Source organism: Seonamhaeicola algicola (genome assembly GCF_007997385.1).
GTDB lineage: Bacteria > Bacteroidota > Bacteroidia > Flavobacteriales > Flavobacteriaceae > Seonamhaeicola > Seonamhaeicola algicola.
This window is the reverse complement of the sequence record NZ_VOSC01000019.1, coordinates 376877-492219: the sequence shown is the minus strand read 5'-3', so window position 1 is coordinate 492219 and position 115343 is coordinate 376877. Positions and strand designations below refer to the sequence as shown.

The following is a 115343-nucleotide window of genomic DNA, read 5'->3' as shown; positions in this document are numbered from 1 at the left end:
AGGGCTAACGTATCTAATCTATCATAATTTGTGTTTTTTCGGGCCTTTACTAATTCAATATTATCTTTTCTGTAAGTAGAGTAGGGTTGCTTATGAATTTTAACTACGGCCTCAGATAATGATGCATTTTTGCGTCGTTTTTTTATGGTTTCTCTGTAAAATGCCGTCATTAATGTGTTACTATTATTATAAAGTGTACCTTTTTTTTGTAAAGTTTCTAATACTAAAGATTTAGCATCACCTGTTTTTGCAACAAGCTGAACTGTTTCTAAAGATGTTACGGCTGGCGTTAGTTTAATTTTTAATTTTTCATTGGTGCTAGGTATGCTAATCTCTTTTTTTTCGTAGCCTAAATGTGTAATAACAATGAATCCGTTTTTATGTTGCATTGGAATTTTTAGTGCAAATTCACCATCAATATTTGTTACTGTACTAATGTTGGTGTTTTTTATAATTAAATCTGAAAATACTAACCTATCATTAGACTTTTCATCAGTAACAATACCTTTTATTTCAATAAAGTTTGATGTGTTTTGTGCATAAATTGTAAAGTTGCCACAAATAACAAATAAGCAAACTAATATAAATGAAGGCATAAATGTATGCTTGCTTTTCATAACTATTAATGTTTAAGGGTTTAGTTGATAGTAAGTTACAAAAAAATAAGCTAAAATCCAATTGGTAATTGGCCTTAGCTTATTTGTTTATTGTTGTTATTTAAAATATACTAACTATCAGTAAGTGTGCGCATAAAAGCAATTATGGCACTTTGTTCTTCGGTAGATAAATCTAAATTATCAAAGGGTAATGTTTGGTGTGGTACATTAAAACCTAAACCAGCGCCTCCGCCTTGGTTGTAAAAATTCACAACTTCTTCTAAAGTATTATAAACACCATTGTGCATATATGGTGCTGTTAATTCTATATTTCTAATGGTTGGTGTTTTAAAAGCACCTTTTCTTTCTTCAACATTAAATAGATAATATCTTCCTAAATCATCATCTAGTTTTTTATTTTCTTTGGTTTGGGGTACACCAATAATTTCTAATTCAGATTCACTAAAGTTAGGAGGAACAGTACCATTAAATAACGGCGGAAAGTGGCAGGTTGCACAAGCGGCTTTTCCCATAAAAAGATTAAACCCTTTTTTTTCTAAAGCAGTAAGTGTGTTTTCTTTATTATTTATATTATTATCAAATTTAGAATTGAAAGCGTTTAAGGTTCTTACATACGATGCCATGGCATGCCTAATATTCATGTCTGTAGCCCCTCTTTTATAAAGCGTATCAAAGGCTGTAGCATATTTTTCATCATTTTTCACCACTTTTTTAATGTGTTCCAAATCTGAATTAAACTCATCATGATTTGTTACTACACCAACTATTTGCCCCTCTAAACTTCCAGAACGATTATCATAAAAAAATGATTTTTGTAAACCAGCATAGGTTAGCGTTGGTGAGTTGCGTTTTAAATTTTTATTAAAAGTAACTTTACCATCAGTAAACGCTTTATCTTTTATATGGCATGTAGCACAAGCCATGTTGTTGTTAATTGATAATCTTGTATCATTAAAAAGTGCTTTACCAATGCTTATTTTGGTTTTTAAATGTGTTGTATCACTTTTGTAATCTGAAAAATAATCTAAATTAAAAGTTTCATTGCTAAACAAGCTAGTGGCATTATTGTTTATAGCGAATGAAAATGGAAATGTTACATTCCAATCTTTTTGTGTGTTATTTAAAAGTTGTAATTGTTTGTGGGTGTGGTTTTTTATAAAAGTGAATCTGTCCAGGCTATCAAAATTAGTGTTTAAAGTTTGTTGCGTTTTTTTAATTTCGTTTTGCCATTGGTTTAGTAATTCTTTGTTTGAGAAATTAGCACTGTAAATAGATATAATATCATTTAAAGTGCTGTAATTGTAGCTAGATTCTTGTAAGGACGCACCTAATTCTGGCGAATCAAAATTTGATAATCCTGTTGTGGCTACTCTAACAATAGCATCTCTTATAAGCCATAAAATATGATAGTTTTTTAAGTTGCTTGTATTGGTGTTTTTTTCAATAAGCTTTAATCTGTTTTTAGTAACATTTACAGCTCTTGTAAACACTAATGTGTCTATTGTTTTTGTGAATAGGTTTTCTTCAATTACTTGATAGCCAATAGGTGTGTTTATTTTAATATCTGTTGGGTCTTCTTCGTGAATTCGTAATAGGTTTGGAGAATTTAATGATTTATAATTTTCCTTTTCAATAAAAGCTAAAATAGGTTCGCTTAATTTAAAAGCTTTTCTAGATTTTTTGTAGTGTTCTAGGTTTATAGCTTTTGTATTAGTAATGTGTATGCTATCTAAATATTGATAAGCGGTTACTAATTGCTTTTTATAAATATTTTCTAGTTTTTTTGTATTTGAAATACTAGTGGTTAATGTTTTTTTGTCTTTAGTATTACAAGCTATATTCAAAAGCAAAAGACATACACAAAATGTGTATGCCTTAGCTTTGAATGTAAAATTCAAATATGTGTTCATAAGATTATCTCTCTAAACCTTTTATTAAGTATAACATTGAGCCTTCTCTTCTGTTTGCTAAATCTGGGTTAGCCATTGGGTCTGTGAATGATGTACCATCAGCAGGGTTCCATCCATGGTTTTGAGTTATTAGTAAAAAAGTATTATCGCCGTTATTTACAACATCAGTAACATCAATCATACCAGTAATTTCCCAGTTGCTTGAAGTTGTACCGTAGCCTAAACCAGCAGCTCTATCTTGGTCGCATTCTAAAACTGTTTTTAACTCTCCAGTAGCTAAGTTGTATTGGTATAATTTAGCATACCCAACAATATCAGCGTTTAATGAAGCGTATCCGTTAGGATCTTCTTGTATGTAAGCATAGTTTTCAGTAACTAAAATGTTATCTGGTGAGTGGAAACCATCAGCTTTACCACCATCAATATCACCATCTAAAACACATGTTATTTTACAAGCACCTGTTGGGTCTGTTTCATTTAAAACAACTTTATAAACTCTACCTAATAAAGAACCTTTACCAACTAAATCTGCTTTATTACGCCCAGTAACAGCAAAGTAAATTTCTCTTTGGTTAGCAGCAGAACCTCTTCTCCAGTCAATATCTTCTAATCTAGAGAAGCCCATAACGCCTTTAGTTTTGCATTCAGCATCTAAAGCGCTAATTTCTCTTTCTGTTAATTCAACAAATTCAGCGTTGTATTCAGTTCCTTCAACCATATCAACTTCAAAATCAATACCAGCTGTAGTAACTTTTAAACCGTAAAGTTTACCGCCATCTAAATCGCCTCTATCACCAACATACATACCTAATTGTCCTGAAGGTACTGAGTTGTCAGAGTGGTCATCACCAATAAATGCAACAGTTTTATCAGCGTAAGCATCTTTACCAATTACAACAGCGTTTTCAGTAGACCATTGCCCAAAGTTAGTAAGCATTTCGCCAGTACCAGCGTCAGCAACATCTTTGTAAGGGTTTGTTACAAAAACACCTTTTGAAGCACCGCCCCATTCACCGCCAGAAAGGTATAACGGCCCAAAACCGTGCTCTTCAGGTGTAATTAAAGAACCTGAACATTGCGCAGTTTCTGCAGTAGCACTTGCGTTTAAAATGTATTCGCCAGCTACAGGTCTTAAATTTTTGTTTAATTTAATTCTAGCAATAGCGTAATCTGCTTCTATATTATTTATTAAAGTAAAAGTACCATCATTTTCAGCTAGTAAACCAGCGCCATCGGCCATAGAACCGTATACAAAATCTGGTGTGTTAGGAATTACATCTTCAGAAGATAATAATGTAGAAATTTTAATTCCAACAAAATCATTAGTAGCTTTTAATAATGTTGGAGATTTTGATGCTGTTAAAAATACAGAAGCATCAGAACCGTCAGCACCGTCTTGTCCATTTGCACCATCAGCGCCATCTTGTCCGTCTACACCGTTAACACCATCTTTTCCGTCTTCAATGTCACAACCTGTAAAAGCAACTGCAGCTAATACCATTAAAACATAAATTGGATTTAATAATTTTTTCATTTTTTCTGTTAAATATTAGTTATTGTTTATGGTTTCAAAAGTATTATTAGCCAGCGCAAGTGTTGTTAAGCCAATAAATAGCTTGTATTAACTTTTTGTTTTCTGTGTGTTAGCTATTTTATGTTAGGTTTAACATTTGTAATTATTCTAAATAACTAAAAGAGGGGTTTTGTGAGTTAAGGTCTTGGTTTTTATGAGTTTTAGGCTTAATTTTTATATGTAAATATTATGTTAACTTATTATAATTAGTTAAAAATGTGTTAGTATTTTGCATGTGTTGTTACTAAACATTTACATTTGTTTAAATCTTTTTTTTGTGACAAAAATTTCAACATTACCATTTAATAAAACAGGTTTTTTTTCGTCTTTAATATGTGATTATTTAGAAAAAAAACATGCACTTAAGCCTTTTTACAACAGGTTTCCAAGTATTGAAAACTTTAAAGCACAAATAGAGGAGAAGCAAACGTTTTACAAGCAAGACACTAGAAATGTATTGGTAAAAGCTTTAAAAAATCAATATAAATTGGTTGAAGCTTCAAATGAAACACTTCAAAATATTGCGCTTTTACAAAAAACAAACACCTTTACAATAACCACAGGGCATCAATTAAATTTATTTACAGGGCCGTTATATTTTTTATATAAAATAATTTCAACCATAAACTTAACTACACAGTTAAAAGCGGCATATCCAGCTTTTAATTTTGTACCTATTTATTGGATGGCTACTGAAGATCATGATTTTGATGAAATAAACTTTTTTAATTTTAAAGGAAAAAAAATACAGTGGAATAAAAATGCCAATGGTGCTGTTGGCGAACTATCCACGGATGGTTTAGAGGCTATTTTGCAACTTTTAAATAGTGAGCTGGGTATTGGTAAAAATGCTGAAACATTAAAAAAACTTTTTGAAAACGCTTATTTAAAGCATGATAATTTAACACAAGCAACCCAATATTTAGCCAATGCACTTTTTAAAAATTATGGCTTGGTTATTATAGATGGTAATGACAAAGATTTAAAAGCACTTTTTGCACCCTATGTTAAACAAGAGTTATTTGAGCAAACCTCATTTAAACAAGTAACCAATACTAATACGCGTTTAAATAATTTAGAAGAAAAGCAATATAAAATACAAGTAAACCCACGCGAAATAAATTTATTTTACCTAACAAGTAATTTAAGAGAGCGCATAGTTTTTGAAGATGATGTATACAAGGTTATAAATACCAATATTAGTTGGAGTGCGCACGATTTAGAATATGAATTAGAAACACACCCAGAAAGGTTTTCGCCCAATGTAATAATGCGTCCATTGTACCAAGAGGTTATTTTACCAAACCTATGTTATATTGGTGGCGGTGGCGAGTTGGCCTATTGGTTTCAACTAAAACAAATGTTTAATGAGCTTTCAGTGCCATTTCCGGTGTTGTTGTTACGTAACTCAGTACTAATACAAACAAAAAATCAGGCAGATAAACTTCAAAAATTACAAATTTCTACTGAAGATGTTTTCTTAAAACGCCATACTTTTATCAATAAAAAAGTTAGAGAAATATCAAATATAAATATTGATTTTTCTGAACAAAAAAAACATTTACAGCAGCAGTTCGCTTCACTTTATGAACTAGCAGAACAAACAGATAAAACGTTTTTAGGAGCTGTAAAAGCACAAGAAAAAAAGCAACTTAAAGGTTTAGATACATTAGAAAAAAGATTGCTTAAAGCTCAAAAATATAAGTTGTCTGATCAGGTTTCTAGAATGACAAATATTCAAAATGAATTATTTCCTAACGGAAGCTTACAAGAGCGTAATGCTAATTTTTCTGAGTTTTATTTAGAATATGGTAACACGTTAATACCTGAATTAATAACACACTTAAACCCCTTAAATAGTGATTTTGTTGTTTTAACATTATAACGTTAAAATAGCTTTTTTTTATTCTTATTGTGAAAGATTATTAGTAAAATGTCTTTTTTTGTGAAATAATCGTAAATTCACGGTCTAATATTTAAATATGTCCATGCATAAAATAGATATAGACTTAGTGGAAATGACTATGGATGTTATGAAATACACCATAGATAGAGTTTCAGCAACAAAAAGTAAAATTGGGAAACCCCAAAAAGCCGAAGAATTAAAAAAACTAGTTGGAGAAACTGTAACACCAAAAGGTGTTGGTGGTGAATATGCGTTTAAAATGTGGCGTAAACATTTAGCAAAAGCTACTGTACCAATAGATCATCCTAGGCATTTGGCTTTTGTGCCAGCATCACCCACAAGAGCCGCCATAATGTTTGATTTAATTACATCAGCCTCAAGCATACACGGTGCATATTGGATGGAAGGCGCTGGCGGTATTTTTTGTGAAAATGAAGCCATGAGCTGGATAGTATCTTTAACCGGATTACCCGAAGGAGCCTTTGGCGTTTTTACCAGCGGCGGAACAGCAGCCAATTTATCGGCTATTGTAACAGCAAGAGAACATTGGCGCGAAAATGAAGCTTTTAAAAACCAAAAAGGGCTCATAATTACCTCAATAGGGGCACACTCTTCAATAAAAGCCATGGCTAAAGTAGCCGATGTTGATATTCTTTTGGTTGATACTGAAGATGTTTTAACAGGTGAAGAACTTCAAAATTGTATAGATAATTTAACCGAAAGCCAACGTAAACGCTTGTTTGCAGTTGTGGCAACAGGAGGAACAACTAATGCCGGAATTATTGATGATTTACATAGTATTGGTGCCATTTGTAATACCCAAAACCTTTGGTTTCATGTAGATGCTGCTTATGGTGGCGGCGCCTTGGTGGCAGATTCTGTTAGGCATTTATTTAATGGTATTGAAAAGGCTGATAGTATAACCATAGACCCGCATAAATGGATGTTTTCACCCTATGATTGTGGGGCTGTTATTTACCGAAATCCAGATTTAGCAAAAAAAGCGCACGCTCAAGAAGGTTCATATTTAGAAATTTTTAAAGATGAAGGTGCTCACGGGTTTAACCCAACCGATTATCAAATACAATTAACACGTCGTGTTCGTGGGTTACCATTATGGTTTTCTTTAGCAACACATGGCACTAATAGGTATAAAGAAGCAGTAGAACGCGGACTAGAATTAGCTCAAATTGCAGGTAAATTAATTGCAAATAAACCACATGTTGAATTGGTGAGAGAACCAAGTTTATCATGTGTTTTGTACCGAAGAATTGGTTGGAAACCTGAAGATTACAGAGAGTGGACCTATGAAAACCACCGAAAAGGTTTTGCACTAGTAACACCAACAAAATGGCGTACAACCAGTGGTTTTGAAACTGTATCACGTTTTTGTTTTATAAACCCTGATACTACTGAAGCTGATATTGAGGCTATTTTAAATTCAATGGTTTAAAACCCGTTAATAACCTTTTTCAAAAAAAAATAAATTAGTAAAAGTATTTATAAAAACCTTTTTATTTTTGCGCATGCAACATGACAAGGTACTTATTTTAGACTTCGGTTCGCAATACACACAGCTTATTGCGCGTAGGGTTAGGGAACTCAACATTTATTCCGAAATTCATCCATTTAACAAAATTCCGTCTAACATTAAAGCGTATAAGGCTGTTATACTTTCTGGTAGCCCAAACTCAGTAAGAGGTGAAGATGTTTTACATCCAGATTTATCTGAAATTCGCGGCAAAAAGCCATTACTAGCTGTTTGTTACGGCGCACAATATTTGGCACATTTTTCAGGAGGCGAAGTAGCGCCTTCAAACACCAGAGAGTATGGGCGTGCAAATTTATCGTTTATAAAAGATAACGAACCATTTTTTGCCCATATAAACACAGGTAGCCAAGTATGGATGAGCCATTCTGATACTATTAAAACACTACCAACAAATGGTGTTTTAATAGCAAGCACGCACGATGTTGAAAATGCAGCTTACAGAATTGATAATGAAGAAACTTATGCCATTCAGTTCCACCCAGAAGTATATCATTCCACAGATGGTAAACAATTATTAGAAAACTTTTTAGTAAATATTGCAGGCATAGAACAAGATTGGACACCCGATTCGTTTATTGAAGAAACAGTAGCCGATTTAAAAGCAAAAGTTGGTAATGATAAAGTAGTATTAGGTTTATCAGGCGGTGTAGATTCTACAGTAGCTGCTGTATTACTTAACAAAGCCATAGGTAAAAATCTATACTGTATTTTTGTAAATAACGGTTTATTACGTAAAAATGAGTTTGAAAGCGTATTAAACCAATACGAAGGTATGGGGCTTAATGTAAAAGGGGTTGATGCTTCGGGTAGATTTTTAGAAGCCTTAAAAGGTATTGAAGATCCTGAAAAAAAACGTAAAGCTATTGGTAATGCGTTTATTGAGGTTTTTGATGATGAAGCTCATAAAATTGAAGATGTTACTTGGTTAGCACAAGGTACCATTTACCCTGATGTTATTGAAAGTGTATCAGCAACTGGTGGGCCTTCAGCAACAATAAAAAGTCATCACAACGTTGGAGGATTGCCAGATTTTATGAAACTTAAAATTGTTGAACCACTTCGCGCTATTTTTAAAGATGAGGTTAGAAGAGTAGGTGCATCATTAGGTATAGATCCTGAATTACTTGGGCGTCATCCATTTCCGGGACCAGGTTTAGGTATTCGTATTTTAGGTGATATTACAGCCGAAAAAGTTCGTATACTTCAAGAAGTTGATGCTATTTTTATCAATGGTTTAAAAGAATGGGGCTTGTATGATAAAGTTTGGCAAGCAGGCGCCATGTTATTACCAGTTAATAGTGTAGGTGTTATGGGAGATGAGCGTACCTATGAAAAATGTGTAGCACTTAGGGCTGTAGAAAGTACTGATGGTATGACTGCCGATTGGGTAAACTTACCCTATGAATTCCTTCAAAAAACATCTAATGATATAATAAATAAAGTAAAAGGCGTTAATAGAGTAGTGTACGATATTAGCTCTAAACCACCAGCAACCATAGAGTGGGAATAGTTTGGTTACTTTATAAAGGCTTAAGTATATTAAACCTATAATAAAATTTAGGCGTTGCAATGTTTTTTTAATTACATTTAAAAAAATATCAACGTCTTAAATGTTTTTAGTAACGTATATTAATTAGTAAAAATATAATTGTGTGTTTCTATTTTTGGCATGTTATATGATTTGAAAAAAATAAAACGCTTAAATTGTTAATGTAAATAAGTGATAAAAACACACGTTTACTGCATATAAAAACAACATGTATGTCTAAAATTTTATCTATTTTTTGTTTTGTCTGTCTTTTTGGTTTTCAAATAATAAATGCTCAAAATCATAGTATTCATAAGGTAAAAAAAGGCGAAACCATAGAGGGTATTGCCAAACGCTATTATGTAACACCTTTTGATATTTATAAACTAAATCCTGAAGCAAAAAAGGCATTAAAACCTAACACTATTTTAATTATACCAAAAGCAAAAACAACACCCAAAGTTACGGTTGTTAAAGAGTTAAAAGGTTTTAAAACACATAAAACAAAGCGTAAAGAAACACTTTACAGTTTAGCCAAAACTTACAATATTACTGAAGACGAACTAAAAAAACACAACACGTTTTTATACGCAAACCCTTTAAGAAAAGGCGATAAGCTTAAAATACCAATATTTAAAACTACAGAAGTTGTTGAAGATGTACCACAATACCAAACCTACATTGTAAAACCAAAAGAAGGTAAATGGCGCATTGCGTATAAATTTGGTATAACAATTTCTGAATTAGAAGCTTTAAACCCAGATATGGGTAACGTTTTAAAAGAAGGACAAGAAATTAAAGTGCCTAATTTAGAAAAAGAAGCTCAAAATATAATTGATGAACAATATAGCTATTATAAGGTTTTACCAAAAGAAGGATTTTACCGTTTAAAATTAAAACTTGGTTTAGAACAAGCTGATTTAGAAAAATTAAACCCAGAATTAAAAGAAAGCGGCTTAAAAGCAGGTATGATTTTAAAAATTCCTTTTAATGAAGCATTAACTAGTAATAATGAAGAAGGCAAAGTTAATTTATTAGATAGTATTACAAATTTTGATACTAAACACATTGCAATAATGCTGCCTTTTAGGTTAAATAGAGTAGATTTTACAGGTTCATTAAAAAATAATATTGAAAAAGATCCGTATTTAGATGCGTCATTAGATTTTCACTCGGGTGTGTTAATGGCTATAGATTCACTTAAAAAATTAGGTGTATCATTAAAAGTTGATGTTTACGATACTAAAAACCAAGTAAGTGAAGTTGAAAGTATTATTAAAAATAACAATTTTGAAAATGTTGATGCTGTTATAGGGCCATTAACCTCAAAAAACTTTGATAAAGCAGCCTCATCTTTAAAAAGCTACCATGTGCCAGTGGTGTCTCCAATTGGTGCAAATTTACAGTTATATGATAATGTTTTTCAGTCTAGAGCATCGGATGATTTATTAAAAGATAAAATTATAAATTTTGTTAAGGCCGATACTTTAGCAAGTAACATTATTATAATAGCAGATTCTGAAAATATGACTATTTCAAATACCTTGAAAAATCAATTTATTACAGCAAAACAAGTGTTTTCTAGAAAAGATAAAGAAGGAAAAGATAAGTTTTATGTAGGGAAACAGGATATAGAGTCGGTTTTAAAAGATGGAAATAATATTGTGTTTTTAGAAACAGAAAATGAAGGTTTTGCATCAAACGTTACAAGTATTTTAGCCTCATTGTTTCAAAAAAATGATACCCAATTAAAAACAAAAGAACGCAATATTACATTAGTAACAACCAATTTTAATAAAGCTTTTGAAGGTGATGAGGTATCAAATGAACATTTATCTAAACTTCAATTTCATTATGCTACAACTTCAAAAAACTACAGCTTAAACAACAGTTTTGTTAAAAACTATGAGCGCCAGTATAACATAACACCAAATAAACGAGCAGTTAAAGGTTTTGATTTAACTATGGATGTTGTGTTGCGTATTGTGTCGGCTAATGATTTGTTTATGTCTGTAACCAAAGCGCCAGTTACAGAGTATACTGAAAACAAATTTTCATATAAAAAGAAAATGTTTGGAGGTTACTACAATGAAGCTGTTTATTTAGTTAAGTATCAAGATTTAGATATAGTTGAGGTTAAACAATAAAAAAAATAAATACAACGTTTAACAGTTTGTGATTAGGTGTTTTATTATAGCATGTTGTTTTTTATTGGTGCAAGATGAACCAGTAATTGCATGGCATGAAACCAAAAAAATAACTTGGGAAGATTTTAAAGATACACCAAACAATAATACAAGAGCTTCGGCAATTACAGCATCAGGTATTTCGTTTGGGTTTTCAATAAAACTTCAAAATAATAAAGTTGTAGATTTTTCTACGGAAGTTCATGCACACTTCTATCCTCATAAATCATGGGTAAAACCAACCGATGCTAACCATCATATTTTAGGGCATGAGCAACTTCATTTTGATATAACCGAACTTTATGCCAGAAAATTTAGGTATGAAATAAGTAAACTATCGGTTTCAAATAATATAAAAGAACGGTTAAATGCACTTCAGAATAACATAAATTCAGAATTAAAAAAGATGCAGAACACCTATGATGTCGAAACAAACTATTCTAGAAATTTTGAAGCGCAAGAAAAATGGAAAACATTTATAGCCTTAGAACTTAAAAAGTACAATACTTACAAAAATAATTAATGTTACCAGATAAAGATTTTTTACTAAAATTAGCCCACACCAAAATGCCCTACGGAAAATATAAAGATCGTTTTTTAATTGATTTACCAGAGCATTATGTGGTATGGTATCATAGAAAAGGGTTTCCTAAAGGGCAATTAGGTAATATGTTAACTACTGTGTATGAGTTAAAGGTTAATGGGCTTGAGGGTTTAGTGCGTAATATTAGAGATAAGTATCCTAAATAAATGTTTTAAACCAACGGTTCGCAATAAAAACCTCTAGCTATAACATCTTTAATAATAGCGTCTCCTGTTAGGTTTTTGGTAGTTTCTACACGTAATACTTTGTCAACATCTTCAAGATCTACAGACCATTTTATAACATCAGGATGTGTGTTAAAAAGTAATTTTAATGTGTTAATAGCTGTTTTGTTGTTAATGTTTGTTTTAAGTATGTGAATACTTATATTTCTTTTTCTTTTGTGGTAAAACGGACTAATCATTTGTTTGATGTTTTTTGTTGATGGATGTGATTTTTGCATTTAGCTTTTTTTAATGACGATTCATTTAAGAAAATGTATCAACAAAACCTAAAAAAAACTATATGGTTTATGTTTTATACCGCAAAAATATAGAACGCTAATGACAGAAAGTGTCAGGTGTTAAAAAATAGGTTGTTAAAAAGTAGATTTAAATAACTAAAAAGTTATTCGGTATTAACTATTTTAATTTTGTAAATTTGCCTGCGTTTATAAGCGCACAATGACAAGTACAAAATACATTTTTGTAACCGGAGGAGTTACATCATCATTAGGAAAAGGTATTATAGCCGCATCTTTGGCAAAACTTTTACAAGCCCAAGGTTACAGAGTAACCATTCAAAAATTAGACCCATACATTAACGTAGATCCAGGTACACTAAACCCGTATGAACACGGCGAATGTTATGTAACTGAAGACGGTGCTGAAACCGATTTAGATTTAGGACACTACGAGCGTTTTTTAAACGTGCCAACAAGTCAGGCAAATAATGTAACTACAGGGCGTATTTACCAAAGTGTTATTGAAAAAGAGCGCCGTGGCGAATTTTTAGGTAAAACAGTACAGGTTGTACCTCATATTACTGATGAAATTAAAGAACGTATTCAAATTTTAGGTAATTCAGGTGATTATGATATTGTAATAACTGAAATAGGAGGAACTGTTGGGGATATTGAATCATTACCTTACATTGAAGCAGTACGTCAATTACGTTGGGATTTAGGTGAAAATAACGGTATAGTTGTACATTTAACATTGGTGCCATATTTATCGGCAGCTGGCGAACTTAAAACTAAACCAACGCAACATAGTGTGAAAACACTTATGGAAAGCGGTATTCAAGCCGATATTTTGGTGTGTAGAACAGAACACGATTTACCAAGTGATTTAAGAAGAAAACTAGCATTATTCTGTAACGTAAAAGAAGAAGCTGTTATACAGTCTATTGATGCATCAACTATTTATGATGTGCCAAATTTAATGCTTGAAGAAGGTTTAGATAAAGTAGTGCTTAAAAAATTAGCATTGCAAAGTACAGAGCCTGATATTAACCGTTGGAATGCATTTTTAAACAGACATAAAAACCCAAAAACCGAAGTAACCATTGGTTTAATTGGTAAATATGTAGAGTTACAAGATTCATACAAATCTATTTTAGAAGCATTTATTCATGCAGGCGCAGAAAATGAAGTTAAAGTAACCATAGAATCTGTACATTCTGAGTATTTAAACAGTGATAATATAAAACTAAAATTAGCACATTTAGATGGTGTTTTAGTAGCACCAGGTTTTGGTGAGCGTGGTATTGAAGGAAAAATTGATGCCGTTAAATTTGTACGTGAAAACAACATTCCGTTTTTAGGTATTTGTTTAGGTATGCAAATGGCGGTAATAGAATTTGCAAGAAATGTTCTGAAAATTGAAGGTGCAGATTCTATTGAAATGAATCCTGAAACCAAAAACCCTGTAATAAATTTAATGGAAGAACAAAAATCTATTACAGATAAAGGTGGTACAATGCGTTTAGGTGCTTGGGCTTGCAATTTAAAACTTGGTAGCTTAGTACGAGACATTTATAAAGCTGAAACTATTAAAGAACGCCACAGACACCGTTATGAGTTTAATAGTGAATACAAAGCGCAAATTGAAAAAGCAGGTATGATAGCTACAGGTTTAAACCCTGATACCGGATTGGTAGAAATAGTTGAAGTACCAGAACATCCGTGGTTTATAGGTGTACAATATCACCCAGAATATAAAAGTACAGTTGCAAACCCGCATCCATTATTTGTGGCTTTTGTAAAAGCAGCTTTAAAATATAAAAGCAAACAAAAAAGTGTCACTATGGCATAAAATTTAAAATGGATAGCTTTTTGAGTATCAACAAACAATATATAACACATTAACATTTGTCAAAATAAAATAAAGCAATCAACAACTTTTTAAATTGCATTAATTTTATTCCTAACGACGTAAACTACAATATGGAAGAAAAAAAGTTAGATATAAATTCAATAATAGGTTTTGTACTTATTTTTGGAATTTTAGCTTACATGTTATGGCAAAACCAGCCAACACCTGAAGAATTAGAAGCCCAAGAAAAAGCTAAACAAGAGCAAGCCGCAGCAGAACAAAAAGCGCAAGAATCTAAGCAAGGTACTTACACCACAACACAGGCAGATTATGCTATTGGCACACAAGCAGATTCGCTTCAACAAATTGCATTAAAAAATAAATTAGGTGCGTTTGCATATTCAGCAATAAAAGCATCAGATAAAGAAACACTTGTTGAAACTGATTTGTTAGCTTTAAAGTTTAATAATAAAGGCGGGCACTTATCTGAGGTTAGATTAAAAAAGTTTGTTGATTTTAAAGAGCAGCCAATTTATCTTGTAAAAGATAACAACGCATCTTTCAATATAAATTTTGGAACTACAGATAGTAGAATTTTAAATACTAACGATTTATTTTTTGAGCCTTCAATTACTAAAAACGGTAATAAAACCACAGTTTCTATGAAACTTAAAGTTTCTGAAACTAAGTTTTTAGAATATAGGTATGATTTAGTTGATGGTGATTATATGATGGATTTCACCATACGTTCACAAGGTTTAAGTGATGTAATTAACGGTTCGCAAGACATTAATTTAGATTGGAAACAAAAAGGTTACCGTCATGCTAAAAGTATTTCTTATGAAAACCGATACACAGATATTCATTATGAATATGAAGATGGTAAAGATGATTATACAGGAATGCGTGATGCCGAAGAAACACTTGATGATGTAAGCTGGATTGGGTATAAACAACACTTTTTCTCATCTATTTTATTAACAGATACGCCATTTAAAAAAGCAACTATAACATCAACAAATTTAGTTGAAGATGAAGCTGTTGATACTGTTTTTACTAAAAACTTCACATCAAAAATACCTTTAGAGTTAAAAGGTGGTGAGCTTAATTATAACATGAATTGGTACTACGGGCCAAGTGAATTTAAAACATTAAATGCATATAACAGAAATTTAGACGAGTTAGTACCACTTGGTTGGGGTATTTTTGGCTGGATTAACCGTTACATTTTTATGCCATTGTTTGGTTTTCTTGGTGGTTTTATGCCTTACGGTATTGCCATTGTTGTAATGACAATTTTAGTTAAAATATGCTTGTCTTTTGTGCAGTATAAACAGTTTTTATCGCAGGCTAAAATGAAAATATTAAAGCCAGAGTTAGATGCTATACGAGAGAAATACAAAGACAATAAAATGAAAGCGCAACAAGAAACTATGGCGTTACAAACAAAAGCAGGTGCTAGTCCATTATCAGGGTGTTTACCAGCTTTAATACAGTTGCCAGTGTTTTATGCGTTATTCCAGTTTTTCCCATCGGCATTTCAATTAAGACAAGAAAGTTTCCTTTGGGCCGAAGATTTATCGTCATATGATACGGTGGCAAGCTTACCTTTTAATATTCCGTTTTATGGAGATCACGTAAGTTTATTTCCAATATTAGCATCTATTGCCATTTTCTTTTACATGCGTTTAACAACGGGTCAAAACGTACAAATGCAACAACCACAGCAAGAGGGCATGCCAGATATGGCAAAAATGATGAAATACATGATGTATTTTTCTCCAATAATGATGCTTTTCTTCTTTAATAACTATGCATCTGGTTTAAGTTTATATTACTTTATATCAAACTTAATTAGTATTGGTATTATTTTAGTAATTAAAAATTATATTCTTGATGAAGATAAAATTCATGCACAAATTCAAGAAAATAAAAAGAAACCTAAAAAGCAGAATAAGTTTCAGGCAAGAATGCAAGAAATGATGGAGCAAGCCGAACAACAAAGGCAAGCACAACAAAAAAGAAAAAAATAATATATTACCTATTTTCAGTGTAACTGAAAAATAAATTAAAGCTGCCTAAAGTATTGCATTTGGCAGCTTTTTTTATACAATTTGAAGTTTTATTTATCGTTTAATTATTTATTGTGTCTCTTTTATAATTTGAAGTAGAAACTAAAAAAACAATTTTTTAAATTATGAAATTAAACAGCATTTTAACTGTTGTGCTATTAACAACAATTACAACATTATCAGCCCAAACTATTAATAAGTTTGATGATAATGGTAAGCGTCATGGTATTTGGAAAAAGAATTTTGAAGGCACTAAAGTGTTAAGATATCAAGGTAAATTTAAACACGGTAAAGAAATTGATACATTTCAATTTTATAAAAACATTCGTGGAAAAGCAGTATTAACGGCTTCTAAAATTTTTAATGAACATACTAATATAGCCCAAGTTTTTTTCTATGCTTCTAACGGAAAAGTTATAAGTAAGGGAAAAATGGATGGTAAAAATTACATTGATGAGTGGGCGTATTTTCATAAAAACTCTGATAAGTTAATGACTTTAGAGCATTACAACCAACAAGGGCAATTACAGGGCAAACGTTTTGTGTATTACCCTAATGGGCAAGTAGCCGAAAGTCAAAATTATATTAACGGAAAACGTAATGGAGCATCAGTTTGGTATTCAGTAAATAATGTTGTTTTAAAAGAATTTATGTATGAGAACGATGAGTTGCATGGTCCATCAAAAGTTTATGATGCTAATGGAAATTTAAAAGTAGAAGGTGTTTATAAAAGCGGAAAAAAACATGGTGTATGGAAATACTATGAAAATAATGAACTAAAAGAAACAATAGATTTTACACCAAAATCAAAGTATATAAAAACTCCCTGAAATTTTCAGGGAGCCTCTTTTTCATAGACAATTTTTACAAGGGAATGGAAGTAATTTTTTTGTCCATGACATTCTAACCAAACATAACCAATAAATCAAAATAAGACTTATTCGTAAATTTTAAAACTTAAGGTAGAGGTGGTAAAACAACCTTATCGATAGCATGTATTACACCATTAGAAGCTTGCACATTAACAGCAATTATGTTGCTTACTCTATTGTTAGCATCGGTTAAAGTTGCACCACCTGTAATATTTGCTGTAATATTTCCACCTTGAGTTGCTATTGTCATATTATCCATTAAAGCTGTGTCTCTTACATTAGCACCAGCTACTGCGTGGTAACTTAATGTAGCATTTAATGTGGGCTCATCTATATCTGCTAAGCTATTGGCATTTAATTCTACTAATAAATCAGCAAAAGCGTCATTGGTTGGAGCAAACACCGTAAATGGTGCAGGATCTGTTCCGTTTGGAGTAGATAGTAACGTTACGTAATCTGTTGTTAAATCATCTCTTGTTAAAGCAGCTACTAATGTACTAAAATTAGGGTCAGCTAAAGCAAAATCAACTACAGTTGGTAAGCCAATAACTTTATCAACTGCATGAATTACACCGTTGCTAGCAACAACATCAGCAACCGCTACAGTAGATACGCCGTTAAACATAACACCGTTTGATGTGTTGTAATAAATACTCATTGCATTATCACCAGCACCAGTAGCACTTGTTGTAGCGTATCCTGAACCAGCACTTACTAAATCAGTAGAAAATGTAGTGCCACTCATTACATGGTTTAAAAGTACTTGTGCTAGAGCATCAGTAGGAACATCGGCTAATGCTGAAAAGTTATTGTCGCTTAAAAACGTTGCAAAACCATCATTTACAGGTGCAAGAACAGTAAAAGTACCATCACCACTTAAAGTACCAACTAAATCGCCATCGGCTGCTTGTAAAGCTGCTACTAAGTTACTAAAAGAAGGATTTGCAATAGCATGATCTACAACGCTAGGTAAACCTATTACTTTATCAACAATGTGTATAACTCCGTTTGTAGCTTCAATATCAGCACTAGTAACAGTAGAAATGCCATTGAACATTACACCGTTTGAAGTATCATAAAAAATACTCATATTCATGTTACCAGCTCCTGTGGCATTTGTTTTTGCATAACCAGAACCTGCACTAACAAGATCTGTAGACATTACTTCACCTGTAATTACGTGGTTTAATAAAACTTGAGCTAATACATCAGTTGGAACATCACTTAAAGAAGCGAAGTTATTATCAGTTAAAAAGGCAGCAAAAGCATCATTAGTTGGTGCTAATACTGTATAATCTGTCATTCCATTTAAAATTGTAACCAAATCACCATCGGCTGCTTGTAAAGCTGCTAATAAACTGCTTAAACTTTCGTTAGCTGCTACTTTACCAGCAATGGTATTAGGTATAGTTGGTAAAATTACTTTGTCAATTACGTGAATTACTCCATTGGCAGCTTGTACATCAACTACCACAATATCACTAACGCGTCCGTTTGAATCAGTTAAAGTAGCACCACCAGTAACATTAGCTGTAATTTCGCCACCAAGTGTTGAAACTGGCATATCATCAGTTAATGCACTAGAAAGTACGTTAGCTCCTGCTACTGCATGTAAATCTAATGTAGCTTTTAAAGTTGGTTCGTCAATATCACTTAAATTATTAGCTCCTAACTCTGCTAAAACATCCGCAAAAGCTTGGTTAGTGGGAGCAAATACTGTAAACGGAGCAGGGTCTGTTCCATTAGGCGTTGAAAGTGCTGTTACATAATCAAAAGTTAAATCGCTTCTTGTTAAGGCAGAAACTAGCACTGAAAAATCATCATTTGTAGTAGCAAAATCAACAATTGTTGGTAAGCCTATAACTTCATCAACAATATGAATAATTCCGTTTGTAGCATCAACATCAGGAGTAGTTACTGAAGACATACCATTTAAAGTAACGCCATTACTAGTGTTAATATAAATACTTAAGTTGGCACCCGTTGTAGCTTCGGTAGCTAGTGTTTTTCCGTAGCCAGTAGTAAGTGCGCTAGATTGCAATTCGCCCGCAACAACATGATTTAATAATACTTGTGTTAAAACCGCCTTAGGTACATCATCTAAACTAGCAAAGTTGTTGTCTGTTAAAAATTTCTCAAATGCTGCATTTGTAGGAGCAAATACTGTATAATCTCCTGACGGATCATCTAAAACAGCAGCAAGATTGCCATCTGCGGCTAATAATGCTTGTACTAAAATGCTTAAATCTGGTGTAGCAACAGCTAACTCAGTAATGGTCTCTGGGGTTTTTTCAATAGGCATGTTATTGTCATCGTCGTCGCTACATCCTGTAAAAAATATAGCCAACAATAACACATAAGTTACCTTTTTTAATGCTGTTAATGTTTTCATGTTTATAAAATTATGATTAATTGTTTAGCAAAAGTATAAAATAATTAAACAAAATACCAAATTTTGTTTAATAAAAATTCAAAAACATAAAACAAAATAAATTTTGTGATGTAAGCATCACATATAATATTCTTTTAAATATGTGTATCTTTGCAAACTAATTTTTATTAAAATGAAGCGTGTTATTATTGGCCTTTCAGGTGGTGTAGATTCTAGTGTAGCTGCATATTTATTGCAACAACAAGGCTATGAAGTTATAGGTCTTTTTATGAAAAACTGGCATGATGATTCTGTTACTATATCAAATGAATGCCCGTGGTTAGATGATAGTAATGATGCTATGCTAGTAGCCGAAAAATTAGGGATTCCTTTTCAAACAGTTGATTTGAGTGAGCAATACAAAGAGCGTATTGTTGATTACATGTTTAATGAATATGAAAAAGGAAGAACCCCAAACCCAGACGTACTATGTAACAGAGAAATAAAATTTGATGTTTTTATGAAAATAGCATTAGACCTAGGAGCAGATTATGTTGCAACTGGGCACTATTGCAGAAAAGGCACGTTACATAAAAATGGTGAAAACGTGTATCAATTACTTGCTGGTGTTGATGTTAATAAAGATCAATCATATTTTTTATGTCAATTATCGCAAGAACAATTATCAAAGTCATTATTTCCTATTGGAGAATTAACCAAGCCCGAAGTAAGAAAAATTGCTAACCAAATAGGTTTAGTTACGGCCGATAAAAAAGATTCCCAAGGGTTGTGTTTTATTGGAAAAGTTAAACTACCAGAATTTTTACAACAACAGCTAAAACCAAAAGAAGGTATTATTGTTGAAGTACCCAAAACACACGAAATTTATAACGAAGATATCCCAAATTTTGATACAGTAGAAGAAAAACTTCAATACCAATCAAAAAAAATAGCATATAAAACTTCTTACGGTAAAACGGTTGGTAAACATCAAGGCGCACATTATTTTACAAAAGGTCAAAGAAAAGGACTTGCCGTTGGAGGCACTACAGAGCCATTATTTGTTATTGATACTGATGTAAATGAAAATGTAATTTATACAGGGCAAGGTAAAATACATCCAGGTTTGCTAAAAAAGGCATTGTTTGTAAGTAATGATGAGTTGCATTGGATTCGTGAAGATTTAGCCATTAATAATGGTGAAACCATGAATGTTGAAGCCAGAATTAGGTATAGGCAACCCTTGCAAAAAGCAACGTTGTATAAGGTTGAAACGGGTATTTATGTTGCTTTTGAAAACTACCAATCTGCTATTACCGAAGGACAATTTGTTGCATGGTACAATAACGAAGAGCTTTTAGGTTCCGGGGTTATTTCATAACTTTAAACCATGCCAAATAAAATAACAGAACTTTTTAAAATTAAATACCCAATTATTCAAGGAGGAATGATTTGGAATAGCGGTTGGCGTTTAGCTTCAGCCGTTAGTAACGCTGGTGGTTTGGGGCTTTTAGGGGCAGGCTCAATGTATCCTGAAGTTTTAAGAGAACACATTCAAAAATGTAAAAAAGCTACTAATAAACCTTTTGGGGTTAATGTGCCTATGTTGTATCCAGATCTTCAAGATATCATGCAAATTATTGTTGATGAAGGTGTTAAAATAGTATTCACATCAGCAGGTAACCCTAAAACTTGGACTTCTTGGTTACAAGAAAAGGGTATTACTGTTGTACACGTAGTAAGTAGTTTAAAATTTGCACTAAAAGCTCAAGATGCAGGTGTTAATGCCATAGTAGCTGAGGGCTTTGAAGCAGGAGGTCATAACGGACGTGATGAAACAACAACGCTAACATTAATACCAATGGTTAAAAAAGAAATTAAAATACCTTTAATAGCAGCTGGTGGTATTGCAACAGGTAGAGCCATGTTAGCTACCATGGTTTTAGGAGCCGATGGCGTACAAATGGGAAGCAGATTTGTAGCTACTACCGAGAGTTCTGCACACATTAATTTTAAAGAGTCTGTTGTTAATGCAAAAGAAGGTGATACGCATTTAACACTAAAGGAACTAGCACCAGTAAGACTTATTAAAAATAAATTTTATAACCAAATACAAGCGCTTTACAAAACATCGCCAACGGTTGAAGAGTTAAAATCTTTATTAGGAAGAGCCAGAGCCAAAAAAGGTATGTTTGAGGGCGATTTAGATAATGGCGAACTAGAAATTGGTCAAATATCAAGTTTAATTGATGCCATTAAACCTGTAAGTGAAATTTTTGATGATATAATTTCTGAATTTGAATTAGCTAAAAAAGAAATAACTACATTATAATTCTATATCCAAAAATTATATGGGGCTTTAAACTAAAAAAGGAGGAAAACTTCCTCCTTTAATATGAAACGTTTAGCAATAATTTTAAATCCCTAATAGAAAATGAAAGCTGTTTGTTTCTGTATATCATAAACATTTTTGTTTATGATTGTATGTTGGCGATAGATTTGGGATTGCGAATGTATGAAAAATATGTAGTGTTTTGTAAACTAACTACGTTAAATTATTAACATATGTTAATAAAACATTTTCAAATCTTGTTTTTATAATTACTAGCTTGTAACAAAGGGATATTTTACTTTTGCATAATGCAATTAAAACACTATACCAAAGAGTTTAAATATAACTGGCAATTAGCGGCACCAGTAATGTTAGGTATGCTTGGGCATACCTTTGTAAGTTTTGTAGATAATATAATGGTTGGCCAATTAGGTACAGCAGAACTAGCTGCCGTATCATTGGGTAATAGTTTTATGTTTATAGCCATGTCTTTAGGTATTGGTTTTTCTACGGCAATAACACCTTTAATTGCTGAAGCAGATGCTGAAGCTAATTTTTTAAGAGGAAAATTGGCTTTTAAGCACGGTCTTTTTTTATGTACCGTTTTAGGTGTTTTACTTTTTTTAATGGTGTTTTTTGCTAAACCATTAATGTATTTAATGCAACAACCAGTAGAAGTAGTTGAGTTAGCCATTCCTTATTTAGATTTGGTGGCCTTTTCCTTAATTCCTTTAATAGTTTTTCAGGCATTTAAACAATTTAGTGATGGCTTGTCTATGACAAAGTATCCTATGTATGCAACCATAATGGCCAATCTTATAAATGTGCTTTTAAATTATATGTTAATTTTTGGCAAGTTTGGTTTTCCTGCAATGGGTATAGTAGGTGCTGCCTATGGTACACTAGTTTCAAGAGTTGTAATGGTTGCTTATTTATGGTATTTATTAAAAGGAAAAGAAAAATCTAAAAGTTACGTAATTAACATTAAGTTTTTTGTGTTAGATAAACTAATGCTAAGTAAAATAATAAACTTAGGCGCACCAAGTGCTATGCAAATGTTTTTTGAAGTAGCTATTTTTACAGCAGCCATTTGGTTAAGTGGTTTGTTAGGTAAAAATCCGCAAGCAGCTAACCAAATTGCTTTAAACTTATCATCTATGACGTTTATGATTGCCATGGGGTTAAGTGTAGCATCAATGATTAGGGTTGGTAACCAAAAAGGACTTAAAAACTATTTTGAGTTAAGGCGCATTGCGTTTTCTCTATTTTTAATGGGCTCCATATTTGCTGTTTGTTTTGCTTTAGTATTTTTTGCTTTACACAAGCAACTGCCTAAATTATATGTAGATTTAAATGATGCCGAAAACTTAATTGATAACACCGAAGTAATTACTATAGCAGCAAAATTGTTAATTGCATCTGCTATTTTTCAAATAAGTGATAGTATACAAGTTATAGTTTTAGGTGCTTTACGAGGCTTGCAAGATGTAAAAATACCCACAATAATTACCTTTATTTCGTATTGGTTGGTTGGGTTTCCTATAAGTTGGTTTTTTGGTAAAGCCCATGTGTATGGTAGTTTTGGTATTTGGTTAGGCTTATTAGCAGGCTTATCTACCGCAGCTATTTTACTTTACATAAGGTTTAATTACTTAACCAAAAAATTAATTGAAGAAACATTGTAAATTGTAAATTTGTGCAGTTAAAAAAGCAATGCTAATTAAGTATTGGCTATTTTTACAGTGTTTTAAAACATGTTTTAAATTAACTTAACAATAATGGCACTACCAAAATTTATTTTAGGTGATAATTCTGATTTTCCAACAGCTATTTATGTAATTCATACGGAGTTTCCTAGGTTTATTATTAATCTTGAAGATGATGATGTTGAATGGTTTGAAGATTTTGATGATGAAGACCAAAAAGAACTTGAAACCGAAACTGAAAATGCTATTAAGTTAGCTACCGAATGGTATGATGCCGAAATTGAAAAATACAACGAGTAACCGCGTTAGGGATTGAAGCAAGTTACCGTGTAACGCGTAAAGCCCGACCCGAAGGGGAACGCCCAAATTTTATTTTATGTTAGAAAACATATTAAAGTACGATACTGAATTATTTATTTTTTTAAACAACCTTGGTACCGAACGTTGGGACAGCACTTGGTTAATTATTACAGATAAATTAACCTTTATACCGCTTTATGCTATTTTATTGTTTTTACTTTATAAGAAGTTTGGTTGGAAAGCACTACTGGTTTTTGTAGTGGTGGTAGCACTAATGATTACCTTTACAGACCAAATAACCAATGTGTTTAAACGTGGTTTTGAAAGACCCAGACCATGTAGAGATGAGGCTGGTTTATTTGATAAAATACGCTTTATAGCGGTGCGTTGTGGTAAATACGGGTTCTTTTCTGGGCATTCATCAAACTCTATGGCGGCGGCTGTTTTTGCAGGTTTAACTTTAAGACCCTATTACAAAAATTTAATTTTCATTTTATTATTTTGGAGTGCTGTGGTTGCTTACAGCCGTATTTATGTGGGGGTACATTACCCAACAGATATTATTTGCGGTTTAACTTTTGGAGCCATTTCTGGCTTTTTATTTTATAAACTGGGGCAATTTTTAATTAAAAAGTACATTACAACTTAGGCATATTTAGCAATACATCGGCTGCTGCAAAAGGTGTTGTTTGGTTGGTTTCAATGAGGTTTAGTTGATTTTTTAATTCGGCCTTTATGTTTGGCGTGTTAAAAAAATTAGATTTTAATTGGGTTTCAATGGTTTGAATAAGCCAGTATTTATTTTGCTGGTTGCGTTTTATGTTGAAATAATTGTTGGCTTTTGTGGTTTTAATGTATTGTAAAATTATGTCCCAAATTGTATTAATACCTTCATTGTTTAAAGCACTGCATGTGGTTACTTTTGGTAACCATCCTGATACCTTTGTAGGGTAGAAGTGTAATGCTCTTGTAAATTCTGTTTTTGCAAGTTTTGCAGCATGTAGGTTATTGCCATCGGCTTTATTAATAGCTATAGCATCGGCCATTTCAATAATACCTCGTTTTATACCTTGTAATTCATCACCAGCACCAGCAAGTTTTAATAGCAGAAAAAAATCTACCATACTGTGTACGGTAGTTTCGCTTTGGCCAACACCAACGGTTTCAATAATTATAACATTAAAACCAGCAGCTTCACATAATGTAATGGTTTCTCGTGTTTTTCGGGCTACACCACCAAGTGTTTCGCCAGATGCTGATGGCCTTATGTATGCGTTTTCGTCTTTAACTAGGGCTTCCATTCTGGTTTTATCTCCTAAAATGCTACCTTTTGAAACACTACTACTTGGATCTATGGCTAAAACTGCAACGCGTTTACCTTGGCTGGTTAAGTATTTGCCAAAAGTTTCAATAAAAGTACTTTTGCCAACACCAGGAACACCTGTAATACCTATTCTAACAGAATTATTTGCGTGTGGTAAACAGGCCTTAATAATGTTTTTGGCGTTTTGTAAATGGTTGGGGTTTTTGCTTTCAACTAAAGTTATAGCTCTGCTTAAAGCTGTAATATCTTTATTTAAAATAGCCGTAACAAGTGCATTACTATCAAGCTGTTTATTGCGTTTAGCTTTTAGTTTTTCTATAGCATTTTTGTTGGTTATTTCAGTTGCTGAAACACCTTTGTTTTTATGTAATGCTGTTTTTTTTTGCTTTGTCACTTAGGTAAAAGTTTATACGCTAAGATACATAAAATAAGCCCCTTAATTTTTTAATGGTACTGCAATTTTTGTGTCATCCCAGGCCATAGTAAGGAAAAGTTTATCAGTAGAATTATCAAAAGCAATTGTAAACTGCTCTACAGTGCCGTTAATTTTTTGTACGGGTACATCAACGTTTACAACATCGTAATTTGGGTCCCAAAGCGGATTCATTTCAGAGTCTACACCCCATTCATATTGTTTAGAGTTAAACATAACCGTCCATATAGAATCTTTAGGCACCGTCCATAACGTGTATTTACCAATGGGTAAATTTATTCCGTTAATTTCAAGAGGTTTGTTGGTTTCAAAAGTTGTGGCTTCGTTGGCACCCGTTCTCCAAACTTTATTATAAGGTACTAACGCCCCAAAAATTTCACGTTCTTTTTTAAATGGTCTGTTATAAAACACCTTTAGCCTTAAATCATTCAATTCAAATTTTACAGTATCTTTAGGACTGAGGCGTTTATCAAAAATATTTTCAACAAAAACAGAATACAATAATAAGCCTAAAGCAATAATAGATAATAGTATTAATATTCGTTTTAAAAAGGTGTTCATGCAGCAGTATTTTTAAGCAGCAAATATAATTTAAAACTATTAACTGCTAAACTGCTAACGCACAATTATTATGTTTTGTTATTTATTTTAAAAAAAATTAACGGTTTTTGCAACACTATAGTTTTTATGTCGTCTTTCAAATAAACTAACGCAAACCAAAAGCAAAAAAATAGTATGTTTCAAGTTAACATTATTGAACAATGTAAACAGAACAACCGTAAAGCACAACTGCAGTTATACAACCAGTACTGCAATGGTATGTATATTGTTGCTAAACGATTTTTGAAAGATGCTAATGACGCTGAAGATGTAGTACAAGAAGCCTTTATTAAAGCGTTTTCAAAACTAGATCAGTACAAAGCCGAAGTTACTTTTGGAGCATGGTTAAAACGTATTGTTGTAAATAAGAGTATTGATTTTTTAAAAGCCAAAAAACAAGAGCTCGTAGAGTTAAATGATGTGCATTTAAAAGTTGTTGATACACCCATAGACAACAAATGGTTAGTAGATGATGCTATAACACTAAACGATGTAAAACTAGCAATAAATAAACTGCCAGATAAGTACCAGTATGTGGTTATGCTTTATTTAATTGAAGGTTATGATCATCAAGAAATAGCCGATATTTTAAACATATCTGAAGTAGCATCAAGAACACAATTATCTAGAGGTAAAACAAAATTGCAAGAATTATTAACACTTAAAAATCATGGCACAAGATATTAGAGAGTTATTTAAAAATGACAAAATAACGCATGAAACGATGCCTGAAAATCATGAATTGCGTTTTATTAAAAAGTTAGATGAAGCTTTACCTGAAACCAAAACTAAAAACACTGGTTGGTTACGTATAGCTGCAAGTATTATATTGTTAATGGGGTTAAGTTTTTCAGCCTATAAAATAATTAACAGCTCACAGCCACAGCCCATAAACACTAATAATGTAGCTAAAACACCAACTATTGAAACAAAAACTTTGGGCGATATATCACCAGGATTAAAAAAAGTTGAAGATTATTATTTGGCAAGTATAAATTTAGAATTATCAAAAATTAAATACACACCAGATACCAAAGACCTTTTTGATGGTTATATTGAACAGTTAGGAGAACTTGATAAAGAGTATAAAAAACTCTCAGAAGAGCTTACAGAATCTGGTCCAACAGAGTTAACTATTAATGCTTTAATAGATAATTTAAAATTACGTTTAAACCTATTGTATCGTTTAAAATCACAATTAAAAACACTTTCGCCCTCTCAAGCTGGTACAGAGGCAGAAGAACAATCAATCTAAAAAATCAAAAAATGAACAGATCAATTATACAACTAAAATTTTTAGTTATACTATGTTTTGCGTTTGGTAGCTTGCAAGCGCAAAGCAAACAAACAAAAGTATCACAATCTATAAAAGTAAATAAAAATGTTACTATAGATTTAAACACCAGCTATTGCAATATAGTTTTTGATACATGGAACAGAAACGAGGTAAGCATTGAAGCTTATGTAGAAGGTGATAATGTGAGTGATGATGCATTACAAGGGGTTTTAAACAATTGGGATGTAGATGTTGATGCCACTAATAGCCATGTAAGTATAAACGCTAAAAGCTCAGGTAAACCAACAAAAATATGGTATGCAACACCAAATACTTATACAGATGACGATGGTTTAGTAAACATAATTTTAGATGAGCTAAAATATGAATTAGCCGATTTGCCAGATGTTATTTGCGAAAGCATTAGTGGTATTGAAATACCAGAAGTACCTGAAATACCTGCGTTACCCGAAATGCCAAAGATGCCTAAATTGCCAAAATTACCAAAAGGCGCAGACCATGTAACTTTTGATTATGATGCTTACAAAAAGGATGGTGAAAAATATTTAGAAGAGTATTCAAAAAAGTTTGAATCTGTTTATGGCGAAGAATACGCTAAAAAAATGGAAGCTTGGGGCGAAAAATTTGGAAAAGAATGGGGTGAGAAGTTTGGTAAACGTATGGAAGCTTGGGCTAAAAACTTTGAAAATAAATGGAATAGCGAAGACTTTGAAAAACAAATGGAAGCTTGGGGAGAACGTTTTGGCCAACAAATGGAACAACAATATAAAGCTAGAGAAGAAGCAGCAAAAGCTAGAGAAAAAGCACACGAATTACGTGAAAAGGCTAGAGTAAAAGCAATGGAACAACGTGAAATACAACGTGAAAAACGCGATCAGCTTATTGAAAAAAGACGTATTATAGTTGAAAAATTAGCTAATAAAGAAGGTAATATACCTGTTAAAAAAACAATTAAAATTAAAATGCCTAAAGGTGCTAAACTAAAGGTTAACGTTAGGCATGGTGAAGTAGAGTTTGCATCTGCCGAAAATTTAAATGCAAACTTATCACACACAAAATTTATAGCACAAAGCGTTAATGGAGGTTCAACTTCCATTAATGCTTCTTATTCTCCTATTTATGTAACCAATTGGAATTTAGGCGAACTAAACTTAAATCACTCTAAAACTGTAGAAATAGGTAATGTTAAACACGTGGTATTAAATGCAAACTCATCAAATGTAACTATTGATAGTTTACAAGGAAACGCCATAATAGATTGTAATATTGGCGATGTAAATATTTTTAAAATAGATGATACTTTTACTAATTTAAATGTTATACTACAAAATAGTAATGCGCTAATAGCACTGCCTAAAGCAAGTTGTAATTTACAGTATAAAGGCAATAAATCTAGGTTATCACATCCAAAAAAAGAAAAAGGTAATGTAACAACCTTTTCAACAGGTAGTTTAGGCAGTGGTAAAAGTATAGTTGTTAATGCAAAATACAGTACTATTATTATGGAATAAAACTACTTTAAGCCCTACTAATCAGCCAATAATACATTTTTCTTCTTTCAGTAAAGCCTAATTTCTTATATAAATTTATAGGTCCTACATTGTTTTCATCTACGTGTAAAAACGGTATTTTTTTACTTTCAATTATTTTTTTAGCAGTATGCGTTATAAGTTGCTTTGCGTAACCATTGCCTGTATGCTCAGGGTGCGTTACAACAGCGCTAATTTCGGTAAAATTATTTGTTTGCATTCGCTCTCCGGTAATGGCAACTAACTGTTTGTTTTTATAAATACCAAAATACCGTCCAAGAACATCGGTTTTATTTTTAAAAAAATGCGGATAGGCAATTTTTATTAAAGTCAACAAATCGTTGTGGTGTATGGTGTTTAGTTGAATTATATTTTCTGAAATAGGTTGCTTAATTAAATTATAAGCCACCATTTGTAAGCCTACATATTTTTTTATTTTGAAACCATTGGGGAGCAAAGGCTTATCTCCAACAATAAAAAATTCGTCAAGAATTTTTGCGTGTTGAATAATGGCATTTTTGGTGTCTTCAATATTTGTAAAGGCTCCAAATGGGGCATAATCTGGTTTGAAAAATTTTACATTTCCGTAATTTATGCAGTAATTAGCATGCGTGTCAACCAAAGTGCTCCAAACAGGATTGTCTAAAGGCGTTTCAGAAATCATATTTAATTGTATTCACCCAAAAACTAAACATATCTACACAAATATGATGAATCTTCTAAAGCATAAACTTTAAATGTAATACCTGAAGGGATTTCGCAAGCTTCAAAAATATCATATTGTTTTTTTGTTCCGTTTGGTAATTCAATTTCCCATTTTCCAGCAGTTAAAGTCATCCATTCTTTGCTTGATGTACTAAACTCGTATTCACCTTTTAATAATACGCCAGCAGTAAATTTACCTTGCGAATTATTAAATGCTAAAGATTTTGCGTTTCCGTTAAAATACTCATTTACGTTAATCATTGTTTAAGTTGTTTTTTATAGTGTTTATAATTGTTTCAGTGTTTGTTGTATAATCAAACCAAAGGGTGTTTTGGTTTTTTTTAAACCATGTTAGTTGTCTTTTAGCAAACCTTCGGGTGTTTTTTTTAATTTCAGAAATAGCAAAATCTAAAGGCCATTTATTTTCAAAATATTGAAAAATTTCTTTGTAACCAACCGTATTTAATGCATTTAAATCTTTAAAAGGTAATAACGCTTTTGCTTCATTTAACAGGCCTTCTTTAACCATAATATCAACACGTTGGTTAATACGATTATATATTAATTCTCTATTAGCAGTTAAGCCAATAGTAATTGTTTTAAAATTTCGTTGCTTTTTGGGGTTGTTTAAAAACGAAGCATATGGCTTGCCTGTACCAATGCATATTTCTAGCGCTCTAATAACTCTATGCGGATTGTTAATAGCAATGGTGTTATATGAAACTTCATCTAATATTTTTAACTTATTTTGAAGTGATTTTAAACCGTTAGTCTCTAATTGTTTATTAAGGTTTTCTCTAATAGCTTTGTCAACGTCTGGGAAATCATCTAACCCTTTTGTAACGGCATCAACGTAAAGCCCAGAGCCACCAACCATTATTACAATATCATGGGTTTTAAAAAGCGTGGTTAAAGTGTTAATGGCATCTTTTTCAAAAGCACCAACACTGTACTTTTCATGTATTGATTTGTGGTGAATAAAATGGTGTTTAGCTGCTAATAGCTCACTGTTTGTAGGTGCTGCGGTGCCTATTTGCATTTCTTTGAAAAACTGCCTAGAATCTGCCGATATTATTTCAGTGTTAAAATATTGCGCCAGTTTTATGCTAAGTGCTGTTTTGCCAATAGCTGTAGGCCCAATTATAGAAATTAAATATTTAGTATTAGTTTTGATATGCTTATGGTAAAATTAACGGTGTAGTTTTTTGCCACAATTATAGCAAAAATCGGCGTTATCTTTATGGTTTTCAGCAAGACAATTTAAACAGCATTTAGAGTTTAAACTAATATTGCTTTGTGGTGTTTGTTTTTCGTTTTTTGTTTGGGCAGCATATTCAGCTGTAACAATTCCTGTTGGTACTGCAATAATGCCATAACCTAAAACCATGACTAATGATGCTATAAATTGCCCTAATGGTGTTATGGGTGAAATATCGCCATAACCAACAGTAGTTAGGGTAACAATACACCAATACACACTTGTTGGAATTGATGTAAAGCCAGATTGGTTACCTTCAACCAAATACATAATGGTGCCGAGTATTATTGATATAATTATTACAGCAAATAGAAATACCGATATTTTAACTCTACTGGCTTTTAAGGCTTTTAATAATGCATTAGAGGCACCAAGGTAGCGTACTAATTTTAAAATTCTGAAAACGCGTAATAGCCTTAATGCGCGTAAGGCTACTAAGGCTTGTATGCCACCAAAGGCTAATGATATGTATTTTGGTATGGTTGATAATAAATCTATTACACCATAAAAACTACATATGTATTTAAACGGTTTTTTTACGGTTACCACACGGGCAATATATTCAATGGTAAAAAGTATGGTAATTATCCATTCTAAAACATCTAGAACATTGTGGTATTTGGCATCAATACTTTCAACACTTTCTAGCATTACAAGTAAAATACTTGCAATAATGGTATATAGTAAAATAACATCAAAAAGCTTACCTGCTTTGGTGTCTGCTTCATAAATTATTTCATGAAGTTTATCTTTCCAATGTTTTTTTTGTGTGTTCATTAATTCAAAAATAGTAAAGAATTTATTTTTTTCTTAAAACAACAAAACTGTTTGTTTGTATTTCAACAACTTTACTCATTAATTTTTTTAAATACGGATAATATTCAGGTGGATATAATGCTTGGTTGAAATTTAGTTTAAAAGTAATGTTTAGTGTGTTGTTTAATAAAACGGAAGACATTAAAACTTGCCCTTCTTTATTAGGTAATATTAAGTTTGTGTTTTTAGGTTTTTCTATAAGCTCATAATTATCAGGTATATTAATTTTAAAGCTGTAGAAAAAAGTGCTTTTATACCCAAAGTCTATAGGGTAGGTACGTTCTTGTAGTTTAAAAGGGTTTTTATCAAAAAAATTAATAATAAATGGGTTTATGTAAAGGTTTTGGGAGGTTAGGTTGTTTTCATATTCTAAGTCAAATTCTTCAATGAAATTATCACTGTTTTTATTTTTTGATGTTACTTTATGGTTTGTAATTTCAATGTAAGGAAAATTGTTTTGTATGTCTTCTATATAAGCATCTTCATTTTTAAAATATGATTTTCTAGATTTTAAGGCATGATAACCAGTTCTTCTAGATTTAGCTTTTCCTTTTATAGAATCTGTGTTAGTTAAATTTAATACAACTGCATATTGTATGTTAGATTGGTTTAAAGGTATATCTATCCATTTACTGCCGTTTTCAAAGTCAAGTAATCTTGCATAATGGTTTAAGCACCTGTAGGGTAATTGGCCAAAAGTTAAGTAATCATCAGTAGCATCTAGCAAATAGGTTTTGTTGTTAATTGAAGCTTGAACAATAAAATAATTAAATTCTGAAATAACAGGAATTGTTTTACTAGCGAAACCGTTATTGCGTGTTGATAACAAAATTGGTTGCGTATTAATACCTGATTCTTCAAGAAAAATTTTCAATAGAATGTTTATAGCTGTAGCGTTTCCTGAACGTTTTTTTAATAAATCTTTTATTGATACATCGTTAAAAACTCTGAATTCTCCATTCCAGGTATAATTGTTTTGCATGTAACTGTATATGGCTTGCGCTTTTTTTAATAAATCACTTTCATTTTGAATGTTTAATGGTAAAATTTCATTGACTTTGATGGATTTGGATATTTGTTTTCCTATTGTTTTTTTAGATTTTAATTCTTTATCTACATCTTTCCATGATTTTGTGTAATCATGTCTGTAACCATCAAAAGCAGCAAAAGACTCTAATTCATATTCAATTCGTGCTAAATAATTATATTTAGTGGTCATATAATCTTCTTCAATAAAAGCAGGTATGTTTTCCATTGTGTATTTAGAAACAAAACAACTTGAAACACCACCATTACCAGCTCTTAAACAGTCTTTTTTTACTGAGTTTTCGTTTGTTGAGAGTTTTTTTCCACCAACTAATTTTATATGATATTTCCAGTTTGCAGGAATACTTGTGTTATATTCACTGTAAAGCTTAGGGATATCACTTTGAAAGTTCCATGGGTAAAAATTAAACATAAAAGGTGATGTTTTAGTAAAACTGTATGTTATTACTGAGCCTTCTTTTAAGTTTGGTAATGTAAATTTTATGAGTGTGTTATTTTCATCTATTTCTTCTTTATAAATATCTTTTTTATCAAGATTTGTGGTTGTTATTTTTCCATTTTCTAAATTGTAAGTAGTAGCATTGATATCCTTGTAGGTTTCTGTATTAAAATTATCTTTTTTATAAAGGTGAATACTTATTTTAGCGTTTTTAAAACCAGCTTTATTTAATATTTTTATTTTGTGTTTTTCTTCTGTTTGTAATTTGAAAGAATGAGGATTTACAAAGCTATTACCATATTCATAAAGAACAACAGCGTTAGCAGTGGTGTCTTTCTCAAAGTTTTTCATTTCTAAATCACTTAAAGAGACTTGAAAATTAGCTTTGTTATTTTCTGTTTGAGAAAAAGATAAAAAGGAGCCTATTAAAAAGAAGGTTATAGTGTAAAATTTCTTCATTATCATTTATAAAGTTAAAACTTTGGTGCGTTTATAGCGTCTTAAATAACTTTGTATTATGTGTTGTGTATCTCTATTATTAGCCATGGGTGTGATAATAGATTTTAAAACATCAATATTATTTATTTGATAATTTAAGTTATAAAACCCTAAACCCACAAAAACACCATTTTCAATTAAAATAGCACTACGTTCATCAACATCTCTTCCTCTATCTATAATTACCATATTTTTATTGGCGTAACTGTTTTTAGTAATTAGGTTATTTACACGTTTATTGTAGCTTTCAGGCGGCTCTTTTTCAATACATGCACCATTACATAGTTTTACTTCGTAATTGAAACAGCTAGTTTTTGTTTTGTATAAGCCAGCTAGTTTTTGGCAAAGGTTATATTCTTCAACAGCATTTGTAATAAAGCTTTTGCCACTTTGCCGGTTACTAAAGGTTGTAATTGGTTTTTTACGTCCGTCTGCTTTATCAATTTTTAAATTTATATAGTTATTTTCGTCAACAAAGCTATAAAGTGCGTGGGTAAAAATGGTTCTTCGTAAAGCACGGTTAAAAATAGGTTTAACACGTTTAATTTCTTCACTTTCTTTTAAAAGTGCTACAAGTTCACTACCAGTGGCTTCATAAGTTACAGAACTTACGGCTGCTTGAATTTTTTTTGACTTAGCATTTGTACCTGTAAAATGCTGATTTATACGTTTTTTTATGTTTTTACTCTTGCCAATGTAAATTATTTCGCCTTCGGCATTATGAATGTAGTAAACACCTGTAATTGATGGTAAATCGGCAATAATATCAATATGTTTAGGTTCAAGTTGAAGTTTAGGATTGGCTCTTACTGAATTTTTAATAATGTGTTTTTCAGTGTCTTTAGCAAGTAGTAATTTAAAAAGTTTAACGGTAGCTTGTGCATCACCCGATGCTCTGTGTCTATCGGCAACTGGAATGCCTAATGAACGTACTAGCTTGCCTAAACTATATGATTTTTGTCCTGGAATTAACTTTTTTGAAAGCTCTACCGTACAAAGCGATTGTCTTTCAAATTCAAAACCTAAACGCCCAAATTCAGTACGTAAAATTCTGTAGTCAAACTGAGCGTTATGTGCAACAATAATACAGTCTGTTGTAATTTCAACAATACGTTTAGCAACTTCATAAAATTTAGGTGCGTTGCGTAGCATATTACTGTTTATGCCTGTTAAATTAACCACAAAAGGTTGTATGTCTCTTTCAGGATTAACTAAACTTATAAACTGATCTACCACCTCATGACCGTCATATTTATAGATGGCAATTTCAGTAATACCTTCTTCGTTATACTTTCCGCCAGTGGTTTCTATGTCTAGTATTGCGTAAATTTGTTAAAAGTTAAAAGTTAAAAATTTAATTTNTCACTGCTCACTGCTCACTGCTCACTGCTCACTGCTCACTGTAATTACGTGCTCCAAAAATACTACTACCAACTCTAACCATTGTACTGCCACACGCAATAGCTAATTTGTAATCTCCGCTCATGCCCATTGAAATGGTTTTTAATTGGCAGTTTTCAGCTTTAAAAGACTTTAAATTATTAAATGTTGATTTTAATAGTTTGAATTCATTTTCAATTTGAACGGTATTATCGGTAAATGTTGCCATACCCATAACACCGGTAATTTTTATGTTTTTTAATGTTGAAAAGGCTTCAGATTGTAATATTTCTGACGCTTCAGAAGGTGCCATACCAAATTTAGAATCTTCTGAAGCTATTTTAATTTGTAGCAAACAATTAATAATACGGTTGTGTTTTTTGGCTTGCTTATTAATTTCGGCAAGTAATTTAAAGTTATCAGCGCCGTGAATTAAGCTTACAAAGCTAGCCATATATTTTACCTTATTGCGCTGTACATGCCCAATCATATGCCATTGAATATCTTTTGGTAGCGCTTCATGTTTTTCAGCCATTTCTTGTATTTTATTTTCACCAAAAATGCGTTGTCCGGCACTATAGGCTTCTAAAATATCGGTTGTTGGCTTTGTTTTTGAAACAGCTACCAAAGTTACATGGCTTGGTAGTGTTGCTATTATATTTTCTAGGTTTTGTTTTATAGCCATTATTTTGAAAATTGAGCAGATACTTTTTCGGCTTTTTTACTTTCAGAATAATCATAAAAACCTTCACCAGATTTTACGCCTAATTTACCTGCACGTACCATGTTTACTAACAAAGGGCAAGGAGCATATTTGGGGTTTTTAAAGCCATTGTACATAACGTTTAAAATAGACAAACACACATCTAAACCAATAAAATCTGCTAGTTGTAATGGGCCCATTGGGTGTGCCATACCAAGTTTCATAACTGTGTCAATTTCTTCAACACCTGCTACACCGTTGTAAAGTGTTTCAATAGCTTCATTAAGCATAGGCATTAAAATTCTATTGGCTACAAACCCAGGGTAATCATTAACTTCAACAGGTACTTTTCCTAAGGTTTTTGATAGCTGCATAATGGTATTGGTTACGTGGTTACTGGTGTTGTAACCGCGTATAACTTCAACCAATTTCATAATAGGCACCGGATTCATAAAATGCATGCCAATTACTTTATCTGGCCTATTGGTTACTGCAGCAATTTCAGTTATTGAAATAGATGATGTATTGGTAGCTAAAATTGTATCGTCATTACAAATACCATCTAATTGTTTAAAAATTTTAAGTTTCAGGTCTACATTTTCAGTAGCAGCTTCAACCACTAAATGGGCATTTTTAATGGCTTCATCAATAGTTGTTAAACCTGTTATGTTATTAAGTGTTTGTGCTTTTTCTGCTTCTGTAATTTTTTCTTTGGCTACCATTCTATCTAAATTTTTAGCAATGGTAGCTAAGCCTTTATCTAGTGAAACTTGGTTTATATCAACTAATTTAACGTTAAAATTGCATTGTGCAAAAGTATGTGCAATGCCGTTACCCATGGTGCCAGCACCAATAACAACAATGTTTTTCATAATTAAAAATTATTTATTATTTGATTTGCAACGCGTAGTGCTTCGGTGCCATCATGAAGTGTAACTACAGGAGTTGTGTTGGTGTTAATGGCATTTGCAAAAGCTTCTAACTCATCTAAAATGGCATTGTTTTCAGTAATTTTAGGGTTGTCAAAATATATTTGTTTTTTTACGCCTTCGGCATTTTGAAGTACCATATCAAAATCGCCAGGGTTTTCAGGGGCGTCTTTCATTTTAACAACTTCACATTTTTTATCTAAAAAATCTACTGATATATAGGCGTCTTTTTGAAAGAAACGTGCTTTACGCATTTTTTTAAGCGAAATTCTACTAGCTGTTAGGTTAGCAACGCAACCGTTTTCAAACTCTAAACGCGCATTGGCAATATCGGGTGTATCACTAATTACTGAAACGCCACTTGCTGATACGTGTTTAACTTTAGATTTTACAATGCTTAAAATAATATCAATGTCATGAATCATTAAATCTAGCACAACAGGCACATCGGTGCCTCTTGGGTTAAATTCTGCAAGCCTATGTGTTTCAATAAACATAGGTGTTTTTATATCGTTTTTTACTGCTAAAAATGCGGGGTTAAAACGCTCAACATGGCCTACTTGTCCTCTTAAATTGTTTTCGGCAAGTAATTCTCTAATATGTTCAGCTTCTTCAACTGTATTTGTAATGGGCTTTTCAATAAAAATATGTTTCCCTTTTTTAATGGCTTTTTTTGCACAATCATAGTGTGATAGTGTTGGTGTTACAATATCAACAACATCAACAGCATCAATAAGCGCATCAATAGATTTAAAGAATTTATAACCAAATTCTTTTTCAACTTTTTTGCCATTTTTTTCATCGGCATCATAAAAGCCAACAAGGTTGTATTTAGTAGATTGTTTTAAAAGTCTTAAATGTATTTTTCCTAGGTGGCCAGCACCTAGTACACCAGCGTTTAGCATAATATTAGGTTTTCAACAAAAATAACATAATTAAAAGATGATTTTAACCATTTGCAGCTAAAATTTATATTTAAATACAGAATTTTTTTACCGTTAATAAATTATTAATAATATTATTTTAACCTTTAAAATGTTTAACTAATTTTAGCCTTGTAAACAACCAACAATATTGAAAGATACTTTTAAACACAAAGGGTTAAGGCAGCAACTTGTTAATGTTGTAAAAGCCAAAGGAATAGTTGATGAAGCCGTTTTAAAGGCTATAGGTAAAGTGCCAAGACATTTGTTCATGGATTCTAGTTTTTTAGACCATGCTTACCAAGATAAGGCGTTTCCTATTGCGGCAGATCAAACTATTTCTCAGCCATACACGGTTGCGTTTCAAACCGAATTATTACAAGTTAATAATGGCGATAAAATTTTAGAAATTGGTACAGGTTGTGGCTACCAAACTGCTGTGTTGTGTGAGTTGGGTGCCAAGGTTTATAGTATTGAAAGACAAAATGAACTTTTTAAAATAACTAGTAAGTTTTTACCAAAATTAGGGTATAGAGCTAAAAAATTAATTTTTGGTGATGGTTATAAAGGCTTGCCTGAAGAAGCTCCTTTTGATGGTATTATTGTTACTGCTGGTGCACCTTTTGTACCTAAACCTTTATTGGGGCAATTAAAAATTGGTGGACGTTTAGTGATTCCTGTTGGTAATGATGTGCAAGTTATGAACCTTTTTATTAGAAAAGGTGCTAAAGAGTTTGAACAACATGAATTAGGCGAGTTTAGGTTTGTACCTATGTTAGAAGATAAGAATTAGGTTTCTTAGCAATATCAATATGCTAATTAATTTAAAAGCCCGGTTTCAAAGCCATCAATACTTTTTGTGTTTTTATCTTGTTGATATTTTTTAATTCTTTCTTCGCCTTGTTTTTCGGCCCATTTATTAAGTTGTAAGCGTTCTTCTTTAAAATTCATAAAAGGTACCGCATAACCGCATGATGTTTGTAAAGATTCTATTTGCATTTCAATAATTTGCCTTGTACCAGCTATTTTATCAAAACGTGTTATGTGTTTTTTAAATGGCGCATCGCGCTCATGGTAAATTTTAGCATGCCCGTATAATCTTAAAATTAGTGGTTTGCCTTCAAAAGCACAAAACATAATGGTCATGCGGTTATTTTTTAGTAAATGCGCTGCTGTTTCATTACCACTACCGGTTAGGTTTAACCATGCAATGGTGTTTTTGTTTATAATTCTGAACGTGTCTAAACCTTTAGGTGATAAGTTAATTCTACCTTCGTGAGCAGCTGTAGCTACAAAAAAAATCTTTTGGTTTTCAATAAATGTTTGAAGTTCAGGTGTAATTTCAGTATAAAATTTAGACATGCTTTTGTATCTTTAAATTAAGATTTTGGTAAATAAGCTCTTGGTATTGGGTTGAATTTGTTTTCGTTAGTCCAATAAATATTTAAAATCCACCAACGGCTGCCGTCAAACATTAACTGAATACTGTTAATACCACGCATAAAGGGCTTTTCGTCAGTTTTACTGTTGTAGCACTCGTAAGTGCTAAAAACATGTGCTAAATTTCCAAATTGTTGTACTTCTCGTTTTATTTCTTTTTCAATAAATCCGTTTTGTACTAACCATTTCCCTGAGTTTTTAACATAATCATCAGCAGATAAGTAGCGTGCTTTATAAACGCGCTCATTATTTCTACCAGACGGAATTAATTTAGCATCTTTATAAAAAAGAAACTTAAATTGCCCCCAGTTTCTTGCTTCGCCTTTTTCACCAGAAATTGTTTTATATAATGTTTTTATGGTACTATCAATTGTAAATGCTTTAGTTGTATCAATACCAAAAACTTTTGGACCCTCATTTTTTGAGTTTTTTTGAGCATTCACACTAAAAATTGTAGCTGTAAATAATAGAAGTAATGCTGTATTTTTCATGGTGTTTTAAGTTGAAATTACAAACACGAAAAATACTGAATTTATTTTAACCAGTAAATTACTTAAAACTCTTTTTAATGCGGTCTAGGTTACGTTTATTATCGCGGTCTTTAATAGTTTCGCGTTTATCATAAAGTTTTTTCCCTTTTGCAAGTGCTATATTAAGCTTAGCAAAGCCTTTATCATTAATAAAAAGCTTTAAAGGAATAATGGTTAAACCAGAGTTTTGTACTTCTTTTTCAAGTTTTTTTAACTCTTTTTTGTTTAAAAGTAGTTTTCTAACGGCTTTTGGTTTGTGGTTGTAATGTGTGCCAAAGCTATATTCTTCAATAGTCATATTAACCACAAAAAGCTCACCTTTATCATTAAATTCACAAAAACTTTCAGCAATAGAAGCTTTACTATTTCTAATAGATTTAATTTCAGTACCACTTAATACAATACCAGCAGTGTACTTGTCTAGTATTTCATACTGAAAGCGCGCTTTTTTATTTAATATGTTAACCGTTTTTTGCATGGGGCACAAAAATACATGAATTTTTTAATTTGAAGCATGATAAAATATTACTAAAATATTTAAAAAATAAAGCTAAACAATTATTTTTAGCACATACTATATACTTATTTATGCGAAAACTACTTTTTTTATCCATTGTTTTTTTACAATTAAATGCTTGTAAAAGTGTTGATAATTACAATGCTCAAATAACCAAATTACATACTGTTGAAGATTTGCATAGTGATATTGATAAGCTATACAAACAACTACAAAAAAATCACCCAAAACTATATCAGTACACGCCCAAAGAAACGTTAGATTTTAAGTTTGATAGTTTAAAAAAAAGTATAAAATCACCTATGAATTCGCGTGCTTTTTATAAAGTATTAGCACCTGTAGTGGCAAATGTTAGGCAAGGGCACGTAGCGGTTGGTTCAGTATCAAAACAATTTAAGCGTAAAGAACGTAAAGCATTACTTAAGCAAAAATTTCAGTTTTATAATTTAGATTTTGAATATTTAAATAATAAGCTTTGGGTAATAGCAAACCGCGGCAAAGACTCAATATTAGTAGGTAGTGAAGTAGTAACAATAGCAGGTGAGCCAACTGAAAAAATAGTAGAAACATTGAAAACACGTTTTGCTTCCGATGGTTTTAACACCACATTGCATAACAGATTTGTAAGTAAAGGTTTCACAACGTTTTATTATAAAGAAAAAGGGTTTTTAGATAGCTTACAGGTTACATTTAAAAAAAACGATTCGGTTTTTACAAAAACCTTAAAACGTATTGCTAAAAACGAAAAAAAGAAAAAAGTAATAACAGATTCTCTTAAAGAAGAAGCTCCCAAAAAACTTACTAAAGCAGAAAAAAAGGCACTTAAAATAGCAAAAAAAGCGCGCAAAAAGTATAATAAAAAACACGGATATATTTCAAAAAGAAAACAATACACACGTAATTTTAATTTTATAGGCACCGATAGTTCTGTGGCATACATGAAAATTAGAAGTTTTACCAACGGTAACTATAAAAAGTTTTATCAAGAAAGTTTTGCAAAAATGGATAGTTTACAAACAAAAAATTTCATTTTAGACTTAAGAGATAATGGTGGCGGCCGCATTGCAGAAATTTATAAGTTATATTCATATTTAACAGATAAAGAGTATCAGTTCATTTTAAAAAGTGAAGTAAACAGTCGTACACCTTTTTTTAAATATGCGTTTAGTAATACATCACCAATTAGTATGAAAATTTTTGGTGGCTTAGTATCGCCAGTTATTTTGGTGCAAAATTTATTACGTACCAAAAAAGAAAACGGTAAAATTTATTATAAGTTTAAGTGGGCAAAACAGGGGAAACCAAACCCGCTTAACTATAAAGGTAATATGTATGTATTAATTAACGGTAATTCATTTTCAGCATCATCATTACTGTCAACACATTTGCAAGCCACAAAAAGAGCAACATTTGTTGGCGAAGAAACAGGAGGCGCCTATAATGGAACAGTAGCTGGCATTTATAAAAATTATAAACTACCAAATACACAGTTAAAAGTTCGTATGGGTTTAATGCAAATAGAAGCGCCTTATAAACAAAAACCCGATGGCTTTGGTATAAAACCCGATGTTGAAATTTTACCAACCATACAACACCGGCAACAAAACATAGACCCTGAGTTACAATGGGTTTTAAATAAATTAGGAAAGGCAGAGTAGCTATTTGTAAGCTAACTATATGTTTAAAACATAACAAAAAACATAAAAGTGTTTTAAAAGCACTTTTTCATTGCCTTACCATAAAACATTTGTACTTTTGGTATACCAATTTTTAAATAGAAAAATTAGTTTATGAATTCATATGATGTAGCCGTTATTGGTTCTGGTCCTGGTGGATATGTTGCTGCTATTAGATGCGCACAATTAGGAATGAAAACCGCCATAATAGAAAAATATGCAACTTTAGGTGGTACTTGTTTAAATGTAGGTTGTATACCAAGTAAAGCACTTTTAGATTCTTCACACCATTATGAAGATGCCATAAAACATTTTGAAGAACACGGTATTGAAATTCCGGGTGATGTTAAGGTAAATCTTGAAAAAATGATTGCTCGCAAACAAGCCGTGGTTGATCAAACAACAAGTGGTATAGATTTTTTAATGAAGAAGAATAATATTGATGTATATCAAGGTTTAGGAAGCTTTAAAGATGCTACACATATTACAATTTCAGGTGAAGAAACTACCGGAATTGAAGCTAAAAATACCATTATTGCAACAGGAAGTAAACCCTCTAGTTTACCATTTATAAATATTGATAAAGAGCGCATTATAACTTCAACCGAAGCTTTAAAACTTAAAGAAATACCAAAGCATTTAATAGTTATTGGTGGTGGTGTTATTGGTTTAGAACTTGGGCAAGTTTATAAACGTTTAGGTGCCGAAGTTTCAGTTGTTGAGTATGCTGATAGAATTGTACCTACTATGGATGCAGGTGTTTCAAAAGAACTTAATAAAGTTTTAAAGAAACAAAAATTCAAAATTAATGCATCACATAAAGTAAAATCTGTTGAGCGTGTTGGTGATGAAGTTATTGTAAAAGCCGATAATAAGAAAGGCGAAGAAGTTGAATTTAAAGGCGATTATTGTTTAGTATCTGTTGGTCGTAGTCCGTATACCAATGGTTTAAACGCTGAAGCTGCAGGTGTTAAATTAGATGATAGAGGTAGAGTAGAAGTAAATAGCCATTTACAAACCAGCGCATCAAACATTTACGCTATTGGAGATGTTGTAAAAGGCGCAATGTTAGCTCATAAAGCTGAAGAAGAAGGTGTGTTTGTAGCTGAAACTTTAGCAGGACAAAAACCACATATAGACTATAATTTAATTCCAGGTGTAGTTTACACATGGCCAGAAGTAGCCGCTGTTGGTAAAACTGAAGAGCAATTAAAAGAAGCAGGTGTTGCATATAAAACAGGTCAATTTCCAATGCGAGCTTTAGGTAGAGCTAGAGCAAGTATGGATATTGATGGATTTGTAAAAGTACTAGCCGATAAAAACACCGATGAAATTTTAGGTGTACACATGGTTGGAGCACGTGCTGCCGATATGATTGCTGAAGCAGTTGTTGCTATGGAATATAGAGCTAGTGCCGAAGATGTTTCTAGAATGTCTCATGCACACCCAACATTTACTGAAGCTATTAAAGAAGCGGCTTTAGCTGCAACTGATGATAGGGCACTGCATGTTTAAAAGTTATTATTAACTATACAAAAAAGCCCAATTAACATTGGGCTTTTTTTTATTCTGTTTGTTTATTGAATTTATCGTAAATTTTTTGTTCGTACACGCTGGCAGAAAGTATTTCGTCTTGTTTTATTATTATATCTGTATTTAAGTTTATAGATTCAATTTTTTCGTCGTTATGTTCATTTAAATCTTCAATAAACTCATCAACTACCTTAAAATAATCTGTTGTTATGTGTAATTGTTTTGTTTCGCTATCTCTATATCCACTTATAATTGGAGTTATTGTTAAATAATTCGTTTTTTGTGGGATAGGTATTGTTTCTGAAAACCCAATGTAAACTTTATTATTTTTTAATGTTATTTGCATAGCAAAACCTTTTTCAACCGAGTCTTTAAAAAGCCTTTCAATTTCGTCTCCATTTTGTTTAATAGCCCATATAATAGGTTCGTCAGTTTTATAATTTCGTCTAATATATTTGTTAATACACCAAGTTATGAATAAACCAATGAGGCATGAAAAAACTACTGTCCAGAAATAAGTGGGTTTTTCAATAGGAAAAACATTTAAATAATTTAAAGGAATAGTAATTATGGGTTTATAAATTGTTTCTAAAACAGTTCTTATTAAAAAACCAAAAATTACTATTATTACACCAATGCCAACAGATTCAAATAAAATTCTGTTTCTAGAAAGGCGTTGTAAATTATACTTAAATAGTAAAGAAAAAGTAAGGATAAGGTATCCTGTAATTATGGGCAGTAAAAATAAATTATAAGGCACTTACGCGCTAGCTTTACTTTGAGATATTTGTTCTTTTATTGATTCAGAATTTTTTATCTCATTTATAATGTCTTGTATATCTTGTCTTCTATAAAAAACATTTTTATCAACATAAAGTCTTCCTCCAAAAGTACCTCGAAGTCCAGTGTCTTTTGTTTTAGGCTTTCGCATAAATGAAAAACTTAATTTAGGCATAGTTTTGATAATGTTTGTGTTACTAAATTAATACAAATTTTGTTCCAAACCAATATTTAGTGATATAAAATTTTATGGTTTAATACTTTATGTAAAATTAGGTTTTAAGTTTAGTGAATAAAATCTAATTTAATATAGCGTTAATTTTATCAAAAGTAATTTCGTTAAAGTTGCTAATAACTTTGTTTGCTAAACTATAATCTTGGTTTTTAGAGTGAAAACTGTCATAACCAACACAGTAAATACCTGCAGCATTAGCAGCCTTAATACCGTTGGTAGAATCTTCAATAACTATACATTCTTCAGGCTTAAACCCTGATGCTTCGGCGGCTTTAATAAATATTTCAGGGTTTGGTTTAGATTCTTTTAAATCGGCACCACTTAATTTCGCCTTGAAATATTGATTTAAATCAAAGCGTTCAAAAATTTGATTAATTCCGCCCATTGAGGCAGATGACCCTAAAACTAAGGTTAAACCATTGTTGTGGTAATCTTTAATTAAATCTAAAACACCGTCAATTAAAGTTAAACCTGAATCACTTTCAAAAAACTGTTTATAATGTTTACGTTTTAAAGCAACTAAGGTTTCAGGAGCTTGTTCTAAATTAAAATAATTACATAAACGTTTGCAAATATTAATGGTAGATTGCCCTGTGAACGATTCGTAAAGTTCTTTAGAAACATCAATTCCAACTTCATTAAACATATCATTATACGCTTTGTTATGTAATGGCTCACTATCAATAATAACGCCATCCATATCAAAAATAACGGCTTTTAGCATATTTTACTTTTTTTTGACGAAGATAAGCAATTGATAAAAGTTGATTATAAAATATTTTGGTGATTTAAAATTATATGGCAATTTTAGTGAAATAAAAACACAAAATAACATTGGCCGCAAGATTACATGTAAAGAATAAGCACAAAACAGGCTATAATTTAAAGGCTTTGTGCGAAGTGTACCCACAATTGAATACGTTTGTTTTTGAAAACGAACATAAAAATACAACACTAAATTTTGCAAACCCAAAAGCAGTGAAAGCCCTAAATACGGCACTTTTGTATAAGTATTATAATATTAAGTTTTGGGAATTTCCTGATGATAATTTATGCCCGCCAATACCTGGTAGAGTAGATTATGTACACTATTTAAATGATATTTTAAGGCCTAAAAATAACGGTGATAGTGTTAAGGTTTTAGATATTGGTACTGGGGCTACTTGTATTTATCCGTTGCTTGGTAATGCAGTTTATAAATGGCAATTTGTAGCTACAGATATTGATAAAGTATCTTTACAAAATGCACAATTAATTATTGATAAAAATAATTTGAATGCACATATTGAATTACGACATCAAAAAAATAAATTACATATTTTAAAAGGTGTTTTAAATGAAACTGATTCTTTTTTGGTATCTATGTGTAATCCGCCGTTTTATACATCTGAACAAGAGGCAATTGATGCTACAAAGCGAAAATTAAAAGGGCTTGATATAGCTGTAGAAAATAAACCAGTAAGAAACTTTTCAGGAACACATAACGAACTTTGGTATAAAGGTGGCGAAAAAGCATTTCTTCATAATTATTTATATGAAAGCTCATTATTTAAAGCGCAATGTGTTTGGTTTTCGTCGTTAGTATCAAAAAAAGATTTAATAAGAGGTTTAAAAGTGTCATTAAAGAAATTAGGAGCAACATCAATAAAGGTTATAAACATGGAAACAGGCAATAAAACAGTACGCTTTATTGCCTGGTCTTTCCAAGAATAAACTAAATCTAACTAAATGTTTTTCTTTCTTAAATCTAATTTGTAAAAAAATCCAAGTTGTAATCTGTGTAGGTCTAATCCTTTAATTTTTCGGTTTAAATAGCCTACCTGTATGTTTGCACTTTTAAATACGTTAATGCCTAAAGCGCCATAAGCTCTATTTTCTGTAAAGGCATCATTTTTTTCAGTTTGAATAGTCCAAATAAATTCATTATTCAACCGTATAAAAAAAGTGTTATTTAATTTAATTTTTGAACCTAACCTATAACGCATACGGTTATGAAAAACATTATCTTTTGGTGCAGGTTTATTTAAAAAGCGTTGTTCTAATCTCAATCTATGATCAAAAGGAAGCTTGCCTATTTTGTGTTTATAACCTAATTGCTCATAGGTTCTGTTTTCAAAAGTATGTGGCCCTTGTTTGTTAAATCCGCTATCAATATCCATCCAGCCATAAGCTACCGATGTTGTTATTTTAGGTGATACGTGGTAGTTTAATGTTAAACTGGTAAACAAAAAATTAAAATTATCAGCTACTTCATAATGCCAAGATTGAACAACGTTGCTTATACTTATTTTATCTGAAATTCTGTAGCTAGCACCATAGGTAAACCAAGAACCCATTTTATCTTCAATAGGCGATTGTGCCAATACATTACAACAAATAAAAACAAAAATTATAGTGCTTATTTTTTTCATTATACATTAATTTAAAATGGCCAAATAACGGGTACTAGTAAAAGCGTTACAATTAAAAATAGTAGTAAAAGTGGTGCGCCAACTTTTAGGTAATCCATAAATTTATAACCACCAGCCGTCATTACCATAGCGTTTGTTGTAGTACCAATAGGTGTTAAAAATGCAGTAGAAGCACTTATAGCTACTACAATCATAAAAGGTTCAGGTGATAGGTTTAAAGAGTTTGCTGCCAGTATAGCAATAGGAGCCATTAATACTGCAGTAGCCGAATTATTTATAACCTGACTAAAGGTTGTTGTTAATAAAAATACACCGCCTAAAAGCATTATTGGGTGTATAGAGCCTAAATAATCAACCAAGGCATTGGCAATAACTTGCGCAGTACCTGTTTTTTGTAATGCAATACCCATTGGTATCATAGCGGCAATCATTATAACACTTATCCAGCTTATACCTTTATAAGCTTTAGCCATAGGAATACAACCTGTTAATAAAATAATACCAGCTGAAATTAAAGCAGCAATAGACCCCGGAACTATTTTAAATACCATAAAAACAATCATAAGTAACAATGCGCCTAAGGCTATGTATGATTTATGGTTTAAACTTTCAACATTTTTAGCCATTCCTTCGGGGCTACCTATAATAACAAGGTTTTCATGTTGGTTTTTAAGGTCTTCAATGCTGCCCCATGTACCTCTAAGTAAAAATGCATCACCAGCTTTAACTGTAATTTCTTTATCTAAAAGCGGTTTATTGTTTCTAGAAGCAGCAAGTAGTTGAATACCAAAACGTTTAAAATAATCACCAAGTTTGTATTTTCTTCCTACAAAAATGGAGTTTGGGTTTACAATAACTTCGGTCATACCAACTTCTTGGTTAATAAGGTTGTGTTTTAACTCATCAGTAACAGGTTCTAGTGGTAGTAAACCTAATCTAAATTCTATCATTAATTTATTAATAGATTCGGTGCTACCTTTTACAGTAATAATATCATGGTATTTAAGCTTGGTGTTTAAATCTGGGAATTCTTCAAACTGTGGAATACCTTTAAGCATATTAGGATGCCTGCGTTTAAGCCTAATAACTGTAACATTATATTTTTTTTCTAAATCCCACTTTTTAAGCTTTGTATTAATCATGGGAGAAATAGACCTGATGCGTAACCTGTAATAATCGTCGTTAATTTTATAAGCTTCAATCCAATTATGTAGAGTAGATTCAATATTTACAGGCTTGTTATTAGTTTTATTTTTAGGTAATAATTTATAAGCAACATACCTAAAATAAACCAAAGCAATAATTAAAAGTGGTATACCAATAAGTGCAAATTCAAAAAACGAAAATCCTTCAAATCCATTTTCAACTAAAGCATTACTAGCAATAATATTTGGTGGTGTACCAGTAAGTGTTAACAAACCACCAGTATTTGAGCCAAAAGCAACAGGCATTAGCATTTTTGAAGGTAAAGTACCAATGCTCCAAGCTGAAGATATAGTTAAAGGCATTAAAGTAGCAACAGTACCAGTATTACTAACAAAACCAGATAGTACACCGGCGCCTAAACTAACAATAACTAAAAGTTTAGGAATACTTTTACCAGCCCATTCTACAAACTTTTTTCCGGCCATAGCCGTCCATCCAGTTTGTGCAATTCCTTCACCAATAATAAATAGGGCGGCAATCATAATTACTGTAGGGTTACTAAAGCCACTAAGTGTTTCAGAAGCTGTTAAAATACCCGTTAAGTATAAACTAATCATTGAAATTAGCGCCACAATATCTGGCGTAAACTTGCCCCATACAAATAACCCAATGGTTATAACTAAAATGAATAACATTAAATACATACCTGATTTTTTTAGTATTAATTATGAGGTAAAATTACTACCTGTATAAGGCATGTATCATGACCAAAGTCATACTTTACGCATTCTTTTAATTTTTTAATTATTGTTATATTTAGCCTATAAAAAATGAAGAAACTACTAGCGAATACGTTTGAGTAATTATACTTTTTAAGTGATTAGCAATTATTTAAAAGAATACAATTGTTGAGGTTTAAAATGAATCTTAAAATTTTCAAAAAATGCGTGTGTTAATTGCTGCTATTTTATTTCTTTAGCCTAAAATTTAATGTTATGAAACTAGATATTTTAGCCATTGGCGCACACCCAGATGATGTAGAGTTAGGTTGTGGTGCCACCATAGCTAAAGAAATTGCTAACGGAAAAAAAGTTGGTATTATAGATTTAACCCAAGGCGAATTAGGTACGCGCGGTACAGCGCAAACTAGAGCTCATGAAGCTGAAGATGCTAAAAACATTTTAGGTGTAGCTGTGAGAGAAAATTTGAAATTTGCCGATGGCTTTTTTATTAATGATAAACAACACCAATTAGATATTATTAAAATAATACGAAAGTACCAACCCAATGTGGTTTTGTGTAATGCTATTGATGATAGGCACATAGACCATGGGAGAGGAAGTAAATTAGTAAGTGATGCCTGTTTTTTAAGCGGATTAATAAAAATTGAAACAGAAGTTAATGGCGTTTTGCAAAAACAATGGCGCCCAAAACATGTTTACCATTATATACAATGGAAACATATTGAACCCGATTTTGTTGTTGATGTAACAGGTTTTATTGATAAAAAAATGGAAGCCGTTTTAGCTTATAAAACACAGTTTTTTGATGCTAAAAGTAAAGAACCAGAAACACCTATTTCTAGTAAAAACTTTACAGATAGTGTTAAATATAGAGCCAGAGATTTAGGCCGATTAATTGGTGTTGAGTACGGTGAAGGTTTTACAACTGAACGTTATGTAGCGGTTAATAGTTTATTCGATTTAAAATAATTTAAAATATTTTATTTAAAATATTAAAAAACGTTTTGTAGTAAAAGTGAAATGAATTACATTTGCACTCGCATTACAAAAATGCTTTTTAACACGGTGGTTGTAGCTCAGTTGGTTAGAGCGCCTGATTGTGGTTCAGGAGGTCGTCGGTTCGAGACCGATCTTCCACCCAAAATAAAAGCCTCTCCTTTTTTGGAGGGGCTTCTTTTGTTTACAGATGTTTTAAATTTATAATTTAAAAGTTAAAGTTCTTTTTTTGTTTTCTTATCTAGCTTAATACGTTCTTCTCTATTAGCTAATTCCCATGCAGTATGAAAAATTAATTTGGCTCTTGTAGCTAAAAGGTCATATTCAATTTTATCGGGTGTATCTGTGGGTCTGTGATAATCGGCATGCGTACCATTAAAATAAAATATTACAGGAATATTATGTTTTGCAAAATTGTAATGATCTGATCTGTAGTAAAACCTGTTTGGGTCATTATCGGCATTATACGTATAATCAAACTTCATATTAAAGTATGTTTTATTTACTTCTTCAGAAATGTTATGAAGTTCTTTACTGAGTTTATCTGAACCTATTAAATATAGGTAATTAGGATTATTTTCATGCTTAGGGTCTATACGGCCCACCATATCTATGTTTAAATTTGCAATGGTGTTTTCTAAAGGGAAAATAGGAGCAAAATCAGTGTAATATCTAGAGCCAAACAAACCAATTTCTTCGGCAGTTACGTGTAAAAACAGAATAGAACGTTTAGGTGCATGTCCATTTTTTTCAGCTGTTTTAAATGCTTCAGCAATTTCTAATAACGCAACAGTACCCGAACCGTCATCATCTGCGCCGTTATTAATTTCACCATTTTTAGAAATCCCAATATGATCTAGATGCGCTGAAATTACTAAAACTTCATCAGGTTTTTCAGCACCTTTTATGTAGGCTACAACATTTTCTGATGGTTTCATGTTACTTCTAAAAAAAGTAGCTGTTATTTTTTGAAAATATTCACCGTTACCAATTGGAGATTCAATGTTATTAGCTATGTAATGGTTTTTTATAAATTCTATGGCTTTTTTTTGTCCAGGCTCTCCTGTTTTTCTTCCTTCAAATTCATCAGAAGCAAAGGTGTAAAGCATGTTTTTTAACTCTTCTGCAGTAATAGTTTTAGCATATTCTACAGGATTAGCTTCTTCGGTTTTTTTTTTGTTTTTTGATGAGCTACAGGCAGAAATTATAGTAGCAGCACATATTAGTAGTAATATTTTATGCATATGTTTTATTAAATAATTGCTATGATACAAAAATAGTAATAAGCTTTATTTTAATTAGATTTAATTTAACAGTTGGTTAGTTTCATCTAAAACTATTCTTTTCTCTTGGTTTGCTAATTGCCATGCTGTAGTAAATATTAGCTGTGTTCTTTTTTGAAGCACTTTGTAATTTATCTTGTCAGGTGTGTCAGAGTGTTTGTGGTAATCATCATGCTCTCCATTAAAATAAAAAATTACAGGTATGTTCTTTTTAGCAAAGTTATAGTGGTCAGATCTTCCGTAGTAGTTATTACTTTCACCAATAACATTGTATTTGTAGTCTAAATCTAAATTATAATAGCTATTGTTTACTTTTTCTGAAATATAGTGAAGTTCTTTACTTAATCTATCAGAGCCAATTAAATACACATAGTTTGTATTGGTTTTATGTTTGTTATCAACTCTACCAATCATATCAATATTTAAGTTTGCTACAGTATTTTTTAAAGGGAAAATAGGGTTTTCTATATAAAACTCTGAGCCTTTTTTACCTAACTCTTCTCCTGTAAAGTGTAAAAACAAAAGACTTCTTTTGGGGCCATTTCCTTCATTTTTAGCTTGTTTAAATGCTTGAGCCATTTCCATGAGTGCAACTGTGCCTGAGCCATCATCATCAGCACCATAATTTATGTTACCATTATTGTTTATGCCCAGGTGATCTAAATGAGCTGATAGTATAATGACTTCTTCTGGCATTTCATAACCTTCAATGTAGGCTAAAACATTATTTGAATCTTGTTTATTGTTTTCTAGAAAACTAGCGGGTACGGTTTGAAAATAGCTATTTATTTTAGGTATAGGTTTAATGTCTTGGGCTTTGTAGTATTTTTTTAAATAGAGTGCAGCTTTTTTATGTCCCTTGGTACCAGATTCTCTTCCTTGAAAAGAATCTGAAGCAATGGTGTAAAGATGTGTTTTTAGTTCTGTAGTAGTTATACTTTTAGCATATTTAATAGCGTTTACACTATCAACTAAAATAATACTATCTTTTAAGTTTTTAATTTTTGTTGTGTATTTAGGTGTTGCGCAGGTGCCAACAAACACAAATGCTGAGAGAATGCAAAAGGTTTTCATTTAATAAAAGACGCTTTGTTATTTGTATCAGTTTATGAAAACCGATAAAATTAATTGGTTGGGTTAAAGCTTAATTGGCTATATGTGAGCCAAATATACAAATAACATTGAATTAAGCGTGTATTATAACTCTATATCTTCTAATTCAGCTTCGTCAATTTCTAATTCTTCTAACTCTTCAATGGCATCTTCTTCAGATTTTGTTTCGGTAGCCTCAAGTTCTTCTGTATTAGCTACTTCTGTTTTTGTAAATACCACTTTGTATGTTGTTAATACTAGTGCTATAATGGTTAAAAAGAATGTAAATTGAATTATTTTTTTTATTTCGCCTGTTTTTTTTGAAAGATAAAATGCCAATAAGCCAAATACTAAAGCACAAACAGAAGGAATTATAGCTAATTTTGATACAGGTAAAACAGCAAGAATTACAGCTAAAACAGATGTTATTACGGCTAAAATTGTAAAAAGTTTTTTCATAATTATTTTAGTTTTTTAAGCCTGAAGCCGTTTTAATTTTAAGTTCGCCATTGCCCACGGGTATTTTAAATTTACCGTAAACCATAATTTTATTTTCATCGGCAGTTAACCACAACAGGTTGTTATTGCTTCCTTGTAAAACGTTTGACTGACTACCAATTGAAATTTTATGACACGTTTTTGTTCCAATATTTGTTGATAAAGTTTCTTTACCCAAGTAAGTAATGTAAGCTTTAGTTTCTTTTCTATCAAAAACTATGGTAACGGTTTTTTTTTGTCCTTTAGTCATGGCATCAAAATTTAATAATCTAAGACTGTAAATAGCCGATACAATATCTTTTGATCCTGCATTTATTTTAAAGGTTTTGTTTTCAACCTTATTATTTTTTTTAGTTTGAACAGATTTTATGGTGCCAGTTTTGTGGCTGTATGTGTACTTCATAGCCTTAAAATAATCGCCCTCATTTATATTGCGTTTGTACAAATAGGGTGTAAGTGTTTTAGGGCTTACGTAGCTTTCATATAAATCTCTTATTTTGAAAAAATTATCCCATTTACTGTAAGTAGCAGCAGTACATTTTAAACGTAATAATACAGCTTTTGAGGTTTGTACGCTACTAGTTTCTAAGGTAACTTCGGCAATGTCGTTTAGTAAGCCAGACATGTTGTAAGAGGCTGTATAAACAAGTTTTTCTCCGGCAGCAACGGCATTATTTTGCGCTTTTAAACTTGAAGTTAAAAATAAAAGCGAAATTGATAGAAGCAAAAAACGCATCATAAAAATTAGTTTATGGTTATAACGTATTGATAAACATTTATTGTGCCGAAAATACAATGCTTTATATTATTATGCTAATTTTTATTGTTAGGTATTTGTAACGTGTTGTTTGGCTGATAATTGTCATAGTTTCTGTAGGGTTTTAAAGTTAAATTTACTTGTAATTAAAAATTTAGAGTCATGAAATCTATACTTTTACCCACAGATTTTTCAAAAAATTCTATAAATGCTATTAATTATGCAACCGAATTATTTAAAGATGAAGTATGTAATTTTTATGTTTTAAATGTACAAAAAGCATCTTCATTTATATCTGATGATATGATGGTAGTTTCATCTACAACAACCGTGTATTCTACCATTATTAAAGCTGCAAAAAAATCTATTTCAAACATTATAACTAACATTGTTTCAACTAAAAAGAATGAAAAGCATACATTTCATGCCATTGTTGATTATGATAATTTTATTGACTCTATTAATCAAATTATAGAAAAATATCATTTAAATTTAATAGTAATGGGTACAAAAGGCGCTAGTGGTTTGCAACGTTTTTTGTTTGGTAGTAATACAGTAAGGGTAATGAAACAATGTACAACTCCGTTATTAGTTATACCTCAAAATTGTGAATTTAAAGCTCCCAAAAAAGTAAGTTTTTTAACAAACCATATTACATTATATAACGAAGACACTTTGGCGGCATTACAAGATGTTATTTTACAATATCAATCTAACTTAACAGTGTTGCATTTTACAGGAAATAAAAACTCAAAAGAATATAGGCATAATCAAACATTTTTTAATTTGTATTATAAAGAAGCAACTCATAAAACATTAAATGATTATGAAAGTTGTTTATTAACTGCAATTAAACAAAAGAAGCATTATAACGGATTTGATTTATTAGCAATTATTAAAAAAAATCATTCTTTTTTAGAATATTTACTTAATAATTTTACTGAAGAAGAAATAGCATATTCATGTAAATTTCCACTACTAATTATTACAAAAGAAGAGGTTTAAATAACTAATTTTGTAACATTTTTTATTTTTAAGCGTCGTATAAGTATCAATCAAAAAACAAAATATTATGCGACAAGATAATCAACTTATTGTATTAACGCACTTAAGCCAATTGGTATTGTTTGTAACGGGCTTTGGTAGTTTAATTGTACCTTTAATTTTATGGGCAACCCAAAAAGAACGTGTTTATCACATGGATAATCACGGAAAAAACATTATTAATTTTCAATTAAGTTTAATAGTGTATTTTATTGTTTGTATTCCTTTAATTTTATTTTTTGGATTAGGTCTTTTAGGATTTTTAATTTTAGGTATATTTTCATTTATTTTTCCAATAATAAATGCCATAAAAGCTAGTAATGGCGAAATTCCAAAATATCCTTTATCTCTTAATTTTATTAGTTAGTTTATTTAGTATGAGATAAATATAAAACGTCTGCATTTTTGTAGGCGTTTTTTTATTCAGAAAAAAATAAAGCAGTTACAGAAAATTATAACATGTTTTGTGTACATAAATAGTAAGTTTGCCTATTGGTAAATATGCGGCGCTATTTTATACACATATTATTTTTTTGTTTTGGCTTTTTATTGAAGGCTCAAAACCCTGTTTCGGTAAATATGTCTGCCGTATCACCATTGCCAGATGTTGAGTTTTATGATATTATTGAAGACCACCAACACTATATTTGGTTGGCTGCCGATAAAGGACTTTTTAGGTATAATGGTACTACTTATGAGCGTTTTAGTCATCCTGAACAAAAATCAAACTCCTTATTTCAACTAATTTTAGATAAAAAAAACCGATTGTGGTGTATTAACATTTACGGTCAAATATTTTATGTAGAAAACGATAAATTAAAACTGTTTTATGATGCTAGTAAATTGGTTAATGGGCAATTAGCACCTTATGAAATAAACAATGAGCACATTACATTATTTACTGTAACGGGCATTTATATTATTGATTTACAAACAAAAGAAGTTAACAAGCTGTTTGGTGGTATGTGCATAGGCAATTCTAAAATTAATGAGATTAATTATACGTTTGCCATAAGTTTTGAAAACAATTTGGAGCGCCACCGTATTTATAAGTTTAATAAAAAAAAATCAACCAAAATATTTGAAATAACCAGTTTAAAACGCATTCAATCACCAAAGTTATTTGCGTTTAATAATGTTGTATTCTTTACACACAAAAGCTTAAAGGGTAATGTTTTGTATGCAATTAATCCAAAAAACAATATTTTTACAAAGCTTAAAACACCAAAACAAATATATAATGAAACTATTTACGGGCTTTTAAATATTGAAAACAACTATTGGTTTTTAACCAGTTCTGGCGTGTTTATTTATGGTTTTGAAAATGAAATTTTCACCTTTAAAGAACAACTTTTTAAAACAGAATCTATTACCGATGTTCAAGTAGATTTTAATAAAAATTACTGGTTTACAACTTTAGATAATGGTGTGTTTGTATCTCCAAATTTAAATATCCGTCGTGTTGAATTATTAAACTTAGACTCTAAAATCACAGCTTCTGTTGCGTTACAAAACAATCAATTTGTTTTAGGAACCAATGATGGTAAACTACTGTTTTACAATCACAATCAGCTAATAAAAACACTGCAATTACCAGGAAAAAAAATCATCGGGAAACTTTTTTTTGATGCGCAAAACGATAAACTAATAGTTAGTATTAATGCATCAGAATCGTTTGTGGTTAATCCTAAAAATGACAAAATTTTAGACGTAAATAACCGATTTTCAGTTGCTAAAACCTTTTCAAAAATTGATAATAATACCATGTTTTATGGTAATTACCGTCAAGGTATTGTATATAAAAATCCGTTTAATAATCCTAAACAACAAATTCTTAAGGAAAGTCGTGTAAAAGCTTCGGTGGTTTCCAATAATCATTTATTTGTATCGTATATCGACGGACTTTATAAATACAATACGCAAACATTTAATGCAGAAGAAATCACGTTCAATGCTAAAAGTTTACTGGTTAATACATTAACTAAAACCAACGGAACAGTTTGGGTTGCAACCCAGCACAATGGATTATTGAAATACGAAAACAATACGCTAAAACCTTCAGGAATTAACCTTCCTGAAAACCTTCAAATTAACGCTATTCATGCTGATGGTTTGGTGCTTTGGATTTCAACCGATGCTGGATTATTTCAATATCATACAAAAACACATCAGCTTAAATTGTTAAGTGCGCAAGATGGTTTAAATACAGCGGTTAACGATTTTTTAATACTTAAAAATCAAATTATTGTAAGCTTGCCTAAAGCATTTTATGCGTTGCCAAAATCGGATGCGTTGTTCAAAGATTTTAAAACAGCCAAGGTTAGGGTAGAAGCTGTAAAAATTAACGACCGCGACACGTTAGTTGCAACCAATTACAAACTACCGCACCATTTAAATAAAATTGATATGTCGTTTAACTCAAACGGATTTCAATCTAACCAACACGTAAGCTACCAATACCGCGTTAAAGAGATAGATACAAGTTGGCAAAACATACCGCTAAACACACATTTTGTTACTTTTAATAGTTTGTCTAGCGGCACGTATACTTTTGAATTAAAAGCCCAAAATTTAAGTGCGAAAGAAGCTGTTTTTGCTGCACCTATAAGCTTTGTAATTACTAAACCATTTTGGGAAACCTATTGGTTTTATGGTTTAGTAATAGCAACAATAATAGGTTTAGTTTGGCTGTATTTTAGATGGCGATTACAACAAAAAGAAGCGCAGCGAATTGCTGAAGTTGATAAAATTTTAATCGATAAAAAAATAACAAACTTAAGGTTAGAAAATCTGCGCTCGCAAATGAATCCGCATTTCATTTTTAATGCCTTAAATTCTATTCAAGATTATATAATTTCAAACGAAAAGGAATTGGCAAGCTCGTATTTAGTGAAGTTTAGCCGATTAATCCGCATGTATTTAGATTACAGTCAGCAAAACGAAATTACTTTAGAGGAAGAATTAAATGCCTTAAAACTGTATTTAGAATTAGAAAAAGTGCGTTTTGAAGATGAATTGGAATATACAATTTCGGTTGATAATCAATTGAAAACAAAACAGATAAAAGTACCGTCGTTATTTATTCAACCGTATGTTGAAAATGCTTTAAAACACGGATTATTACACAAATTAAACGACCGAAAACTACATATTGAAGCGAAAATTATTCAGCAAAATAAATTAGAAATTACTGTTGAAGATAACGGAATTGGTCGCGCACAATCCGAAAAATTAAAACGACCAAACCAACAGCACAAACCCTTTGCAACAAAAGCTAATGAGGAACGTGTGCATCTTTATAAAAACAAATTAAAGCGTGATATAGCCATAACGACCAACGATTTGTATGACGAAAATGACGTTGCTGCAGGCACAAAAGTGGTCATCACCATGCCAATACATTAAGATATGAAAGCGATAATTATAGACGACGAAAAACGCGCCAGACATTTACTGTCAAACTTGCTAACCGAACATTGCGCAAGTATTACTAGCATTGAAGAAGCGCAAGATTTAGCATCTGGTGTCGATTTGATTAAAACCAGTAAACCAGATGTTGTTTTTTTAGATATTGAAATGCCAAATCAATCAGGATTAGATATTTTAGAATACTTCCCAAATCACATAGATTTTAAAATCATTTTCGTAACGGCATACAACCAATATGCGATTGAAGCTTTCAAACTGTCGGCTATAGATTATCTGTTAAAACCAGTGGACACAACCGAGTTAAAAGAAGCAGTAACAAAAGCTGAAGAAGCGATAAGAGCCAACAATTTAAACGACCAGTTAAACAAGTTACGCGACTCGTTAAAGCAACTCTCAATGGACAAAATTGCTTTAGAAATTCCTAAAGGCATCATGTTCGCATCGCATAATGATATCGTCTATTTTGAAGCCGATGGTATGTACACTAATGTACAACTTATAGATGGTAAACAAAAAACCATTTGTAAACCATTAAAGCACTTTGTAGAGCAATTGGAACACAACGCGATGTTTTTTAAATGTCATCGTTCGTATTTAATCAACTTAAAATATGTTGATGAATTGGTTAAAGACGATGGCGATTATTTGCTAATGAACAATCAAAAACGCATCCCAATTTCAAAATCTAAACGCGATCAGTTTCTTGAAGTGATTAAGGAAACGTTTATGTGATTTATTTGAAATTTCTGAAATTTCTTCAGAAAAAAAATCATCATTTTCAGAAAAAACCAAATTAAGAATAGTGCTTAAGTGCTTTATTTTGAAGTCTATTAAACACAATTCTTATGAAAAAAATAGTTCTATTATTCGTTTTGGCATTATGCTACAACGTCTCTCATGCGCAATTTGGTAAAATGCTAAAAAACAAAGCCAAAGCAGCAGTAGAGAAGAAGTTAGATAAAAAAGAAACGAGCAGTTCATCTTCAAAATCTGAAAACGCTTCAGGTATGGTTGGCAGTTCTTCAACTGAAAATTCATCAAAAACCGAATATACCGATGAAGAATTTAAAGCTGAATTAGCTAAAAAATATCCAAACGACCAAGCAAAGCAAGATTTATACTATCAAAAGTATCTTGAAAAAAAGCAACAAGAAGCCGACGCTAATAAGCCTAAATCTGCAAATGCAGTAAGTGATGAGTTTTTATACATGTCGTATCCGTTTGCGATGACAAAAGGCATGAGCGCAGTTGGTGTAGATCGTGTAAAATTAAGACGCCAAATGACAGACATGGGTGATAATGTAGATTTATTGCCTGCACAAGATCCAGATTATGCATGGTTACGCTTTTTAACAACACCAGAACTAGTAGCTATGTCACCAGAAGGATATATTGGTTACGAGTTGGTTTCAGGAATGTTTACAACCAAAGTAGGTGCAGACCGATCGCAAACTTTAGAGCTTGGTACAGGTATGCCAATTCTTGTAAGAGGCATATTAATTGCAGACGACGTATTTGTAATTTATGCCGCATCGCACCAAGGTGGACACGCATTTAATGTACCATCGTACATGCACGAAAACGATATTACTATTTTAAACGTGATTGGTAAAGGCAATCAACAATTTCATTTAGAGTGGTTAGAAAAAGCAAAGCCAATTGTAAAAGAATTTGAAGCCACGTTAAAAGCAAATTATGATGCTGCTGCAAAATCAACTATGGATGCTATAAAGATGCCAAAAGCAGGTAGCATGAATAGTAATGCTTCATTAGTGAGTTTTGCTAAAGAAAATGTGTCTAAAACCATTGCAAAAGATGGTGCAAAACTTCTAAAGATAAACATAGAATCTAATGATTGGAGTATTGTAAAAAACAAATACACAGGTCGTATTTTATACCGTTGGATAAAAGGTGCTTTCACAGAAAAAAATAAAAATAACGACTGCTATTTACAAGGCTTTTTAATCAAGCAACAGTATAATGGTAGTGGTTATGGCAGTTCACAATTTGGTGGTATTATTCACGGACAAATGCCTTACGGACAAAAAATGAATTGCGAATAACATTTATATATTATTTAGGTATGCTTAAAAGTCTGCTGTTTTACACACAGACTTTTTTGCGTTATAAAGCTGTTTTTTATCGAAATCATTCAGAAAGAAATTAGACCTATTCAGAAAAAAGCATATTAAAAACCTTAGGTGTTAGCCTTGTTTTGTAGCTGATTAATTTTAAAAATGCTCAACTACAATGAAAAAAACATTACTCTTATTTTACTTTTTAATAGCGACTGCATGCTATAGCATACATGCACAAAATGTAAACATTCCAGATTTTAACTTTAAAAATTATTTGTTAAATAATACAGCTATTAATACAAATTCTGATACAGAAATTTCGGTAGCTGAAGCGCAAGCTTTTACAGGAACAATATCCGCAACAAGTCTAGGAATTACAGATTTAACAGGAATTGAAGCTTTTGTAAATATAACTACATTAGAAGTATATTCAAATATACTTACATCGTTAGATGTTAGTAACAATACTAGTTTAACACGATTACATTGTGCAAACAACCAAATAACAACTATAGATGTTAGTGGTATTCCTACATTAAATCAAATTCATTGTCAAAATAATCAGTTGGTAGAATTAAATTTAGCTAATGGGAATAATGCTAATTTTTCGTATATGAAATCTTATGGAAATCCTAATTTAACATGTATTCAGCATGATGCTAGTTTTTCACCGCCTTTTACTAATGCAGGTCAATATGCTAATGGATGGACAAAAGATGCAAACTCTAGCTATTCTTCTAACTGTAATTATGGTCCTGTTTATGTAGATGCCAATGCTTCTGGAGCAAATAACGGAAGTTCTTGGGCTGATGCTTACACAACAATTAATGCTGCATTAACAAGTGCTAGTCCAAATAGTAAAATTTGGGTAGCTAAAGGTGTTTATAAGCCAACAGCTCAAAACACGCCATTAGAAATAAATGAAACTAGTATTGCTATTTATGGTGGTTTTGATGGTACTGAAACTCAACTATCAGATAGAGATTTATCTTTAATAAATACAACTAATGCAACTGTTATTACAGGTGATATGAACGGTGATGATATTGATGGTGATTTTGCATCTAATAAATCTGATAATGCCGATAGATTAATATTAGTAGATGCTACTAATATTACTATTGACGGTTTTATTTTAGAAAATATTTACGATACTTCAAGTAATGCTCATAATCAAGACAATGGTGTTATCTATTCAAAATACAGTGGAGCTTCAACTTGGATTGAAAACCTAAGCATAAAAAACTGTAGTTTTAAAAATAACTATAGTAACGATTTTTTAATAAAAGGAATTGGTTTAAAAGATAACTTCAAACTTTACAACGTAAGTTTTACAAACAATGTAAGTGTGGGGCAAAGTATTATTTTATTACATGCAGATCGTTTTAATGATATCTATGCAGACTTTTCTAATGTTCTGTTTGCTGATAACCAAACCAAGTTTTCTGTTATCAATGCATATAGAATTCCTGATGGCTCATTTACAAACTACAGAGACTTAGATTTAATAATAACTAATTCATCTTTTATTAATAATAATGTAGTAAACGTCAATAATACATCTTATGGTCAGGCTATTATCATGGGATCTGATAATACTTGGGGACATTTAGAGATAAATAACTCTATCTTCTTTGGTAATACATTAAATGGAACTTACGCAGACAGAGATATTTCTTATGGGACACAAGGTAATCATTATGAATTAGTAATTAATAATTCAATAACCCAAATTACAAACAACGGAGGCGCATCTGGAGCTTTTGCAGCACCATCATTTAATAATGTTCAAGATTTAGATCCAAACACTGTGTCTCTTAACTTGAGTTCTGATTATAAACCAACATCAAGCTCGTCTTACATTATAGACCAAGGAAATAATTCATTTTATGATACAGCTTTATTAGGTGATTTAGATTTATCAGGTAATGATAGGGTTTTTAACTCTACGATAGATTTAGGAGCTTACGAGTACAATTCTACATTAGGAATTGATGATGTATCTTTAAATACAAATTCAGTTTCAGTAAAACTATACCCTAACCCTGTAAGTGATAGATTATTTATAGAATCTACAGAACAAGTTGAAAGCGTAGCTATTTACAACATTAATGGTCAACTTTTAAAGCAAGCTATTGAAACTTCAAATGGTATAGATGTATCTAATTTAAACAAAGGTGTGTACATCATTCAAGTAAAAACTATTAAAAATGCTATTAATCAAAAGTTCCTTAGGGATTAAAGGAACTGGGTTGATATAACATCAACTCAATTTAGCGCTCAACTTGTTGGGCGCTTTTTTTTTACTTAATTAATTAAAGATTTGTTTAATTTGATAGTTTTTAAAACAAATGGAGGTAATAAAAAAGCGCTTAAAAAATAAGCGCTTCTTTTTTTTTATGTTTTTAGTATAATAAAATTCTAGCTATTAAGCATTACAGGCATTACAAGCATGGTTACTTGCTCGCCTTCATCTAAGCCATCGGTTGGTGTTAAAATACCAGCTCTGTTTGGCATACTCATTTCTAATTGTACATCATCAGAGTTTAGGTTGTTTAACATTTCTGTTAAAAAACGTGAATTGAAACCAATTTGCATATCATCACCTTGGTAATCACATGTTAAACGTTCTTCGGCTTTATTACTATAATCAATATCTTCAGCAGAAATATTTAGTTCTGCACCAGCAATTTTTAAACGTATTTGATGTGTGGTTTTGTTAGAAAAAATGCTAACACGTTTTACAGAGTTTAAAAATTGATTTCTATCAATTGTTAGTTTATTTGGATTTTCTTTAGGTATAACAGCTTCGTAATTTGGATATTTACCATCAATTAAACGACAAATTAATACAGAGTTTTCAAAAGTAAATTTAGCGTTAGAGTCATTGTATTCAATAGTAACTTCATCTTCGCTAGCAGCTAAAATGCCTTTTAATAAATTTAAAGGTTTTTTTGGCATAATAAACTCTGCAACTTGGTTAGCTTTTACATCTTCACGTGTGTATTTTACTAATTTATGAGCATCGGTAGCTACAAAGGTTAAACCTTCGGTTGAAAATTGAAAAAATACACCGCTCATTACAGGGCGTAAATCGTCATTTCCTGCGGCAAAAATAGTTTTACTTATGGCTGTAGCTAAAATATCACCCGTAACTACTGTTTTGCTTGGATCTTCTAGAGCAACCGCTTTAGGAAATTCGTTACCATCAGCATAAGCTAAGGCATATTTACCGTGGTTAGAGCTAATTTCAACGGTGTTATTGTCTTCAATAACAAACGTTAATGGTTGCTCAGGAAATGTTTTAAGCGTATCAAGTAATAAACGTGCAGGAATTGCAACACTACCAGTGCTATCACTTTCTACATCTAAGGTAGAAGCCATTGTGGTTTCTAAATCACTTGCAGAAACGGTAAGTGTATTATTATCTAATTCAAATAAAAAATTATCTAAAATAGGTAAGGTGTTAGAGTTGTTTATAACGCCTCCTAAAACCTGCAATTGTTTTAATAAATAGGTGCTTGATACTATAAATTTCATTTGTAAATGTTATTTATTTTTATGTTGAAAGATGCAACTTTTTTTATTGTGAAAAGTTGATTTATATTAAGCTAATAAGCTACATACAAATATATTCTATACTTATAAATAACCGAAACAAACTTATTAACATTTAAGATGCGTATTTTTTCTTTCTTATGAAATTAAAAATAATTCCAAATAAAGCTAATAATACTAGTGGTAGCGCTATGTTTAAGAGTTGCCACTTGGTTTTTTCTTGAGCTATTTTTTCTTGATTTAAGAAGGCAACTGCCAATTCTTTTGAACGAATGTTTATAAGTCCGTTCTCGTCTAATAAATAATTTACAGCATTTAATAAAAACTCTTTGTTGCCAACTTCTTGGTTACTAGAGCGGTCAAAACTTAAATCTGTAGGCCCATTTCTATCTATATTATTTTTAATAACATCACCATCGGCAACAACAATCATTTTAGTTGGCGTACTTTGGTTTTTAGTGTTTTTTAGTTTAATGGGCTTAACTAAATTATTGTAGGCCGAAGTAAATTTACCTTCTAAAAGTACTGCTAATGTTTGGTGACCTTTATTGTACAATTGGGTTTTAGGCTCTTGGGTGGCCTGTTCTAAATTGATTTCTCTGGGCACACCTTCAAGCTTTGTTAGGTTTGAACTTCGTAATAAAATAGTTTTTTCAATATTGTTTTTTAGGGTATCAATTTGGTTAGCAAAATCAAATTTCACTAAGTTTAAATTGTTGGTAATTGGGTGATTAGGATTGCCAGATGCTAGTGGCGCATAAGGCCATTTTAAGCGCATAAGTCTGGTGTCATTATCATTACCTGTGGCTAACATAATAGGGGCAGAGTAGAGGTCTGCAATAATGCTTGGGTTAATTCTAACACCGTATTTAAAAAAGAAATCGGTTAAGTTTAAATCTCTTGCTACGGCATAGTTTTTACCAGCATCATTGTATAAACTATCTTTTTCAATAGCAACAGCATCAATAAGCCATAAGCTTTTACCTCCGTTCATGGTAAATTGGTCTAAAATCAATTTTTCTTCTTCGGTAAATGCTTCGGTAGGTTTAGCCGAAATAATCAAATCGAAAGTATTTAAATCATCACCTGTTTTTTGAGCATTTGTAGCTACGCTATCTAAAGTAAAAGGCGCTATGTAATAATAGTCTTTTAATTTTTTTATAAAGCTAGCAATATTGGCATCGTTTAGTTGGTTGTTGCCTTTTAAAATGGCAATTTTTTTACGTTTAGGGTTAACTAATTTGCTAAAACCATCGGCAAAGGCATATTCTAAATGCTGAACAGAGTTTGAAACCAGTTCTTGTTGGTTGGCTCCAATTTTGTTTTTAACTAGCGGAATAGCCACCGTTTGCTCATTAAAACTAGCCAAAGCCCAAGGGAAAATAATGGCTTGTGATGCTTTGCCGCTTTCGGTTACACTAAGCTGCATAGGTGTTAAGCCTCGTGCATTTAAAAGCTCAATGTTTTTATTTTTTGTTGAAGTATCTTCAATAGGATTTATAAAATTAAAAACAATATTATCATTAACGTTGGCAAACTCTTCAAGCAGTTGTTTGGTTTCAGTTTGAAGACGTCTAAATTCCGAAGGAAAATCATCACCTTCTAAAAACACATCAATAATTATGGGTGATTGTATGTTTTTTATAACATTAACTGCTGCTTCATTAAGTGTGTAACGTTTGTCTTTAGTTAAATCAAAACGGGCGTGGGCTTTTGCCAAAACAACGTTAATAAGCAATAAGGCAACTGGTATAATTAGAAGTTTACCCCATGTTTTTTGTGGTAATTTTTCATTTTTAATACCGTATACTGTTAGTGTAATAAATAGAGTGGTTATGCTTAAAAAGTATAAAATATCGGCCGTATCAATAACACCACGGCTCATACTTTTAAAGTGGTAACTCATACCTAGTTGCTCAATAAAATTACTAGCAGCAAAATCTGCTATACCTTCAAAACCTATATAAAAGAAAAAACATAAAAAAACCGATGCTATAAACGCCACAATTTGGTTTTGCGAGAGTGTAGAGCCAAAAACGCCAATGGCTGTATAAGCTGCTACTAAAAACAGCAAACCAAAATAAGAGCCCCAAGTGCTTCCCATATCTAAATTACCAACAGGTTTACCTAATTGGTAAACTGTGTAAACATATAAAAGTGTTGGTAATAGTGCTATTAGTATTAAAATAAAAGCGCCTAAATATTTACCTAAAACTATATTTAATTGGCTAATGGGTTTTGTTAAAAGTAGCTCTAACGTGCCTTGTTTTTTTTCATCGGAAAAGCTGCGCATGGTTACAGCCGGAATTAAAAAAATAAGAATCCATGGGGCTAAAAGGAAAAAAGACGATAAATCGGCAAAGCCATAGTCTAAAACATTAAAATCACCTTTAAAAAGCCATAAAAACAGCCCGTTTAATATTAAAAAAATAGCAATTACTAAATAGCCAATGGGCGATGCGAAAAATGAGTTTATTTCTTTTTTAAGTATGGCTAACATTTAATAGAGTTTGTTATATGGTTTAAAAGTTGAAAGTTTCAAAAGTAATAGTTTTATTGTATTTATTAAGCTATTCAACTTTAATACAGTTTACTTTTTTTATTTAAGTGATGCTAGTTTATGCACACTCCAAGCTTCGGGTTTTATGTTAAATAGTACTTTGGTTTTGTTCCAAATTTTGATGAATGTTTCAGAATTTCGGTAACGTTCTAAAGCCATTTCATCATCCCAATAACTGTAAGTAAAAAATAGTGTTGGGTTGTTTTTATCTTGGTAAAGCTCTAAAAAGTTACAACCTTCAAAATTTCTAATGGTGGTTTTATCGGTTTCAAAATTAGTTAAAAAAGTATCAATATGTTTTTCATCAAATCCTAATTTAACAATTCTAACCAGCATAATTTATTTGCTTAAAAATTTAACACTTACAGTATCCATAACACTTAAGCCCATTAAAGTACTAGCGCTACCAACGGTGGCTGTATTACTTTTATAAACTGCAATTTCTAAAAAATTACCCGAATTAAAAACCACTAAGCCTTTACCTTCATCATGCCGTTTGTCTTCGGGTATTTCAAAATTCACAATATCACTGTATTTATTGTAAATGGTTTTAAAGGTATAATTTCGAGCCATAATTTCAAAAGCGCGTCCTTTTTGTATGGTTTCAAAAAAACTTTGTTTAATATTGGTAATTACATTACCGTAATTATCAATGTAAATAACACTACCAATAATTTGTGTTTTATCATCATTAACATAGGGCACAATATTTTTAATAGGTTTAATTTGGTCTATGGTTTTACCAATAACCTCTAAAGTACCGCCACGAGCAATATGGCAGGCTACTTTAACAAATACATCAAGCACCGGAAAACTTGTTTGTATTTTATCGTGTATGTTAATTTCTACAATTTTTTCAGGCATAATTTCAGCACAAATCATACTCATAATACCATTATTGGCACAAATAAAGTAATGGCCATCTAGTTTTAAGGCAATATGCTTGTTTTCTTGGTTAAGTTCAGAGTCTATACCAATAATATGTATGGTACCTTTGGGGAAACTGCTATATGCATTTTGTATTATATAAGCAGCTTCGGGTATATTAAACGGTGATACATTGTGTGAGATATCAACAATAGTAACATCAGGTAATTCACTGTAAATAGCACCTTTAGTTGCGCCAGCAAAGTGATCTTTCTCGCCAAAATCAGTTGTTAAAGTAATAAGAGGCATTGCCAAAATTGTTGATATGTTTTTAACCTACAGTCACTCAATTTTATGTATTTTTGAGTGTTTCAAAAGTACATGAATTTTTTCATTTTAGAAATTCTGTAAAAACCCAATTGAAAAAATTTATGCACAAAAAAATAGGTTGCTGTAGTTAAACTAAATTTTGTAATTTGTAGTAGTAAAAATTAGTTACAGCAAACAGTAGTAGCTAAAACACAACATATAATTTAAAACAAGAAATAAAAATAATTTAAGCTTTTGAACGAAATAATTATTGAACTTGAAGAGATCACTCCAAAAGAATTTTTTGGAGCGCAAAATGCCAACATAGAACTTTTAAAAAAGTACTTTCCAAAATTAAAAATAGTAGCAAGAGGCAACAAAATAAAAGCCTTTGGCGATGAAGAACTACTAGAAGAGTTTGACCGCCGTATAACCATGCTACTAAAACATTACGCCAAATACAACAAACTAGACGAAAACGCCATAGAACGTGTTTTAACCAGTGTAAGTAGCGAAGATTACAACACCTCAAAACAAAGTGGCGAGGTTATAGTACATGGTGTTGGTGGCAAACTAATAAAAGCCCAAACGGCCAACCAGCGCAAACTAGTTGAAAGCATGCGTAAAAACGATATGGTATTTGCCATTGGGCCCGCAGGAACCGGTAAAACTTACACCGGTGTAGCATTAGCAGTACAAGCCCTAAAAAACAAAGAAGTAAAACGTATAATTTTAACCAGACCCGCTGTTGAAGCCGGCGAAAATTTAGGGTTTTTACCAGGCGATTTAAAAGAAAAGCTAGACCCATACATGCAACCACTTTACGATGCACTACGTGATATGATTGCCCCAGAAAAACTAGCACATTACATAGAAAACGGTACCATACAAATAGCGCCATTAGCCTTTATGCGCGGGCGCACGCTAGACAATGCATTTGTAATACTAGACGAAGGCCAAAACACCACACACGCCCAAATGAAAATGTTTTTAACCCGTATGGGTAAAAACGCAAAATTCCTTTTAACCGGAGATCCAGGGCAAATAGATTTACCGAGGCGCACCATATCAGGATTAAAAGAAGCCATGTTAATTCTAAAAAATGTAGAAGGCGTAGGCATGATATTTTTAGATGAAAAAGACGTTATCCGTCATAAACTAGTAAAAAAGATAATAGACGCCTACAAAAGCATAGAAAACAGAGGGTAAATACCTGCGCTAATAAATAAGCTTTAAAGTGAGTTACATACAGAAAGCACCATTAAAAAAATGCAATATGTTTACACAGCACTATTTAATTTTTTTTAGAAGCTATTTCCCGCTTTCCACTATATCTTTTTCTCGTACCTCAAAAAAGGATGCCGTTTCAATCGGGGCTAACCCCAAACCAAAAGAAAGTGTATTTTTGCAGCAAAAAGCATTTTTTTAAACAATAAAACAATAACATTGAGCGCCAATAGCCAAAACTAAAGGCAAAAACAAGAACAATGAGCAACACAATAATAAATACCAACTTTAACTTTCCGGGGCAAAAAAGCGTATACAAAGGCAAAGTAAGAGAAGTTTATAACATAAATAATAACCAATTGGTAATGATAGCTACAGATAGGCTTTCGGCCTTTGATGTAGTTATGCCAAAGGGCATACCATACAAAGGGCAAATACTAAACCAAATAGCTACAAAAATGATGGAAGCTACCCAAGATATAGTACCAAACTGGTTAGTTGCCACACCCGATCCTAACGTAGCCATTGGGCATTTATGCGAGCCTTTTAAAGTAGAAATGGTAATACGCGGTTACATGAGTGGGCATGCAGCACGCGAGTATAAAGCAGGTAAACGCATGCTTTGTGGCGTACCAATGCCCGAAGGTATGAAAGAAAACGATGCCTTCCCAGAGCCTATAATAACACCAGCAACCAAAGCTGAAATGGGAGACCATGACGAAGATATTTCTAGAGAGGACATTTTAGCAAAAGGAATAGTATCAGAAGAAGATTATGTAGTTTTAGAAGATTACACCCGTAAACTATTTAAACGCGGTACCGAAATTGCAGCACAACGCGGACTCATTTTAGTAGACACCAAATATGAATTTGGTAAAACTAAAGATGGCAAAATTGTACTAATTGATGAAATTCACACACCAGACTCATCGCGCTATTTTTATGCCAACGGTTATAAAGAACGTCAAGCCAAAGGCGAAGCCCAAAAGCAATTAAGTAAAGAGTTTGTGCGCCAATGGTTAATTAGTAATAGTTTTCAAGGCTTAGAAGGGCAAACCGTACCACATATGAGTGATGAATACATAACCTCAGTTTCTGAGCGTTATATTGAACTTTATGAAAACATTACGGGCGAAACCTTTGTGAAAGCAGACGTAAATAATATACAACAGCGTATTGAAGCCAACGTTTTAAAGTATTTAAAGTAACATTTTTATAATATAGCCTTAAATAAAAGACCTTGTAGTTTTACTGCAAGGTCTTTTTTATGTTTTTTGTTTTATAACTAGTTAGAGGCTAGTTGTAGTGGGGTAAAAAATTAATTCAGTTTTTAATTCTATTATTATACACTTTTAAACATTCTTTTTTAATTTTAATTCTTGGCATATGAATTCTGTTTCTTTCTCTAATTATTTTATTAATATAAATCAACTCTAAAGTTTCTAAGTCCACAAAAATTCTATATCCATGATTAGAATTTTTATCAGAAATATCAAAACTTAAATAGTAGGGCATAATCTCTTTAGAATGATTCCAAGACGCCAATAACGTTATTTTTTTATTTTTATATTGTTCAAAATAGTTACAAATACATTCGGGAAAAATAATTTCTTTATCCTTTATTAGTAATCTTTTTTTATCTAAGTTAAATTTAGATGGATTAAACTCTTTTGGCAGCCCTAGTATATTTCCTTTATCATCAATTTGTAGAATGCTGTCTTTGTGAAACAAGTTTGAATCTGCTATAAAAATAAATGATATTAAAATTAAAAGTGTTTTCATGTTTTTTTGTTTTACCACTAGTTAAAGGCTAGTTGTAGAGTGTATTAATTAACTTTTTTTTAAATCATTTACGAACTTTCTTATTTTAGTATTAAAAATATCATTGTCAAATTCATCTTCATCAAAAAATGTGAAATCAGCTGAATTAATATTTTTTAATTCAGTAATATTTTCCCAAATTTCTTCTCTTTTTTCAATAGGTCTTACATCTTCTTTTTTTAAGTTGAATAAAAAGTTATCAATGTGCATTGGGAAAAGTACTGTTTCCCATAGCATATCTTGTTTTAAACGAGCATTTAATAATTCAAACTGACAAGCTTCACTTTTTATTGAATTTTCAGACGTAATAAATAATAGTTTATCAAATTCAATTATTTTGTCTGACATTATTTCCCTTAATCTTTTTCCATTAGGGGCATCAATTTCCCATAAGAAAGTTTTAATTCCGAAAGCTTTCAAACTAGCATTAACTTTTTTTGCGAATTCACTATTTTTAAAACTGTAAGAAATAAATACACTGTAATATTGTATGCTTTTTACACTTAAACCTTTTTCAAGATATTCTACATTTTTAAAATCTTTAAATAATAATTTTAGTTTTTCTAAATTATCATTTTCATTAATCACATACCAACAAGCATACTCATTGCTCCATCTTACATCCTTTAACAATTTAACTATTTTTTTAATTTCATAATTATATTTAAAATCAATTCGAAGTGAATCTTTTCCTTTAAAAATAAAATGTGATATGTAAACTGGATTATAATTTAAGGCCATTTTTTTTAATGTAAGTCAACTGTCTCTTCTGCAAATAAGCTTGTAAACTTCGCCTTCATCAAGTCAATGCTCCCGCTTATTACTGGTCCAAGATACTCTCCAATTGATTCCGCAACTTGTCCGCCTGCTTCATCTGCTACCTTTGAACCTAACTTCTTAAATGCCCCTTTTAATACACCTTTCAATGAAGTGTCTGTCTCGGCACCAATATCTATAAATGCTTGTCTAATCTCGTCTTTAGATTCTTCAGGTAAATAGGACTCAAAAAGAGAAACAAAGGCGTTTGTCGTTAATCGAACAAGTTCGGCTGAAAATGAACCGTCAGTTATGTGGTTTATCTGTTTAAGTTTTGCTCTTAAATGGTCTATCAAGAAGGGATTATCAATTTCAATTCCAATTTTGTCATTATCCTTAAGGAAAATTGGGGTTTTGAGTATTTCTATTAATTCTTGGTCGAGTTCTACTTTACTTGTTAGCCTGAGTTTCGATTCATAAAGAAGATTTCTTGCCTTAGCTCTTGTTACCTTTAATTCTGAAACTATTTCATAGATTTCTGGATTCTTACTGAAAATACCTAGCTTTTTAAGCTTGATAAATAGTAGAATGTCAAAGTCTCTTTTTGAAATTGAACCGAATGCTGGATTCAGGTAGTCCATAAGCAATTCTTTAAACACTTTTTTTACATTTTCTGAATCAAGTTCATCGAGTCTATTTATTATTTCACTCATGTTTTTCAAATTAAAGTCAACCCCAAGCTATAAACCATTCCAAAAATCCAAAATCTCAGCATTCTTAAAATAATTTAAACCCAACAAGTAATGTTATTTAGGTTTTAAAATTACTAAAACAAAGCAAGTATTACATGTAAAGAAAGAAAAGTTTTAAACAAAATTGTTGTTACTAGCTGCAAATTTAGTTTTCTTATTTTTGAACAATTTTAAAAACTAAATACAATGAATGTTCTAGGAATAGATATTGGTGGCTCTGGTATGAAAGGCGGTATTGTAAACACCATAACAGGCGAAATGCTTACTGAACGCTACAGAATACCCACACCAAAATCTAAAAAGCCAGCAGATATGGCCAAGGTGTTTCATGATATTGTTGCTCATTTTAACTATAGTGGCCCTGTGGGTGTTGGGTTTCCGTCTATAATAAAACACGGGGTTTGTATGGCTCCTGGTAATTTACATAAAAGTTGGGTTGGCACAAACGCACAAACACTTTTTACAAACGCTTGTGGTTTGCCTGTTAAAGTTATTAATGATGCTGATGCTGCTGGGTATGCCGTTATTAATTACGGTATTGGTAAAGGCAAACAAGGCTTGGTTTTAATTATAACTATTGGTACTGGTTTGGGTAGTGGCGCTTTTTTTAATGGCGAATTGTTACCAAATTTTGAACTTGGGCAAATACCTTATAAAAAGTATAAAAAAATAGAAACATACGCATCAAACACGGCTAAAGAAATTAATAATTTAAGTTTTAAACGCTGGGGGAAACGTTTTAATAATTTTTTACAATTAGTTGAAACCATTACCTGCCCCGATGTAATTATTTTAGGTGGCGGAAGCGCAAAAGATTTTGATAAATACCAAAAGCAAATTAAAATACAAACACCTGTAATACCTGCAGAATTGGGTAATTATGCTGGTATAATTGGTGCCGCAGCAGCAGCTTTACATGAAGCGCCTAAATATTAATTTTTTTAAATAAGGTTTATTAATAATTATAATTTACAATTCTATTGTTTAATGCTTGTTCATTACGGTAGTTATTTACAGGCATATTGTTTTTTAGTTTTAAAACCTCTTCAACAGATAAAATTATGGGGTGTTTGAATACCACCCAATTTACATTCTCGGTGCAAGGTGGTGTGGTTAATGAGCCACCATAGGTGTAATATTCATTTGAGTGTTTAAATAAATCTTTTAAATCTAATTGTTGATGGATGTTTTTGGTTTCGCCATTTTTTAGCGGTAAAAAGCTTTCTAAAAATTCAAATAGTTGACTTTCATCACCTTCTTCACCTAAAATACCAAGCACTGTTATTTGTCCGGTTTTGTTAACGTGTACTAAATGAATTTCAATAGGATACATAACACCGTTAATTTTATGTTCTGAGGGTTCATGAAAATGAATTTGTTTTAAATAATAGATATCGTTTTTGTAATGAATAGAATCTCCTGCTTCAAAATTAAACTGAACGGAATGCCCGTTATTTTCAACTTTTTCAATGTAAGTTGTTGGTGAGTAATGTATTTTTAAATCGGAAATACCATGAACAGCATCTGCTTGTTTATGAATAATGTTTATGGGCGATTGGTGGTTGCCATCACAATCTGAATTTTTCTCAATATCTGCCCAATGTATGGGTGCTGTTTCACCAGCATAACTCCAGTGTTTTTCATGGTTGTGTTTTGCGGTAGTTTGGTCTTTTTTATTATTACAAGCAGTTATTTGTAATAAGGTGATAACTACTAAGGTTTTTATAATAGTTTTCATTTAGATTGATTTTTTTTGAGGTTAAAATGTACCCCAAAAGTAGTTTCAAAATTAAATGAAAAACCTAACTTTCATCAGTTTATACAAGTAATTGCCTAAAGTTATTAACTATTACGTTTTAGCTATTTGTTGTCTGTTTTTAATGCTTACTAAAACAGTAAGTATTACCATGCTAATAAAAATTACATATACAAATTTTGGTACAGGTACAGCGTCTCCGGCGGCATAACTATGTAAACCCGAGAGGTAGTAATTAACCCCAAAAGATGTCATTATTATAGACCAAAATGCAAACATGCTAGCCACATTTAAGATGTAAAAGTTATTTAGTTTTGGTACAAAGCGTAGGTGTAAAACTATAGCGTACACAATAATACTAATAAGTGCCCAAGTTTCTTTGGGGTCCCAGGCCCAATAGCGCCCCCAACTTTCATTAGCCCAAACACCACCTAAAAATGTGCCTATTGCTAGCGTAAATAAACCAATAGTCATTGAGAGCTCATTTATATATGTGAGTTCTTTTATTTTAAGTTCTATAATTTGTTTGGTATTAGCGGTTTTAAATAACATAAGTACTAAAGCCATTATGCCTAAAACAGCCGATAGTGCTAATGGTGCATAACTACTAACTATGGTTGCCACGTGTACTTTTAACCAATATGATTTTAGTACAGGCATAAGGTTGGTTATTTCGGGGTTTAACCAATCTAAATAGCTTACAAAAAGTAAAGCACCACAAAATAAGGTAGAGAGCGGTAAAGCAAAATCAGATTTTCTAAACGCAACAAGCCCGCTTAATAGCAAACACCAAGCTACAAAAATGAGCATTTCGTAGCCATTACTCCAAGGGGCATGTTGTGCTATATACCAGCGCAAAATAATGTTAAATGTAAATAGTAAAAATGCTATTAAGGTTATTATTACTAAGCCATTCCAAATAATATTTACCAGTGTATTATTGCTAAACATTTTTACAATAGCCATTATTAATAGTATAAAACCTATTGTAAAAAACACCTGAAACAACCAAAAGTTTATGTTGGCTTTGTTATACCAAAGTTCAGCTTCAAGGCGTTGTGGTGATGGTATAATATCTGCAGCAATTACATCTTGATATTTTTTTATGTAGTTAATTTTTTTGTAAGCCTCGTTGTATTTTTTAAGGTTAATATCTTTAAAATAGGCTGGTAAAATGGTTTTGGCAAAACGTCCGTCTTCTTCTGTAAAGTCTTCAAAATTGTGTGTATAGCTAAACCATGTGTTGTTTTCATCTTGTTTATTAGGGAATATTTTTAAATAATTTCCAGTAAATAAATTGTAGAGAATATTAAAACGTTCATCAATTTTTAAAACTTCTTTATCAAGCTCATTACGTTCGGCAGGTTTCTTTTTATTAGCTTCTTCAACAGCTTCTGATAATAGATATTGTCCGTCTTTATTCAAAAAACTAATAAAAGCATACAAACCATTATCTCCTGCAGAAATTGAACTAAGTAAATTGCCTGTTTTTTCAGTGTCAGCCTTAATAATTGGTATGCGTTGCCATACACCAGATGCCATGTGCATACCTAAAAATACCTGATTTACATCTAGTTTTACATTTTTGCCATTAACAGGATATTTAAAGTATGATTTTCTTGAAATTTTTCTAATACATTCTGATGCTAGAGTGTTTATAGGTTTTATACGGCCATCTAAATCTTGCACTAATAAACGACCAAATAATTCGGCTTGTTGTTTGTCTATTTGTTGTGAAAGTACCAGTTTTTCAATAGATACCTGCGGAATACTATCATTTGTTGCAGCAAATGATGTGTTTAAGCCTAGCGTTAATAAAACAACAATACTAGCAATGGCTTTAGTTTTCAATTTTTTAAGTTTCTTGTTTATAATTTGAAAGCGTGATGTTTTTCCAAAGAACGTAAAACACATACCCAAGCTCATTAAAAAATAGCCTAAATACGTAACCCAAGTACCAATGCTATCATGGTTTACAGACAGTACCGTACCTTGTTCATCAGTATCATAACTAGCTTGAAAAAACCTAAAACCCTTGTGGTCTAGTACATTATTCATAAATATTCTGTATGGTATTTGGGTATCACCATCTAAAATCATAACCTCGCTAGCATACGCCGAAGGGCTAGATGAACCCGGATAACGCTCTAATTGAAAATCATTTAATTTTAAAGCAAATGGCATTTCAATTGCACCAGCGCCGTATGATAGTATTATCTGTAAATTATCATTAAAATTACTAATGTGTTTTATGGGTAAAAAACCTTCGCGGTACAGTAAGTTTGTTTCTTGTACAGGTTCTTTATCAACTTTTACATTTACCACCAAAGCATCATCAAGTGTTTTATCATTATCGGTTTTTGTTTGCGCAGAACTTTTTAGTTTAAAGGTGCCATTTTTGTAAAAATTTGTAGGCACAAACGAAAAATCGCCCGCTCTAAAAAGTGTTTTTAAATTTATATTTTGAAGTGTGTCTTTGGCTATTTTTCCTGCCTGTTGGCTAGCCATGATAAAAAAATCTATAGCGTGAGGTGATTTAATTTTAAAAGCACCGTTGTCTTCAAAAATATTAATAATGTTAGGGTTGTTAGTTTCAAAACCAACTTCGTGTTGGTGAGAGCCAATACGTTCAATTTCGCCTTTTTGTAAATAAATTGTATTTCGGCCTTCACCCGAAGTTACTACCATTTCAAGTAAAGGTTTACCGTTCAAGCTATCTTCAACAACCTCAGGTGATGCATCAGCAATGTAATTGTTGTATGATATTGAAATTGGTTTGCCATCAAAAACAGTTTCAACTTCAAAATAATTATTTTTTAAAGGCGAAAAATTTAATTTTTTATGAATTGTTTTACTTTCATTGCCCTTAGTAATGGTAGCAGTAAGTAGTTTAGTATCTGAAATTATAACGTTTGAAGAAGCACCTTCACGAATGCGAATTATACCACCATACGATGTATACCTAGTAATACCAGCTCCTAAAACTATAATTATAAAGGCTAAATGGAATAATAGAATGGCCCATTTTTGTTTTCTTAATAGTTTGTATTTAAAAATGTTAGCAATAAAGCTTATGGCAAGCCCTAACATTACTATTTCAAACCACCACGCATCATATATGCTGGCCCATGCAACTGCTGTTCCGTAATCATTTTCAAAAAAGGTTGCCACAGCCATTGCTACTGCAAATACTACCAGTAACAAAAGGGCAAGACCCGATGATGAAAAGAATTTATAAATTGTTTTCATGCTCATACCTGTAATAAAATTTAAAAAGATAATCTTTACCGTGAAAAGCACTTAAAAGATTATCTTTTTCGCTTAAGAATTAACTACTAACCACTGTTAATTTGTTGCCGAAACCTGTTGTTTGCTGCCATAATTTGCTTCTCGCTTTTCCGCCGCTTCCAACCATTTTGGTAACAAATTGTCTTTAAATTCTTGTTTTTCTTTTCTTAGTTTTTCCATATCTAAACCAATGTATTCCTGTGCCTTTTCTTTTGTTGAAAGATCGGGCATTTCAACTGGTTTGTTATGGCCTAATTCTGCTAATAAACGTGCTAGTTTTACGCGTCCTTCAGTAGCTTTATCTAAACCACTGCTTAATACTCTACCAATTTCTACTGGCGAGTGGAATGACGCACCGTGCGATGCTGCAGCATAATCCCAACGCCATTGTGCGTGACGTATATCCATTAAAATAGCTTTCATTTGATCTTCGGTAGCACCTAAATCCCAACATTTTTTTGCTTCAACATGCATTTTTACTAAAGCATCTTCAAGCTTTAAGCGGCTTTCGGCTGCTTTTTGTTGACGGTCATACACATTGGCTCTTAATTTTTCGGCTTCCTCACGGTGACATACTTGACAAGAGTTGGCTATATTATTAAGTGGCGATTGTATGTGGTGATCTGTAAATTTTTGTCCGCTTTCACTTTTATATGGCATATGGCAATCTGCGCATGATACGCCTCTATCTGCATGTACACCAGTTAAGTAGGTTTCATAACCTGGGTGTTGTGCTTTAAGCATGGGCGCTTTACTTAGTTTATGCGTCCAATCTTTAAAGTCCATATCATCATAATATTTCTCCATAGCTTCAACAGACATACCGTCTTTCCAAGGAAATGTTAAGTAAGGCACGCCTTCTTTACCGGGTGTATTTTTGTTAAAATAATATTCTACGTGGCACTGTGCACATACTAAAGAGCGCATTTCTTGGTGTGTAGCTTTATTAATGTCTTTACCCATGCTTTCAAAAGCTTCAACTAATGCCGGACGTGTAATAGTAAGTTTCATGGTTTTACTGTCATGACAATCGGCACAACCAATAGGGTTTACAATTTCTTCGCCTTTATCTGCCCATTTTCCGCTATAAAATTCAGCAATACCAATTTCGTTCATTAAACGCGGTACATCGGGGGATTTACACGTCCAACATGTAGCAGGCATTGGGCCATCGCCTTCGCCTTTAGGGCCGCCAGTTCTTAATGTATTGTGTATATCTTCAACTGCATATTGGTGCCCGCGCCCTTGGTTATAATCTTTTGAAAACCCATAACCAGCCCAAAGTACAGCTAAACGGGTATCTTCTTCAAGCATATCGCGCATTGCGTTTCCACCTTGGTATGTTGCAAAATCGGTTTGTTCTGTTTGTAAAAACGATTGGTACTCTGCAGGGAAATTTTTACCCCATTCTTCATTTCTAGGTTCATTTTCATTTATTTCAACCTGAGGAACATATTTGTATTTGGCTTCATTTTTTCGGTTAACAATGCTAGAAGCTAAAAGTCCTAAAAGGAACACTACAACTACAGTTACTATAAATAATACTTTGTTTTTCATTGGTATATAATTTGCAAGTGCGCGTTAATTGTTTAATCTTTAATTTGTTTATTTAACCAACTAGGTATTACGGTGCTTACGGTATCAGTTGGTATTGGAGCAATGTTGTTGCGTATGGTAGAAATACCGTGTACGGTGCCGTGTGGTATTTCTTGGTGGCATTCCCAACATTTTCTATCGGTTCTACTTTCTTTATGCCCGTTTAACCAGCCGTCATACTTTACTTGGGTTACTTGTTGTACATGGCAACGTATGCAGTTATTTTGCACAACTTCTTGCGATGCTTCACGCATAAACATGACTTCAGGCTCCATACGTGCTGTAAAAACAGAGGCGTGAAAAAGGCCATCTTTCGCTTTAAAAAAATATTTATTAGCAACATTATTGTGCGGTACATGGCAATCATTACAATTAGCATATTCACGGTGCGAACTATGCATCCAGCTATTATACATAGGCGTCATTACATGGCAGTTTACACATGCCTGCGGATCATTAGACATGTAAGAAACCAAAGAGGCTTCTTTAGCCATAAAAAAGCCTAAACCAACTATAATACCTATAGAAATAACAGCTACAGGGCGCCATCTAGACTTTTTATTGGGAAGTATTTGTTTTTTCTTTAGGTTCAATTTATAAAGATTTAAAAGCGTTTTTTTATCCTAACTAATCTGAACCAAAAATAATTTCAAGAAAAAAAATAAAACCTGATAGTTATCATGTTTCGTTATTTTTTTATTTAAATGATGAAGTTTTATATATTTAAAGTTGAAAAACAATTAAACTAAATACTATTAAACACCATGAGTAATTACCATATAAAACATTTAGAAGAATATTATCAGGTTTACCGAAAATCTGTTAGAGAGCCTGAAAATTTTTGGGAAGAAATAGCAGAAGAACATTTTATGTGGCGAAAAAAATGGGATAATGTATTAAGTTGGGATTTTTCTAAACCCGAAGTTACATGGTTTGAAGGTGCACAATTAAATATTACCGAAAATTGCATTGATAGGCATTTAGCAACTCGTGGTAATAAAACAGCTATTTTATTTGAGCCCAACAACCCAAATGAAGCTGCTTTACACATTAGCTATAACCAATTATATGAGCGTGTAAACAAGTTTGCAAATGTTTTAAAAGCACAAGGTATTACTAAAGGAGATAGGGTTTGTATTTACTTACCAATGATTCCAGAATTGGCAGTATCTGTTTTAGCCTGTGCGCGTATTGGCGCCATACATTCGGTTGTATTTGCTGGGTTTTCATCAACAGCTTTAGCTACAAGAATTAATGATTCAGATTGTAAAATGGTAATTACAAGTGATGGTTCTTACCGAGGCGCAAAAACCATCAACTTAAAAGGTATTGTTGATGATGCTTTAAAAGATTGCCCATGTGTTAAAACGGTTTTAGTTGCAAAACGTATTGAAAGTGATATAAACATGGAAGCGGGCAGAGACCAATGGCTACAACCGTTATTAGATGAAGCATTGCCTGTTTGTGCACCCGAAATAATGAATGCTGAAGATCCGTTATTTATTTTATACACTTCAGGTTCTACCGGAAAACCAAAAGGTATGGTACATTCAACAGCAGGTTACATGGTATATGCGGCCTACACGTTTAAAAATGTATTTCAGTACAGAGAAAATGACGTGTATTGGTGTACTGCCGATATTGGATGGATTACCGGCCACAGTTATATAGTTTATGGTCCGTTGGCAAACGGAGCTACTACAGTTATGTTTGAAGGTGTACCAAGTTATCCAGATTTTGGACGTTTTTGGGAAATTGTTGAAAAACACAAAGTAAATCAGTTTTACACAGCACCAACCGCTATTAGAGCTTTAGCAAAACAAGGTACAGAGTTGGTTGAAAAATACAATTTATCATCATTAAAAACATTAGGCTCTGTAGGCGAACCTATTAATGAAGAAGCGTGGCATTGGTACAATGATAATATTGGGAAAAAGAAAAGCCCAATTGTTGATACTTGGTGGCAAACAGAAACTGGTGGTATTATGATTACGCCCATACCATTTGTAACCCCTACAAAACCAACTTACGCAACTTTACCTTTTATTGGTATTCAGCCTGCTTTAATGGATGAAAATGGTAATGAAATTAAAGGCAACCAAGTAGATGGGCGTTTGTGTATAAAATTTCCGTGGCCAAGTATGGCACGTACCATTTGGGGAAATCATCAGCGCTATAAAGACACCTATTTTTCAGCGTTTGAAAATAAATATTTTACCGGTGATGGCGCCTTGCGTGATGAGGTTGGTTATTACCGAATTACAGGTAGAGTAGATGATGTAATTATTGTATCTGGCCATAATTTAGGAACCGCACCAATTGAAGACGCCGTAAATGAACATCCGGCGGTAGCAGAATCTGCTATTGTAGGCTACCCGCATGATGTTAAAGGTAATGCACTTTATGGTTATGTTATTTTAAAAGACACTGGCGAAAGTAGAGATCAAAATAATTTAAGAAACGAGATAAACCAAATAATTACAGAGCATATTGGCCCAATAGCAAAACTAGATAAAATACAATTTACAAGTGGTTTACCTAAAACACGATCGGGTAAAATTATGCGCCGTATTTTACGTAAAATAGCGCATAAAGACACCTCTAATTTAGGAGATACCAGTACGCTTTTAAACCCTGAAGTAGTACAAGATATTATTGATAATGCATTGTAGTTAATTTATGAAAACAACTATTTCAGAATATCCAAATTCTTATTTAAAAGTAGAATTAAATAATTCAGAAGAAATAATAGTTGAAAGAGGTTCTATGATTTTTGCTGATGGTAACTATGAATTAAAAACCAAATTTGAAGCAAAAACTATTAATAATTGGATTGGAAAAATATTTGGAGGAAAAAGTATAGCCTACAATATTTACAGAGCAAAAGAGCATATTGAAATGATTTTTTCTCCTGATAAAAACGGTGAGATTTTTGAAATAGATATTAATGAAACCAAATCTGTTATTATAGAACCTAATGCTCATTTTGCAAGAACGCATCAAATAGATTTAAAAATAATAAAAAAAGACTGGAAAACAACACTTAATGATGGGTTAAAAATGAAAGCTACCGGTAATGGAAAACTCTTTCTAATAGGTTATGGTAAAATAAAAAGTAAACAGCTAAATCCTGAAAAAACATACTTAATTGATGAAGATTATTTAGTAGCTTTTGATAATAATTTACAGGTTAAAACAGTTTCTAGAGGATTTAAAGAGTTATTAAGAAGTGGCGAAGGTTATTTGTATGAAATAAAAGGTGATGGTGAAATTTGGATACAAACTAGAGAAGAACACGGAATGTCATCAGGAGGTGGTGTTATTAGTAGCATTATCGGTTTTTTTAAATAAAAATATTTATATAACACCTTAACTAACACTCTTTTTTTGGCATTTATTTAGCACATAACGGTTTTTTTATTAGGTATTTTTGCACACCGAAATTTAAATATAATGCTTAAAATACTTTTAAAAATATTTAAAAAAATGTTGATAGGAATTTTAACCGTTGTGCTTTTAATAGTAATTGTAACAGCTATTTTTGTAAATACAAGTCCGCAATTTGGTGGCACACCTAAAGTCGCCGATTTAGAGCGTATAAAAAACTCAAAACACTATAAAAATAAAGCTTTTGTAAATGATGAATTAACGCTGGCAAGTACGGGGTTTAAGTGGCAAAGTTTGTTTCAGTTTTTTACTAATGGTAACAATAAAGTACCATTAAAACAATTGCCTCAAAATAATTTAAACACGTCATTTTTTAAAACTAAACCAAGTAAACCACGTGTAACATGGTTTGGGCATTCGGCATTATTTTTAGAAATAGAAGGCATTAATGTTTTTATAGATCCTATGTTAGGCAATGTTCCGGCGCCACACCCTTTACTTGGTAGCGAACGTTTTAATAAGGATTTGCCAATTTCAATTGAAAATTTACCCGCAATAGATCTCGTTCTAATATCGCATGACCATTATGATCATTTAGATTATGGTTCCATCATTCGCTTAAAAGATAAAGTAAAACAGTTTTACGTGCCTTTAGGCATTAAAGCCCATTTAACAGCTTGGGGTGTACCAGCTAATCGTATTAAAGAGTTTGACTGGTGGGAAACTTCAGTTTTTAATAATATTGAATTTGTATCAACACCAGCCCGTCATTTTTCAGGACGTGGTTTTACAAGAAACAAAACATTTTGGTGTTCATGGGTTATAAAATCTAAAAACAATAGTATCTTTTTTAGTGGTGATAGTGGCTATGGAAAACACTTTAAAACTATTGGAAATATGTATGGCCCTTTTGATTTTGCTATGATGGAATGTGGGCAGTACAATGAACAATGGGCGCATATACATATGATGCCCGAAGAAACCATACAAGCCAGTATTGATGTAAAAGCAAACTATATGATGCCTATACATTGGGGTGCTTTTAAATTGGCGTTGCACACATGGGTAGATCCTGTAGAACGTGCATTAAAGGCGGCTAAAAGTAAGCATGTAAATATAGCTACGCCTATAATTGGAGAACCTTTTGTAATAGGAGATGAATACCCTGAAAAGTTATGGTGGGAATAGTTAGGTTTTTATTAAATAATCCCATTGTAAATCACTTTTCTTTTTGTTTAATCTAGATAGTGTTTTTAAAAATACCATAGCAGTAATTAAAGCATCGCCACTAGCGGTATGTCTATCTGCAATGGGCACATTTAATTCTGTAGCCAATTCATCTAGCGAATAGTTTTTTAAATCGTTTTGATAAATTATGTGCTTTGATTTTTTAAAAAGCACACCAGTATCAATAAACTCGTTTTTAAGTTTACCAAGTTTATGCCTTTGTAACATGGCGTTTACCATACCAAAATCAAAACGGGCATGATGCGCTACTAAAACAGCATTTCCAATGTAGTTTATAAAGGCTTCAATAGCTTCAATTTCAGATACTTTTTTAAGGCTGCCGTGTTTCATTAATCCGTGAATTTTAACAGTTTCAGGATTAAAAATATCTTGTTGTAAATACAGCTCTAAACTTTGGTTTACTTTAATGGTTTTATTTTGAATACTAACAGCTCCAATAGATAGAATACGGTCTTTATATTGATCAAAACCTGTGGTTTCAGTATCAAAAGCAATAAAACGTGTAGCTTCAATGGGTAATGTTGAGGTGGTTTTAAAACCCTCTAAATATGTTAGCCAAAAGTTAGGGTAATTGCGTTGCTTTTTTCTTTTAAACCAATTAAATGCCATTTATAAAATATTCTTTAAATCAAATCTAATTTTTAGTATTTCTTGAACATCTAAAATAGGTTTAAAACAACGCCTAAGTTTTAGTTTTTCTTCTTTTGAAAGACTTTCTAATTCTATAAACTTTCCAGAGTTATCATGTAATAAGCCTTGTTTGGTTCTAAATTTTAAAAGCGCTTTTGAGGCGTAGGCGCAAGAGTTGAAAAGTTCGGCATTGTTGGGATCAATTTCGGCTAGTTTTTCAAAACGTTCAGCAGTATTGTTTATGTCTTTAATTTTATTGCTTAAGGTTAAAACTCTAGCAGCATCAATTAAAGGCATTAAGGCTCTGCTTTTAATATTAAATAAATCTTTTTGTTCACCATTATGTTCTACTAAAAACTGCTTAAAAAAGCCAAGTGGCGGCGGATTTTTAAGTGCATCTTTTGCTAAAATTCTACAGAATAATGATGAGTTTTCTAACGCTTTATAAATGCTATTGGTTAAAGCATCAACTAATGTTTTGTTACCGTAAATATGGTTATAATCAAAAAATATAGACGCTAGTAAAATGGCTTTTTCATCAGGTTTTTCTATCCACTCTTTAAATTGTTGTTGCCATTGTGATACAGATTTGCACCACTCTGGGTTACTAGCCATCATATCTGCTTCGCAATACTCAAAACCTATAACATTTAATGTTTTTGTAACTAGCTTACTTAATTTAATAAAGTATGCTTGGGTTTGTTTGTATTTGGTTTTATCAACATCTTCAAAAATAAGTGCATTATCTTGGTCTGTAAACAAAAGTTGTTCTTTTCTGCCTTGGCTACCAATTGAAAGCCATGAAAATGCTACTGGTGGTGGCGTTTCCATTTTTCTAATGGCTAAAATTATGGCACGCTCTGTAACTGCATCATTAATTTTAGAAATAAGTTTAATAATGTGTGAAAGCGGAATGTTTTGCTCTAAATAGCTTTTTAATAGTGTGTTAGCTTTAAGTCTGGCTTGTCGTAAATGCCTTGTACGTTTGGCGCGTTTAATATCTTTTAAAATTACTGATGGACTATTACCTAAGGTAACTAATATATCATGGTGGGTTAAAATACCTACCAATTTGGTGTTTGGTGTACCATCTTTAGTAATACAAATATGACTAATGTTATGTTGTATCATTTGTAACTGCGCACTTGCTACAGTAATGCCTGGGCTATCTGTAATTACCGGTGCAGACATAATATTTGTAACCTTGGTTGTAATAGGAAATTTACCAGTAGCAACTTTATTTTTTATATCGCTATTTGTAATAATACCAAGCGGAATTTTATCATTATTCACCACAATAATACAACTAATGCTATGGTTACTCATTGCAATGGCAGCTTCTTGTAAGGTTGCATTTTCATTGCAAGTTTCTGGTTTTTCGGTATAGTTTGCGGTTTGAAAATTAGCTAAATCTTGTGATGAATTAGGAAGATAATCAACAAAAATGCGGCTATTTTCTTCGGCCGTATAAGGGTCATGAGAATTACTTGCAAATGCCGTAATTAAATACTTTTGAACCTTTACTAAGTTTTGAGTAACAGACTCAAAAACTTCAATAGGTATGGCATATACAATAGCTTCTTCATTGGCAATGGCACTAAGTTTATAGTTTTCTTTGGTAATTAAAGCGCGTAAACCAAAAATATCGCCGGTATCATTAATACCGGCAATAAGTTTTTCGTTTTCATGCGTATGATATAACATTACAGACCCATCTCTAACTACATAAAAATGTTGATGATATGTGTCGTCTTTTTTAAAAAGTACATCGCCTTTATCTAAATAAATAATACTTGTTTCAACAGCAATTTTATTTAAGCTGTTAAGGCTAAGCAAATCAAAAGGAGGAAAACCACTTAAAAAATGGGCAACGCGGTCTGCAATAGAGTTTTTCATAGGCAATAAACCTTATATCATTTTAAAATCTAACAATAATTCACCTTCAATAGACGCTTGTAAATGATCGCCTTTTTCAATCATTCCAATACCATCAGCAGGTGTTCCTGTAAAAATTAAATCGCCCGGGTTTAAGGTCATATATTTTGAAACATAGGCAATAATTTCGGCAAAATTATAAATCATAAAATCTGTATTGCCAACCTGAATTTGTTTACCGTTAATTTTTAAATCAAAATTAATATCGTTTAACTTTGGGAAGTTAGCAATAGGCTTAAATGCAGATACTGGAGAAGCACCGTCAAACCCTTTACCTAAAGCCCAGGGCCATTTTTTGTCTCTATTGTCTGTTAAAATATCTTTAGCAGTAAAATCCATACCTACAGCAATTTCGCTTATATAAGAAGGCGCATCGGCTTCCGATATGTTTTTACCAACTTTACCAATTTTAGCAACTAACTCAACCTCATAAACAATTTGGTTTGTAATATCTGATGGATAAACCACATCTTTATTATCTGTAACCAAAGTGCTGTCAGCTTTTAAAAAAATTAATTGATGCCCATCTTTTAAATCGGCAATTTCGTTTTTGTCGGTAACGTAGTTTTTACCAATACCAATAATTTTCATGTTTTTTCTTGTTTAATTTGAAGGTCTAAAAATAATAAAATGCCAAAGAGTACATCCTGCTTTTTATCATAAAAATGTGGTACAAACTAACCAATTTTTAATATATTGGAAACCAAACTTCAAAAAAACAATTTTAAAATATTTTGTTATCTAGTTTGCGGCATTTTTCAAAATACATTATTAAAGTAAAAACTATTGTATTAATAGTTCTTATGGCTGTATTGTTTATGCATTGCAACAATAAAAACGAACCAGAGTTCCATTTAAGAGCTAGTTTGTTAGTAAATGAAAGCCATACATGGTTTCAGGCATTTGAATATTTTTCTGAAATTTTAGAAAAGCGTACAAAAGGCCGCATAGTTTTAGATAATTATCACTCTGAACAATTAGCTAAAGAAATAGAAGCTATACGCTTAATTAGGGCAGGTGTTATAGATATGACCACAACTGGATCTCCGTTAAGCAATTGGGTAGAAATTTTAACCTTTTGTGAGCTACCTTTTCTTTTACGAGATTCTACTGATATGCGCGTGCTTATAAATAGTAGTATTGGTAAGCGTATGGAACAAGAAATGATAAACCAAATAGGGTTGAGGCCTTTGGGGCAATTCCCTGGAGGACCACGGCATTTAACTTCCAATAAACCTATAAAGCACCCTGATGATTTACAAGGATTAATTGTTAGGGTACCCAATGTACCATCATTTGTTACTGCTTGGGAAGCTTTAGGCGCAAAACCCACGCCTATGGCGTTTTCTGAGGTATTTACATCATTGCAACAAGGCACCGTTGAAGCTCAAGAAAACGGTTTTGCTATTATACAAGCGGCTGGTTTTTATGAGGTACAAAAGTATGTTAATAAAACAGCGCATGTAGTTAGTTGGACCTATCCTGTTATTGGCGAAAAGCAATTTCAAGCTTTTCCTGAGGATTTAAAAACAATTTTTTTAGAAGCTGTTGAAGATATGGTTGCTTATGAGCATAAATTATTTTTAGAAAGCCAAAAAAAAATAGTATCTGAATTAGAAGCTGCAGGAATGACTATAATTGAGGTTGATAAAGATGCCTTTGGTGAAGCTGCCCGAGAAGCTATTTATAAAAGTCTTTCTCCCGAAATGCAAAGAGTGTATAATGATATTTTAAAATTAAGAGCGCAATGACCATAAAAAAGGGCATAGGTAAATTTTTAAAATACGGAACCTTAGTTAGTAGCTTTTGTTTTATTGCAGTAACCATGGCGCAAGTTTATGCGCGTTTTTTTATGGAAAGCGCACCATCATGGACAGAAGAGGCTGCACGCTTTTTCTTTATCTATGCCATGAGTTTTGCTGCAGGTTTAGCCATGAAAGGTAACTACTATGTAAAGTTTGATGTTGTTTATAATAAACTAAATACTAAGCAAAAATTGGTGTTAAATTTCATAGTGTCTTTACTTAGTATTTTATTGTTTTTAATATTAACCTATTATGCTTTACAATTTGTAAATGTTGGTATTTCCGAACGTTCACCAAGTGTAGGTTTTTCAATGGCTATAGCATTTGGGTCTATAGTAATAATGGGTGTTTTTATTACTATGTATGCTATTTGGGATTTTATAAAGCACTTAAAAAAACTAAAGCAGTAAATATGATTTGGTTATTAATACTCGTTTTTATAGTATGTTTACTATTTAGGTTTCCAATAGCCTTTTCATTAGGCTTATCATGTTTGGTGTATTTAATATTTGCTGGTATTCCGTTAATAGTAATGCCTATGAAAATGTATTCTGGTATTGATGTGTTTGTATTGCTAAGTGTACCAGGTTTTATTTTAGCAGGAAACCTTATGAATCAGGGCGGATTAACAGCCAAAATAATAACCTTTTGTAATCATTTAACAGGGCATATTCGTGGTGGTTTGGCCTTGGCAAATATTGGAGCATCAATGTTATTTGCTGGTATTTCAGGTACAGCAATTTCAGATACAGCCAGTATTGGTTCAGTTATGATTCCGGCAATGAAAAAAGAAGGGTATGATGCACCGTTTTCATGCGCCATTACCGCTGCATCATCAACAGTTGGCCCAATAATTCCACCTAGTGTACCTATGATTATTGCTGCAACGTTAAGCGGCTTATCAGTTGGCAGATTGTTTTTAGCAGGAGCAATTCCTGGATTTTTATTAGGTTTTGGGCTTATGGGTGTTACCTATTTTATTGCCAAACGTAAAAAATACCCCAAGCACCCTAAAAGTAGCTTAAAACAAATTCTGCTTAGTTTTAAAGACACATTTTGGTCGTTGTTAATGACGTTTATTATACTTTTTGGCATTATTGGCGGTGTATTCACACCCACTGAAGCCTCAATTATAGCTGTAGTGTATGCATTAATTATTGGGGCCTTCATTTACAAAAAACTTAACTTTAAAAACCTACAAGTTATTGTTTTAGACTCTATGAAAACTTCGGCATCATTAATGGTGCTTATTGGGTTTGCAAATCTTTTTGGCTGGATTTTAATTACAGAACAGTTACCGCAATTAGTATCATCTCAAATTCTAAATTTTTCAAACAATAAATACATAGTTTTACTATTAATTAATTTACTGCTTATTTTTGTAGGCACCTTTATGGAAACCATTGCAGCACTATTAATACTGTTTCCAATTTTATTAAAAGTAGCGCTAGCAGTACAAGTAGATCCTATACACTTTGCAGTAATAGCCCTTTTAAATTTAATGATAGGCTTAACAACACCACCATTGGGCGTGTGTTTATTTGTATCATCAAGCATAGGTAAAGTATCAATAGGAAAAGTAAGTAAAGCCGGTTTACCTTTTTTACTAACAAGTTTTATAGTACTAGCGTTAGTAACACTAATTCCTGAAATTTCATTGTATTTACCAAAATTGTTTATGGATTAATAGGGCATTTCGCCATAGGCGTCGGGCTTTCCGTTATATCTTTTTATGTTATATTTTCTCCTTCGTCAAAAAAATAAAATAAAAAGGATGCCACTGCAATCCCTAATGCAATAAGCAGTATATTTAATAGCATTAAAATTAAAGTTATGACACGTAAAGATGTAAAACCTTCAGAATACAATCAATTTTACAGCGGTTATTTAAATATGATTCCTGCAGAAACCAATTTAATTATGGGGTTTCAAGATAATTTACATGCAATACAAACCTTTTTTAATGCCATTCCGCAAGAAAAATTAGAATACAAATATGATGTAGATAAATGGACTGTTAAAGAAGTGTTTCAACATATGATAGATTGCGAGCGTGTGTTTCAATTTAGATGTTTTCATATAGCCAGACATGACAAAACACCATTACCAGGCTTTGAAGAAAATGATTATATAGCACCATCAAAAGCCAACACAAAATCTATAGAAACACTTATAGGTGAGTTTACTATTTTGCATAAAGGGTTTATAGCCTTATTACAAAGTGTATCAATTGAAGATTTAATGCAAATTAGCCTAGTAAATGGTGCACCGGTATCGGCTAGGGCATTAGCGTTTATAACACTTGGGCATTACAAACATCATGTAAATATTATTAAGCAGCGCTATTTGTAGTTGCTTTATTAGTTTTTTTTAAATACAAAAAAGTGGCTAATGTGAGTGTGCCAAATAATGAAAATCCAATAAAAAGCGGTAATACAGATTGGCTTACATAACTACCAATATAGTTTGCAATAGGCACTGCCATAATGGTTGAAACAAAGCCATTTATTGCAGCTCCAATACCCGCAATGTGGCCTAAAGGTTGCATGGCTAAAGCTCTTAAGTTTCCAAATAAAAAGCCAACTGAAAAAAATTGCAATACAAAAAAGCCTATTAAAACACTTATAGGTGGGTTGTTGCCAGCATGAAAAATTATTACATATAAAAGTGATATAACAGCATAGGCAATAGTGGCAATATAAGCTATTTTCCACATACCAAATTTAACAACAAAAACACTGTTTAAATACGTTGCAAGACCAATGGAAATAGCTAAACTAGCAAAAATATAAGGAAATAAATCGGCTAGGTTATATTGTTGTTCAAATATTTGTTGCGAGGTGCTTAAGTACACCATAAATGAACCTGTAATAAATCCCGAAGCTAATGTGTAAGCTATAGCATCTTTATATTTAAAAAATTCTTTTACACCATCAATGAATAAAGATGATGAAAACTTAATACGTTTTTCTTTAGTCAACGTTTCAGGTTGCCTTTTCCAAAACCAAATAATAACTATTAGCCCATAAAAAAGATTTACGTAAAAAATGGCTTTCCAATCGTAATAATTCAAAATTAATTGTCCTAAAGCCGGAGCTATTACGGGTACTAAAATAAAAACCATTACTACAATAGACATTATTTTAGCCATATAATCACCACTGTAAGAATCTCTAATTATAGCCAAACTTAACGTTCTTTGTGCAGATAAACCCATGCCTTGTAATACTCTACCAATAATCATTACTTCAAAACTTTTAGTAGTAACGCATATATAACTGGCAATAATAAAAAGTATAAAACCAAAATATACAATAGGTTTTCTTCCAAAACTATCAGATAAGGGGCCAAAAATTAACTGCCCAAAACCTAAACCTAAAAAAATCATGGTTATAAGTAATTGGTTATTATTTGGGTTGGTAACACCCAAATATGCTCCAACAGCTGGTAAACCTGGTAATAATGCATCAATAGAAAGTGCAACAATAGACATTAAAGCTGCCATTAAAGCTACAAATTCTATTTTAAAAGAGTTGTTATTTTGCATGGCGCAAAAGTAATTTAATAATATTTATTTTTGTGTTTAAAAACCATCATTATAAGTTAAAGAATTCACAAAGTTTAAGGCTTAAAATAGTGTTGTTTTTTCATAAAGTCACAAGTATTTTTTTACATAAAATGAACAAAATTAAGGCACAACCCTTATTAAACTACATAGAAAATTTTATCAGTTTAACTGATGAAGAAGTTGATATATTATTGCAGAATATTTCTTTTAGAAATTATTTGAAAGGCCAATATATAGCACAACAAGGCGATGTTTGTAAAAGCAGTTATTTTGTAGTAAAGGGTTGCACAAAAATGTTTTACTTAGATGATATTGGGCAAGAACATATTATTATGTTTTCAATTGAAAATTGGTGGACTGGAGATTTAGGAAGTTACATAGCTCAATTACCATCAGACTATCATGTACAATGCTTAGAACCTACACAAGTAATTACTTTTTCATATGAAGATAGAGAAGTGTTATTTGAAAAAATACCCAAATTAGAACGCTTTTTTAGGTTAATAATAGAAAGAGCATTAGTATCAACCAATAAGCGTTTAGTTAGAAACTTTAGCCTAACAGCCAAAGCGCGTTATATATATTTTAAAGAACAATATCCTGAAATTGAAAAACGCATACCACAATACATGATTGCTTCATATTTAGGTATAACTAAAGAGTTTTTAAGTAAAATAAAACGCCAGTTACTTAATGATTAAAAGTTAAACTAGTTTAATCTTTTTTTATAAACTATGTTATTTTTTGTTGCATGTATGTTTATGAAATTTGTTTCATTAAAAACAATAAAAAATGAAACATAGTATTAAAGTATTATTAGTAGCAGTAATGGCATGTTTAACCATGTCTTTCACAACAAAAAAAGAAAATAAAAAAGTTGTAAACACAAATGAGAGCACCATAGTCTGGAAAGGATATAAGGTTGCTGGCTCACATGAAGGTACCATAAAAATTAAATCTGGATTTTTGAACTTTGATGATGAAAGACTTACTGGCGGTGAGTTTGTTATTGATATGACAACAATTAACACGACTGATTTGGAAGGCGATTGGAAAGCTAAATTAGATGGACATTTAAAATCAGAAGATTTTTTTAGTGTTGAAACACATACAACTTCAAAATTAGTTTTTACTAAAGTTATAGAAACCTCAAAAAACGTTTATACTGTTTCGGCAGATTTAACAATTAAAGAGAAAACAAACCCTGTTAAGTTTCAAATAGAAGTAAATAATAACGTAGCTATTGCTTCTTTAAAAATAGACCGAACTAAATTTGATGTAAAATATGGTTCATCTAGTTTTTTTGATAACCTAAAAGATAAAGCTATTGATAATGAGTTTGATTTAATAGCTACCCTTAAATTTTAAGTATTTTTTAATAAATTAATTAATAGCTTAGAGTATTCTTGTTAAAAGGGTGCTCTTTTTTTATGTAAAAACAAGTTTTAAAATGGAAAAAATGAGTATTTATGAAACTTGGCTATTAATATTTGTATTTTATCTAAAAAACTAAAATTTAAAATTATACTATGTTAATATAATAAACTATTTTGTAATTTTGCACTTACACGCATTGCGGTTTTATTACAGGTTAAGTTTTGCACAGTTATCTCTCAAAAAATAATAAGATTTTATTAGTAACATGTTGTTTATTAGTGTGTTATTTGTCGTTTTCACAAAATGAATATTATAGGTTTTTAGATTCTGCTAAACTTCATATTCAAAAAAGTTCCATTTCGGCACAATATTTTTTAGACTCAATTCCTCATCCTATTGATAATAATTTAACGGGTAGATTAAGTGAGTATTACTCAATTAAAGCATTAATGTATGATGAGTTTAATGAGTATCCAAAAGTATATCAAAGTCATTTGCTTGCGCTAAAATATGGTAAAATAGAGAAAAATTACAAAGTAGCCGGACGCTCATGTCTTGAATTATATGCTATTTTATCAAATGCAAAAAAAGATTCTTTAGCTCAAACTTATTTAAATGAAGCAAATAGTTTTTTTAAATTAACTAACTACACAAACGGGTTATTTGAAGTTGAGCAAATTAAAATTTATATAAAGTTTTTACAGAAAAATCATAAAGAAACAAACTATTTGCTTTTAAGTAATTTAGATAAATATGAAAATATCACTGATGATGCTTATTTTTATATGTTTGCTCTTTACATGATTACTTCTAATCACTTATCTTTAAATAATATAAAAGAAGCTAAATATTATTTCAATAAGTTTAAAAAGTTGAGAAATAATAAAACAATATCTTTTTATAATTTTAAAGAGTTCAATTCCAGTATAAATACAAATTTAGCCAATTATTACAATAGAAAAGAGAATATAGACTCTACATTACATTATTTAAAAAAGGCTTCAAAGTGCCGAAATTATATGGCAGATCGTACTGTTAGAGATTATTTAATGATTTTTTCTGATGTTTATAAAAAGGATGGTGTAATTGAAAAGTCTAAAAATTATATTGATTCATTACGAATATTTGAAGACAAAATATTTTCAAGTTTAATAGACACTGGTCACCAAATAAGCCATTCACTGTTAAAAGTTGAAACAAAACTTGAAGAAGAGAGTAAAAAAAATACCTTCTTTGAATTTTTTTTAGCAGCTATTTTTGCAGTGTTATTACTTATTAGCATAGTATATTTTGTGTTTTATAAAAAGCAAAAAGTTAAATTAAACAACCTCGATGAAGAAAATAAACAGCTAAACCAATTAAAAAATAATCATGAAAAGTTAACCGTTAAAGTTCAAGGTTTAGAAGATTATATAAATAATTTAAAAAGTAAGGCTAAAGTTATTTCTTCTGTAAATGATGTAATCACACAAAGAGATATGATTAAAGATTTTTACAGAGATATTCGTTTAGAGTCATCAACAGTTTTAAATGAAGGAAACCATTTAGAGTTAATAAACGATTTTAACATAAACTTTTTTAATAAACTTAAAAAGATGTTTCCTAGTTTAAATGATTCTGATATTATTATCTGTTATCACATATATATAGGTTTTAAAAATAAAGAAATAGCAGTGTTTTTAAACACATCAATACGAGGAATTGAAAGTAAACGCTATAGAATTACCAAAAAAATGAATCTTGATAAAAATACATCATTAGCTTCTTTTTTGTACGATAATTTTGATGATTAATGGTTTTTTGAAGGTTTTTTATTTTGTTTATTAAGAAAATATCAATAAAAAGTTAAGAAAAAACACTTGTGCGTAGTAAATGCGTAGTTGTTTTTGTGTAATTTTTTGTCTCTTTTGTTGATATTTGTGTAACGCTATTATCAACAGTTAGTACTCTCAAAGCGCCTGCGTCTTTGTTTATTGGTTGGATAAAATTAAGCAAGGCTATAAGTTTAATTTTTGTTAAACAAAGTTAAAACAGGTTAAAGACTAACAAATAAATATCGAACTATTTATTAAGTTTGGTTAGCAAAAAAGAAAGGAGGCAGGTTAGGGAGCCTCCTTTTTCTTTTTAAATGGTTTATTACTTTCTTTATTTTTATAACGGTATGTTTCCGTGTTTTCTATTGGGTAAGCTCACTTTTTTATTTTCTAACATAGAAAATGTTTTAATTAACTTTCTTCGGGTATTTTCTGGTAATATAACCTCGTCTATAAAGCCTCGTTTAGCAGCACTGTAAGGGTTAGCAAATGTGTTAGCATATTCTGTTTCTTTTTCAGCTAATTTTGCCTCAGGATTACTGGCTGATGCTATTTCTTTTCTAAATATAATTTCACTGGCCCCTTTAGCGCCCATAACGGCTATTTCCGCTCCAGGCCATGCATAGTTAAAATCTGCTCCAATGTGTTTAGAATTCATAACATCATAAGCCCCGCCATATGCTTTTCTAGTAATAACTGTAACGCGTGGTACTGTTGCTTCACTTAAAGCGTAAAGTAACTTAGCGCCATGAACAATAATACCGTTCCATTCTTGGTCTGTTCCAGGTAAAAAACCAGGAACATCTACTAAAACAAGTAGCGGAATATTAAAAGCATCGCAAAACCGTGTAAATCTAGCGGCTTTTTTAGAGCTGTTTACATCTAAAACACCTGCTAAAAACATAGGTTGATTGGCAATTATACCAATGCTACGGCCACCCAAACGCGCAAAACCAACAATGATATTTTCGGCATAGTCTTTATGAATTTCATAAAAGGAATCTGTATCAATAATTCCTGTTATAATTTCATGCATGTCATATGGTTTGTTAGGGTTATCTGGTATAATGTTATTTAAAGCTTGTCTAACTTCATCTTTAGGTGAAAACGCTAACTTTTCGGTTGTTTCAGTGTTGTTTTGAGGTAAGTAGCTTAAAAGTTTCTTAACATCTTCTAAACAAGAAATATCATTTACCGATGTCTTATGGGCTACTCCAGATTTTGATGCATGTGTATGCGCACCTCCTAAATCTTCACTACTAACGGTTTCATTAGTTACTGTTTTTACAACATTAGGTCCGGTTACAAACATATAACTAGTATCTTCAACCATAAGTGTAAAATCCGTCATAGCAGGAGAATATACAGCACCACCTGCACATGGTCCCATTATAGCCGAAATTTGAGGCACAACACCAGATGCTTGAACATTTCGGTAAAAAATATCGGCATAACCACCTAATGATTTTACACCTTCTTGTATACGAGCACCTCCAGAATCATTAAGCCCTACAATAGGCGCACCAACTTTAACAGCTAAATCCATTATTTTGCAAATTTTTTCAGCATGTGTTTCAGAAAGTGCTCCACCAAAAACTGTAAAATCTTGAGCGTACACATAAATTAATTTACCATTTACTGTACCGTAGCCGGTAACTACTCCATCACCGTAATAAATTTCTTTATCCATACCAAAATCGGTGGTTCTGTGTGTTACTAAAGCGCCTATTTCTTCAAACGATCCTTCGTCTAATAAATACTGAATACGCTCTCTTGCGGTTAGCTTTTTTTTTGCATGTTGCTTATCTATGCGTTTTTGGCCACCACCTAATTGCGCTAAGGCATTAAGTTCTTTAAGTTTATTTATTTTAGAGTTCATAGATTTTTAGTTTGGAAGTCTTAAAAGTTTTTGGTCTTCTAAATAGGTTTTTAATGCTATTAATGCAGCTATTTTAGCTTCGTTTTCTGTTTGTTGCTTAATAATTTCTGGCACGTAATGGTTTTTAACAAAATGTGTATCAAAACTACCCGAGCAGAAAGCATCATGCTCACAAACAAATTTGCCAAATGGCAGGGTAGTAGCAACACCTTCAATATGATAGTTATTTATAGCTTGTATCATTAATTGTATAGCTTCCTCGCGTGTGTTTCCGTAGGTGATTAATTTAGCTAACATTGGGTCATAATAAATAGGAATATCCATACCTTCTTCAAAACCATTATCAACTCTAATATTTTTGCCTGTGGGTATTTTATAAGTGCTTAAATTACCAACACTTGGTAAAAAATTATTAAGCGGATCTTCAGCATAAACCCGCAATTCAAGAGCGTGTCCTTTAATTTTTAAATCGTTTTGATTAATAGGAAGCGCTTCACCGCGTGCTACTTTTATTTGTAACTCCACCAAATCTACTCCAGTAATTAACTCTGTAACAGGGTGTTCTACTTGTAATCGGGTATTCATTTCTAAAAAGTAGAAGTTGTGTTTATCATCAATTAAAAATTCAACGGTGCCTGCTCCTAGGTAATCGCAAGATTTAGCTACTTTAACAGCTGCTTCGCCCATTTTATTTCTTAATTGTGGCGTTAAAACGGCTGATGGTGCTTCTTCAACAACTTTTTGATGTCTGCGTTGTATACTGCACTCACGTTCAAATAAATGAATAATATTACCGTGGCTATCGGCCATAACCTGAATTTCTATATGCCTTGGCGAGCTAACATATTTTTCAATAAACACAGAACCGTCACCAAAGGCCGATGTAGCTTCGCTATTGGCACGTTCCATTTGTAATTGCAAATCAGCTTCTTTTTCTACAACACGCATACCTTTACCACCGCCACCTGCCGATGCTTTAATAAGTATAGGAAACCCAATGTTTTTAGCTATTTCTTTTGCTTTTTTAACATCAGTAATAGCTTTGTCTATTCCTGGCACCATTGGAATATTATATTTTTTAACGGCTTCTTTGGCGGCTAATTTGCTTCCCATAATTTTTATGGCTTTTGAGCGCGGACCAATAAATGTAATGTTGTTTTTTTCAACTAATTCAGCAAAATTGGCATTTTCACTTAAAAAACCATAACCTGGGTGAATGCCATCAACGTGTAACTTTTTCGCTATTTCAATAATTTTATCGCCTTTTAAATACGATTGATTTGAAGGTGCTTTACCAACACATACAGCTTCATCAGCAAATTTTACGTGTGGTGCATTTCTATCAACTTCAGAATATATAGCTACGGTTTTTATACCCATTTTACGGGCCGTTTTCATAACTCTTATAGCTATTTCGCCTCTGTTAGCAACTAATATTTTTTTCATTTTAAACTTAAATTTTAAAACAGATGCTTAGGCATCAAACTCAATTAACAACTGATTTTTTTCAACAGCATCACCTTTTTTAACAGAAACTGATTTTATAATACCATCACGCGGTGCGGTTATTACATTTTCCATTTTCATGGCTTCTAAAATTAGTAGTGTATCGTTTTCATTAACCTTAGTGCCTTTTTCAACATTAATTTCTAAAATTAAACCTGGCATTGGTGCCTTTATGGCATTAATATGTTTGGTGCCTCCTATAGAAAAACCCATAGATTTTACGAGTGTATCTAAGTCATTTTTAATAGAAACGTTATAGGTGTTGTTGTTAATTTTAACGCTGTAAAAACGTTTGTTGAAGTCTGTTTTTTCTATTGTAGCGTTATACGATGTGTTATTTTGAAGGATATGGTATGTTGCGTTTGAAACCTGTATGGCATCTAAAGATGATGCCTGCGAAGTAGTGATTTCAAAATCAAAAGTGTCATTAACCTTTGTTTTAAAAGTTTTTGTCATATAAATAGAAAATTGGTTAAAGTATAAATATAGTTATAATGTGTTAGAACATTATTAAATATATTTTAAAATAGAAAGTATACTTACTTGAAAACCGAATTTTCTTGATGTTTTTTTATAGCTTTTCTTGATAAAATAATACCAATAAATAGTGATATAAAAGCTCCAACCCAAATACCGGGAATAAAATCTATAAACAGAAAAAAATCATAAGCACCATGAAAAACAATGGCAAAAAATAGCCCAGTTAAGTTTAATAAAACTCTAGAATTTGAAAACTTAGCTTTACCCATAAAATATCCCATTAAAATACCAAAAGTTGCATGAGCAGGCACTGCAGTAAAGGCTCTTAATACAGCAGTTAGGTAGCCGCCTTCAAGTACGTAAAAAATATTTTCGGTAGCTGCAAATCCCATTGATACCATAACAGCATATACAATACCATCAAAGGGTTCATTAAAGGCGTTATTTTTTTGTGCAAATAGTTTAACTATAATATACTTGCTAAACTCTTCGGTTAAACCAACAACAAAAAAGGCTTTTACAAATTGTTGAAAAACACTAGTATGGTCTGCTAACGGTAGTATAATATCAAACACATAATATATAATGGTTGTTATTATAACACTAACAACTGCACCTAAAATAAAGTTGTATAATAGTAGTTTTTTAGATTCTTTTTCATATTTATCTTTATAATTTATATAAAGAATTATAGCAAAAACAGGAGCAATGGCAAGTAAAAGTAGCGGCATTTAATTAAGCGAGCTTTTGAGATATTTTTGTTAGAACAGTTTGATAATACGTTTTGTTTGAAGGTGCAAAATGATTATTGTTATTGCCAATGGTATCAATTAGCTTTTGAAATTCATTAATTGAAACGTATTTTAAAGCATCAACTTCATCAATTTGAGGTGTAAGCTTATTAATGGGTGTGTTAATTTGAGCAATAAAGGTGATGTGAAACTCATTATCTATTAACCCATTTTTATAGTTTGAAAAGCATTTGAAAACACCAATTTTAAACAATTCATTGCTGGTAATTGATAACCCAATTTCTTCTTTTGTTTCTCTAATAGTTGCTTGTTCTGCAGTTTCGCCAGCATCAATATGTCCTGCAACTGATACATCCCACATTAACGGGCAAATAGCTTTTTTTGCACTACGTTGGGCCAATAAAATAGAGCCGCTTTTGGTGTAATACCATACATGGCAGGTGTTGTGGTAATAGCCTTTTTGGTGTATAACAGATTTTAAAGCCGTTTTACCTGTTGGGTTACCGTTAGCATCTACAATGTCTATGAGTTCATCCATGTTTTTAATTAAATAGAAAAAATATTCCCGCTTTCGCGGGAATTTAAATTATTCAAAATAACTAAATGTATCGCCGTCTTTAATGTTTAAAAGCGATTCATAAATTAATTTTATAACATTTTCAACATCATCTTTATGAACCATTTCAACGGTAGTATGCATATAACGCAATGGTAGAGATATAAGTGCCGAAGCTACACCGCCATTACTGTAAGCAAATGCATCAGTATCTGTTCCTGTTGCTCTAGATAATGCAGAACGTTGGAACGGAATTTTTTTATCTTCAGCAGTATCAATAATTAAATCACGTAATTTTTGTTGTACAGCAGGTGCATAAGCAACAACAGGGCCTTTACCAATTTCTAAATGCCCTTCTTTTTTCATTTCAATCATTGGGGTAGTGGTATCGTGCGTAACATCAGTAACAATAGCCACGTTTGGTTTAATGGTTTGAGTAATCATTTCGGCACCACGTAAACCAATTTCTTCTTGTACAGCGTTAGTTATGTACAACCCAAAAGGTAATTCTTTTTTATTTTCTTTTAGTAAACGTGCAACTTCAGCAATCATAAAACCACCCATACGGTTATCAATGGCTCTACACACAAATTTATCATCATTTAAAATATGAAACTCATCAGGATACGTAATAACACACCCCACATGAACGCCTAGTTTTTCTACTTCTTCTTTATTTGCACAGCCACAATCTATAAAAATATTATCAGGTTTAGGGGCTTCTTCTTTAGCACGATTTCTGGTATGAATTGCTGGCCAACCAAAAACACCTTTTACAATACCTTTTTTTGTATGAATGTTAACTACTTTACTTGGTGCAATTTGATGATCACTACCACCATTTCTAATTACGTAAATTAATCCGTTGTCAGATATGTAGTTTACATACCATGAAATTTCATCGGCATGCCCCTCAATAACCACTTTGTATTTAGCCTTTGGGTTTATAACCCCTACAGCGGTTCCGTAAGTGTCTGTAATAAACTCATCAACGTAGGGTTTAAGGTAGTCCATCCACAATTTTTGTCCGTCCCATTCATAACCTGTAGGGGCGGCATTGTTTAAATATTTTTCTAAAAATTCTATAGATTTTTTATTAAGAATGCTCTTTTTTGCCATAAATTAAAGTTTTGCACTAAAATACTAATTTAATATAAAGCTACATTTAATTGTAAAAAAAATAACAGGCTTAAAAAAACGTTATACTAAGTGTAAATTAGTAATTTTGAATTTATGAAGCCTCAATTTTAATTCATGCGAATTTTTAAAGTTTTTCTTTTATTCTTTCCTATAATAATTGCTGCCCAAACAACAGAAGTGGTTAGTGATACTACTGATACGGTTGAGTATTTAATTATTGAAGGCGACTCTGTGCCTAGAACTAGCATTGGTTTAGAGGAAGTTAAACTTTTACATAAATTAAAATTTGATAGTAGAGAAGCCCGTATTAGGTATTTAATTTTACGCCGAAAAACCTTAAAAGTTTATCCATACGCAAAACTTGCCGCCGTACGTTTAGATTCTATGAATAAACGATTAGAAGGATTAAAGCGCAAGCGTGAAAAAAAACGATATACCAAACGTATTCAAAAATATATTGAAGGTGAATTTTCAGATGAATTAAAAAAAATGTCGCGTACCGAAGGGCAAATTTTAGTTAAACTGATACACAGGCAAACAGGCGAAACGGCATTTAATTTAGTGAAAGAATTGCGTAGCGGTTGGCGGGCATTTTGGTATAATACAACAGCAAGTATGTTTAATATTTCTTTAAAAAAAGAGTTTGACCCCATTAATGTTGAAGAAGATTATTTAATTGAAGATATTTTACAACGAAATTTTCAAAACGGACGCTTAGAGGCACAAAAATCGGCAGTTGAATTCGATTTTTATGAATTAACCAATAAATGGAAAAACAACAAATAAATGCGTAAACAAACTGCTTTTGAAGAAAAACTTAACGCATTTTCGCATGGTATTGGTGCTGTTTTTGGCATTTTAGCATTAACACTACTTATAGTATTTGATACCAAAAAAACACCAAATAGCCTTTTTAGTGTAATTATTTATGGAGTTTCAATAATAGTGTTGTTTACAGCTTCAACCTTATATCATGCTGTAAAAAATGAACAAAATAAACACTATTTTAGAATTTTAGATCATATAAGTATTTACCTTTTAATAGCAGGCACTTACACACCAGTTTGTCTTATTTCTTTAGCAAATAGTAAAGGGTGGTTGCTTTTTTATTTAGTTTGGGCTATAGCCGCTTTCGGTGTGGTTTTAAAATTATTTTTCACAGGAAAATTTGGGGCATTTTCAACCCTGTTATACCTTGTAATGGGCTGGTTAATTGTATTTGATTTCACAGCGCTATCAAGTACTGTTAATTATAATGCCATTTTATTACTTTTTGCAGGAGGTTTAGCATATACGGGTGGTATTGTTTTTTATGCTATTGAAAAAATACCTTTTAATCATGTAATTTGGCATTTCTTTGTTTTGGTTGGCGCTATTTGCCATTTTTTTATGATTTTCTTTTACATTATTTAAAACATGATAACTATTTCTATTGCAAAAACAAACCAGGATTTTGAAACCATAGCTACATTGGCCGATACAATTTGGCGCGAGCATTACATACCAATAATTGGGTTGGCACAGGTTGATTATATGCTTGAAAAATTTCAATCTGCTGCGGCAATAAAATCACAGGTAACCAATCATTATATGTATTATTTACTTGAATACAATAAAAAGCCTGTTGGATATATTTCAATAAAAAAAGAAGATACAATATTATTTTTAAGTAAAATTTATGTTTTGAGTAGCTGTAGAGGAAAAAAAATAGGAAAAACAGCCATGAATTTTATTGAAGATAAAGCTAAAAAATTCAACCTAAAAGCAATAAGATTAACGGTTAATGTTGATAATGAAAATTCAATAAAAGCTTATGAAGCATTAGGTTTTATAAACAAAAGATCTGTGGTTGCAGATATTGGAAATGGCTTTGTTATGGATGATTATGAAATGGTAAAAACTATTATTTAAGTATAACCTACTGTGTTAATTTTAAAGTGCAATCTGTTAATATATAATTAAAATGATCTACATCAACGGCATTTAATTTTAACTTGCCGGTAACTAAAACAATATTATCGGTTTTGAAGTTTTGCGTATTATCAAATTCTAATTCTACTGCTGTTTCTGGGCCACCAACACCGCAAAAAAAGCAAGAAGACATAGGGCCTTTTGAAAGTATATATATTTTTTCTTCTGGAGCAATATTTAAAAAATATCCCTTAATGGTAACATATTTTCCTTCTAAAGCTTTTAAAGTGTTTGAAAACGTTGGTACTAAAAAAGCTTCATCATAAGCAGGTAAAAATTTCTCTTCAAATGTAACTTTTGCCAAATCATTCCAAGTTATATTGGTTTGACTGAATGAAACACAAGTTGTTAATAATAAGCCAATTAATATTTTATTTTTCATTACTTAAAATAGTTGAAATATTCATTTTTAAAATGGGGTAAATAGCAAACGCTATAGACAAAGTTACCATTATAAAAACTAATACCGCAATTTGTATACCATCTTGTATGTTTAATGGTTGAATAATGTGTGCTTTCATGCCTAAGTTACTAAATTTAATTAGGGCATAAGTGCCAATTTTAACAATAGTTAGCCCAAGAATAAATGCTAAAAATGCGGCTATAAAACCCTCATAAAAAACCATTTTAATTAGCTGAAAATTACTAGCACCATAACTGCGTAATAAGGCCAAATCATAAGCGCGTTCTTTTACCATTTTATATAAGTTTATAAAAATTGTGATGCCAGAAATTATTAAAATTAAATAGGCTATCCAGGTAATGGTTTTAAAACCTATACTTGTAAATTCATATAATCTATCTAATTCATATTTAGGTAAAGCAGCTTGTAAATTGCTAGTGTCGTTTATTTTTCTGGGTAAAGTTAGTAAGCCCATAGGGTTTCTAAAGGTTACTAATAAAGCTGTAATTTGCTTGTTTTCATGCGCATGATCTTCTTCATGATTATCTGAATGTTTTTCGATGTTATGATGCTCTTCATGTTCATGTGTATCATTGTGGGTATGCTCGTGTGTGTGTTCTTCTTCAGTTTTATGAGCATCTTCATCATGATTATGTTCATTTTCATCATTTTCATTATGCACTTCATCATTGTGGTTGTGTACATCCCAAATGGTTTCTAAGGGAGTAATAATTAAGCGGTCAATTACTTTTTCTGTAGGTTTTAAAATACCAACAACGGTTAACTCGTTATCGTGTACATCAACAGTATTATCAATTAAACCATGAGCGCTTTTAAAAGTATCGCCTAATTTTAAGTTTAGCTTGTTGGCAATGGTAGCACCAATTACAACTTCCATGGCTGTATTTGCAAAACGGCCGTTATTTAATTCAGCATTATAAAGTGTATAAAAGTTGTTGTTGGTTCCAACAATTCTGTAGCCTTTGTAATTATCGCCATAAGATATTGGGATAGCCGATTTTATCAATCGGTTTTTAGCCAACGTTTTTGCTTCGGTATACGAAATATTTCCAGTAGGATTATCAATGTGTAATACCGATGCTAAAATGAGTTGCAATGGGCTGCCTTTTGCGCCAATAACCATATCAATATTACCTAAATTATTTTCAGTTTGATATTTAAAAGATTGCTGTATTTGTTTAATACCAAGTAGTAATGTGATGCTTAAGGCTAAAATTATAATGCTTAAACCTGTGTAAAATGCTTTATTTTTTAGGTTTTTTATGCTTATTTTCCAAATATTCATAATGTAAGGGTGTTATTAAAAAATGGCATAATACGCTCATCATGCGTAATAACAATTAAGTGCGCGTTGTTTTTTTCGGCCTGTTCTATAAGTAGTTTTATAACGGCTTTACAGTTTTCATTATCTAAACTAGAAGTGGGTTCATCGGCCAAAATAATTTGCGGATTATGTATTACCGAAAGTGCTATGCCTAAGCGTTGTAATTGTCCTTCACTAATTTCATTCACCTTACTATTTTTAAAGTCGGTTAAATGTAATTGTTCTAAAGTTTGATTTAAATAACTATCTGGTTTTTCTTTTTTTGAAAAGTATAAACGTGCCTTTAAATTTTCAAAAACGGTTAACGAAGGTATGGCATGTTTTTTTTGAAAAACCATACCAATATTACTACCTCTAAATTTATCTAGTTTTTTACTGTTTAAAGTAGAAATATTTACATTGTTTATAGCAATATTACCTGTTTTTGGGCTTAATAAACCAGCTAGTAGATGCAGCAAGGTAGTTTTGCCAATGCCAGATTTTCCTAAAATAAGTAAGTGTTCGTTTGTTTTTAAATGTATGTTGGGAAATGATAATACATTTGAACTATTTTTATATTGAAACGTTAAATTTTGCGTTTGAATCATGATAAAAAATGCAAAAATAAAAGATTATTTTACTAAATGAATACTAGATTGAATGGCGTTTTCTAAAACCGATGGTTTGCTTCCTGGACCAATGGTAAGTAGTTTTGCGCCCGTAATTGGTTGTCCTTTAAAAGGCCTTATGGTTATATTACCGTCTGGTTTACGCTCAAAATACGTGTAGTTTTCATTATTGGCAATTTTTGCACAACCTTTAACACGTAAAATACTTTTTGGTAAAGCTTTGCAAATAGTTTTAATACTATTTTCTGAAGGTAAAATAGGTAAATCTACAGAGCATGACGCCCAATGCGATTTTAAATGATTTATTTTATTTGATGTGTTTTTTGAAGGTACAAGTTTTGGAAGCAATGAAACATTTAAGCTATTAGCATCAAAAATTTCAGCCGAAGGATTTAATATTTTCAATTGTGAAACAACGGCTTGTTTCCTTTTTAAACTAACAGCATCTAAATGTGTTAGAACTAGGAGTGAAGATACTTGTATTTGGTTAGCTTCTAATTCATTATGCTCATGGCGCTTTTGCCAATTTTTAACATCAACTACCGAAATTTGTACTGGTGGTAAAAACCTGTTGTTTAGGCCAACACCCAAAAATTCCATTAAGCTACAAGCATCTGAAGTGCCGTTAGCCTCAATAAGCGTAATGCCATTTTTTCTTTCAGGAATGCGGTTAACAGTGTTTCTAAGTTCAACAATACCACTGCAACAAATACAGCTACCACTTAAAGGTTTTATGGTGTTTAAATTAAGTTGCTCTCTAAATTGTTGTACATCCATATTGGCGTTTTCATAATCGTTTAAAATTACAAATGGCTGCCAGTTTTCAGCTTGAAATTTTTCAATTAAATACTTTAAAAGTGTGGTTTTGCCAGCACCTAAAAATCCAACAATGGTAATAATAGCTTCCATTTTTTGGTTATTTTTTAGGTCTGAATGGTTTTATAACCTGCTCATTACACTGTAAAAAAGGACCTTCCATTAAATCAATACAATATGGTATTGCAGGGAAAACAGCATCTAAACACTCGCGAATAGATTTTGGTTTTCCAGGTAAGTTTACAATTAAACTACTACCTCTAAGGCCTGCAGTTTGCCTTGAAAGAATTGCGGTTGGTACATATTTTAAAGATTCTGCACGCATAAGTTCACCAAACCCAGGCATCATTCTGTCACAAACGGCTTCGGTAGCTTCAGGAGTAACATCGCGTTTAGCGGGTCCTGTGCCTCCTGTTGTAACAACCAAACAACACTGTTCATTATCTACCATGTTTATAATGGTTTCTTCAATAATTGTTTGTTCATCAGGAATAATGCTGTAAACTTCGTTCCAAGGTGATTTTAAATAGTTATTTAGGGTATTTATAATGGCTTTACCACTTAAATCTTCATAAAGGCCAGCGCTAGCTCTATCACTAACAGTAATAATTCCTATTTTAATAGCAGACATACATATGTTTTAATTGCTAAAGTTAAGCATTTGAAGTTTCAAAATTTTCAATTGGCCACCTATCAATTTTTGTGAATGCATTATTTTTCCATTGTTTTACTTCATCATCGGTTAAAAGGCAGGTGTTTAGTTGATTAATTATGTCGTTTTTTTCTAAATATTGGCCAATAAAAACCAGTTCTATTTTTCTGTCTCCAAATTGGGCATCCCAACCGGCTTCAATGTCTTTTTGGTTTTCAATAAAAGCAGCATAATTTATACGTTCAGAAAACGGCATTGATGCCCACCATACACCGGCGTTGTCTGCTTTACAAGAACCACCTGCCGAACTCCAAATAAGCGCTTGTTTGGGTCTTGAAGCTAGCCAAAATAAACCTTTGCTGCGTATAATGTTTTGTGGAAAAGCTGTGTTTAAATAGTTTAGAAAACGCTCTGGATGAAATGGCTTTTTGCTTCTAAAAACAAAAGAACCAATACCATACTCTTCGGTTTCAGGGGTGTGTTCGTTTTCTAATTCTTTTATCCAACCTGCCGATGCTTCAGCTTTAGCATAATCAAACAAACCAGTATTAATAACGTTATTTAACGCAACATTAGATTGTTTTGTGAAAATAACTTTTGCTTCAGGATTTAATGAATTAATAATGGCTTTTAATTCTTCTAGTTGTTGTTTAGTAACTAAATCTGTTTTGTTTATTAAAATAACATTAGCAAATTCTATTTGGTCTGTTAGTAAATTAACAATGGTGCGGTTATCTCCTTCAATATTTGTAAGCGCTCTTGTTGTTAAGTAATCAGGACTTGAAAAGTCTTTTAAAAAATTGAAAGCATCAACTACAGTAACCATGGTGTCAATGTAACTAAAACGGCTTAAATCAATTGTGCCGTCTTCACTTTCAAAAGTAAATGTTTGGGCAACAGGAATAGGTTCACTAATGCCTGTGCTTTCAATTAATAAATAGTCAAATTTATTTTGTGCTGCTAGTTTTTCAACTTCAACCATCAAATCTTCACGTAGGGTACAACAAATGCAACCGTTGCTCATTTCAACTAATTTCTCTTCAGTTCTAGATAATGTGTTTTCATTTTCAATAAATTGCGCATCAATATTAACTTCACTCATATCATTAACAATAACGGCTACTTTTAAACCGTCTTTATTATGAAGAATATGATTTAACAACGTGGTTTTTCCTGCACCTAAAAAGCCACTTAATACGGTTACGGGTAATTTTTTCATGTTGATATTGATTAGCGTCTTTATTTGGTTGTATTGTTTACAATGTTTAAAAATTCATTTCGGTAAGCTTTTTTTTCAAAGCAGCCACCATATTCAATAGTTGTTGTAAAACTATCTTTATCTTTTATACCTCTGGAAGATACGCAAAGGTGTTTTGCGGCTATCATTACAATAACATCTTCAGTGTTTAAAATAGTTTGGAGGTCTTTTAAAATTTGAAGTGATAAGCGTTCTTGTACTTGCGGGCGGTGTGCGTAATAATCAACTAACCTATTAATTTTTGATAGCCCAATAACTTTATCTTTAGGTATGTATGCAATGTGTGCGTGCCCTGTAATTGGTAAAAAGTGGTGTTCGCAAGAAGAATCTATAGTTATATTTTGTTCAACAAGCATTTTGTTGTAGCTGTACTTATTTTCAAAAACCGATAGTTTAGGTTTGTTTTCTGGGTTTAGGCCATAAAATAATTCTTTTACATACATTTTAGCAAAACGGTATGGCGTGCCAGATAAACTATCATCAGTTAAATCTAGGCCTAATGTTTCCATTATTTTTGAAAAATGATGCTGAATGGTTTTAATTTTTTCATCATCATTTTTATCAAAAGCAGTTGGTAATAGTGGTGTGTTTACATTTGAAGAAATGTGATTGTCTCCTATATTTTCTATTAAATCTTTATTCATTATTTGTACAGCAATTATCAGTTTTACATTGGCAATATTTAAGGTTGTAAACATGAAGTATAACCATAGAAATTGCGGTTAGGTATATAAGTATTTCAGGGAGGTGAAACCACGCTAATTTTTCATTTATAATTAAAAAGCATAAAAGGCTCCAGCAAAACCACAAAGCCATTTTTACAGTTTTTTTTGTACTGTTTTTAGCTGATTGATATACTGCAAAAAATGAAATTATTAGAAAAATAAAGTCTATAGATTTCCACCAATTAGGAACACCGTTAGTTGCGCAGCAAGCAGCAACTTTAGTTTGTGCTAAAAATATAAATGGGGTTAATAAACAATGTATTAAACAAAGTGTGCTAGCTAAAGCACCTAAAGTGTCAGGTTTTTTTATGGCTATTTTCATTTATAAAAATTAATGCAACTGTATTGCAAATATAGCCTAATTGTTTTAATGCAACATGGTTGCATTATGTTTTTTTGTTACCTGTATTTTTTGTTTGCCGTTTGTAAAAAATACTAGTGCGTATGTAATTGGTTTGTAATAGGTAGGTTAGCCTTCAATAACATCTTTATATTCTTCAAAAAAAGCTTCAAAAAGGCTCATTTTTTCATTGAAAAATATCATAACATCTTGCCACGTGTTTTTGTTGTGAATAGATACTTTTTGTTCTAAAGGAATATAAATTCTAGAAATTTCTTTATGGTTTTCTAAAATATAGGTTTCATTATAAATGGCTTCGGGTAAGTACGTGTCTTGTAAAATGGTTTTTAAGGCAACTAGTTTTTCCCAGTATTTAATGCGGTGTTCTAAATCGTCTTCTAAATCTAGTGCTACTAAAGCTTTTTTTGTATCAAAATGAAATTTAAAACTAAAACCTTTTAATTTGGTGTTGTATAATATCCATTTTCTAGGGAAAGATTTTCCAAAGCTAGTCCAAAATTCTTGTCTCAGTAATCTAGATTCTTCTTTACTAAACATGTTATTTAGTTAATAAAATGTGCATTTATATTAAATAGGCAATACCAACACCTAAAATTATAGCTATAAACTTTGAGGTATTAAATCTGTGGCCATCACTACTTTCAAATAGTATAGTTGTTGAAATATGGAAAAACATACCAATTACAAAAGCATTTATTATACTTATGGTGTTATGCATATCTCCGTAAATATTTGAAATAAGTGTACCTAAAGGGGTCATACATGCAAATACTATTAAAAAAGCGCCTATTTGAAATTTATCATAATTACTTTTTAGCAAAAACATGCTTATAATAGTAGCAATGGGTATTTTATGAATTAAAACACCGTAAACCATATCATTATGGTCGTGTATAGAGAAACCTTCTAAAAAGCTATGAATGCATAAGCTTAAAAACAACGCGTATGGAAACGTTTTATCGTTTTCATTGTTGTGTACATGCCCATGTTCAGCGCCTTTTGAGAAAAGTTCTAAAATTATTTGAAGCATAATACCAGCCATAATGTAGAGACCTGTTGTTTTTGTTTCTAGGTGATGATATACTTCGGGCAATAGTTCAAACAGCGTTAGTGCTAATAAAAAAGCGCCACTAAAAGATAGTAGTAATTTAGTATTCCAAGATTTTGTGTTTTTAGTAAAGCGTGCAATTATTACACCTAAAACTACTGCTAAAAAAGGTAAAAGATAATTATTCATAGAAAAATTTAACCGAAATTGCTGTAAACATTAATTAGGTTTTACTATTTAAAAATCATTACTAATCTTTCGGAAGTTTTTTTACTAAACTTACGTAAGTTATAATCGCCAAAAACATCAAGAAGGTGTACGTTAGCTTCTTCAAATAATTGCTCAAAATCTTCTAAGGTAAAAGCTCTAACACGTTCTTTGTAATTGTAAAAATGGTCATTATCGGTAAATGAAATATCTTTAATAATATGGTTTCCTTCAACATAGCGTTTTAAATTAAAAGTTATGTTGTTTACGGTTTTAACTTCTTCTGGTACTAGGTTTTCAATAACATAATCGCTATTCATAAAATCAATGACTCCAAAACCAAAATCGTTTAAATTAGCTTTAATGGCTTTTATAGTTTTAAGATTATCAGTATCATCATCAAAATACCCAAAACTGGTAAATAAATTAAAAACAGCGTCAAATTGTTTGTTAAAAGGCTGGCACATATTATGAACCTTAAATTTTAACCTATGGTTTTCATATTTTTTAGCATAAGCAATGCTATTTTCGCTTAAATCTACACCAGTAACATCATAACCAATTTTATTTAAATATCTGGCATGTCTTCCGCGTCCGCAAGCCAAATCTAAAATAGTACCATTTTCAGGTATGTTAAGGTAGTTGGTAAGCGTGTCCATAAAGGCATGTGCTTCGGTATCGTTTCTATCTTTATATAAAATGTGGTAGTATGGCGTGTCAAACCATGATGAAAACCAAGTAGATGTATCTGTGTTCATTGTCCTTTTTATGGGGTTACTGTGTAAATTTTCAATATGTATGGAAATTGTACAGTTAGGCTTTTTGTTACTTTTTATTAAAAATAGTTTTTACAAAAAATGAAAACAATAAAGTAACTTACTAAACCTTAACCCAGTTAAGTGTGCTCAAAATTTACTGCAAAAGTACACCAATTTTTATCATATAAAAACACAACACTTAAATGATGTTAGTGTTATGTGGCTATACTTTAAAATTTTAAAACTCAAAGTTTACTTTATGCAGAAAAAAATTACGTTATTTTTGCATTTTTATACACGTAATTAAGTAGTAGTAAAAAATGGATGAAAATTTCAAAATGGTAGCCAAAACATTATTTGGTTTTGAAGATTTATTAGCAAATGAGTTAACGCAACTTGGTGCGCAAGATGTTAAAAAAAGTGTGCGTAATGTAAGTTTTGTGGGCGATAAAGGCTTTATGTATAAAGCTAATTTAGGTTTGCGTACTGCTATTAAAATTTTAAAACCCATTCATTCATTTAAAGTATTTAATGAGCAAGATTTGTATAATAATATATACAAAATGCCTTGGGAGAATTATTTAAAATCATCAGGTTCATTGGCGGTAGATGCTACAATACATTCGCAAGTATTTAAACATTCACTATTTATAGCCCTGAAAACTAAAGACGCTATAGTTGATAGGTTTAGAGATAATACCGGGCAAAGGCCTAATGTAGATTTAAAATTTCCTGATTTAAAAATTAATATTCATATTGATAGAAATGATTGCACAGTATCATTAGATACTTCAGGAGATTCTTTACACAAACGTGGTTACAAAACAGCTACTAATATTGCACCAATTAATGAAGTGTTAGCTGCTGGTTTGATTATGCTGTCTGGTTGGGATGGTCAATGTGATTTCATGGACCCCATGTGTGGCTCTGGAACCATGCTTATTGAGGCTGCTATGATTGCCTGTAATATTCCGCCAAACTTAATGCGTAAAGAGTTTGCTTTTGAACGTTGGCAGGATTGGGATGTTGATTTATTTGAAAAAATTGAAGAATCATTGCTTAAAAAAACGCGCGATTTTCACTATAAAATTATAGGCTATGATAAAGCGCCTAGTGCCGTTTACAAAGCTAAAGACAATATTAAAAACGCACAATTAGATGATTTTATCACGGTGAAGCACGAAGATTTTTTCAAAACTCAAAAAGGCGGTAACGCCAAATTACATATGGTATTTAATCCACCGTACGGCGAACGTTTAAATATTGATATGGAGCAGTTTTATAAAAATATAGGTGATACGTTAAAACAAAACTATCCAGGTACCGATGCTTGGTTTATTACCTCAAATTTAGATGCTTTAAAATTTGTTGGTTTACGCCCTTCAAGAAAAATACAACTATTTAATGCCAAATTAGAATCGCGCTTAGTTAAGTATGTTATGTATGAAGGAAGTAAGAAAGGTAAGTATATGAAATAATTTTAGTTTAAAACTACACATAAAAATATGAATGAAGATGTTTAAAATGGTTTAATTCAAACTGCAGAACTTCAAACTATTTTAAATTTACAAAAAGAGGCACAGGCTTATATAGAAAGTAATGACTGGTGTGTTGAAGTAAAAAAATCATGGTATGATTTTGAGTTTAGCTCTTATGATTTATTGGGTGTTTTTCTGTTTGAAATTGAGCCTATTAATAATGATGTTGATGATTTTGTTTGGGTAGTAGCAGGCTATTTGCCTTTTGTGTATTTAGATAAATCTGTTACATCGGCACAAGAGGCTGTTGCTATATATTGTCAATTAATGTATGATTGGGTTGATAATGTAATAAACCAAAATTCACTTGAAGCATGTTTTCCTGTACCAATTGAGCCTACTTTTGAAAATGCCCAATTACTAAAACTAAGAATAGATATATTAAAAGAAGTGTTTTTTGATGAAGATTAATTAATACTTTAACACCAAAACAACTTCTATTAAATTACTTTTTAGCTTTTTTATACAAAGGTATTCTGTAACCTAAAGTGTAGCTATAGCTAGTGCCTAGGCCAGTGCTATCATATGTGCGGCCGTATCCGGGAATATAAACGTTTTCAAAATTATCAGGATCCGTTTCACTTGCTAATATTTTTAATTGTACGTTTAAACCCATGTAAAGGTTATTAAATAGTTCAACTTTCATACCTAAAATAAGTTCACCCCAAAAAGCTGTTAAGCCGCTAAATTCTTGAGTATTGATTGATGAAAATTGCGGATTCCAATATTGATTGGTACTATAAACCGAAAAGCTGTTTAAATCATGCGAAAAACTGCTAACACCAACCCTAAAACCTGCATAAACCATGTTATCCATATCTAACCAATTTTCATACATATTTAAGTCTATACCACCTTTAAAGTACGAGCCATTGGTTGTAATATCCATATAATCTGTAATAGTATTTTTTTCTTCAAAACCAATTTCACCAGCTATATACATGTTTTTTTTTAGTCTAAAATCGGCAGCAATTTCAAAACCAGAATAATCTTCATCTAAAAAAGAGCGTATTAATTTACCAACATCACCAGCAATTCTAAGGCCATATTTTTGTTTAATTTTTAAAGAATCGGTTGCGTTTACAATACTATCGTTTTGGGCAAAAGTAGTGGTGCTAAACGCAAATATTAAAGCTATACTAGTGAAATAAGTTAAAATGTGTTGCGTTTTCATTTTCTACTGGTTGGTTATTGGTTAAGTTTATTGGGTTGCCTAAAAGCCAGTTATCAGCATCATCAGTAATAACTACTTCTACATTATTAAAAATAGTTTTGTAACCACAGGCTCTAGATACGTAAACCTCTTCAGTTGTATAATTAATGGTAATTATATCAATATTGCCCTCAATAAAATCATCTTCACTATCATCAGGTGTGCCGTTATTGTTTACGGTAGCGTCTTTTATAAGGCGGTATTGCGTTGAGTTGGCATCTGTTTTTAAGGGTAGTATAAAATCATCGGCAGTTACAAATTCATAGCCTGGTAAAATAGTATCGTTATCTACACCAACTACTACCAAATTAAAAACATTTTTACGGTTTTCTTGGTTTGTAAAATCATACAAATCTATGATTAATGATGGGGTTGTTGGTGTGCTTTCCGGACAAATATCGTCTCTTTCACAACTTATAAATGCCACTGCAAAAATTACAATTGGCAGTATAATTAATTTTAAGTGTTTCATTAGTTTGCGTATATATTAATACGTTTGTTAGTTTAGTTTTTCTTAATAAAAAATTAGTTATTTCTTTTCAAACAGCACAACGGTTTCAATATGTGCTGTATGCGGAAATTGGTCTACTAAACTCATTTTTTTTATGCTGTAACCTTCGGCCATTAATTGTTCGGTATCTCGTGCTTGGGTTGCAGGGTTACAAGATACATAAACCAAACGTTCTGCATTTAGGTTTATTATTTTTTTAAGTGTTTTTGGTGCAATACCAGCTCTTGCAGGGTCTAAAATTATTGTGCGTATTTTGTTTTTGTATTGCGGGTGTTCTGTTAGAAATTTACCAACGTCGGCGGCATAAAACTTTAAACCTTCAATATTGTTTCTTTTGGCGTTTTCTTTAGCATCTTCAATTGCCGATGCAACAATATCTACTCCTACAATTTTGGTGTTATTACTTTTTGAAGCTAAAATTTGCCCAATAGTTCCGGTGCCACAAAACAAATCTAAAACCACAGTGTTATCAACAGCATCTTTGTTTTCTAATGCATAATCAATAACCTTGCTGTAAAGTTTTTCAGCACATTTTGGGTTGGTTTGAAAAAAACTTTTTATGCTAATTTCAAAGTTTAAACCCAGTAATTCTTCAACAATTTTATCATTGCCATAAATAAGTTTTATACTTCCTGTTGTGGCAATGGTACGGTCTCCAATTTCATCATTAATAGTGTGAAGAAAACCAGCAACTCTATTGCCAAATAATTCTACTAAATAATTGGCAAATTTAGTAAGGTTGAATTTTGGTAAATCATATGATGTGGTAACCAAATTAAAAAGCAGTTTATTGGTTTTATGTGATTTTCTAACAATAAAATACCTAAAAAAACCTTCTTTTCTAGGAGCATGCCAAGGTGCTAAACCTGTTTGCTCGCAGTAATTTCTAATGTGTTTTAGGTTGTTTTCAACTTGGGCATCAAATAAGCCGCTATCATTATTTAAATTTTCGGCACACCACCAAGTTCCACGTTTTTTAAAACCAAGGGTAAAGGCATCAATATCGGTTTTTTCGGTTCTGTTATAACCAATGGCCGAAAAACCGTATTCCATTTTATTTCTGTAATGAAAAGTGTTTGGTGAACTTACAAATTCATCAAACAGGCTTTCAATGTTTTGTACTTTACCAATACGTTTAAAAAGTTCTAAAGTGCTGGTTTGCTTATATTCATGTTGCTTTTCAATAGGCAAATAAATGTAGGGTGCACCCGGTATATCTTGGTAGGGTATAGTTGTTTCGTTTTCAGCTCTAGTAATAACATCAAGCAATTTGCCTTCCGCATATTTTTTACTAGATTTTTTAATTTGCGTTTTAACCTTTTGCCCTGGTATGGTGTTGGGTACAAACACAACAAATTCGCCATGTTCGTTTCTAATACGTCCAATTCCTTTACCGCCAAAGGCGTAATCTTCTATAAGCAGTTCAATTATTTCACCGCGTTTTACAAACTTGTTTCGTTCTCTTCTAGG

Annotated in this window: 109 protein-coding genes and 1 tRNA gene (2 of these 110 running past the window's edge); 47 read left to right on the top strand and 63 right to left on the bottom strand. The window is 31.7% G+C overall.

What is annotated here, in order from left to right; all coding sequences use genetic code 11:
• From FUA26_RS07575 to FUA26_RS07565, 3 genes are all read right to left on the bottom strand, one after another.
• On the bottom strand, nt 1–617 hold the start of the coding sequence (locus FUA26_RS07575) for a carboxypeptidase-like regulatory domain-containing protein (protein WP_246109100.1). The gene continues 652 nt to the left of window position 1, outside the view; the window shows 617 of its 1269 coding nt (coding positions 1–617); its start codon is at nt 615–617; its stop codon lies beyond the left edge, outside the window.
• Nucleotides 618–727: 110 nt separating this feature from the next.
• On the bottom strand, nt 728–2461 hold the full coding sequence (locus tag FUA26_RS07570; RefSeq protein ID WP_246109099.1) for a cytochrome-c peroxidase: 1734 nt from the start codon (nt 2459–2461) through the stop codon (nt 728–730).
• A 70-nt stretch (nt 2462–2531) separates the two neighbouring features.
• Nucleotides 2532–4061, bottom strand: a complete 1530-nt coding sequence (locus FUA26_RS07565) for an alkaline phosphatase PhoX (protein ID WP_147133855.1) — start codon at nt 4059–4061, stop codon at nt 2532–2534.
• A 316-nt stretch (nt 4062–4377) separates the two neighbouring features.
• On the opposite strand from FUA26_RS07565, the gene bshC reads away from it, so the two are divergent.
• The 6 genes from bshC (at nt 4378) to FUA26_RS07535 (ending at nt 12022) form a co-directional block, all read left to right on the top strand.
• Entirely contained in the window at nt 4378–5985 is a 1608-nt protein-coding gene (bshC, locus tag FUA26_RS07560) for a bacillithiol biosynthesis cysteine-adding enzyme BshC (protein ID WP_147133851.1), read from the top strand.
• Between the two features lie 103 nt (nt 5986–6088).
• Nucleotides 6089–7459 (top strand): pyridoxal phosphate-dependent decarboxylase family protein, encoded by a 1371-nt coding sequence (locus tag FUA26_RS07555; RefSeq protein ID WP_147133849.1) that lies wholly within the window; start codon nt 6089–6091, stop codon nt 7457–7459.
• Nucleotides 7460–7532: 73 nt separating this feature from the next.
• Entirely contained in the window at nt 7533–9068 is a 1536-nt protein-coding gene (gene guaA, locus FUA26_RS07550) for a glutamine-hydrolyzing GMP synthase (protein ID WP_147133847.1), read from the top strand.
• 251 nt (nt 9069–9319) lie between these two features.
• Nucleotides 9320–11233, top strand: coding sequence for a PBP1 and LysM peptidoglycan-binding domain-containing protein (locus FUA26_RS07545; RefSeq protein WP_147133845.1), 1914 nt, complete (start codon nt 9320–9322; stop codon nt 11231–11233).
• 67 nt (nt 11234–11300) lie between these two features.
• Nucleotides 11301–11795 carry a DUF922 domain-containing protein gene (locus FUA26_RS07540; RefSeq protein WP_246109104.1) on the top strand — a complete coding sequence of 165 codons (495 nt, stop codon included), beginning with the start codon at nt 11301–11303 and terminating at the stop codon, nt 11793–11795.
• Nucleotides 11795–12022 carry a DUF3820 family protein gene (locus tag FUA26_RS07535; RefSeq protein WP_147133841.1) on the top strand — a complete coding sequence of 76 codons (228 nt, stop codon included), beginning with the start codon at nt 11795–11797 and terminating at the stop codon, nt 12020–12022. The genes FUA26_RS07540 and FUA26_RS07535 overlap by 1 nt, the downstream gene beginning before the upstream one ends.
• A gap of 5 nt (nt 12023–12027) precedes the next feature.
• Here the strand turns inward: FUA26_RS07535 and FUA26_RS07530 are convergent, their stop codons facing one another.
• Entirely contained in the window at nt 12028–12318 is a 291-nt protein-coding gene (locus FUA26_RS07530) for a hypothetical protein (protein WP_147133839.1), read from the bottom strand.
• A 220-nt stretch (nt 12319–12538) separates the two neighbouring features.
• Here FUA26_RS07530 and FUA26_RS07525 point away from each other — a divergent pair, with 220 nt between their 5' ends.
• From FUA26_RS07525 to FUA26_RS07515, 3 genes are all read left to right on the top strand, one after another.
• Nucleotides 12539–14170, top strand: a complete 1632-nt coding sequence (locus tag FUA26_RS07525; RefSeq protein WP_147133837.1) for a CTP synthase — start codon at nt 12539–12541, stop codon at nt 14168–14170.
• Between the two features lie 131 nt (nt 14171–14301).
• On the top strand, nt 14302–16203 hold the full coding sequence (gene yidC / locus FUA26_RS07520; protein ID WP_147133835.1) for a membrane protein insertase YidC: 1902 nt from the start codon (nt 14302–14304) through the stop codon (nt 16201–16203).
• A 164-nt stretch (nt 16204–16367) separates the two neighbouring features.
• On the top strand, nt 16368–17072 hold the full coding sequence (locus FUA26_RS07515) for a toxin-antitoxin system YwqK family antitoxin (protein WP_147133833.1): 705 nt from the start codon (nt 16368–16370) through the stop codon (nt 17070–17072).
• 127 nt (nt 17073–17199) lie between these two features.
• Here FUA26_RS07515 and FUA26_RS07510 read toward each other — a convergent pair whose 3' ends face one another.
• Entirely contained in the window at nt 17200–19506 is a 2307-nt protein-coding gene (locus FUA26_RS07510; protein ID WP_147133830.1) for a fasciclin domain-containing protein, read from the bottom strand.
• A gap of 172 nt (nt 19507–19678) precedes the next feature.
• Here FUA26_RS07510 and mnmA point away from each other — a divergent pair, with 172 nt between their 5' ends.
• From mnmA to FUA26_RS07485, 5 genes are all read left to right on the top strand, one after another.
• Nucleotides 19679–20866: a tRNA 2-thiouridine(34) synthase MnmA gene (mnmA, locus tag FUA26_RS07505; protein WP_147133828.1), complete on the top strand. Its 1188-nt coding sequence runs from the start codon at nt 19679–19681 to the stop codon at nt 20864–20866.
• A gap of 9 nt (nt 20867–20875) precedes the next feature.
• The gene (locus FUA26_RS07500) at nt 20876–21817 is read left to right on the top strand and encodes an NAD(P)H-dependent flavin oxidoreductase (protein WP_147133825.1); all 942 of its coding nucleotides are present in this window, start codon (nt 20876–20878) and stop codon (nt 21815–21817) included.
• A 308-nt stretch (nt 21818–22125) separates the two neighbouring features.
• Nucleotides 22126–23502 (top strand): MATE family efflux transporter, encoded by a 1377-nt coding sequence (locus FUA26_RS07495; RefSeq protein WP_147133822.1) that lies wholly within the window; start codon nt 22126–22128, stop codon nt 23500–23502.
• A gap of 93 nt (nt 23503–23595) precedes the next feature.
• On the top strand, nt 23596–23823 hold the full coding sequence (locus FUA26_RS07490; RefSeq protein ID WP_147133820.1) for a hypothetical protein: 228 nt from the start codon (nt 23596–23598) through the stop codon (nt 23821–23823).
• A gap of 76 nt (nt 23824–23899) precedes the next feature.
• Nucleotides 23900–24472, top strand: coding sequence for a phosphatase PAP2 family protein (locus tag FUA26_RS07485; RefSeq protein ID WP_147133818.1), 573 nt, complete (start codon nt 23900–23902; stop codon nt 24470–24472).
• On the opposite strand, the gene meaB is transcribed toward FUA26_RS07485, so the two are convergent.
• Together meaB and FUA26_RS07475 are read right to left on the bottom strand one after the other, a co-directional pair.
• Nucleotides 24462–25541: a methylmalonyl Co-A mutase-associated GTPase MeaB gene (meaB, locus tag FUA26_RS07480; protein ID WP_147133815.1), complete on the bottom strand. Its 1080-nt coding sequence runs from the start codon at nt 25539–25541 to the stop codon at nt 24462–24464. The two genes, FUA26_RS07485 and meaB, sit on opposite strands and share 11 nt — an antisense overlap.
• Nucleotides 25542–25583: 42 nt before the next feature.
• Nucleotides 25584–26141 carry a DUF2911 domain-containing protein gene (locus tag FUA26_RS07475; protein WP_147133812.1) on the bottom strand — a complete coding sequence of 186 codons (558 nt, stop codon included), beginning with the start codon at nt 26139–26141 and terminating at the stop codon, nt 25584–25586.
• A 174-nt stretch (nt 26142–26315) separates the two neighbouring features.
• On the opposite strand from FUA26_RS07475, the gene FUA26_RS07470 reads away from it, so the two are divergent.
• From FUA26_RS07470 to FUA26_RS07460, 3 genes are read left to right on the top strand one after another with little or no spacing between them, the layout of a single operon-like run.
• The gene (locus tag FUA26_RS07470; protein ID WP_147133810.1) at nt 26316–26867 is read left to right on the top strand and encodes an RNA polymerase sigma factor; all 552 of its coding nucleotides are present in this window, start codon (nt 26316–26318) and stop codon (nt 26865–26867) included.
• Nucleotides 26851–27435, top strand: a complete 585-nt coding sequence (locus tag FUA26_RS07465; RefSeq protein ID WP_147133806.1) for a hypothetical protein — start codon at nt 26851–26853, stop codon at nt 27433–27435. The genes FUA26_RS07470 and FUA26_RS07465 overlap by 17 nt, the downstream gene beginning before the upstream one ends.
• Nucleotides 27436–27446: 11 nt before the next feature.
• On the top strand, nt 27447–28988 hold the full coding sequence (locus FUA26_RS07460; protein WP_147133803.1) for a hypothetical protein: 1542 nt from the start codon (nt 27447–27449) through the stop codon (nt 28986–28988).
• Nucleotides 28989–28995: 7 nt separating this feature from the next.
• Here FUA26_RS07460 and FUA26_RS07455 read toward each other — a convergent pair whose 3' ends face one another.
• The 9 genes from FUA26_RS07455 to FUA26_RS07415 all read right to left on the bottom strand — a co-directional run bounded on the left by FUA26_RS07455 (nt 28996) and on the right by FUA26_RS07415 (nt 37686).
• Nucleotides 28996–29670 carry a GNAT family N-acetyltransferase gene (locus FUA26_RS07455; protein WP_147133800.1) on the bottom strand — a complete coding sequence of 225 codons (675 nt, stop codon included), beginning with the start codon at nt 29668–29670 and terminating at the stop codon, nt 28996–28998.
• Nucleotides 29671–29693: 23 nt separating this feature from the next.
• Nucleotides 29694–29972 carry a pyrimidine/purine nucleoside phosphorylase gene (locus FUA26_RS07450; protein ID WP_147133797.1) on the bottom strand — a complete coding sequence of 93 codons (279 nt, stop codon included), beginning with the start codon at nt 29970–29972 and terminating at the stop codon, nt 29694–29696.
• Nucleotides 29965–30885 (bottom strand): tRNA (adenosine(37)-N6)-dimethylallyltransferase MiaA, encoded by a 921-nt coding sequence (gene miaA / locus FUA26_RS07445; RefSeq protein ID WP_147133794.1) that lies wholly within the window; start codon nt 30883–30885, stop codon nt 29965–29967. Before miaA ends, FUA26_RS07450 begins: the two co-directional genes overlap by 8 nt.
• Before the next feature lie 15 nt (nt 30886–30900).
• Nucleotides 30901–31746, bottom strand: a complete 846-nt coding sequence (locus tag FUA26_RS07440) for an ion transporter (protein WP_147133791.1) — start codon at nt 31744–31746, stop codon at nt 30901–30903.
• Between the two features lie 22 nt (nt 31747–31768).
• Nucleotides 31769–33730: a DUF3857 domain-containing protein gene (locus FUA26_RS07435; RefSeq protein ID WP_186826882.1), complete on the bottom strand. Its 1962-nt coding sequence runs from the start codon at nt 33728–33730 to the stop codon at nt 31769–31771.
• Between the two features lie 6 nt (nt 33731–33736).
• Entirely contained in the window at nt 33737–35098 is a 1362-nt protein-coding gene (locus tag FUA26_RS07430) for an exonuclease domain-containing protein (protein WP_147133786.1), read from the bottom strand.
• A 61-nt stretch (nt 35099–35159) separates the two neighbouring features.
• Nucleotides 35160–35834: a YggS family pyridoxal phosphate-dependent enzyme gene (locus FUA26_RS07425; RefSeq protein WP_147133783.1), complete on the bottom strand. Its 675-nt coding sequence runs from the start codon at nt 35832–35834 to the stop codon at nt 35160–35162.
• On the bottom strand, nt 35834–36724 hold the full coding sequence (locus FUA26_RS07420; protein WP_147133780.1) for a 3-hydroxybutyryl-CoA dehydrogenase: 891 nt from the start codon (nt 36722–36724) through the stop codon (nt 35834–35836). The genes FUA26_RS07425 and FUA26_RS07420 overlap by 1 nt, the downstream gene beginning before the upstream one ends.
• A 2-nt stretch (nt 36725–36726) precedes the next feature.
• Entirely contained in the window at nt 36727–37686 is a 960-nt protein-coding gene (locus FUA26_RS07415; RefSeq protein WP_147133777.1) for a Gfo/Idh/MocA family protein, read from the bottom strand.
• Nucleotides 37687–37855: 169 nt separating this feature from the next.
• On the opposite strand from FUA26_RS07415, the gene FUA26_RS07410 reads away from it, so the two are divergent.
• Entirely contained in the window at nt 37856–38497 is a 642-nt protein-coding gene (locus FUA26_RS07410; RefSeq protein ID WP_147133774.1) for a protein-L-isoaspartate(D-aspartate) O-methyltransferase, read from the top strand.
• Nucleotides 38498–38523: 26 nt separating this feature from the next.
• On the opposite strand, the gene FUA26_RS07405 is transcribed toward FUA26_RS07410, so the two are convergent.
• The 3 genes from FUA26_RS07405 to smpB are packed head-to-tail and all read right to left on the bottom strand — an operon-like array spanning nt 38524 to nt 40152.
• Nucleotides 38524–39066: a pyridoxamine 5'-phosphate oxidase family protein gene (locus FUA26_RS07405; protein WP_147133771.1), complete on the bottom strand. Its 543-nt coding sequence runs from the start codon at nt 39064–39066 to the stop codon at nt 38524–38526.
• Between the two features lie 17 nt (nt 39067–39083).
• Nucleotides 39084–39635: a hypothetical protein gene (locus tag FUA26_RS07400; protein ID WP_147133768.1), complete on the bottom strand. Its 552-nt coding sequence runs from the start codon at nt 39633–39635 to the stop codon at nt 39084–39086.
• 58 nt (nt 39636–39693) lie between these two features.
• Nucleotides 39694–40152, bottom strand: a complete 459-nt coding sequence (gene smpB, locus FUA26_RS07395) for an SsrA-binding protein SmpB (protein ID WP_147133766.1) — start codon at nt 40150–40152, stop codon at nt 39694–39696.
• Nucleotides 40153–40262: 110 nt separating this feature from the next.
• Here smpB and FUA26_RS07390 point away from each other — a divergent pair, with 110 nt between their 5' ends.
• Nucleotides 40263–41849, top strand: coding sequence for a S41 family peptidase (locus tag FUA26_RS07390; RefSeq protein WP_147133764.1), 1587 nt, complete (start codon nt 40263–40265; stop codon nt 41847–41849).
• A 132-nt stretch (nt 41850–41981) separates the two neighbouring features.
• Nucleotides 41982–43382, top strand: coding sequence for a dihydrolipoyl dehydrogenase (gene lpdA, locus FUA26_RS07385; protein WP_147133761.1), 1401 nt, complete (start codon nt 41982–41984; stop codon nt 43380–43382).
• Between the two features lie 49 nt (nt 43383–43431).
• On the opposite strand, the gene FUA26_RS07380 is transcribed toward lpdA, so the two are convergent.
• From FUA26_RS07380 to FUA26_RS07370, 3 genes are all read right to left on the bottom strand, one after another.
• Entirely contained in the window at nt 43432–44160 is a 729-nt protein-coding gene (locus FUA26_RS07380) for a hypothetical protein (RefSeq protein ID WP_147133758.1), read from the bottom strand.
• Nucleotides 44161–44355, bottom strand: coding sequence for a hypothetical protein (locus FUA26_RS07375; RefSeq protein WP_147133755.1), 195 nt, complete (start codon nt 44353–44355; stop codon nt 44161–44163).
• Between the two features lie 124 nt (nt 44356–44479).
• Nucleotides 44480–45139: an HAD family hydrolase gene (locus FUA26_RS07370; RefSeq protein ID WP_147133752.1), complete on the bottom strand. Its 660-nt coding sequence runs from the start codon at nt 45137–45139 to the stop codon at nt 44480–44482.
• A 110-nt stretch (nt 45140–45249) separates the two neighbouring features.
• Between FUA26_RS07370 and rlmF the strand changes: the two genes are divergently transcribed.
• Nucleotides 45250–46128, top strand: coding sequence for a 23S rRNA (adenine(1618)-N(6))-methyltransferase RlmF (gene rlmF / locus FUA26_RS07365; RefSeq protein WP_147133750.1), 879 nt, complete (start codon nt 45250–45252; stop codon nt 46126–46128).
• Nucleotides 46129–46139: 11 nt separating this feature from the next.
• Here rlmF and FUA26_RS07360 read toward each other — a convergent pair whose 3' ends face one another.
• Both FUA26_RS07360 and FUA26_RS07355 read right to left on the bottom strand, forming a co-directional pair.
• Entirely contained in the window at nt 46140–46826 is a 687-nt protein-coding gene (locus FUA26_RS07360) for a DUF2490 domain-containing protein (RefSeq protein WP_147133748.1), read from the bottom strand.
• A gap of 11 nt (nt 46827–46837) precedes the next feature.
• On the bottom strand, nt 46838–48667 hold the full coding sequence (locus tag FUA26_RS07355; RefSeq protein WP_147134391.1) for an SLC13 family permease: 1830 nt from the start codon (nt 48665–48667) through the stop codon (nt 46838–46840).
• A gap of 300 nt (nt 48668–48967) precedes the next feature.
• Here FUA26_RS07355 and bshB1 point away from each other — a divergent pair, with 300 nt between their 5' ends.
• Nucleotides 48968–49684 (top strand): bacillithiol biosynthesis deacetylase BshB1, encoded by a 717-nt coding sequence (bshB1, locus tag FUA26_RS07350; RefSeq protein ID WP_147133745.1) that lies wholly within the window; start codon nt 48968–48970, stop codon nt 49682–49684.
• 95 nt (nt 49685–49779) lie between these two features.
• A tRNA-His gene (locus FUA26_RS07345) sits at nt 49780–49855 on the top strand.
• 71 nt (nt 49856–49926) lie between these two features.
• Here the strand turns inward: FUA26_RS07345 and FUA26_RS07340 are convergent.
• The 4 genes from FUA26_RS07340 to FUA26_RS07325 form a co-directional block, all read right to left on the bottom strand.
• On the bottom strand, nt 49927–50955 hold the full coding sequence (locus tag FUA26_RS07340; protein ID WP_147133742.1) for a M28 family metallopeptidase: 1029 nt from the start codon (nt 50953–50955) through the stop codon (nt 49927–49929).
• Nucleotides 50956–51015: 60 nt separating this feature from the next.
• Entirely contained in the window at nt 51016–52068 is a 1053-nt protein-coding gene (locus FUA26_RS07335) for a M28 family peptidase (RefSeq protein ID WP_147133739.1), read from the bottom strand.
• A gap of 123 nt (nt 52069–52191) precedes the next feature.
• Complete coding sequence (locus tag FUA26_RS07330) at nt 52192–52545, bottom strand: FUSC family protein (protein WP_147133736.1); 354 nt, start codon at nt 52543–52545, stop codon at nt 52192–52194.
• A gap of 7 nt (nt 52546–52552) precedes the next feature.
• On the bottom strand, nt 52553–53323 hold the full coding sequence (locus FUA26_RS07325) for a DUF3108 domain-containing protein (RefSeq protein WP_147133733.1): 771 nt from the start codon (nt 53321–53323) through the stop codon (nt 52553–52555).
• A gap of 180 nt (nt 53324–53503) precedes the next feature.
• Here FUA26_RS07325 and FUA26_RS07320 point away from each other — a divergent pair, with 180 nt between their 5' ends.
• From FUA26_RS07320 to FUA26_RS07295, 6 genes are all read left to right on the top strand, one after another.
• Nucleotides 53504–54346, top strand: a complete 843-nt coding sequence (locus FUA26_RS07320; RefSeq protein ID WP_147133730.1) for a universal stress protein — start codon at nt 53504–53506, stop codon at nt 54344–54346.
• Between the two features lie 67 nt (nt 54347–54413).
• Nucleotides 54414–54752, top strand: a complete 339-nt coding sequence (locus FUA26_RS07315; protein ID WP_147133727.1) for a DUF4870 domain-containing protein — start codon at nt 54414–54416, stop codon at nt 54750–54752.
• 212 nt (nt 54753–54964) lie between these two features.
• A complete protein-coding gene (locus tag FUA26_RS07310; protein ID WP_246109098.1) occupies nt 54965–57790 on the top strand; it encodes a sensor histidine kinase in 2826 nt (941 codons plus the stop codon).
• Between the two features lie 3 nt (nt 57791–57793).
• Nucleotides 57794–58546, top strand: a complete 753-nt coding sequence (locus FUA26_RS07305; RefSeq protein WP_147133721.1) for a LytR/AlgR family response regulator transcription factor — start codon at nt 57794–57796, stop codon at nt 58544–58546.
• Nucleotides 58547–58659: 113 nt separating this feature from the next.
• The gene (locus FUA26_RS07300) at nt 58660–59877 is read left to right on the top strand and encodes a hypothetical protein (protein WP_147133718.1); all 1218 of its coding nucleotides are present in this window, start codon (nt 58660–58662) and stop codon (nt 59875–59877) included.
• 187 nt (nt 59878–60064) lie between these two features.
• Complete coding sequence (locus tag FUA26_RS07295; RefSeq protein WP_147133715.1) at nt 60065–62134, top strand: T9SS type A sorting domain-containing protein; 2070 nt, start codon at nt 60065–60067, stop codon at nt 62132–62134.
• A gap of 179 nt (nt 62135–62313) precedes the next feature.
• On the opposite strand, the gene dnaN is transcribed toward FUA26_RS07295, so the two are convergent.
• From dnaN to FUA26_RS07275, 4 genes are all read right to left on the bottom strand, one after another.
• The gene (gene dnaN / locus FUA26_RS07290; RefSeq protein WP_147133712.1) at nt 62314–63432 is read right to left on the bottom strand and encodes a DNA polymerase III subunit beta; all 1119 of its coding nucleotides are present in this window, start codon (nt 63430–63432) and stop codon (nt 62314–62316) included.
• 133 nt (nt 63433–63565) lie between these two features.
• On the bottom strand, nt 63566–65950 hold the full coding sequence (gene gldG / locus FUA26_RS07285) for a gliding motility-associated ABC transporter substrate-binding protein GldG (protein WP_147133709.1): 2385 nt from the start codon (nt 65948–65950) through the stop codon (nt 63566–63568).
• A gap of 99 nt (nt 65951–66049) precedes the next feature.
• Nucleotides 66050–66346, bottom strand: coding sequence for a putative quinol monooxygenase (locus FUA26_RS07280; RefSeq protein WP_147133706.1), 297 nt, complete (start codon nt 66344–66346; stop codon nt 66050–66052).
• A 3-nt stretch (nt 66347–66349) separates the two neighbouring features.
• A complete protein-coding gene (locus FUA26_RS07275) occupies nt 66350–67186 on the bottom strand; it encodes an SAM hydrolase/SAM-dependent halogenase family protein (protein ID WP_147133703.1) in 837 nt (278 codons plus the stop codon).
• A 255-nt stretch (nt 67187–67441) separates the two neighbouring features.
• Here FUA26_RS07275 and FUA26_RS07270 point away from each other — a divergent pair, with 255 nt between their 5' ends.
• Nucleotides 67442–68395, top strand: a complete 954-nt coding sequence (locus FUA26_RS07270) for a PhoH family protein (RefSeq protein ID WP_147133700.1) — start codon at nt 67442–67444, stop codon at nt 68393–68395.
• Between the two features lie 278 nt (nt 68396–68673).
• Nucleotides 68674–69621, top strand: coding sequence for a phosphoribosylaminoimidazolesuccinocarboxamide synthase (locus FUA26_RS07265; protein ID WP_147133697.1), 948 nt, complete (start codon nt 68674–68676; stop codon nt 69619–69621).
• Between the two features lie 115 nt (nt 69622–69736).
• Here FUA26_RS07265 and FUA26_RS07260 read toward each other — a convergent pair whose 3' ends face one another.
• The 3 genes from FUA26_RS07260 to FUA26_RS07250 are packed head-to-tail and all read right to left on the bottom strand — an operon-like array spanning nt 69737 to nt 71703.
• The gene (locus tag FUA26_RS07260) at nt 69737–70195 is read right to left on the bottom strand and encodes a hypothetical protein (protein ID WP_147133694.1); all 459 of its coding nucleotides are present in this window, start codon (nt 70193–70195) and stop codon (nt 69737–69739) included.
• A 48-nt stretch (nt 70196–70243) separates the two neighbouring features.
• The gene (locus tag FUA26_RS07255; protein WP_147133691.1) at nt 70244–70975 is read right to left on the bottom strand and encodes a toll/interleukin-1 receptor domain-containing protein; all 732 of its coding nucleotides are present in this window, start codon (nt 70973–70975) and stop codon (nt 70244–70246) included.
• A gap of 5 nt (nt 70976–70980) precedes the next feature.
• Entirely contained in the window at nt 70981–71703 is a 723-nt protein-coding gene (locus FUA26_RS07250; protein ID WP_147133667.1) for a hypothetical protein, read from the bottom strand.
• Between the two features lie 225 nt (nt 71704–71928).
• Here FUA26_RS07250 and ppgK point away from each other — a divergent pair, with 225 nt between their 5' ends.
• Nucleotides 71929–72678: a polyphosphate--glucose phosphotransferase gene (gene ppgK / locus FUA26_RS07245; RefSeq protein WP_147133664.1), complete on the top strand. Its 750-nt coding sequence runs from the start codon at nt 71929–71931 to the stop codon at nt 72676–72678.
• A gap of 19 nt (nt 72679–72697) precedes the next feature.
• On the opposite strand, the gene FUA26_RS07240 is transcribed toward ppgK, so the two are convergent.
• The 4 genes from FUA26_RS07240 to nrfH all read right to left on the bottom strand — a co-directional run bounded on the left by FUA26_RS07240 (nt 72698) and on the right by nrfH (nt 78975).
• Nucleotides 72698–73480: a carbonic anhydrase gene (locus tag FUA26_RS07240; protein ID WP_147133661.1), complete on the bottom strand. Its 783-nt coding sequence runs from the start codon at nt 73478–73480 to the stop codon at nt 72698–72700.
• A gap of 111 nt (nt 73481–73591) precedes the next feature.
• The gene (gene ccsA, locus FUA26_RS07235; RefSeq protein WP_246109097.1) at nt 73592–76747 is read right to left on the bottom strand and encodes a cytochrome c biogenesis protein CcsA; all 3156 of its coding nucleotides are present in this window, start codon (nt 76745–76747) and stop codon (nt 73592–73594) included.
• A 96-nt stretch (nt 76748–76843) separates the two neighbouring features.
• Complete coding sequence (gene nrfA, locus FUA26_RS07230; protein ID WP_147133658.1) at nt 76844–78343, bottom strand: ammonia-forming cytochrome c nitrite reductase; 1500 nt, start codon at nt 78341–78343, stop codon at nt 76844–76846.
• A gap of 32 nt (nt 78344–78375) precedes the next feature.
• Nucleotides 78376–78975, bottom strand: a complete 600-nt coding sequence (nrfH, locus tag FUA26_RS07225; protein WP_147133655.1) for a cytochrome c nitrite reductase small subunit — start codon at nt 78973–78975, stop codon at nt 78376–78378.
• Nucleotides 78976–79146: 171 nt separating this feature from the next.
• Here nrfH and acs point away from each other — a divergent pair, with 171 nt between their 5' ends.
• From acs to FUA26_RS07210, 3 genes are all read left to right on the top strand, one after another.
• Entirely contained in the window at nt 79147–81054 is a 1908-nt protein-coding gene (gene acs / locus FUA26_RS07220; RefSeq protein ID WP_147133652.1) for an acetate--CoA ligase, read from the top strand.
• A gap of 7 nt (nt 81055–81061) precedes the next feature.
• Complete coding sequence (locus tag FUA26_RS07215) at nt 81062–81733, top strand: TIGR00266 family protein (protein ID WP_147133649.1); 672 nt, start codon at nt 81062–81064, stop codon at nt 81731–81733.
• A 135-nt stretch (nt 81734–81868) separates the two neighbouring features.
• The gene (locus tag FUA26_RS07210) at nt 81869–82957 is read left to right on the top strand and encodes an MBL fold metallo-hydrolase (RefSeq protein ID WP_147133646.1); all 1089 of its coding nucleotides are present in this window, start codon (nt 81869–81871) and stop codon (nt 82955–82957) included.
• Here the strand turns inward: FUA26_RS07210 and FUA26_RS07205 are convergent, their stop codons facing one another.
• From FUA26_RS07205 to FUA26_RS07195, 3 genes are read right to left on the bottom strand one after another with little or no spacing between them, the layout of a single operon-like run.
• Nucleotides 82958–83626 carry a 3'-5' exonuclease gene (locus FUA26_RS07205; protein ID WP_147133643.1) on the bottom strand — a complete coding sequence of 223 codons (669 nt, stop codon included), beginning with the start codon at nt 83624–83626 and terminating at the stop codon, nt 82958–82960. It lies immediately after the preceding gene.
• On the bottom strand, nt 83627–85543 hold the full coding sequence (locus FUA26_RS07200; protein ID WP_147133640.1) for a DUF294 nucleotidyltransferase-like domain-containing protein: 1917 nt from the start codon (nt 85541–85543) through the stop codon (nt 83627–83629).
• Nucleotides 85544–85555: 12 nt separating this feature from the next.
• A complete protein-coding gene (locus FUA26_RS07195) occupies nt 85556–86173 on the bottom strand; it encodes a fumarylacetoacetate hydrolase family protein (protein WP_147133637.1) in 618 nt (205 codons plus the stop codon).
• 212 nt (nt 86174–86385) lie between these two features.
• Between FUA26_RS07195 and FUA26_RS07190 the strand changes: the two genes are divergently transcribed.
• From FUA26_RS07190 to FUA26_RS07175, 4 genes are all read left to right on the top strand, one after another.
• Complete coding sequence (locus FUA26_RS07190; RefSeq protein ID WP_147133634.1) at nt 86386–87333, top strand: TRAP transporter substrate-binding protein; 948 nt, start codon at nt 86386–86388, stop codon at nt 87331–87333.
• Complete coding sequence (locus FUA26_RS07185) at nt 87330–87797, top strand: TRAP transporter small permease (RefSeq protein ID WP_147133631.1); 468 nt, start codon at nt 87330–87332, stop codon at nt 87795–87797. Before FUA26_RS07190 ends, FUA26_RS07185 begins: the two co-directional genes overlap by 4 nt.
• 2 nt (nt 87798–87799) lie before the next feature.
• Entirely contained in the window at nt 87800–89074 is a 1275-nt protein-coding gene (locus FUA26_RS07180; protein ID WP_147133627.1) for a TRAP transporter large permease, read from the top strand.
• 146 nt (nt 89075–89220) lie between these two features.
• On the top strand, nt 89221–89739 hold the full coding sequence (locus FUA26_RS07175) for a DinB family protein (protein ID WP_147133625.1): 519 nt from the start codon (nt 89221–89223) through the stop codon (nt 89737–89739).
• On the opposite strand, the gene FUA26_RS07170 is transcribed toward FUA26_RS07175, so the two are convergent.
• Complete coding sequence (locus tag FUA26_RS07170; protein WP_147133622.1) at nt 89720–90934, bottom strand: multidrug effflux MFS transporter; 1215 nt, start codon at nt 90932–90934, stop codon at nt 89720–89722. The two genes, FUA26_RS07175 and FUA26_RS07170, sit on opposite strands and share 20 nt — an antisense overlap.
• A 131-nt stretch (nt 90935–91065) precedes the next feature.
• Between FUA26_RS07170 and FUA26_RS07165 the strand changes: the two genes are divergently transcribed.
• The 3 genes from FUA26_RS07165 (at nt 91066) to FUA26_RS07155 (ending at nt 94125) form a co-directional block, all read left to right on the top strand.
• Nucleotides 91066–91656, top strand: a complete 591-nt coding sequence (locus FUA26_RS07165; RefSeq protein ID WP_246109096.1) for a Crp/Fnr family transcriptional regulator — start codon at nt 91066–91068, stop codon at nt 91654–91656.
• A gap of 91 nt (nt 91657–91747) precedes the next feature.
• Nucleotides 91748–92323: a YceI family protein gene (locus FUA26_RS07160; protein WP_147133620.1), complete on the top strand. Its 576-nt coding sequence runs from the start codon at nt 91748–91750 to the stop codon at nt 92321–92323.
• A gap of 296 nt (nt 92324–92619) precedes the next feature.
• Nucleotides 92620–94125: a helix-turn-helix transcriptional regulator gene (locus FUA26_RS07155; RefSeq protein ID WP_147133617.1), complete on the top strand. Its 1506-nt coding sequence runs from the start codon at nt 92620–92622 to the stop codon at nt 94123–94125.
• A 358-nt stretch (nt 94126–94483) separates the two neighbouring features.
• Here the strand turns inward: FUA26_RS07155 and FUA26_RS07150 are convergent, their stop codons facing one another.
• From FUA26_RS07150 to FUA26_RS07125, 6 genes are all read right to left on the bottom strand, one after another.
• Nucleotides 94484–96025 (bottom strand): acyl-CoA carboxylase subunit beta, encoded by a 1542-nt coding sequence (locus FUA26_RS07150; RefSeq protein WP_147133614.1) that lies wholly within the window; start codon nt 96023–96025, stop codon nt 94484–94486.
• A gap of 6 nt (nt 96026–96031) precedes the next feature.
• A complete protein-coding gene (gene accC, locus FUA26_RS07145) occupies nt 96032–97471 on the bottom strand; it encodes an acetyl-CoA carboxylase biotin carboxylase subunit (RefSeq protein WP_147133611.1) in 1440 nt (479 codons plus the stop codon).
• A 27-nt stretch (nt 97472–97498) separates the two neighbouring features.
• Nucleotides 97499–97987: an acetyl-CoA carboxylase biotin carboxyl carrier protein subunit gene (locus FUA26_RS07140; RefSeq protein WP_147133608.1), complete on the bottom strand. Its 489-nt coding sequence runs from the start codon at nt 97985–97987 to the stop codon at nt 97499–97501.
• Nucleotides 97988–98070: 83 nt separating this feature from the next.
• On the bottom strand, nt 98071–98742 hold the full coding sequence (locus tag FUA26_RS07135; protein ID WP_147133605.1) for a PrsW family intramembrane metalloprotease: 672 nt from the start codon (nt 98740–98742) through the stop codon (nt 98071–98073).
• A gap of 4 nt (nt 98743–98746) precedes the next feature.
• Nucleotides 98747–99301 carry an NUDIX hydrolase gene (locus tag FUA26_RS07130; RefSeq protein ID WP_147133602.1) on the bottom strand — a complete coding sequence of 185 codons (555 nt, stop codon included), beginning with the start codon at nt 99299–99301 and terminating at the stop codon, nt 98747–98749.
• Between the two features lie 48 nt (nt 99302–99349).
• Nucleotides 99350–100438, bottom strand: a complete 1089-nt coding sequence (locus tag FUA26_RS07125; protein WP_147133599.1) for a M42 family metallopeptidase — start codon at nt 100436–100438, stop codon at nt 99350–99352.
• Nucleotides 100439–100573: 135 nt separating this feature from the next.
• On the opposite strand from FUA26_RS07125, the gene FUA26_RS07120 reads away from it, so the two are divergent.
• From FUA26_RS07120 to FUA26_RS07110, 3 genes are read left to right on the top strand one after another with little or no spacing between them, the layout of a single operon-like run.
• A complete protein-coding gene (locus FUA26_RS07120) occupies nt 100574–101245 on the top strand; it encodes a DUF4294 domain-containing protein (protein ID WP_147133597.1) in 672 nt (223 codons plus the stop codon).
• A complete protein-coding gene (gene trhA, locus FUA26_RS07115; protein ID WP_147133594.1) occupies nt 101246–101872 on the top strand; it encodes a PAQR family membrane homeostasis protein TrhA in 627 nt (208 codons plus the stop codon).
• Between the two features lie 3 nt (nt 101873–101875).
• Nucleotides 101876–102370 carry a GNAT family N-acetyltransferase gene (locus FUA26_RS07110; RefSeq protein WP_147133591.1) on the top strand — a complete coding sequence of 165 codons (495 nt, stop codon included), beginning with the start codon at nt 101876–101878 and terminating at the stop codon, nt 102368–102370.
• 7 nt (nt 102371–102377) lie between these two features.
• Here the strand turns inward: FUA26_RS07110 and FUA26_RS07105 are convergent, their stop codons facing one another.
• From FUA26_RS07105 to FUA26_RS07055, 11 genes are all read right to left on the bottom strand, one after another.
• Nucleotides 102378–102812, bottom strand: a complete 435-nt coding sequence (locus FUA26_RS07105; protein ID WP_147133588.1) for a hypothetical protein — start codon at nt 102810–102812, stop codon at nt 102378–102380.
• Complete coding sequence (locus tag FUA26_RS07100) at nt 102802–104139, bottom strand: ABC transporter permease (protein WP_147133585.1); 1338 nt, start codon at nt 104137–104139, stop codon at nt 102802–102804. Before FUA26_RS07100 ends, FUA26_RS07105 begins: the two co-directional genes overlap by 11 nt.
• Nucleotides 104136–104765, bottom strand: a complete 630-nt coding sequence (locus FUA26_RS07095) for an ABC transporter ATP-binding protein (RefSeq protein WP_147133582.1) — start codon at nt 104763–104765, stop codon at nt 104136–104138. Before FUA26_RS07095 ends, FUA26_RS07100 begins: the two co-directional genes overlap by 4 nt.
• Nucleotides 104766–104789: 24 nt before the next feature.
• Nucleotides 104790–105695, bottom strand: a complete 906-nt coding sequence (locus tag FUA26_RS07090; protein WP_147133579.1) for a GTP-binding protein — start codon at nt 105693–105695, stop codon at nt 104790–104792.
• Between the two features lie 7 nt (nt 105696–105702).
• A complete protein-coding gene (gene mog / locus FUA26_RS07085) occupies nt 105703–106233 on the bottom strand; it encodes a molybdopterin adenylyltransferase (RefSeq protein WP_147133576.1) in 531 nt (176 codons plus the stop codon).
• Nucleotides 106234–106255: 22 nt separating this feature from the next.
• Entirely contained in the window at nt 106256–107473 is a 1218-nt protein-coding gene (locus FUA26_RS07080) for a GTP-binding protein (RefSeq protein ID WP_147133573.1), read from the bottom strand.
• Between the two features lie 20 nt (nt 107474–107493).
• Nucleotides 107494–108156: a GTP cyclohydrolase I FolE gene (gene folE / locus FUA26_RS07075; protein ID WP_186826880.1), complete on the bottom strand. Its 663-nt coding sequence runs from the start codon at nt 108154–108156 to the stop codon at nt 107494–107496.
• The gene (locus tag FUA26_RS07070; protein ID WP_147133570.1) at nt 108149–108559 is read right to left on the bottom strand and encodes a MerC domain-containing protein; all 411 of its coding nucleotides are present in this window, start codon (nt 108557–108559) and stop codon (nt 108149–108151) included. The genes folE and FUA26_RS07070 overlap by 8 nt, the downstream gene beginning before the upstream one ends.
• Nucleotides 108560–108706: 147 nt before the next feature.
• The gene (locus tag FUA26_RS07065) at nt 108707–109135 is read right to left on the bottom strand and encodes a DUF4268 domain-containing protein (RefSeq protein ID WP_147133567.1); all 429 of its coding nucleotides are present in this window, start codon (nt 109133–109135) and stop codon (nt 108707–108709) included.
• A gap of 25 nt (nt 109136–109160) precedes the next feature.
• On the bottom strand, nt 109161–109835 hold the full coding sequence (locus tag FUA26_RS07060; RefSeq protein WP_147133564.1) for a ZIP family metal transporter: 675 nt from the start codon (nt 109833–109835) through the stop codon (nt 109161–109163).
• 44 nt (nt 109836–109879) lie between these two features.
• Nucleotides 109880–110611, bottom strand: coding sequence for a class I SAM-dependent methyltransferase (locus FUA26_RS07055; protein ID WP_147133561.1), 732 nt, complete (start codon nt 110609–110611; stop codon nt 109880–109882).
• Between the two features lie 320 nt (nt 110612–110931).
• Here FUA26_RS07055 and FUA26_RS07050 point away from each other — a divergent pair, with 320 nt between their 5' ends.
• Together FUA26_RS07050 and FUA26_RS07045 are read left to right on the top strand one after the other, a co-directional pair.
• On the top strand, nt 110932–112089 hold the full coding sequence (locus FUA26_RS07050; protein ID WP_147133558.1) for a THUMP domain-containing class I SAM-dependent RNA methyltransferase: 1158 nt from the start codon (nt 110932–110934) through the stop codon (nt 112087–112089).
• 183 nt (nt 112090–112272) lie between these two features.
• Nucleotides 112273–112560, top strand: coding sequence for a hypothetical protein (locus tag FUA26_RS07045; RefSeq protein ID WP_147133555.1), 288 nt, complete (start codon nt 112273–112275; stop codon nt 112558–112560).
• A gap of 34 nt (nt 112561–112594) precedes the next feature.
• Here FUA26_RS07045 and FUA26_RS07040 read toward each other — a convergent pair whose 3' ends face one another.
• The 3 genes in view from FUA26_RS07040 to rlmD are tightly spaced (at most 57 nt apart) and all read right to left on the bottom strand, a layout consistent with a single transcriptional unit that may run on beyond the window.
• Nucleotides 112595–113323, bottom strand: coding sequence for a DUF6048 family protein (locus tag FUA26_RS07040; RefSeq protein WP_147133553.1), 729 nt, complete (start codon nt 113321–113323; stop codon nt 112595–112597).
• Nucleotides 113289–113834 (bottom strand): DUF6452 family protein, encoded by a 546-nt coding sequence (locus tag FUA26_RS07035; protein ID WP_147133550.1) that lies wholly within the window; start codon nt 113832–113834, stop codon nt 113289–113291. Before FUA26_RS07035 ends, FUA26_RS07040 begins: the two co-directional genes overlap by 35 nt.
• 57 nt (nt 113835–113891) lie before the next feature.
• Nucleotides 113892–115343, bottom strand: the 3' portion of a protein-coding gene (rlmD, locus tag FUA26_RS07030) for a 23S rRNA (uracil(1939)-C(5))-methyltransferase RlmD (RefSeq protein WP_147133548.1). 3 nt of this gene lie beyond the right edge of the window; only the last 1452 of its 1455 coding nucleotides appear in the window; its start codon lies off the right edge, out of view; the stop codon is at nt 113892–113894.

What these genes read in the sequence shown, in the direction of transcription:
- FUA26_RS07130 (WP_147133602.1), bottom strand. Translation starts at nt 99,301, where the DNA reads ATGGATGAACTCATAGACATTGTAGATGCTAACGGTAACCCAACAGGT.
- FUA26_RS07265 (WP_147133697.1), top strand. Translation starts at nt 68,674, where the DNA reads ATGAGCAACACAATAATAAATACCAACTTTAACTTTCCGGGGCAAAAA.
- FUA26_RS07300 (WP_147133718.1), top strand. Translation starts at nt 58,660, where the DNA reads ATGAAAAAAATAGTTCTATTATTCGTTTTGGCATTATGCTACAACGTC.
- bshB1 (WP_147133745.1), top strand. Translation starts at nt 48,968, where the DNA reads ATGAAACTAGATATTTTAGCCATTGGCGCACACCCAGATGATGTAGAG.
- FUA26_RS07275 (WP_147133703.1), bottom strand. Translation starts at nt 67,186, where the DNA reads ATGCCTCTTATTACTTTAACAACTGATTTTGGCGAGAAAGATCACTTT.
- FUA26_RS07255 (WP_147133691.1), bottom strand. Translation starts at nt 70,975, where the DNA reads ATGGCCTTAAATTATAATCCAGTTTACATATCACATTTTATTTTTAAA.
- gldG (WP_147133709.1), bottom strand. Translation starts at nt 65,950, where the DNA reads ATGTTAGCCATACTTAAAAAAGAAATAAACTCATTTTTCGCATCGCCC.
- FUA26_RS07530 (WP_147133839.1), bottom strand. Translation starts at nt 12,318, where the DNA reads ATGCAAAAATCACATCCATCAACAAAAAACATCAAACAAATGATTAGT.
- FUA26_RS07545 (WP_147133845.1), top strand. Translation starts at nt 9,320, where the DNA reads ATGTCTAAAATTTTATCTATTTTTTGTTTTGTCTGTCTTTTTGGTTTT.
- FUA26_RS07355 (WP_147134391.1), bottom strand. Translation starts at nt 48,667, where the DNA reads ATGTTATTCATTTTAGTTATAACCATTGGGTTATTTGTATGGGGCAAG.
- FUA26_RS07200 (WP_147133640.1), bottom strand. Translation starts at nt 85,543, where the DNA reads ATGAAAAACTCTATTGCAGACCGCGTTGCCCATTTTTTAAGTGGTTTT.
- FUA26_RS07500 (WP_147133825.1), top strand. Translation starts at nt 20,876, where the DNA reads ATGCCAAATAAAATAACAGAACTTTTTAAAATTAAATACCCAATTATT.
- FUA26_RS07340 (WP_147133742.1), bottom strand. Translation starts at nt 50,955, where the DNA reads ATGCATAAAATATTACTACTAATATGTGCTGCTACTATAATTTCTGCC.
- FUA26_RS07525 (WP_147133837.1), top strand. Translation starts at nt 12,539, where the DNA reads ATGACAAGTACAAAATACATTTTTGTAACCGGAGGAGTTACATCATCA.
- FUA26_RS07180 (WP_147133627.1), top strand. Translation starts at nt 87,800, where the DNA reads ATGATTTGGTTATTAATACTCGTTTTTATAGTATGTTTACTATTTAGG.
- FUA26_RS07065 (WP_147133567.1), bottom strand. Translation starts at nt 109,135, where the DNA reads ATGTTTAGTAAAGAAGAATCTAGATTACTGAGACAAGAATTTTGGACT.
- FUA26_RS07440 (WP_147133791.1), bottom strand. Translation starts at nt 31,746, where the DNA reads ATGAACACACAAAAAAAACATTGGAAAGATAAACTTCATGAAATAATT.
- FUA26_RS07260 (WP_147133694.1), bottom strand. Translation starts at nt 70,195, where the DNA reads ATGAAAACACTTTTAATTTTAATATCATTTATTTTTATAGCAGATTCA.
- mnmA (WP_147133828.1), top strand. Translation starts at nt 19,679, where the DNA reads ATGAAGCGTGTTATTATTGGCCTTTCAGGTGGTGTAGATTCTAGTGTA.
- FUA26_RS07185 (WP_147133631.1), top strand. Translation starts at nt 87,330, where the DNA reads ATGACCATAAAAAAGGGCATAGGTAAATTTTTAAAATACGGAACCTTA.
- FUA26_RS07215 (WP_147133649.1), top strand. Translation starts at nt 81,062, where the DNA reads ATGAAAACAACTATTTCAGAATATCCAAATTCTTATTTAAAAGTAGAA.
- FUA26_RS07450 (WP_147133797.1), bottom strand. Translation starts at nt 29,972, where the DNA reads ATGATTAACGTAAATGAGTATTTTAACGGAAACGCAAAATCTTTAGCA.
- FUA26_RS07455 (WP_147133800.1), bottom strand. Translation starts at nt 29,670, where the DNA reads ATGATTTCTGAAACGCCTTTAGACAATCCTGTTTGGAGCACTTTGGTT.
- FUA26_RS07170 (WP_147133622.1), bottom strand. Translation starts at nt 90,934, where the DNA reads ATGCAAAATAACAACTCTTTTAAAATAGAATTTGTAGCTTTAATGGCA.
- FUA26_RS07360 (WP_147133748.1), bottom strand. Translation starts at nt 46,826, where the DNA reads ATGAAAAAAATAAGCACTATAATTTTTGTTTTTATTTGTTGTAATGTA.
- FUA26_RS07090 (WP_147133579.1), bottom strand. Translation starts at nt 105,695, where the DNA reads ATGGAAGCTATTATTACCATTGTTGGATTTTTAGGTGCTGGCAAAACC.
- FUA26_RS07095 (WP_147133582.1), bottom strand. Translation starts at nt 104,765, where the DNA reads ATGATTCAAACGCAAAATTTAACGTTTCAATATAAAAATAGTTCAAAT.
- FUA26_RS07485 (WP_147133818.1), top strand. Translation starts at nt 23,900, where the DNA reads ATGTTAGAAAACATATTAAAGTACGATACTGAATTATTTATTTTTTTA.
- FUA26_RS07150 (WP_147133614.1), bottom strand. Translation starts at nt 96,025, where the DNA reads ATGAACTCTAAAATAAATAAACTTAAAGAACTTAATGCCTTAGCGCAA.
- FUA26_RS07175 (WP_147133625.1), top strand. Translation starts at nt 89,221, where the DNA reads ATGACACGTAAAGATGTAAAACCTTCAGAATACAATCAATTTTACAGC.
- FUA26_RS07405 (WP_147133771.1), bottom strand. Translation starts at nt 39,066, where the DNA reads ATGTCTAAATTTTATACTGAAATTACACCTGAACTTCAAACATTTATT.
- FUA26_RS07535 (WP_147133841.1), top strand. Translation starts at nt 11,795, where the DNA reads ATGTTACCAGATAAAGATTTTTTACTAAAATTAGCCCACACCAAAATG.
- yidC (WP_147133835.1), top strand. Translation starts at nt 14,302, where the DNA reads ATGGAAGAAAAAAAGTTAGATATAAATTCAATAATAGGTTTTGTACTT.
- FUA26_RS07050 (WP_147133558.1), top strand. Translation starts at nt 110,932, where the DNA reads ATGGATGAAAATTTCAAAATGGTAGCCAAAACATTATTTGGTTTTGAA.
- FUA26_RS07435 (WP_186826882.1), bottom strand. Translation starts at nt 33,730, where the DNA reads ATGAAGAAATTTTACACTATAACCTTCTTTTTAATAGGCTCCTTTTTA.
- folE (WP_186826880.1), bottom strand. Translation starts at nt 108,156, where the DNA reads ATGAATAAAGATTTAATAGAAAATATAGGAGACAATCACATTTCTTCA.
- trhA (WP_147133594.1), top strand. Translation starts at nt 101,246, where the DNA reads ATGCGTAAACAAACTGCTTTTGAAGAAAAACTTAACGCATTTTCGCAT.
- FUA26_RS07055 (WP_147133561.1), bottom strand. Translation starts at nt 110,611, where the DNA reads ATGAACACAGATACATCTACTTGGTTTTCATCATGGTTTGACACGCCA.
- FUA26_RS07110 (WP_147133591.1), top strand. Translation starts at nt 101,876, where the DNA reads ATGATAACTATTTCTATTGCAAAAACAAACCAGGATTTTGAAACCATA.
- ccsA (WP_246109097.1), bottom strand. Translation starts at nt 76,747, where the DNA reads ATGAAAACAATTTATAAATTCTTTTCATCATCGGGTCTTGCCCTTTTG.
- FUA26_RS07060 (WP_147133564.1), bottom strand. Translation starts at nt 109,835, where the DNA reads ATGAATAATTATCTTTTACCTTTTTTAGCAGTAGTTTTAGGTGTAATA.
- FUA26_RS07490 (WP_147133820.1), top strand. Translation starts at nt 23,596, where the DNA reads ATGGCACTACCAAAATTTATTTTAGGTGATAATTCTGATTTTCCAACA.
- FUA26_RS07475 (WP_147133812.1), bottom strand. Translation starts at nt 26,141, where the DNA reads ATGAACACCTTTTTAAAACGAATATTAATACTATTATCTATTATTGCT.
- FUA26_RS07465 (WP_147133806.1), top strand. Translation starts at nt 26,851, where the DNA reads ATGGCACAAGATATTAGAGAGTTATTTAAAAATGACAAAATAACGCAT.
- FUA26_RS07165 (WP_246109096.1), top strand. Translation starts at nt 91,066, where the DNA reads ATGAACAAAATTAAGGCACAACCCTTATTAAACTACATAGAAAATTTT.
- FUA26_RS07400 (WP_147133768.1), bottom strand. Translation starts at nt 39,635, where the DNA reads ATGAAAAATACAGCATTACTTCTATTATTTACAGCTACAATTTTTAGT.
- FUA26_RS07330 (WP_147133736.1), bottom strand. Translation starts at nt 52,545, where the DNA reads ATGAAAAAACTTTTTACAATTTTAGCCGTAATAACATCTGTTTTAGCT.
- FUA26_RS07195 (WP_147133637.1), bottom strand. Translation starts at nt 86,173, where the DNA reads ATGAAAATTATTGGTATTGGTAAAAACTACGTTACCGACAAAAACGAA.
- FUA26_RS07375 (WP_147133755.1), bottom strand. Translation starts at nt 44,355, where the DNA reads ATGCCTAAATTAAGTTTTTCATTTATGCGAAAGCCTAAAACAAAAGAC.
- FUA26_RS07190 (WP_147133634.1), top strand. Translation starts at nt 86,386, where the DNA reads ATGGCTGTATTGTTTATGCATTGCAACAATAAAAACGAACCAGAGTTC.
- FUA26_RS07420 (WP_147133780.1), bottom strand. Translation starts at nt 36,724, where the DNA reads ATGAAAAACATTGTTGTTATTGGTGCTGGCACCATGGGTAACGGCATT.
- FUA26_RS07470 (WP_147133810.1), top strand. Translation starts at nt 26,316, where the DNA reads ATGTTTCAAGTTAACATTATTGAACAATGTAAACAGAACAACCGTAAA.
- FUA26_RS07105 (WP_147133588.1), bottom strand. Translation starts at nt 102,812, where the DNA reads ATGAAAAATAAAATATTAATTGGCTTATTATTAACAACTTGTGTTTCA.
- FUA26_RS07305 (WP_147133721.1), top strand. Translation starts at nt 57,794, where the DNA reads ATGAAAGCGATAATTATAGACGACGAAAAACGCGCCAGACATTTACTG.
- FUA26_RS07370 (WP_147133752.1), bottom strand. Translation starts at nt 45,139, where the DNA reads ATGCTAAAAGCCGTTATTTTTGATATGGATGGCGTTATTATTGATAGT.
- FUA26_RS07205 (WP_147133643.1), bottom strand. Translation starts at nt 83,626, where the DNA reads ATGGCATTTAATTGGTTTAAAAGAAAAAAGCAACGCAATTACCCTAAC.
- FUA26_RS07160 (WP_147133620.1), top strand. Translation starts at nt 91,748, where the DNA reads ATGAAACATAGTATTAAAGTATTATTAGTAGCAGTAATGGCATGTTTA.
- FUA26_RS07240 (WP_147133661.1), bottom strand. Translation starts at nt 73,480, where the DNA reads ATGAAAACTATTATAAAAACCTTAGTAGTTATCACCTTATTACAAATA.
- FUA26_RS07035 (WP_147133550.1), bottom strand. Translation starts at nt 113,834, where the DNA reads ATGAAACACTTAAAATTAATTATACTGCCAATTGTAATTTTTGCAGTG.
- FUA26_RS07070 (WP_147133570.1), bottom strand. Translation starts at nt 108,559, where the DNA reads ATGAAAATAGCCATAAAAAAACCTGACACTTTAGGTGCTTTAGCTAGC.
- ppgK (WP_147133664.1), top strand. Translation starts at nt 71,929, where the DNA reads ATGAATGTTCTAGGAATAGATATTGGTGGCTCTGGTATGAAAGGCGGT.
- acs (WP_147133652.1), top strand. Translation starts at nt 79,147, where the DNA reads ATGAGTAATTACCATATAAAACATTTAGAAGAATATTATCAGGTTTAC.
- FUA26_RS07210 (WP_147133646.1), top strand. Translation starts at nt 81,869, where the DNA reads ATGTTGATAGGAATTTTAACCGTTGTGCTTTTAATAGTAATTGTAACA.
- FUA26_RS07510 (WP_147133830.1), bottom strand. Translation starts at nt 19,506, where the DNA reads ATGAAAACATTAACAGCATTAAAAAAGGTAACTTATGTGTTATTGTTG.
- nrfA (WP_147133658.1), bottom strand. Translation starts at nt 78,343, where the DNA reads ATGAAAAACAAAGTATTATTTATAGTAACTGTAGTTGTAGTGTTCCTT.
- mog (WP_147133576.1), bottom strand. Translation starts at nt 106,233, where the DNA reads ATGTCTGCTATTAAAATAGGAATTATTACTGTTAGTGATAGAGCTAGC.
- FUA26_RS07425 (WP_147133783.1), bottom strand. Translation starts at nt 35,834, where the DNA reads ATGGCTATAAAACAAAACCTAGAAAATATAATAGCAACACTACCAAGC.
- FUA26_RS07295 (WP_147133715.1), top strand. Translation starts at nt 60,065, where the DNA reads ATGAAAAAAACATTACTCTTATTTTACTTTTTAATAGCGACTGCATGC.
- guaA (WP_147133847.1), top strand. Translation starts at nt 7,533, where the DNA reads ATGCAACATGACAAGGTACTTATTTTAGACTTCGGTTCGCAATACACA.
- FUA26_RS07280 (WP_147133706.1), bottom strand. Translation starts at nt 66,346, where the DNA reads ATGCTGGTTAGAATTGTTAAATTAGGATTTGATGAAAAACATATTGAT.
- FUA26_RS07135 (WP_147133605.1), bottom strand. Translation starts at nt 98,742, where the DNA reads ATGCCGCTACTTTTACTTGCCATTGCTCCTGTTTTTGCTATAATTCTT.
- FUA26_RS07310 (WP_246109098.1), top strand. Translation starts at nt 54,965, where the DNA reads ATGTCTGCCGTATCACCATTGCCAGATGTTGAGTTTTATGATATTATT.
- FUA26_RS07040 (WP_147133553.1), bottom strand. Translation starts at nt 113,323, where the DNA reads ATGAAAACGCAACACATTTTAACTTATTTCACTAGTATAGCTTTAATA.
- FUA26_RS07555 (WP_147133849.1), top strand. Translation starts at nt 6,089, where the DNA reads ATGCATAAAATAGATATAGACTTAGTGGAAATGACTATGGATGTTATG.
- FUA26_RS07335 (WP_147133739.1), bottom strand. Translation starts at nt 52,068, where the DNA reads ATGAAAACCTTTTGCATTCTCTCAGCATTTGTGTTTGTTGGCACCTGC.
- FUA26_RS07565 (WP_147133855.1), bottom strand. Translation starts at nt 4,061, where the DNA reads ATGAAAAAATTATTAAATCCAATTTATGTTTTAATGGTATTAGCTGCA.
- FUA26_RS07325 (WP_147133733.1), bottom strand. Translation starts at nt 53,323, where the DNA reads ATGATGCGTTTTTTGCTTCTATCAATTTCGCTTTTATTTTTAACTTCA.
- FUA26_RS07120 (WP_147133597.1), top strand. Translation starts at nt 100,574, where the DNA reads ATGCGAATTTTTAAAGTTTTTCTTTTATTCTTTCCTATAATAATTGCT.
- accC (WP_147133611.1), bottom strand. Translation starts at nt 97,471, where the DNA reads ATGAAAAAAATATTAGTTGCTAACAGAGGCGAAATAGCTATAAGAGTT.
- FUA26_RS07125 (WP_147133599.1), bottom strand. Translation starts at nt 100,438, where the DNA reads ATGGCAAAAAAGAGCATTCTTAATAAAAAATCTATAGAATTTTTAGAA.
- FUA26_RS07415 (WP_147133777.1), bottom strand. Translation starts at nt 37,686, where the DNA reads ATGCTAAACGCTGGTGTACTAGGTGCTGGCCACCTAGGAAAAATACAT.
- FUA26_RS07515 (WP_147133833.1), top strand. Translation starts at nt 16,368, where the DNA reads ATGAAATTAAACAGCATTTTAACTGTTGTGCTATTAACAACAATTACA.
- smpB (WP_147133766.1), bottom strand. Translation starts at nt 40,152, where the DNA reads ATGCAAAAAACGGTTAACATATTAAATAAAAAAGCGCGCTTTCAGTAT.
- FUA26_RS07100 (WP_147133585.1), bottom strand. Translation starts at nt 104,139, where the DNA reads ATGAATATTTGGAAAATAAGCATAAAAAACCTAAAAAATAAAGCATTT.
- FUA26_RS07315 (WP_147133727.1), top strand. Translation starts at nt 54,414, where the DNA reads ATGCGACAAGATAATCAACTTATTGTATTAACGCACTTAAGCCAATTG.
- lpdA (WP_147133761.1), top strand. Translation starts at nt 41,982, where the DNA reads ATGAATTCATATGATGTAGCCGTTATTGGTTCTGGTCCTGGTGGATAT.
- FUA26_RS07080 (WP_147133573.1), bottom strand. Translation starts at nt 107,473, where the DNA reads ATGAAAAAATTACCCGTAACCGTATTAAGTGGCTTTTTAGGTGCAGGA.
- FUA26_RS07140 (WP_147133608.1), bottom strand. Translation starts at nt 97,987, where the DNA reads ATGACAAAAACTTTTAAAACAAAGGTTAATGACACTTTTGATTTTGAA.
- FUA26_RS07250 (WP_147133667.1), bottom strand. Translation starts at nt 71,703, where the DNA reads ATGAGTGAAATAATAAATAGACTCGATGAACTTGATTCAGAAAATGTA.
- FUA26_RS07320 (WP_147133730.1), top strand. Translation starts at nt 53,504, where the DNA reads ATGAAATCTATACTTTTACCCACAGATTTTTCAAAAAATTCTATAAAT.
- dnaN (WP_147133712.1), bottom strand. Translation starts at nt 63,432, where the DNA reads ATGAAATTTATAGTATCAAGCACCTATTTATTAAAACAATTGCAGGTT.
- FUA26_RS07390 (WP_147133764.1), top strand. Translation starts at nt 40,263, where the DNA reads ATGCGAAAACTACTTTTTTTATCCATTGTTTTTTTACAATTAAATGCT.
- FUA26_RS07495 (WP_147133822.1), top strand. Translation starts at nt 22,126, where the DNA reads ATGCAATTAAAACACTATACCAAAGAGTTTAAATATAACTGGCAATTA.
- FUA26_RS07460 (WP_147133803.1), top strand. Translation starts at nt 27,447, where the DNA reads ATGAACAGATCAATTATACAACTAAAATTTTTAGTTATACTATGTTTT.